The sequence below is a fragment of the Variovorax sp. RO1 genome, assembly GCF_002849325.1.
GTDB lineage: Bacteria > Pseudomonadota > Gammaproteobacteria > Burkholderiales > Burkholderiaceae_C > Variovorax.
The window spans coordinates 338,228-446,929 of record NZ_PKMT01000005.1 but is presented as its reverse complement, the minus strand read 5'-3'; the positions used below and the strand labels follow the sequence as shown (position 1 = coordinate 446,929).

Sequence of the window (108,702 nt, the reverse complement as noted above, 5' to 3'; positions counted from 1 at the left end):
CCACGAACAGCAACGTCAGTAGCCTGTCGACCTCGACGTCGTCGGGTCTGAGCACGGCCACGAGCAGCATCGACAGCCTGTCGACGTCTACATCGAGTGGGTTGAGCACGGCGACCAGCGGTATCTCGAGCTTGTCTACCGGCCTGAGCACGACCAACAGCAACGTCAGCAGCTTGTCGACATCGACCTCGTCCGGTCTGAGCACGGCCACAAGCAGCATCGACAGTTTGTCGACGTCTACGTCGAGCGGTCTGAGCACTGCGACCAGTGGCATCTCCAGTCTGTCCACGGGTTTGAGCACGACCAACAGTAACGTCAGCAGTCTCTCGACTTCTACGTCGTCTGGTTTGAGCACGGCGACGAGCAGCATCGACAGCCTGTCGACGTCCACTTCGAGTGGCCTGAGCACGGCGACCAGCGGAATCTCCAGCCTGTCTACTGGCTTGAGCACGACGAACAGCAACGTCAGCAGTCTCTCGACCTCCACGTCGAGCGGCTTGAGCACTGCTACTAGCAGCATCGACAGTCTGTCGACGTCTACTTCGAGCGGTCTGAGCACAGCCACGAGCAGCATCGATAGCTTGTCGACGTCCACATCGAGTGGCCTGAGCACTGCGACCAGTGGGATCTCGAGTCTGTCCACGGGCTTGAGCACCACGAACAGCAACGTGAGCAGCCTGTCGACGTCCACGTCGTCCGGTCTGAGCACGGCCACGAGCAGCATCGACAGCTTGTCGACGTCTACTTCGAGTGGTCTGAGCACCGCCACCAGCGGCATCTCTAGTCTGTCGACTGGACTGAGCACCACGAATAGCAACGTCAGCAGTCTGTCGACTTCCACGTCGTCAGGTCTGAGCACCGCCACGAGCAGCATCGATAGTTTGTCGACGTCTACTTCAAGTGGGCTGAGCACCGCCACCAGTGGCATCTCCAGCTTGTCCACTGGCCTGAGCACCACCAACAGCAACGTCAACAGCTTGTCGACTTCCACGTCGTCGGGTCTGAGCACGGCAACGAGCAGCATCGACAGCCTGTCGACGTCTACTTCCAGCGGCCTGAGCACTGCGACTAGCGGTATCTCCAGTCTGTCGACTGGCTTGAGCACCACCAACAGCAACGTCAGCAGCTTGTCGACCTCGACGTCGTCGGGCTTGAGCACCGCCACCAGCGGCATCTCTAGTCTGTCGACTGGTCTGAGCACGACGAACAGCAACGTGAGCAGCTTGTCGACTTCGACGTCGTCTGGCCTGAGTACGGCTACGAGCAGCATCGACAGTCTGTCGACGTCTACCTCCAGTGGTCTGAGCACCGCAACCAGCGGCATCTCCAGCCTGTCGACTGGACTGAGCACCACGAACAGCAACGTCAGCAGTCTGTCGACTTCCACGTCGTCAGGTCTGAGCACCGCCACGAGCAGCATCGATAGTTTGTCGACGTCTACTTCGAGTGGTCTCAGCACAGCGACCAGTGGCATCTCCAGCTTGTCCACGGGCCTGAGCACCACAAACAGCAACGTCAGCAGCCTGTCGACCTCGACATCGTCTGGCTTGAGCACGGCCACGAGCAGCATTGACAGCCTCTCGACCTCGACGTCCTCTGGCCTGAGTACCGCAACGAGCGGTATCTCCAGCCTGTCCACGGGTTTGAGTACCACAAACAGCAACGTGAGCAGCTTGTCGACTTCCACGTCGTCGGGTCTGAGCACAGCCACGAGCAGCATCGACAGCTTGTCGACGTCTACTTCCAGCGGCCTGAGCACTGCGACTAGCGGTATCTCCAGCCTGTCGACGGGCCTGAGCACCACAAACAGCAACGTGAGCAGCTTGTCGACTTCCACGTCGTCGGGTCTGAGCACAGCCACGAGCAGCATCGACAGTCTGTCGACGTCTACTTCGAGTGGTCTGAGCACCGCAACCAGCGGCATCTCCAGCCTGTCGACTGGCCTGAGCACGGCGACCAGCGGTATCTCGAGCCTGTCCACCGGCTTGAGCACCACGAACAGCAACGTGGGTAGCCTGTCGACGGGGCTGAGCTCTGCCACCAGTGGCATCTCCAGCTTGTCGACTGGTCTCAGCACGACGAATAGCAATGTGAGCAGCTTGTCGACGTCGACGTCGTCCGGCTTGAGCACTGCCACAAGCAGCATCGACAGCTTGTCGACGTCCACTTCCAGCGGCCTGAGCACTGCGACTAGCGGTATCTCCAGCCTGTCGACTGGCCTGAGCACGACGAATAGCAACGTCAGCAGCTTGTCGACGTCCACGTCGTCCGGCCTGAGCACGGCGACCAGCGGTATCTCGAGCCTGTCCACTGGCTTGAGCACCACGAACAGCAACGTGGGTAGCCTGTCGACGGGGCTGAGCTCTGCCACCAGTGGCATCTCCAGCTTGTCGACTGGTCTCAGCACGACGAATAGCAATGTGAGCAGCTTGTCGACGTCGACGTCGTCCGGCTTGAGCACTGCCACAAGCAGCATCGACAGCTTGTCGACGTCTACTTCCAGCGGCCTGAGCACTGCGACTAGCGGTATCTCCAGCCTGTCGACTGGCCTGAGCACGACGAATAGCAACGTCAGCAGCTTGTCGACGTCCACGTCGTCCGGCCTGAGCACGGCGACCAGCGGTATCTCGAGCCTGTCCACCGGCTTGAGCACCACGAACAGCAACGTGAGCAGCCTGTCGACGGGGCTGAGCTCTGCCACCAGTGGCATCTCCAGCTTGTCGACTGGTCTCAGCACGACGAATAGCAATGTGAGCAGCTTGTCGACGTCTACGTCGACCGGGTTGAGCACGACCACGAGCAGCATCGATAGCTTGTCGACCGGCCTGAGCACCGCGACCAGTGGTATTTCTAGTCTGTCGACGGGCCTGAGCACCACCAACAGCAACGTGGGCAGCCTGTCGACCGGCCTGAGCACCGCGACCAGTGGTATTTCTAGTCTGTCGACGGGCCTGAGCACCACCAACAGCAACGTGGGCAGCCTGTCCACCGGTCTGAGCTCTGCAACCAGTGGCATCTCCAGCCTGTCGACTGGTCTCAGCACCACCAACAGCAATGTCGGCAGCCTGTCGACCGGCCTGAGCACCACCAACAGCAACGTCGACAGCCTCTCCACCTCGACCTCGTCGGGCTTGAGCACCACGACCAGCAGCATCGACAGCCTGTCGACCGGCCTGAGCTCGACCAACAGCAACGTCAGCAGCCTCTCGACCTCGTTCTCGTCGGGCCTGAGCACCGCCACCAGCGGCATCTTCAGCCTGTCGACGGGCCTGAGCACGACGAACAGCAACGTGAGCAGCTTGTCGACGTCCACGTCGAGCGGCCTGAGCACCGTGAACAGCGGCATCGGCAGCTTGTCGTCGGGCCTGAGCACCGCCACCAGCGGGATCTCGAGCCTCTCGACCGGCCTGAGCACGACGAACAGCAACGTGAGCAGCCTGTCATCGGGCCTGAGCACGGTCACCAGCAGCGTCGGCAGCTTGTCTACCGGCCTGAGCACGACCAACAGCAATGTCGGCAGCTTGTCCACCGGCTTGAGCACGACGAACAGCAACGTGAGCAGCCTGTCGACCGGCCTGAGCACGACCAACAGCAACGTCAGCAGCCTGTCGACGGGCCTGAGCACCACCAACAGCAACGTCGGCAGCCTGTCGACCGGCCTGAGCACGACGAACAGCAACGTGAGCAGCCTGTCGACCGGCCTGAGCACGACCAACAGCAACGTCAGCAGCCTGTCCACCGGCCTGAGCACCACCAACAGCAACCTGGACAGCCTGTCCACCAGCGTGGGCGGCGCGGCCAGCGGCATCTCCAGCCTGTCGACTTCGACGTCGACCGGCCTGAGCACGGCCACGAGCAGCATCAGCAGCCTGAGCACGACGGTCAACACGATCAACGACAAGGGCACGAAGTACTTCCACGCCAACTCGACCAACACCGACTCCATTGCCAGCGGCCAGGAAGCGGTGGCGATCGGGCCGCGTACCGAAGCCAGCGGCGCCAACTCCTTCGCCGCCGGCAACGGCGCGAAGGCCACGGCCGACGGCGCGGTGGCGGTGGGCTTCGGGGCGCAGGCCACGGGCACCAACGCGATCGCCATCGGCACGGGGGCGCTGGCCACGGGCTCGCAGGCGATTGGCGCCAACTCCCGCGCGGGCGGCGGCGGTGTGGCCCTGGGCGACCGGGCCGATGCCGGCGGCACGCCGCTGAGCAAGGCACAGAACATCTCGCAAGGCACGGCCATCGGCTTCGGCGCGGTGGTGCAGCAGACCGGCGGCGTGGCGCTGGGTGCGAACTCGGTGGCCTCGACGGCGGCGGGCATGGTCGGCTACGTGCCGGGCAGCGCGAACGCAGAGCAGGCCGCGGCCATCCGGGCCACGACCAGCACGCAGGGCGCGGTGTCGGTGGGCGACGCGGCGAGTGGCCAGTTCCGCCAGATCACGGGCGTGGCAGCCGGCACGGCCGACAGCGACGCGACCAACGTGGCGCAGCTGAAGGCGGCCTCGGCGGCCTCGAAGGCCGGCACCGTGCAGTACGCCACCAACCCCGACGGGTCGGTGAACTACAACCAGATCACGCTGGGCGCGGGCGAAGCGGCGGGCGGCACGCGCATCAGCAACGTGGCACCGGGCGTGCTGCCGGGCGACGCGGTCAACCTGGGCCAGTTGCAGCAGGTGCAAAAGCAGGTGGGCGACGTGGCGCGCATCGCCTACTCGGGCACGGCGATGGCCTTCGCGATGTCGGGCACCTACCTGCCCACGCTGTACCCGGGCGAGAAGACGATCGGCGTCGGCCTGGGCTCGTACCAGGGCTACAGCGCCGTGGCGCTGACCTTCAAGGCCCTGTCGGACGACGGCAAGATGTCCTGGGGTGCGGGCCTGACCTCCACCGGCAAGGAGTGGGGCGTCAACGCGGGCATCGGCTGGAAGTGGAAGTAACCACAAGCACCCGAGCCCGCCCCTGAACGCGCAGCCACCCGGCTGACGCCCGGCCCCGGTGGCTCCCGCGCCCAGTGCGCGGGAGCCCTTGTTTTTTGGTACACACTTCGGCCATGCGCATCGGTATTTCAGTCCTCTCCCACGCGGGGCAGAACATCTGGGAAAACGGCATGGGACAGAACGTCCTGTTCCTGGCCCGGCTGCTGCAACGCATCGAATTCGTCGAATCCGTCACGCTCATCGACGCGGGCGACCAGCACGCCATGCCGCCGCAGGTCGACCTGTCGGGCATGGGGCTCACGCTGGGCCATGCCCGCGAGCTGACCGACGCGCTCGACGTGGTCATCGAAATGGCCGGTGCACTCGACCTGCAGTGGCTGTCGTACTTCCGCGCGTGCGGCGGGCGCGTGGCCTTCCACGGCGTGGGGCAGCCCTTCGTGGCGCTGGCCGAGCCGATCGTCTTTGCCGACAAGGGGCACTTCGGCGCCACCGACCGCTGCGATGAGATCTGGCTGCTGCCCAAGGACGCGGGCTTTGCGCCGATGATGCGCACACTGCACCGCTGCCCGGTGCACGAGGTGCCGTACCTCTGGTCGCCGCAGTTCCTGGCGCAGCGCGTCGACGAGGTGCAGGCGCAGGGCTTCCGCTTCGGCTACCAGCCGCGCACGGCGGAGCAACCGGGTTTTCGGGTGGCGATCTTCGAGCCGAACATCTCGGTGGTGAAGTCGTGCAGCATCCCGATGCTGATCAGCGACGAGGCCTACCGCGCCAACGCGGAGCACGTCGCGGCGATGCACGTGCTCAACACGCTGCACCTGAAAGACCATCCGACGATGCTCTACCTGGCGAACTCGCTGGACATCGTGCGCCAGCACAAGGCCACCTTCCACGGACGGCACGACTTCGCGGGCTTCATGGTGCAGCACGCCGACGCGGTGGTGTCGCACCAGTGGCAGAACGACCAGAACTACAGCTACCTCGACGCGCTGTACGGCAACTACCCGCTGGTGCACAACTCGCCCTGGCTGCGCGACGCCGGCTACTACTACCCCGACTTCGACATCGCCGTCGGCGCAGAGCAGCTGGCCGCCGCCGTGCGCGGCCACGACGCGCAACTCGATGACTACCGCGCACGCAGCCAGCGCGTGTTCGACGCGATCGATCCGATGCACCCCGCCAACATCGACGGCTACGCGCAGCGGTTGCTGAACCTGGTCGGTGGCGACCCGGCGTTCCGTGCCGGCAACGCGAAGGTGGCCGCATGAGCGACGTGCAGAACCACACCGCAGGCCCGCGCGCGGCCGCCACACCCACCAAGCTGAAAGTCGGCGTCTCCATCTTCATCCGCAAGGGCGAGCAGAGCCTGTGGGAGAACGGCGTCTACCAGAACTGCCTCTTCCTCGTGATGCTGCTGCTGCGTTCGCCCTGCGTCGAGCGCACGGTGCTGGTGGCCGGCGGCGGCGACGGCGGCCCGGCCGACGCGACCAACTTCCTGGCCGATTCGCCGGTGCCGATCATCGACATGGCCACCGCCGCGCAAGAGCTCGACCTCATGATCGAGATGAGTGCGCAGCTGGGGCGCGACTGGTCGGTGGCGTTTCGCGAGCGCGGCGGAAAAATCGTGTCGATGCGCGTGGGCAACGACTACGTGATCGACATCGAACGGATGATCTTCAACAAGCCGCACGGCATGCTGGTCAGCGGCGCGCCGTACGACGAGGTGTGGACGCTGCCCGAGTACGAAACCTCCTGCAAGCCGTACTTCGCGAGCACCTTCCGCGCGCCCACCAAGCTCATGCCGCACCTGTGGAGCCCGATGGTGGTCGAGAAGGCCATGGCCCGCGGCGCCGAGGGCAAGCGCTTTGCCTACGAGCCGGGGCGCACCCGGTGGCGCGTGGCCATCTTCGAGCCCAACATCTGCATGGTGAAGACCAGCTTCATCCCGATGCTGGGCTGCGAGTCGGCGCACCGCGCGCAGCCGCGCCTCATCGAGAAGATGTGGGTCTACAACAGCTTCCACCTGAAGGACAAGCCGAACTTCGTCGCCTTTGCCCAGAGCCTCGATCTCGTGCGGCACGGCCTGGCGACTTTCGAAGGGCGCTTTCCGCTGTATCAGGTGCTGCCGGGCGCGATCGACGCGGTCTTTGCGCACCACTGGGAGAACGCGCAGAACTACCTCTACTACGAGGCGCTGTACGGCGGCTGGCCGCTCATCCACAACTCGCACCTGATCGGCGACTGCGGCTACCGTTACCACGGCTTCGACTGCGAGGAGGGCGGGCAGGCGCTGCGGCGCGCGTTCGCCGAGCACGACGCCAACCTGCCAGCTTACCGCGAGCGCGCACGCACACTCATCGCAAAGCTCGACCCGGAAGGCGAGGAGAACGTGCGCCTCTACTCTGCGGCCATCGAGAGCCTCTACGCGTGAGGACGACACCGATGAACGTCTTTGCCCGATTCACCGCCGCAGCCTGGGTGCTCGCGGCCGGCAGCGCGCTCGCGCAAGGCGTGCTGGCCCCGCCCGCGGCGCCGCAAGACACGCTCACGCGCGCCGCCGCCAGCGTCGGCATCCAGCGCTGCCTGCCCGCCATCACGCGGCTGGCCTCGCTCACCGTGCAGGGCAGCCGCGCGCACGACGTGCTGCTCGACTGGGACCGCAAGCGCCCCGACGCCGGCCCGGTGTTCTCGCTGGTCGGCATCCAGTACCCAAACGCGGGCGTGGCCGCGTCGATCACCGCGATTCCCGACGACAGCGGTGCCTGCACCGTGGCGGCCGAGCGCATCTCGGTCGCACCCTTCACCTGCGCCAGCGTGGCCGAGCAGGAACTGAAGAACTACAAGCGCACGCCGCTGCTGCCGATCTACACGGTCTACACCGACGACAAGGAGCCGACCTCGTCGGTCTCGCTGATCGATTCGCCGCCGGGCTGCCTCGTGATTCGCCGCTACGTCGAGTACGGCTGGCGCGACCCGAATGCGCCGATGCCGGCCGCCGCGCCGGCCGGGCAGGCGCCCAAGCGGCGCTGATCCCGCCTGATTCAAGGGCTTGCGCGAGCCCATCTCCGACACGCGCGAACGCCCTTGACCGGCCGCGGCGTGGGCCGCATCCGTCCAAGAATGGACGGACGCCGCGCGCTCCGATGCGGCGCAAGGAGACCCCATGCCACTGGCGACCCTGATCGGCCGATGGGCGATGCAGCCTTTCTCCAAAGCCCTGCCACCGCTGGGCGACACCGAGCGTGCCGCGCTCGAGGCCGGCACGGTCGGGTTCGAAGGCCAGCTCTTTGCCGGGCGCCCCGATTTCGACGCGCTGACGGCCGCCGGCCCCAACCAGCTCAGCGCGCGCGAAGAAGCCTTTTTGTCGAACGAGGTGCCCGCGCTGTGCCGCATGCTCGACGACCACGCCATCGACCAGGCGCGCGACCTGCCGCCCGAGGTGTGGCGCTTCCTGCGCGACAAGCGCTTCTTCGGAATGATCATTCCCGAGGCATTCGGCGGCCTGGGCTTCGGCCACTTCGCGCATGCCTCGGTGGTGGCGCGCATCGCGAGCGTCAACGTCGCCACGGCCGTGACGGTGATGGTGCCCAACTCGCTCGGGCCGGCCGAGCTGCTGCTGCGCTACGGCACCGACGCTCAGAAAAACCACTACCTGCCGCGCCTGGCCGACGGCCGCGAACTGCCCTGCTTCGGCCTGACTTCGCCCTACGCGGGCTCCGACGCCGCCGCGATTCCTGACCGCGGCGTGCTGGTCGAGCGTGAGTTCCAGGGCCGGCGCACGCGCGGCTTCCTGGTCGACTTCGACAAGCGCTACATCACGCTCGCGCCGGTCGCCACCGTGGTCGGCCTCGCGTTCCATGCAGTCGACGAGAGCCGGCCCGAAGGCCAGCGCGAACTCGGCATCACCTGCGCGCTGATTCCCGTGCCGCACGAGGGCATGGAGATCGGCCGGCGCCATCGCCCGATGGACAGCGCCTTCATGAACGGCCCGATCCGTGGCCGGCAGGTGTTCGTGCCGATGGACTGGGTCATCGGCGGCGAGCCGCAGGTGGGGCAGGGCTGGCGCATGCTGATGGAATGCCTGGCCGCGGGCCGCGCCATCTCGCTGCCCGCGCTGGGCTCAGCCATGCAGCAGACCGCGCTCTACGTGAGCAACGCCTACGGCCAGATCCGCGAGCAGTTCGGCCTGCCGGTGGGCAAGTTCCATGCGGTGGCGGGGCTGGTCGCGCAGATGTCGGCGCAGCTGTATGCGACCGATGCCGCGCGGCGCTTCACGGCCGCCGCGCTCGACAACGGCGAGCGGCCCAGCGTGGCCAGCGCGATCCTCAAGGTGCAGCTCACCGAGGCCGGGCGGCGCGCGGTCAACCATGGCATGGACATCCTCGGCGGCAAGGGGATCATCTCGGGCCCGTCGAACCTGCTCGGCGTGGCCTACCGGCAGGCGCCGATCGCGATCACGGTGGAGGGCGCGAACATCCTCACGCGCGCGCTCATCGTGTTCGGGCAAGGCGCGGTGCGCTGCCATCCGCACGTGCTCGATGAAATGGCGGCGGTGCAGGCGAAAGACGAAACGGCACTGGGCCAGGCACTCATCGCGCATGGCAAGCACGTGGCGGTCAACCTGTGGCACAGCCTGTTCGGCGCGCCGGTGCTCGGCGATCCGCCCGAAGCGCTGGCGGCCGAAGCGCGGCTCATCGCGCGCATGAGCGCCAAGTACGCGCTCACCGCCGACCTGGCCATGGGGCTGCTCGGCGGCAAGCTCAAGCGCATGGAGTTGCTGTCGGCGCGGCTGGGCGACGTGCTGGCCCACCTGTACCTGGCGAGCGCCTGCGTCTGGCGCTACCGCGTCGATGCGGCGCCCGAGCTGCTGCCGTTTGCGCAGGCGGCGATCCGGCTGCAGCTGGACGAGGCCGGCAAGATCCTGCGCGACCTGTACGCCAACCTGCCGACACCGGGGCGGCGCCTGCTCGGCGCGCTGGTGCTGCGCCGCACCGCGCACCTGGCGCCGTTGCGCGACGTGCAGCTGATGGCTCTGGCCGAGCTGCTGCGTACGCGCCCGGACGTGGTCGCGCGCCTCGTGCCCGATCTGGCAGAGCCCGGCCCGGGCGGCCTGCACGACCTGATGCAGGCGATGGCGCTCGGTGCACGGCTGGGCGACGAAACCGCCGCACTCAACAAGGTGCTGCGCCGCACGCGCTCGCTCGACGAGGCGGCGCGCTCGGCCAGCGACCCCGCGCTGGCGCTGGCCTACCTGCAGGCGGCCGACAAGGTGATCCAGGTCGACGACTTCGACGGGCCGGCGCGCAATGCGGACGGCACCGTCGCCGATCTCAACCGCGCGCCTGCTGCGCAGCAGCCAGCGCCGTCAGTGCCGCCGCCGTCTGCTCGTCCGCCGGAAAGAACGATTCCACCGCGAGTTCCTGCAACGTGACGTCCACCGGCGTGCCGAAGATCGTGATGGTGCTGATGAAGCTCAGCACACCACTCGGCATGACCACCTGGAACGGCACGGCCACCGCCGACAGCGCGGTGTCGAGCAGCGGCGCGTCGTGGCTCACGGCCGGCGGCGGGTAGCCCTCCAGCTCGTCGTGCAGCGCCTGCAGCATGGTGTCGCCGGTGGCGGCGATCTGCTGTTGCAGCCGCTCGAGCAGGTGCGTGCGCCATTGCGCGAGGTTCGCGATGCGCGGCGCCACGCCGTCGGGGTGCAGGCTCAGCCGCAGCACGTTGATGGGCGGCTTGAGCAACTCGGCCGCGCAGCCTTCCATGAGCAGCGGCACCAGCGCGTTGTGCGCGACCAGGTTCCAGTGCCGGTCCACGGCCAGCGCGGGGAAGGGCTCGTGGCCCTTCAGCACCAGGTCGATGGCGCGGCGCGCCGAGGCCATGGCCGGGTCGTCGAGCGAGCGCTGGCGGTACATGGGCGCGAAGCCGGCGGCCACCAGCAGCGCGTTGCGCTCGCGCAGCGGCACGTCCAGGCGCTCGGCCAGGCGCAGCACCATCTCGCGGCTGGGCGCGGCGCGGCCGGTTTCCACGTAGCTCAGGTGGCGGGTCGACACCTCGGCCTCCTGCGCCAGGTCGAGCTGGCTCAGGCGGCGGTGGGTGCGCCAGTGCCGCAGATGGGCGCCGAACGGATCACGCGCGCCGGGAAGGCCGGCGGCGGCGGCCTTGGACGAATGGGTGCGGGGGGTGTTCATGGAGCCGCATTCTGGCGCGACGGCGGCGCCGCGCCATGACCTCCCAGGTCATCGACGCGATCCACGCCCGGCGGAATCATCGACCCCAACGCAGCAGGACTGGCCTGCAGCGTACCCACCCAGGAGATTCACATGTCTGTTTTCGCTTCCCCCCGCTTCCTGTCGAACGTGATGTGGGCCGATGCCGCTTCGTGCGCCGCGACCGGCGCGCTGCAGGTGGCGTTCACCGACGTTCTTGCCAGCCTGACCGGCCTGCCGGCCTGGCTGCTCATGGGCACCGGCGTGTTCCTGCTGGCCTACGCAGCCGCCGCCGCCTTCATGGCCAGCCGCGCCACGCCGCCACGCACGCTGATCGGCCTCGTGGTCGTCGGCAACTTCGCCTGGGCCGTGGCCTGCGTGGCGCTGCTGGTGAGCGGCGTGTTCGCGGTCACCGCGCTGGGCATGGCCTGGGTGCTGGCGCAGGCGCTGTGCGTGGTCGTGCTGGCCGAGCTGCAATGGACCGGGCTGCGCCGCACCCGGGGCGGTGCCGGCATGGCGATGGCCTGAGCGCCTGACCGTCCGCCCCACGCTCGCCGCACCCCGTGCGGCGGGCGTTTTCGCTATGAGAACGATAGTTCCGGGAGAGCCCGACAAGGAAGACTGACTACAACGACTGACATTGAACCTCGCTATCCTTGAGAGGCTTCCACGAACACACAGGAGTCCTCTCATGGCCAAAGCCCCGGCGCACGCGTTTGCGTCCACCCTCAAGACCTTCAAGACCGCGTCGGGCAAGTCCGGCAAGTACTGGTCGCTGAAGGAACTGGCCAAGCAGTACCCGTCCGTGGAACGCCTGCCGGTGTCGATCCGCATCGTGCTGGAGTCGGTGCTGCGCAATTGCGACGGCCAGAAGGTGTCGGCCAAGCACGTCGAAGAGCTGGCCCACTGGGCGCCCAACGCCGAGCGCACCGACGAAATTCCGTTCGTGGTCACCCGCGTGGTGCTGCAGGATTTCACCGGCGTGCCGCTGCTGGCCGACCTGGCCGCCATGCGCAGCGTGGCCGCCAAGCTGGGCAAGTCGCCCAAGACCATCGAGCCGCTGGTGCCCGTCGACCTCGTGGTCGACCACTCGGTGATGGTCGACTACTACGGCACGCCAAAGGCGCTCGACCTGAACATGAAGCTGGAGTTCCAGCGCAACAACGAGCGCTACCAGTTCATGAAGTGGGGCATGCAGGCCTTCGACACCTTCGGCGTCGTGCCGCCGGGCTTCGGCATCGTGCACCAGGTCAACCTCGAGTACTTTGCGCGCGGCGTCTACAAGAGCCCGGCCGACAAGAGCGACACCCCCGTGTACTACCCCGACTCGCTCGTGGGCACCGACAGCCACACCACCATGATCAACGGCGTCGGCGTGGTCGGCTGGGGCGTGGGCGGCATCGAGGCCGAGGCCGCCATGCTGGGCCAGCCGGTCTACATGCTCACGCCCGACGTGGTGGGCTTCGAGCTCACCGGCAAGCTGCGCGAAGGCGTCACGGCCACCGACCTGGTGCTGTACGTCACCGCCATCCTGCGTGGTGAAAAGGTGGTGGGCAAGTTCGTCGAGTTCTTCGGCCCCGGCGCCGCATCGATCGCCGTGCCCGACCGCGCCACCATCGGCAACATGGCGCCCGAGTACGGCGCCACCATGGGCTTCTTCCCGGTCGACGAGATGACCGTGGCGTACTTCGAAGGCACGGGCCGCACCAAGGAAGAGGTCGAGCGCTTCGCCGCCTACTACAAGGCGCAGGGCCTGTTCGGCATGCCCGCGCCGGGCGACATCGACTACACCAAGATCGTCAAGCTCGACCTGGGCACCGTGTCGCCCAGCCTGGCCGGCCCCAAGCGCCCGCAGGACCGCATCGATCTGGGCCACCTGTCGACCAAGTTCGCCGAGCTGTACAGCAAGCCCAACGACGCCAACGGCTTCAACCAGCCGGCCGAGAAGCTCAAGCAGCGCTACCCGCTGATCAGCGCCGGCCAGGGCGGCGACGAAGAGGTGGCGCCGCCGCCCGCCGGTTCGCCGCGCGAACTGGTCGAGATGGTCGCCAACCGCTCCACCAAGGCCGCGGCCCACACCAGCGCCACGGCACCGCCCGCGCCCAAGGGCCAGATCACGATCGGCAACGGCGACGTGCTCATCGCGGCCATCACCTCGTGCACCAACACCTCCAACCCGAGCGTGATGCTCGCGGCGGGCCTCCTGGCCAAGAAGGCGGTGGAGGCGGGCCTGAAGGTGCAGCCGCACATCAAGACCTCGCTGGCGCCGGGCTCGCGCATCGTTACCGAATACCTCGAGAAGGCGGGCCTGCTGACGTACCTGGAGAAGCTGGGCTTCTACCTCGCGGGCTACGGCTGCACCACCTGCATCGGCAACGCCGGCGACCTCACGCCCGAGATCAACGACGCCATCACCAAGAACGACCTCATCGGCGCGGCCGTGCTGTCGGGCAACCGCAATTTCGAAGCGCGCATCCACCCGAACCTGAAGGCCAACTTCCTGGCCTCGCCGCCGCTGGTGGTGGCTTTTGCCATCGCGGGCAACGTGCTGACCGACCTCATGACCCAGCCCGTGGGCAAGGGCAAGGGCGGTAAGGACGTGTACCTGGGCGACATCTGGCCCACGCCGAAGGAAATCGACGACAACCTGCGCTTCGCCATGAACGCCAAGTCGTTCCGCGCGAACTACGAGAAGGTGAAGACCGACCCGGGCAAGTTCTGGACGAGCATCAAGGGCACGACCGGCCAGGTGTACGACTGGCCCACCTCGACCTACATCGCCGAGCCGCCGTTCTTCGAAGGCTTCCAGATGCAGCCGCACGCGTCGGACGCGGGCATCCAGGGCGCGCGCGTCATGGCGCTGTTCGGCGACTCGATCACCACCGACCACATCTCGCCGGCCGGCTCCATCAAGGAAAGCTCGCCCGCGGGCATCTGGCTCAAGGCGAACGGCGTGCCCAAGGCCGACTTCAACAGCTACGGCTCGCGCCGCGGCAACCACGACGTGATGGTGCGCGGCACCTTCGCCAACGTGCGCATCAAGAACCTGATGATTCCGCCGGACGCCAACGGCACGCAGGAAGAGGGCGGCGTCACGCTGTTCCAGCCGGGCGGCGAGAAGATGTTCATCTACGACGCGGCCATGAAGTACATGGAAACCGGCACGCCGACCATCGTGTTCGGCGGCGAGGAGTACGGCACAGGCTCGTCGCGCGACTGGGCCGCCAAGGGCACGCAGCTGCTGGGCATCAAGGCCGTGGTGGCGCGCAGCTTCGAGCGCATCCACCGCGCCAACCTGGTCGGCATGGGCGTGCTGCCGCTGCAGTTCCGCGGCGCCGACTCGTGGCAGACGCTGGGCCTCACGGGCGAGGAAAAGATCGACGTCGTGATCGGCGGCGAACTCAAGCCGCAGATGGACGTGAAGCTGGTCGTGCACCGCGCCGACGGCACGCACCAGGAGGTGACGGTGCGCCTGCGCATCGACACGCCGATCGAGGTTGATTACTACAAGCACGGCGGCATCCTGCCGTTCGTGCTGCGTCAACTGCTGGCGGCCTGACGGGCTGGGCTTGATCCGCGTCGGGCTCATCTCCGACACCCACGGCCTGCTGCGCCCGCAGGCCGTGGCGGCCTTGCAGGGCAGCGACTTCATCGTGCACGGCGGGGACATCGGCGACGCCGGCATCCTCGACGCACTCGCCGCGATCGCGCCGCTGACGGTGGTGCGCGGCAACAACGACCGCGAGGCGTGGGCCGAGGCCATTCCCGAGACCGCCGTGCTGCAGCTCGGCGTGCGGCTGCTGGCGATCCATGATCTTTCCGAACTGACTGGCGACCTGGAGGGCGAGGGCGTGCGCGTGGTCGTCTCCGGCCACTCGCACCAACCCAAGGTCGAAGAACGCGACGGCGTGCTCTACGTCAACCCCGGCAGCGCTGGTCCGCGCCGATTCAAGCTGCCTATCGCCGTGGCCGAGCTGATCGTCGACGGCGACACCGTCAGCGCACGCATCGTCGAACTGCCCCTGTGAGCGGGGGGCGAATACCCCTAATTGAGAATAAATCTTATTTGATGGGGTATCCTCGGGCCGTTCTTTGAAAAATGCACCACATCGGGGCATTTTCAAAGGACATTCTTCTGCTCCGAGATGCTCATTCCCTTTCTCATCATGCTGCGCGAAGGCATCGAAGCCGCGCTGATCGTCGGCATTGTTGCCAGTTACCTGAAACAAAGCGGTCGCGGTGTGCTGATGCCCGCGGTGTGGGTCGGCGTGCTGCTGGCCACCGCGCTGTCGCTGTTCGCCGGCGCCGGCCTGCAACTGCTGGCGGCCGAGTTTCCGCAGAAGCAGCAGGAGCTGTTCGAGGGCGTGGTCGGGCTCATCGCCGTGGTCATGCTGACCACGATGGTGTTCTGGATGCGCAAGGCGGCCCGTTCCATCAAGGGCGAACTGCACGCATCCATCGACAAGGCGCTGGCGCAGCATGCCGACGGGCAGGGCTGGGCGCTCATCGGCATGGTGTTTCTCGCGGTCGCGCGCGAGGGGCTGGAGTCGGTCTTCTTCCTGCTGGCCGTGTTCCAGCAGAGCACCGGCTGGGAAGCGCCTGTGGGCGCGCTCGCGGGCATCGCCGTGTCGGTGGTGGTCGGCTGGGGCATCTATTCGGGCGGCGTGCGGCTCGACCTGCGCCGCTTCTTCCGCTTCACGGGCCTGTTCATCCTGCTGGTCGCGGCCGGGCTGCTGGCGGGCGTGTTGCGCAAGCTGCACGAGGCCGGCGTGTGGAACCAGCTGCAGACCGTGGTGTTCGACATGAGCGAAACCCTGCCGATGGACAGCCCCGTGGGCGCCGTGCTGTCGGGCCTGCTGGGCTACCAGGCCGCGCCCGTGATGGGCGAGGTGATCGTCTACCTGGCTTTCCTGGCCGTGGCCCTGTTCTTCTTCCTGCGCCCGGCCGCCGCGCCGGCGCCGCGCACGGCCACCGCCGGCTGATCTTTTTTCCCGATGTCTTCTTCCTCTTCTTCTTCGTCATCGACGCTCATGCGCGTCGCCGTGGGTGCCTCGGCACTGCTGGTGGTCGCCGGGCTCGCGGCCTTCTGGTACGCCTCGAACCAGGCGCGTAAGGCGCCGCCCAAGGCGGTCGACCACGCCGTCACCGTCACGATCCGCGGCAACGCCTGCGAGCCGAACGAGATCACCGTGCCCGCGGGCCGCACGACCTTCACCATCGTGAACCAGTCGAACCGCGCGCTCGAGTGGGAAATTCTCGACGGCGTGATGGTGGTCGAAGAGCGCGAGAACATCGCGCCCGGCTTCTCGCAGACCATGACGGTCAAGCTCTCGCCGGGCGACTTCGCCATCACCTGCGGGCTGCTGAGCAACCCGCGCGGCAAGCTGCACGTCACGCCGTCGGCGGCCTCGCTGGCCGAAGAGGCGCGGCCGTCGCTCGTCAACTACGTGGGCGCGCTGGCCGAGTACCAGGTGTTCCTGCGGCTGGAGGCCGCCACGCTCGACGACGCGGTGCGCGCACTGGCCGATGCCGTCAAGGCCGGCGACCTGGCGCAGGCGCGCGCGCTCTACGCGCCGGCCCACCAGGCCTACAAGCGCATCGAGCCGATGGCCGAGCTGTTCGCCGACCTCGACGCGCGCATCAACGCGCGCGCCGACTACTTCGAGAAGCGCGAGGCCGACCCCGGCTTCAGCGGCTTCCATCGCATTGAGTACGCGCTGTACGGGCAGGGCGATGCGAAGGCGCTGGCACCGGTCCTCGACCAGCTGCTGGCCGACACCGAGACGCTGCAGACGCGCCTGCGCGCACTGAGTGTGCCGCCCGAGCGGCTCGCGAGCGCCGCCTCGAAGCTGCTGCGCCGCGTGGCCGACAACCTGCCGGCCGGCGGCGAAGACCACTACGGCCACGCCGAGCTGGTGAACCTGCAGGGCAGCTACGAAGGCACGAAGAAGATCGCCGACCTGCTGCAGCCGCTGCTGGTGAAGGCCGCGCCCGCGCAGCAGAAAGCGGTAGACGAACGCTTCGCCGCCTTCGACGCCGCATTGGCGCCGTACCGCGAGGGCGAAGGCTTCAAGCCCGCGCCGCTGGACGACGCGCAGCGCCAGGCGCTGGCTGTGTCGGTGCGTGCGCTGGCCGAGGAACTGGGCAAGGTGAACGCCGCGCTCGGGTTGGAATGAGTTGAGAACGAACCCCATGGAACAGACGAAGAAGAACGACCCCGTCGCGGGACATCCCGCCTCGCCGCACCGCCGCCGCATGCTCGGCGCCGCGGGCGTGGCCTTTGCCGGGCTCGCCGCCGCCGCGCGTGCCGGCGCTGCTACGCCGGGCCCGCCCGACACCGGTGCGCAGGTCACCGACGCCCCGCAGAGCACCCACACGCAAGACCGCGTGCCCTTCCGCGGCAAGCACCAGGCGGGCATCGTCACGCCGCGCCCGACGGCCGGCATGATCGCCTCGTTCTACGTGCTGGCCGAGAACCGCGCCGACCTGGAGCGGCTGATGCGCACGCTCACCGAGCGCATCGCCTTCCTCACGCAGGGCGGCCCGCAGACCGACCCCGACCCCAAGCTGCCGCCCGCGGGCTCCGGCATCCTCGGCCCGGTGGTGCAGCCCGACGGACTCACCGTGACGGTGTCGGTCGGTGCGTCGCTGTTCGACGAGCGCTTCGGCCTCGTCAAGAAAAAGCCGCTGCGCCTGAACCCGATGCAGCGCCATCCGAACGACGCGCTCGATGCTGCGCTGTGCCACGGCGACCTGTCGATCCAGTTCTGCGCCAACACGCCCGACACCAACATCCACGCGCTGCGCGACATCATCAAGAACACGCCCGACCTGCTGGTGCTGCACTGGAAGCAGGAGGGCTCCGTGCCGCCGATTCCGGCGGTGGCGGGCCAGCCCGCGGAGAGCGCGCGCAACTTCCTCGGTTTTCGCGACGGCTCGGCCAACCCCGACTCCGCCGACGACACGCTCATGAACCAGCACGTCTGGGTGCAGCCGAACGGCGACGAGCCCGCCTGGGCCGTGGGCGGCAGCTACCAGGCGGTGCGGATCATCCGCAACTTCGTCGAGCGCTGGGACCGCACGCCGCTGCAGGAGCAGGAGGCCATCATGGGGCGCCTCAAGCCCAGCGGCGCGCCGCTGGACGGCGGCAAGACCGAGCACGACGTGCCCGACTACACGAAGGACCCCGAAGGCAAGGCGACGCCGATGGACGCGCACATCCGCCTGGCGAATCCGCGCACCAAGGCCTCGGACGCCAACCTGATGCTGCGCCGGCCCTTCAACTATTCGAACGGCGTCACCAAGTCGGGCCAGCTCGAAATGGGGCTGCTTTTCATCTGCTACCAGGCCGACCTCGAGAAGGGCTTTGTCGCCGTGCAGAGCCGCCTGGACGGCGAGCCGCTCGAGGAATACATCAAGCCCATCGGCGGCGGTTTCTTCTTCACGCTGCCCGGCGTGCAAGGTGCCGACGACTGGCTCGGGCGCAGCCTGCTGGCTGCCTGAACTCACCCTTTTCATCACCAACGCATCGCACCCAAGGAGATCCATGACCGTGCAGTTCCGCCGCCGCTTCCTCGCCGCTTTCGTCGCAGGCTTTGCCGGCCTTCATGCCGTGGGCGCGCAGGCCGCCGTGTCGCCACTCGAGCTGGTCGGTCCGATCTCGGACTACAAGATTTACGTGACGCAGAACGTGCGCAAGCTGGCCGCCGACGTGCGCGTGTTCACCGCCGCCGTGAAGGCCGGCGACATCGAGAAGGCCAAGAAGCTCTACGCGCCCACGCGCACCAGCTACGAACGCGTCGAGCCCGTGGCCGAGCTGTTCACCGACCTCGACCAGTCGATCGACTCGCGCGCGGACGACCACGAGAAGGCCGAGAAAGACCCGGCCTTCATCGGCTTCCACCGCATCGAGTACGGCCTGTGGACGCTCAAGAGCACCAAGGACCTGAACCCCGTGGCCGACAAGCTGCTGGCCGACGTGCTCGAACTGCAAAAGCGCCTGGGCGCGCTGACCTTCCCGCCCGAGAAGGTCGTGGGCGGCGCCGCCGTGCTGATGGAAGAGGTGGCCGCCACCAAGATTTCCGGCGAAGAAAACCGCTACAGCCACACCGACCTGTGGGACTTCCAGTCGAACTTCGAGGGCGCCTACAAGATCGTCGAGCTGCTGCGCCCACTGGTCGTGAAGCAGGACAAGCCGTTCGCGGAGAAGGCCGACGCCAACTTCAAGGTGGTGTTCGACACGCTGGCCAAGTACCGCACGGCCGACGGCGGCTTCGAAACCTATTCGAAGCTCACCGAGCGCGACCGCAAGATGCTGGCCGGGCGGGTGAACACGCTGGCCGAAGACCTGTCGAAGCTGCGCGGCATGCTGGGATTGAACTGAGCCCGGCCCCGGCGGAGGCACTCATTTCCGCCTGACCCACCACTTTTTGGGGTTGGTCAGGTTTTCGCGAGTGAGAATTGCTAGCATCTGGCTTTTGCTTACTGGCGTGCCCCGGTGTTTCCGGGGGGCGCACCCCCACCGTGCGAAACAACGACCTCGGCGCAGCGCCGACCACCACCGCGCTGAGCCTCGACCAGCTTCCGTCCCATCAGTGGGCCACCGTGCTCGACGTGGCCCGCCCCGACAGCGCGGACGACCGCGAGCTGGTGCTGCGCCTGACCGAAATCGGCTTCGTGCCGGGCGAGGCCGTGCGCATCGTCGCCACCGGCACCCCGGGCCGCGAGCCGCTGGCCGTGCGGCTGGGTCACACCACCTTCGCGCTGCGCCGCCACGAGGCCGCGCTGATCCACGTCACGCCGGGAGCCGCGAACCATGGTTGAAGCCGTCATCCAGGGGCCGGGCCGCCTGGGCGCCACCGCACAGCCCGGGCGCATCGCGCTGCTGGGCAACCCGAACTGCGGCAAGACCGCGCTCTTCAACCTGCTGACCGGCAGCCGCCAGAAGGTGGCCAACTACGCCGGCGTGACCGTCGAGCGCAAGGAAGGCACGCTTCGCACGCCGACCGGTCGCCGCGTGTTCGTGCTCGACCTGCCGGGCGCCTACAGCCTGAACGCACTGAGCGCCGACGAAGCCGTCACGCGCGACATCGTCACCGGCCAAAGCAAAGAGGACCTGCCCGACCTGCTCGTGTGCGTGACCGACGCCACCAACCTGCGCCTGAACCTGCGTCTGGTGCTCGAAGCGCGCCAGCTCGGCCTGCCGATGGTGGTGGCGCTCAACATGACCGACATGGCCAAGAAGCAGGGCATCACGATCGACACGGCCGTGCTCTCGCGCGAACTCGGCGTGCCGGTGATCGAGACCGTGGGTGTCCACACCGGCGGTGCGAAGCACCTGCTCGAGGCGCTCGACGCACCGGTCGCCGCCGCCGCGCCCCAGCCCTGGAAAGCGCCCGGCCTGGACGACGTGCTCGCCACGCAGCGCGAAGTGCGCCGCATCCTCGGCCTGGCCGTGAAGGAGCCCGTGGGCAGCCTGGACACCAGCGACCGCATCGACCGCGTCGTCATGCACCCGGTGTGGGGCATGCTGGTGCTGGCCGTCACCATGTTCCTGATGTTCCAGGCCGTGTTCAGTTGGGCCAACGTGCCGATGGACGCCATCAAGGCCGGCACCGAAGGGCTGGGCAACCTCATCAAGACGCACATGCCCGAGGGCATGCTGCAGAGCCTGCTGGTCGACGGTGTCATTGCCGGTGTGGGCGGCGTGATCGTGTTCCTGCCGCAGATCCTGATCCTGTTCCTGTTCATCCTCGCGCTGGAAGATTCCGGCTACCTGCCGCGCGCTGCCTTTCTGCTCGACCGCATGATGGGCACCGTGGGCCTGTCGGGCCGCTCGTTCATTCCGCTGCTGTCGAGCTTTGCCTGCGCCATTCCGGGCGTGATGGCCACGCGCACCATCAGCAACTGGCGCGACCGCATCACGACCATCATGATCGCGCCGCTCATGACCTGCTCGGCGCGGCTGCCGGTGTATGCGCTGCTGATCGCGGCCTTCATTCCGGCGCGCGACGTGGGCGGCATCTTCAACCTGCAGGGCGTGGTGCTGTTCGCGCTGTATGTGTTCGGCATCGTCTCGGCGATGGCCGTGGCCTGGGTCATGAAGCGCTTCCGCGACAGCACGAGGCACTCGCCGCTGTTGATGGAACTGCCGGCCTACCGCTGGCCGAATCCGCGCAACCTGCTGCTCGGTTTGTACGAGCGGGCATGGATCTTTATCCAGCGCGTCGGCACGATCATCCTCACGCTCACGATCCTGCTGTGGTTTTTGTCGACCTTCCCGTCGCCGCCCGAAGGCGCGACCGGCCCCGCCATCCAGTACAGCCTGGCCGGCATCATCGGCCGCGGGCTGGAGCACATCTTTGCGCCCATCGGTTTCAACTGGCAGATTTCCATCGCGCTGGTGCCGGGCATGGCCGCACGCGAAGTCGCGGTGGGCGCGCTGGGCACGGTGTACGCGCTCTCGGCCACCGGCGACGACGTGGCCACCGCGCTGGAGCCGCTCATCGCCGGCAGCTGGTCGCTCGCGACCGCGCTGTCGCTGCTGGTCTGGTACGTGTTCGCGCCGCAATGTTTGTCAACGCTCGCGGCCGTCAAGCGCGAAACCGGCTCGTGGAAATACGTGTGGATCATGGCGGGCTACTTATTCGCCCTTGCATACGTGGCATGCTTCTTGACCTATCGCATTGCACTCGCTTTCGGAGCGGGGTAAAACCACAGGGACACAGGGAAAAGGTTGAAGAAGACATGACACAGCAACTGATCGTCGGATTGATCGTCGCGGCCGCCGCGCTCTACGCGGTCTGGCGCTGGATGCCTGCCGGCTGGCGCCGCGGCGCTGCCCGCAAGCTTGCGGCCGGCACGCAGCGCACGGGCCTCATCGATCAGACCCGCGCCGATCAGCTCGCCGCCTCGCTGGCCAAGACCTCGGGCTGCGGCTCGTGCGACAGCTGCGGTAGCTGTGGTCCCAAGAAACCCGCCGGCGCCGACCCCGTCGACAGCCACAGCCCCACGCCCAGCACCGGACGCTGAGTCCGATGCCCGCGCACATCCTCGTCGCCGGGGGCGGGATCGGAGGGCTGGCCACGGCGCTGGCGCTGTCCCGCGCCCACCACCGCGCCGACGTTTTCGAACAGGCCGCCGACTTCGGCGAAATCGGCGCCGGCGTGCAGCTCGGCCCCAACGCCACCCGCCGCCTTCACCAACTCGACCTCGGCCGCGGCCTCGCGGCCATCGCGGCGCGACCCGATGCGCTGGTGGTCCACAGCGCCGGCAGCGGCGCCGAACTGGCCCGCATACCGCTGGGTGACGCCATGCAGCAGCGCTACGGCGCGCCGTACTGCTGCGTGCACCGCGCCGACCTGCACTCGCTGCTGCTCGACGCCGTGCGCGCGCAGGGCACGGGCTCACTGATCACCGCTGCGCGCATCCGTCAGGTCGAGACCAGCGACGACCTCGTCTGCGTCTCGAGCACCGACGCGCGCGCGTGGGAGGGCGAGGCGCTGGTGGGCGCCGACGGCCTGTGGAGTCTGGTGCGCGCGCAGCTCGAATCCGAATCCGCCGAAGCGCCGCCGCGCGTGACCGGGCATACGGCGTGGCGCGCGTTGGTGCGTCAGGCCGACCTGCCTGCGGCACTGCGTCGTTCGCGCGTCGATGTGTGGCTCGGGCCGCGTTTGCATGCGGTCGCGTACCCGGTGCGCGCGGGCGATGCGCTCAACGTCGTTGTGATTGCCGAATCTGCGCCCGCCGGTGATGCGCGCGATTGGGACCAGGCCAGCAGCCTTGTTGCGCTGAAGCATGCGATGGGTCGCAGCTGCGCGAGCCTTCAGTCATTGCTCGATGCGATGCCGAGTTGGCGCGCGTGGACGCTGAGCGATCGGGCACCTGTGGCAGGGCCTGGCGACATGGCGCATGAGCGTGTGGCGCTGGTGGGCGATGCCGCGCATCCGATGGTGCCGTACCTTGCGCAAGGCGCTGGCATGGCGATCGAAGATGCGGTCGCATTGGCGCACGCTTTGGGCGATACCTCTGCGTTGGGCGTGCCGGCTGCGTTCGCACGCTATGCCGAGGCGCGATGGGAACGCAATGCACAGGTGCAGGCACGGGCGCGTCGCAATGGCGAGATCTTTCACGCCACCGGTGCCGTGCGCTTCGGGCGCGACATGGCGATGCGGGTGTTGGGCTCTCGGCTGCTCGATCAGCCCTGGCTCTACGGCGGTTGATTCAGGGCGCGTGCCCAGGCCACCGGGTACTTCCCTCCGCGAATGTCCCCCGGCCTGCGGCCTCCTCCTTGATTTCGCTGCGGGAAGCACCCAATGTCCTGAGCACACTGGGCGCTGTCGTTGTGCTCGCGGATCAACGACCGCTCTGGTGACGCTCACGTCGATGGGGTGCCTTGCGCAGCGAAATCAAGGAGGAGGGCGAAGCCCGGAGGACATTCGCGGAGCAAGGTTCCCCGTCGGCGGGAGTGTCGCCCTGAACGACAACGCTCAGGCCTTCACAAACGCCCCGTGCAATCCCAGCGGCAGCGCATAAGGCAGCGTCGCCTGCGCCACAGGCCCTGCAGCAACGTGGTCCGCAGCAAAGCACGACAACACCGTCCGCTGCCGACCGAAGTCCAGCGCCGTGCCCAGCACCCAGCCCGGCTTCGCACCGTCCGGCACGAACACGTGCTCTTCCACGATGGCCTGCGCGCCGTAGCTGAAACGCTGACTGCGTCCGCTCTCGATGTCGGTGCGCGCGACGGCGCCGAAGCCCGGCACGTCGGCGCGCGTCTGCGTGGCGTGCACGACCTGGCGGTGGCGCAGGCCGACGCGGCGCGGGTCGATGCGCGGGAACTCGGCCTCCAGCGGCAGTTCGCGCTGCGTGGCCTTGCCGGTGCCCAGGTCGAGCGTGGCGACGGTCAGGCGCGGTTCGTTGCGGCGCACGCGGCGTGCGCGCATCACCTCGCGGTTGCTGGTGAACACCGACTCGGCGTTCTGCGTGCGCACGTAGTCGACGTGGATGCGCGCGCCGCGCGGCGTGTCTTCTTCCCACGCATTGCCGACGTGGAACAGGAAGCCGGCCGGCAGCTCGAACAGCTGGCGCTTGTCCCAGTTCTGCTTGTCGACCACCAGCGCGCGCATGCCGAGTTCGGGCCGCCAGACGTGGGCGTCGAGAAAGCTCGCGCCGGCCTCCTTGCGCTTGCTGTCGTAGACCAGCGGCGGCATGAGGAACACCAGGTGCCGCGCGGTCACGGCGAAGTCGTGGACCATCGGCAGCTCGGGCACCGGCACGACGGCCGCGCGGCGCAGCGCGCCGCCGGGCGCGATCTCGTACAGCGCGAGCAGGCTCTGGCCGGAGCTCACGCCGAAGTTCCATACGGTGCCGTCCGGGTCGACCTTGGGGTGGGCCGAGAAGGGCATGCCCGCGAGGTCGGCGCGCCAGGTCTTCACGCCCAGCGTGTCGAGCGTGCGCGCATCGATGCGCGTGGCCGAGCCGCCTTCCCACAGCGCGAGCACCTCGCCCTGCATCGGCAGCACGCTGGTGTTGGCGACGTTGATGGCGTCGGCCGAGGTGGGTGGCTCCACGCCCGGCGGCATGGTGCCGAAGGCCTCGGTGAGGTGGCGGCCGGCCTTCGCTTCGGCCACGCGCTTGGGCGTGGCGACGTAGCGGCCCTGGTGCCGCACGTCGGCGCCCTCGATGACGAAGCGGTGGACCATGCCGTCGCCGTCGAACCAATGGTGGTAGCGCTCGCCGCCCAGGTCGTGGCCGGCCGGGCCGATGCGGAACAGCGTGCCGGCCACGGCGTCGGGGAAGCGACCGCGCACGGTGGCGCGGGTCAGCGGCAGGTCGCCCGGGGGCGTGGCAAAGCCGATCTTCCATGGGGCGTCGGCGGCTTCGAACTGGGCTTGCCAGTTGTCGTCGGGGGTGCCGGCGGCACGCGCCAGCGGGCTGAAGAGGGGCAGGGCGCCGGCTGTGGCCAGCAGGCGCAGGAGTTCGCGTCGTTCCATGGCGGTGCTCCTCAGCGCAGATGGATGACGGCCTGCGCGTCGGCGTCGACGCGGAAGGCTGCGGCCTCGAAGTCGGGCGCGCCGCGGTTGCCCTTGGCGTCGTTCGAGAAGCCGTAGCGTTCGATCGGCATGCCCACGAGGTTGGTGTCGAGCTTGGCGTTGCCGTTCTCGTCGGCGAACACGCGCAGCGCGTAGCGCCCCGGTGCCAGGTCGGTGAAGACGAAGCGGGCCTTGCCGTCGCGTGCCGGCCCGGTCTGCGAAGCCACGGGCTTGCTCTCGGTGTAGCCGGCGGCGTCGTTGTACAGCGCGACGTAGAGCGTGGCACCGGCGGCCGGGCCGTCGGCGATGCTGAGGTTCAGGTCGGCGGCCAGGGCGCCGAGCGGGGCGAGCGCGGCGGCCGTGAGCAGGGCGCGCGCGGCGGGGCGGGAGAGCAAAGCGGGAAAGTGCATGGCAGGCCTCGTGGTGGATGGAGGGCCCGACGATCCCGCAGTCGCCGGGCGGTGCCCAGCGTCATGCGACGGAATGCGTGAATGCGCGCGCGAAATGCACGCAGGAGGAGCGAATGCCGCGGCCTGAGTGAGGCCCGGCGCGCTGTCAGGCCTTGTCCTGCCCGTTCTTCGGGGCTTCTGCGGCTTCTTCGATCGCGTGCCCGTTGCCCACATGGCCGGCGTCCGCGAACAGGCTCCAGGCGGCCATGAACAGCGCGGCGATCACCGGCCCGATCACGAAGCCGTTGATGCCGAAGATCGCCATGCCGCCGATGGTCGACATCAGCACGATGTAGTCGGGCATCTGCGTGTCCTTGCCCACCAGCACGGGGCGCAGGATGTTGTCGACCAGGCCGATCACGAACACGCCGATGAAGATCAGCACGCCGCCCTGCCAGAAGTGCCCCGTGGCCAGGTAGTAGATGGCCACCGGCCCCCAGATGAGCGCCGCGCCCACGGCCGGCAGCAGCGACAGGAAGGCCATCAGCACCGCCCACAGCAATGCGCCCTGCACGCCTAGGAACCAGAACGCCAGCCCGCCGATGGTGCCCTGCGCAATGGCCACGGCCACGTTGCCCTTCACGGTGGCGCGGATCACGGTGGTGAACTTGTTCAGCAGGTAGTGCGTGTGCGGCTTGGCCAGTGGCACGGCGTCGCGCATGGTCTTGGAGAGCGTCGAGCCGTCGCGCACCAGGAAGTACAGCAGGTACAGCATCACGAAGAAGCTGATCACGAAGTCGAAGGTGTTCTGCCCGATGGCCAGCGCCTGGCTCGCGATGAGCTGGCTGGCCTGGCCCGCGATGGCCGAAACGCGCGCCTGCCAGGCCGCCATGTCGCCGAGGTTGAAACGTTCCACGAGGCTCAGCAGCCACTGCGGCGCGGCATCGAGGATCTGCTGGAAATAGGCCGCGAAATTGATCTGGCCCGAGCGGATGCTCTGCGTGATCAGCGCCACTTCCTGCACCAGCGACACGCCCACCATCGCCAGCGGCAGGATCACGATGAACAGGCAAATGGCCAGCGTGGAGAGCGCGGCCACGTTGCGCCGGCCGGGCATCTTCTTGAGCAGCCACTTGAACAGAGGCGTGAACAAAATCGCCAGCGCCACCCCCCAGAGCACCGCGCCGAAGAACGGCATCAGCACCCACAGAAAGGCGACGGTGACAGCAGCAAGCAGGGCGAGAAAGACGCCGCGCTGAAGTTGGGGAGAGTTCATAAGTGTCTCGGACTGTAGCCGAGCCGGAACCCGTCGCCGTGTCAGCCGGCGCGCCCTTGTGCGATGCAGCAGGCTTGCCCAAGAAAAACGCCGCGGGCGCAAGGCCGGCGGCGTGTATCAGCTATTCAATTGATAGCTGAGGCTGGCATAAATGCACAGCGACACAGTGCTATCGCCTGGCTGCGCGCGGCAGCGCCACGGGCGCCAGCGTGGCGCGCAGCCGGCTCGGTGCATCGGGCTCGGTGGTCGCGTCGACCTCCAGCGCCCGTTCGACATTGCCGATGTGGTTGAGCATGAGCTGGCGCGCCTGCTCGATGTTGCCGGCCTCGAGCGCTTCGACGATCGCGCTGTGCTCCGCGCACGACTGCCCGGCCTCGTGCTTCGACTGGTAGAGCGTGGCGGCCAGCGTGGTGCGGGCCGTGAGGTCGCGCAGCACGTCGACCAGCAGCTGGTGGCCCATCTGCTCGGCCAGGCAGACATGGAAGTCGGCCAGCAGGAAGGCGCGCGTGGCGGCGTCGGCGCCTTCGATGGCGCGCTGCTCGTCGGCGATGTGGTCGCGCAGCTTGCGGATCACCTGGCCCAGCGGGCGGCCCTCGCTCGCGGCCAGGATGCCGGCCTCGACGATGCGGCGCGCCGAGAAAGCGTCGCGCGCTTCTTCGGCCGAGGGCTCCACCACGTACCAGCCGCGGCGCGACTGCACCTCGACGAAACCGCGCGCCTGCAACTGCATCAGCGCCTCGCGCACCATGGTGCGGCTGACCGAGAAGTTCTCGGCCAGCGCCTGCTCGCCGAGCCGGTCGCCGGGCGCGAGCTTCTGCGCGAGGATGGCCTCGACGACGCGTTCGGCGATGGCGGTGGGGCTGACGTCGGCGGGCATTTTTTTCAGTGAGCGGTGGAAGCGGCGGTGCCGGTGTTTACCACGGGCGCTTCAGCCAAAGGCTCGTCGTCGGGCGAGTAGGTGCCGTCGAGCACCGCATGCGCACGCTCCCGGTCGATGTCGCCTTCCCATGCGGCGATGGCGACGGTGGCCACGCAGTTGCCGATCAGGTTGCCCAGCGCGCGGGCGATGCCCATGAACCAGTCGACCGAGAGCACCAGCACCAGGCCGATGGCGGGAATCGCCGGAATCGCGTGCAGCGTGGCGGCCAGCACCACGATGGCCGAGCCCGGCACGCCATGCGCGCCCTTCGAAGTGACCAGCGCAATCGCCAGAATGGTCAGCAGGTCGGCCATCGAGATCGGCGTGTTGGTGGCCTGTGCAATGAACACGGCCGCCAGCGTGATGTAGATCGAGAACGCGTCGAGGTTGAACGAGTAGCCCGTCGGAATCACCAGGCCCACCGTCGAGTCGCGGATGCCCATGCGGCGCAGCTTGGCCATGATCTGCGGCAGCACGCTGTCCGACGAGGTGGTGGCGAACACGATGGCCAGCTCTTCGCGCAGGTAGCGCAGCAGCTTCCACAGGCTGAAGCCCGAGAAGCGCATCACCAGCCCCAGCACCACGAACACGAAGATCAGCACCGCGCCGTAGAAGAGGGCGACCAGCATGCCCAGCTGCTTGAGCGAGCCGATGCCGTACTTGCCGACCGTGAACGCGATGGCACCCAGCACGCCCAGCGGCGCCAGCTTGATGATGATCCCCATGATCTTGAACAGCACCAGCGAGAGCGCATCGACCACCGCCGCCACCGGCGCGCCGCGGTTGCCCAGCAGCGAGAGCGCGCAGCCGAACAGCACCGCGAACAGCAGCACCTGCAGCACGTCGCCGGTGGCGAAGGCGGCCACCACCGTGGTGGGAATGAGCTTCATCAGAAACTCGACCGTGCCGCCGCTCGTGAGCTTGTCGGCGTTGGAGGCGTAGGCGCTCATGGCGCTCGCGTCGAGCGCCTTGGGGTCGACGTTCATGCCCACGCCCGGCTCGAACACGAAGGCCAGCACCAGGCCCATCGCCAGCGCGATGGTGGTCAGCACCTCGAAGTAGATCAGCGCCTTCACGCCGACCCGGCCCACGCGCTTGAGGTCGCCCGCGCCGGCGATGCCATGCACCACCACGCAGAACACCAGCACGGGAATGATCATCTTGATCAGCTTGATGAAGCCGTCACCGAGCGGCTTGAGCTTGGCGGCGAACTCGGGCGCAAAGAGGCCGACGAGCACGCCCACCACCAGTGCGATGACCACCTGTCCGAAGAGCGATTTGGCAAAGCGAGGCATGGAAATCTCCTGTCGTTGTCGTGTCGAGGTTTTGCATGCAAGGATCGCTTCTTCTTGCATACAAGAACTGTAGGCAAGAAGACTTCAGGGGGTTCAGAGGGTATTCCCGGGGCGTTTCTGCTCCCCGAGGCCGTGCCTTCGAGGCCTGCCGCTACGCGATAAAAAGCAGGGCCGGGCATTCGAGCGAAGCCCGCACGGCCTGCACGAACTCGGCCGCTAGCTGGCCGTCGACCACGCGGTGGTCGAAGGAGGAGGACAGGTTCATCAGGCGGCGCGCGACCACCGCGCCGTCCCGCATCACTGGGCGCTGCACGATGCGGTTGACGCCGACGATCGCCACCTCGGGCGCGTTGATGATCGGCGTGGAGGCGATGCCGCCCAGCGCGCCGAGGCTGGTGACGGTGAGGGTCGAGCCGCTCAGTTCGTCGCGCGTGGCCCGGCCTGCGCGCGCGGCATCGGCCAGGCGCGCGATCTCGGTTGCGCAGGACCAGAGGTCGCGTGCTTCCGCGTGGCGCAGCACCGGCACCATGAGGCCGGCCGCGGTCTGGGTCGCGATGCCGACGTGCACCGCACCGTGGCGCGTGAGCACGCCCGCCTCGTCGTCGAAGCGGGCATTGATCTGCGGGAAGCGCGGCACCGCCAGCACGAGCGCACGCACCAGCAGCGGCAGCAGCGTCAGGTGCGCACGCTCGCCGCCCCAGCGTTCGTTGATCTGCGCGCGCAGCAGCTCCAGCTCGGTCACGTCGACCTCCTCGACGTAGGTGAAGTGCGGGATGCGGCGCATCGCATCCTGCATGCGCTGCGCGATGCGGCGGCGCACGCCGGTCACGGGCACGGCCTCTTCGTCGTTGCGTTCCGTGTAGCGCGCCGCATCCGGCGCCTGCGGATCGGGCCGGCGGACCAGCCAGGCGTCGAGGTCCTCGTGCAGGATGCGGCCGTCCGCGGCGCTGCCCGGCACCTGATGAAGATCGATGCCGAGGACCGTGGCCCGGTGGCGCACCGCGGGCGCGGCGAGCGGCTTGCCGGCGGAGGGGTGCGCGCGTTCGGCCGGTGCTGGCGCCGGCACCTGCGCCGCCTGCGCGCTTGCGGGCGCGGCCTGTACCGCCTGCACCTGCGCTTGCGCTTCTGCTCGCGTCTCGCCGCCGGCCTCCACGTCGATCCGGATCAGCTCTGCGCCCACCGCGATCTGTTGCCCCACTTCGCCGCCGAGCGTGAGCACCCGGCCCGCGACCGGCGAGGGAATCTCGACCGTGGCCTTGTCGGTCATCACGTCGGCCAGCACCTGGTCTTCGGCCACCGTGTCGCCGGGCTGCACGCGCCACGCCACCAGCTCCACCTCGGCGACGCCTTCGCCCAGGTCCGGCACCTTGATCGTGTGCGTGGCCATTCAGTTCTCCATGGCGCGCCGGAAGGCGGCGCCGACGCGCGCCGGGCCCGGAAAGTAGGCCCACTCCTGCGCATGCGGATAGGGCGTGTCCCAGCCGGCCACGCGCTGGATCGGCGCCTCCAGGTGGTGAAAGCAATGCTCCTGCACCAGCGCCGTCAGCTCGGCGCCGAAGCCGCTGGTTCGCGTGGCCTCGTGCACGATCACGCAGCGGCCGGTCTTCTTCACCGAGGCGACCAGCGTCTGCAGGTCCAGCGGCCACAGGCTGCGCAGGTCGATGATCTCGGCATCGATGCCGGTTTCTTTCGCGGCCGCTTCCGAGACGAAGACCATGGTGCCGTAGGTGATCACCGTCAGGTCGGTGCCGGGGCGGAACACGGTGGCCGATTCCAGCGGCACCGTGTAGTAGCCCTCGGGCACCTCGCCCAGCGGATGGGCCGACCAGGACACCAGCGGCCGGTCGTGGTGGCCGTCGAAGGGGCCGTTGTACAGCCGCTTGGGCTCGAGAAAGACCACGGGGTCGTCGTTCTCGATGGAGGCGATCAGCAGGCCCTTGGCATCGCGCGGATTGGAGGGCATCACCGTGCGCAGCCCGCAGACGTGCGTGAACAGCGCCTCCGGGCTCTGGCTGTGCGTCTGGCCGCCGTAGATGCCGCCGCCACAGGGCATGCGGATGGTGATCGGCGCGGTGAAATCGCCCGCCGAGCGATAGCGCAGGCGCGCCGCCTCGGACACGATCTGGTCGTAGGCCGGATAGACGTAGTCGGCAAACTGCACTTCCACCACCGGGCGCAAGCCGTAGGCGCCCATGCCGATGGCAGAACCGACGATGCCGCCCTCGTTGATCGGGGCATCGAACACGCGCGAGCGACCGTATTTGGCCTGCAGGCCTTCGGTGCAGTGGAACACGCCGCCGAAGTAGCCCACGTCCTGGCCGTAGATGATCACGTTGTCGTCGCGCGCGAGCATCACGTCCATGGCGGAGCGCAGGGCCTGGATCATGGTCATCGAGGCCATGGCTGTCGTCCCTCCGACGACAGCTGTTCGCGCTGCCGCTTCAGGTGCTCGGGCACGTCCTTGTAGACGTCCTCGAACAGGGTGGCGGCGTCGGCGACATGACCGTCGGCCATGGAGCCGAAGCGCTCGGCCTCCTTCACTGCGGCGTTCACCTGCGCCTGCAGGTCTGCCTGCGTCTGGTCGTGCTCCTGCGGCGACCACGCGCCGATCGCCGTCAGGTGCTGCGCCAGGCGCGGAATCGGATCGCCCAGCGGGAAATGCGCCCAGTCGTCGGCCGGACGGTACCTCGACGGATCGTCCGAGGTCGAATGCGCGCCCGCGCGGTAGGTGACCCACTCGATCAGCGTCGGCCCCAGGTTGCTGCGGGCGCGCTCGGCCGCCCAGCGCGAGGCCGCCAGCACCGCGAGGAAGTCGTTGCCGTCGACGCGCAGCGAGGCGATGCCGCAGCCGACGCCGCGCGCCGCGAAGGTGGTGGCCTCGCCGCCCGCGATGGCCTGGAAGGTGGAGATCGCCCACTGGTTGTTGACCACGTTGAGGATCACCGGCGCGCGGTACACGTGCGCGAAAGTCAGCGCCGTGTGGAAGTCGGACTCGGCGGTGGCGCCGTCGCCGATCCAGCCCGAGGCGATGCGCGTGTCGCCCTTGATCGCCGAGGCCATGCCCCAGCCCACCGCCTGGATGAACTGCGTGGCCAGGTTGCCCGAGATCGAGAAGAAGCCGGCCCGCTTCATCGAGTAGCACACCGGCAGCTGCCGCCCCTTGAGCGGGTCGCGCTCGTTGGACATCAGCTCGCAGATCAATTCCACCAGCGTCACATCGTCGCGCGCCAGCAGCAGGCCTTGCTGGCGGTAGGTGGGAAAGCACATGTCGCCCTGCTGCAGCACCAGCGCGTGTCCGGTGGCGATGGCCTCCTCGCCGAGACACTGGATGTAGAACGAGATCTTCTTCTGCCGTTGCGCGATCAGCATGCGGGCGTCGAAGGCGCGCGTCTTCATCATCGCGCGCAGGCCGCGGCGCAGCAGTTCGGGGTCGGCGTCGGGTGCCCACGGGCCGACGGCGCGGCCTTCGTCGTCGAGAACGCGCACCAGCGTGTAGGCCAGGTCGCTGGTGTCGGCCGGCGATGCGTCGATGGGAGGTTTTCGCACCTCGCCGGCACGCGACAGATGCAGGTAGGAAAAGTCGGTTTCATGCCCCGGCCGCCCGGTGGGCTCCGGCACATGCAGACGAAGAGATGCGCCGTGGCTCATCGCGTGGTCTCCGCGCTCGATGGAATCGCTCGCCAGCAAAGCCTAGCGAATTTCAGGCGCCGGCGCAGTCGGCCAATCGCGTATTTCGCAGGCCTCGCCAGACGCAGGGCGACGGGAGACCAGGGGCGCGGCGTTCAGGAGGCGCGCGCCGCGCGCTTCCAGCCCGCGGCATGAGGCTCCCATGGATGGGGGAGGCGGCGTTTCGGGGCGGCTCCTAGCATCCGCCACCCACAACGAGGAGAGCCCCTGATGAAGATCGCCTTTACTTCCTGCTTCAGTGCCCAGAGCTTCAAACAACAGCCTGTCTGGACCCAGGTCGGCGCCTCGGGCGCCACGCACCTGGTGCTGCTGGGCGACTCGGCCTACTACGACGCGGACGGTTCCGACATGGGCGCGATCAAGGGGATGGGCGCTCATGACTTCGCGCTGCATGCCTTCGGCCGGCTGCGCGACCAGCTCAACCAGAAGGAGTTCGCCAAGCTGGTGCGCGACACGGGCTTGCGCATTCATCCGATCTGGGACGACCACGACTTTCTGTGGAACGGCGCCTGTGGTGCGCAAATCGAGGGGCAGCCTTCGTACCGGCATCTGCTGGACCCGACCCGTGCGGCGTTCCAGGCCTATCGCGACGCGCTGGATTCACACGACCCGAAGACCTTTCCCAAGCCCGCCGATGGCTGGAACCTGGGCGTTCCCGAACCCGGCTACCGAACCCTCATGCTGAGCAACGCCGGCGACCCGGATGGCGCGGTGATGCTGCACCTCACCGACGGTCGCAGCTACAAGACCAAGGGCGGCGAGAAGGCCGTGCTTGGCAGCGCGCAGATGAAAAAACTGACGACGGCCATCAAGAACTCGGACGACAAGACGGTGCACCTCATCGCCAGCGGCCTTACCTTCGAAGCCCGCCACGGCGAGACCTGGATGGATTGCGAGGCCGAGCACGCCGCCATCCTCAAGCTCGCGGAGACGCGCCGCATCCTCATCCTGAGCGGCGACGTCCACGAGAACCGCTTCGCCGTGCCGTGGCCCGCCGGCGCCTGGAGCCTGTTCGAGGCCACCTCGTCCGGCGCTGCGTTGCGCACGGCCGTCACCATCGGCGCGCTGCAATGCAACTGGGGGCTCGTCGACATCACGAAGGACCAGGTGACCATCGAGCTGTCGCAGCTGCACATGGACACGCGCCGCCGCGTCATCGACCGGAAGAAGTGGAAGATGCTGTAGGCGTGGCGGGGCGCGAGTTCACGGCCCCTCCATTCGGCTTGCGAAACAGGATCACGAGCCCGGAGATCAGGAAGTACACGGCGCCCACCGCTGCATAGCCTGCGAGCGTCTGCAGGACCGGCGCACCGGTGCCTTGCTGAGCAACGAAGAAGCCGCCGGCCAGCGCAGACTGCGCGCCGCTCAGCATCATCACCCACTGCCCCCGGTGGCTCTTTCGGCGGCGAAGGGCCGTCGCCAGCTGCAGAAGGCCCGACACGATGGCCCAGACCCCGAAGATGACCAGGCCGATCTGAAGCCCGAGAACCAGCGAGCCCGCGACGGCAGCGGTGACCAGCGCGCTGATCCACGTGTTCAGCATCTGGGTCGGGTTGGCTTCGGTGCCACCGGTCATCCGGGCGTCCACCAGGTTCGCCAGCGCGTCCCACGCCGGATAGATGACCAGCAGGATCGTCGTCAGCACAGGCGACTGCTTGGCGACGGTGAAGGCCAGCGCGACCCACACGAAGGAAAAGGCCGCACGGGTGAAGTAGAGCTTGCGCAGCCAGGCGGCTGGCTGCAGGTGAGGTTGGATGATGTCGGACATGGCGGAGATGGGTAAGAGGAGAGGGCGCGCCTCGAACGAGGCGGTTGCAACGATTCTTCTGCGTTCCCGCCGCCCGCGGTATCGGTCGAATGACCGACAGGCGCCGATCCGACGGCTGTGCGATGCTGTGCACCCGCCCCCGCGATCCCATGCCCGAAGACTCCACCCTCACCGCTTTCGACGCGGCCCGCGCGCTTGCCTTCATCGGCGACCTCAGCATGGGCCAGCCCATCGACCATTCCCTGCGCACCGCCTGGCTGGCGGGAATGATCGCGACGCAGGCCGGCTGCAACGCGGCGCAGGTCGAGGTCGCGCAACACGTGGCGCTGCTGCGCTGGTCGGGTTGTACGGCCAACGCGCAGGAGTTCGCAGACTTCCTCGAAGACGACGTGCTGGGCCGGCGAGCCCTTCTCGCCTCGTCGCAGCCGCGCATGCGTCAGCCCAACCGCGCGGCCATCCCAGGGGCCGTGGTGGAGATGGCCAACATCCATTGCGAGATTGCCGGCGACATCGCGAACATGCTCGGCCTGGGGCTCGATGCCGAGGCCGCCCTGCGTGCCATCTTCGAAGCGTTCGATGGCAGCGGCGTCCCCGGCCTGCTGCAGGGCGACGGCGTGCCCCTTGCGACCTATGTCGTGGCCCTCGCGAGCGATCTCGAAATCTTCAACCGGCTCTATGGGCTCGACGAAGCCCTCACGCTCACGCGGGGACGCGCCGACAGCCTCTACCCCGGCTTCCTGGTCGACGCCTGCGCACCGCACGCCGCGGCGTGGATGAAGCAGTTGGATGCGCCTGCCCCGCCGTGGACCGATGCCGCAGACGGGTCGGCGTCCATGCGCCAGCGCGTCGGGCTGGAACTCGTCGGCGACGTGAGCGACCTCAAGCTGCCCTGGATGACGGGCTACTCGCGGCGCGTGGCCAAGCTGGCGCGCGACTGCAGCGCCCAACTGGGAATGAACGACGCGTTGCGCCATCGCATCTACAGGGCCGGCCTGATCCACGGCATCGGCCGGGCCGCGGTTCCCAATGCCATCTGGAATGCGCCCGAGCCGCTGCCGGCCGCGTCGATGGAGCGCCTGCGGCTCGTGCCTTACTGGACGTCCCGCGCGGCAGGGCAGATCGACGGTCTCGCGGCAGAAGCAGAAATTGCCTCGTTCGCCTTCGAGCGGCGCGATGGCTCGGGCTACTTCCGTGGCCGCTCCGGTGCGTCGATGCCGCTCGAAGGGCAGGTCGTCGCGGCGGCCGAGCAGTGGGTGTCGCACCGCACCCGCCGTCCGTGGCGACCCGAACTGACTGACGTGCAGGCGCGCGATCGCATGCAGGCAGACGCCGAGGCCGGTCGCTTCGACAAAAAGGTCGTCGCCGCGCTCCTCACCTGCGCGCTCTCGGGCGTGCCTGTGAAGCCCGTGGTGCCTGCACAGGACGACGCGTCGCTGTCCCAGCGCGAGCTGGACGTGCTGCGCTGCATCAGCCAGGGCGACAACACGAAGCAGGTCGCGCGTGCGTTGAACATCAGCGCGAGCACGGTGCGCACGCATGTCGAACGTGTGTTCCGCAAGCTCGGTTGCTCGACCCGCGCGGCCGCCACGCTGAAAGCCTCTGCCAGAGGCTTGCTGTAGCGGGCGGCCGCCCCATCGGTCAAGCGGCCATAGGCTCCGCCCGAACCGCACGCGCAGGCGCCCCGGTATCGAGCTGCCCACGCAGCATCTCCCACCGCACGCGCGCCGACACGATGCTCTCTTCCTTCACATGCCCAAAGCCGCGGATCTGTTCCGGCAGGCGCGCCAGCGACAGCGCCGTGTCGAAGTCGATGCGCTCGAAGCGTGCGAGCAGGTCGTCGACCATCGCGCGGTAGTCGGCAACCAGCTGGCGCTCCATGCGGCGCTCGGCGGTGCGGCCGAACGGATCGAGCGCCGTGCCGCGCAGGCCGCGCAGCTTCGCGAGCACGCGGAAGGCGCCGAGCATCCACGGGCCGAAGCTGGTCTTCACCGCGCGGCCTTCGGCGTCGCGACGGCCCAGCACCGGCGGTGCCAGGTGAAAGCGCAGCACCGGCTTGCCTTCGAACTGCTCGCCGAGCTTCTCCAGGAAGCGCGGGTCGGCGTACAGGCGCGCCACCTCGTACTCGTCCTTGTAGGCCATGAGCTTGAAGAGGCCCGAGGCGACGGCCTTGGCCAGCACGGTGCTGCCGCGCGTGCGTTGCTCGGCGTCGCGCACGCGTTCGACGAGGTCCGCGTAGCCGCGTGCGTAGGCGGCGTTCTGGTACGCCGTGAGGAACGCGGTGCGGTCCGCCACCAGCGCCCCGAAGCTTTGCGGCTTCTGCAGCGACACCACCTGCGCCGGTGCGGCCTGGCGCGTGACGGCAGCGAGGTCGAGCGCGGCCTTGCGGCCCCAGCGGAACGCGGCCTGGTTGGCCTTCACGGCCACGCCGTTGATCTCGATGGCCTTGTCGAGCGCTTCGGCCGACAGCGGAACAAACCCCTTCTGGAACGCGAAGCCCAGCAGGAACAGGTTGGCGGCAATGGCGTCGCCCATGAGGCGCGTGGCCAGCTGCGTCGCGTCGATGAAGTCGGCGCGGCCTTCGACCGATTCCTCGATGAGCGCACGCACCTGCGCGGCCGGAAACTCCCAGTCGGGCTGCTGCGCGAAGTGCCCGGTCGGCTGCTCGAAGGTGTTGACCAGCGCGTAGGTGCGGCCCGGCCGCATGCGCGCGATGGCGTCGGGTGCGCCGGCCGTGAGCATGTCGCAGCCCAGGATCAGGTCGGCCTCGCCGGTGGGAATGCGCTGCGCCTTCAGCTGCGCCGCGTCGCGCGCAATGCGCACGTGCGACGTGACCGAGCCGTTCTTCTGCGACATGCCCGTCATGTCGAGCACGCTCACGCCCTTGCCCTCGAGGTGCGCCGCCATGCCGATCAGCGCGCCGATGGTGATCACGCCCGTGCCGCCGATGCCGGTTATCAGGATGTTGTGCATGCCGTCCAGCGCGAGCGGCACCGGCGCGGGCAGAGCAGGTTCTTCGGCGGCCTTCACGGCCACGGGTGCGTGCTTGCGCGGCTTCACGCCTTCGACCGTCACGAAGCTCGGGCAAAAGCCCTTGATGCACGACTCATCGGCATTGCATGCGCTCTGGTCCACGCTGCGCTTCAGGCCCAGGTCGGTTTGCTTGGGCAGGAGGGCGGTGCAGTTCGACTGCTCACCACAGTCGCCGCAACCTTCGCACACGGCGTCGTTGATGAACACGCGCCGCGCGGCTTGCGGAAACTCGCCCTTCTTGCGGCGACGGCGCTTCTCGGCCGCACACACCTGGTCGTAGATCAGCACCGACACGCCCTCGAAGCCGCGCAGCTCGCGCTGCACTGCGTCCATGTCGTCGCGGTGGTGCACGCTCAGCGAAAACAAACCGTCGCGCTCGGGCGGCAGCAGGCTGCGGTCGGCCCAGCGCGTCGGGTCTTCGGCCACCAGCGCGAGGCGCTTCACGCCTTCGGCCGCCACCTGGTGTGCGATGCGCGGCACGGTGATCGGCCCGTCGACCGGCTGGCCGCCCGTCATCGCGACCGCGTCGTTGTAGAGGATCTTGTAGGTGATGTTCACGCCCGCCGCCACGGCCGCGCGAATGGCGAGCGAACCCGAGTGGTAGTAGGTGCCGTCGCCGAGGTTCGCGAACACATGCTTGCGCTTCGAGAACCACGCCTGCCCGAGCCACGGCGCGCCTTCGCCGCCCATGTGCGTGGTGGTGCGGTTGTGCTCGGGGTAGATCGCCGTGGCCATCACGTGGCAGCCGATGCCTGCGAGCGCGAGGCTGCCTTCGGGCACCTTGGTCGAGGTGTTGTGCGGGCAGCCCGCGCAGTACCAGGCCGGGCGCGAGGGCGTGGCCACGGCCTTGCCGAGCACCACGTCTTTCGCATCGAGAATCGCCAGCCGCATGCGGATGCGGTCGCTCGTGTGAAAGCGCGCCACGCGCCCGGCAATGACGCGCGCGATCTGCGCCACCGAGAAGTCGGCGGTGGCCGGCAGCAGCCACTGGCCGCGCGGGTGCGCGCCCCATTCGCCCTGTTCGTCGAACTTGCCGATCACGCGCGGGCGCACGTTCTCGCGCCAGTTGTACAGGTGCTCCTTGAGCTGGTACTCGACGATCTGGCGCTTCTCTTCGACCACCAGAATCTCTTCGAGCCCGTCGGCAAACTCGCGGATCGAGTCGGGCTCCAACGGCCAGGGCATCGACACCTTGAACAGGCGGATGCCGATGCGCGCGGCCTCGTCGGCGTCAATGCCCAGTTCTTCGAGCGCTTCGAGCACGTCGCGGTACGACTTGCCCGAGGCCACGATGCCCAGCCGGGCCTGCGGCGAATCGATGGTCACGCGGTTCAGGCGGTTCTCGCGCGCGTAGGCGATGGCGGCGTAGATCTTGTAGTCCTGCATCAGCGCCTCCTGCTTGCGCGCCTGCACGCCGAGCGTGTCGGTCGACAGCCGCGCATGCACGCCGCCGGGCGGAAACACGAAGTCCTTCGGCAGGCGCGTGTGCACGTCGAGCGCGCCGGCGGCAATGGAGCCCGACGACTCCACCGTGTCGGCCAGCGCCTTGAAGCCGACGGGCAGGCCGGCAAAGCGCGACATCGCAAAGCCGTGCAAGCCCAGCTCGATGTATTCCTCCACGCTCTGCGGGTAGAGCATGGGGATCATCGACGCGGCGAACAGGTGGTCGCTCTGGTTGGGCAGCGTAGAGGAAGACGCGCCATGGTCGTCGCCCGCCACCAGCAGGATGCCGCCCTTCGGCGAGGTGCCCGCGTGGCTCATGTGCTTGAACACGTCGCCGCAGCGGTCCACGCCGGGCGCCTTGCCGTACCACATCGCAAACACGCCATCGACCGCGCTCTCGCCGGTCAGGTGCACCTGCTGCGTGCCCCACACGGCGGTGGCGGCCAGCTCTTCGTTCACGCCGGGCAGGAACTTGACGGCGTTGGCTTCGAGCTGCGGCTGGGCTTTCCACAGCGCTTCGTCCAGGCCGCCGAGCGGCGAGCCGCGGTAGCCCGAGACGAAGCCCGCGGTGTTCAGGCCGGCCTGCTGGTCGCGCCATTTCTGCACGAGCATGAGGCGCACCAGCGCCTGGATGCCGCTCAGGTAGATCCGGCCTTCGGTGGCCGTGTATTTGTCGTCCAGCGCAACGCTGGCGAGTTCGTGGGATGCCATGAGAGAAAAGACTCCGGGTAGGACTCGTGGGATGCGGGCGTGGCCCCGGTAGAGGGCCGGCCCGCGAAACGTCTCGCCGGGGTTGCCGCCGAGACAGCGACGATTCTTTCGCACCGCGAGCCGAAAGTGCTTCTTCGTTTCGAGGGAGAAACCCGCATTCCGGAAGAACCATCGCCGCCACCGTCGATTCGCCGAAAGGCCTTCGGTCATGCAGGCGCCAGCGCGCAGGCCCGACAATGTCCGCCCGATCGACCGAGGACCTGATGAGACCCGACCTGGATTCGCTGGCGCTGTTCCTGCGCGCCATTGAGCACGGCAGCCTGTCGAAGGCGGCCGCCGAGAGCCACATGGTGCTGTCGGCCGCCAGCCGGCGCCTGGCCATCCTCGAGAGCCAGCTCGGCGTGGGGCTGCTCAACCGCACCTCGAAGGGCGTGACGCCCACGGGCGCGGGCGAGTCGCTGGCCATGCATGCGCGCCAGATCCTGCGCGACGTGGACCGTATGCGCGCCGACCTGTCCGACTACGCGCAGGGCGCCACCGGCCGCGTGCGGCTGCACGCCAACGCGTCGGCGATGGGCCAGTTCCTGCCCGACGACGTGGCGAGCTTTCGGCTGCGCTACCCCGAGATTCGTGTGAGCGTGGAAGAGCACCGCAGCGTCTACATCGTGCAGGCCATCCGCGACCGCCAGGCCGACGTGGGCGTGATCACCAGCGAGGCGGTCGACCCGGCGCTGCACTTCATTCCGTACCGCACCGACCGGCTCGTGGCCATCGTGCGCCAGAAGCATCCGTGGCGCGGGCGCGAGGTGTCGTTCGAAGAACTGCTCGACTTCGATTTCGTGGGGCTCGAAGACGACTCCGCCATCTCCCGCACCATGGAAGACGCCGCGATGAGCGCGCGCAAGGTGCTGCGGCTGCGTGTGCGCGTGAAGAGCTTCGAGGCCGTGTGCCGGATGATCGAAGCGGGCATGGGCGTGGGCATCCTGCCCGAGGGGGCAGCGGTGACTTACCGCAAGGAGATGAAGCTGCGCTTCATCAACCTCACCGATGCGTGGGCTTCACGTCGGATGTACCTGTGCACGCGGCAGGAGGCATTGAGTTTTCCGCAGCGTCGGTTGGTCGATCATTTGCTGGCACGGGGCATGCCGTAAAAGTCCTTCAGGGCGACGCTCCCGCCGACGGGGAGCCTTGCTCCGCGAATGTCCCCCGGGGCTTCGCCCCTCCTCCTTGATTTCGCTGCGCAAGGCACCCCATCGACGTGAGCGTGTTGAGTGCGGCTGCGGATCGGCAGGGCGCACGGCGGAAGCTGCATTTGTTGGCGCGCTTCGAGACTTCGTGCCGCACGAAATCGGCACGGCGCAAGGCTCTTCTCTAAAGTAGCTGCCCCTGCCACTCAAAACCCCACCAAGGGGACTCGGAAGACGCCACACACACAGCCATTGAAATGTTGGAAGGCTGCTTGCCTCGCGGCAGGTCGTCGGTGCGAAAGCAGCGATGCAAATGCGAGGTATCAAAAGGCGACGGCCGGGGTGTTAGTAGCATCCCAGCCGTCTAACCAAAGACGTGCAACACCCTCGAAAGGACCGCACAAAAATGGCTACCAAGACTATAGCCCGGCCTCGCACGCCGGTATCCCCCGCCGGAAACGCCCACGAAGACCCGGCGAATCTCCTCGAAAACACACTCGCCCAACTCGAAGCCCTGCTGTGGGTCTGCCACGGGGAAGACATCGACTGGTGCAGCGGCGAAGGGCCCCGGCAACTGGACAACCTGCTGTGGCTGGCGGCAGAACTGGCGCGCAAGGCGGGGAAGTTGTTTCAGGCGAGCGAGAGGGCGCGGAGTGGAGCGCCTGAGGCCGGCGGTTAGCGGCGGGTCTGCGGGCTGCGGAGCTGAAAAACGCAGCGGCGAATCGCTCAGCCTATGATCAGAAACGTTCTTGTGGAGGAGGCCGTGACCGGAAGTTCCGCGCTGCTCAGCTTGTCTCTCAGGTCGTGCGTCATACATTGCATGAGTCACATGGAAGCCCTATGAGAAAAACCTTGCCTCTCTGCACCCTCGTGTCGTTGTTCGCCCTCTCGGGTCAGGCCATCGCAGGTGCAAATACGGCGCAACTGAACTGCACCGGGAGTCACGCGGGGCAGGCACTCACCTTGGTGGGTGATGTGCCCGCCTCCATTGTTGAGGTCGATCTGAAACTCTCCTACCGCGGGCAAACCATCCGCTTGGCTTCACCACAGGCAGAGACCTCTGAGTCCACTGATTTCCGTCGTGGCATCTACAGGGTAGAGGCTGCGCTGTCCGGCTCCAACAGGCTCCAGCTTCAAGCCAAGCCCAAGAGCATCAAGTACAAAGGCAGCATGGGTGGCGGCAAGCTCAACGCCAGCTTTGGCGCCGTCCTCAAGGATGCGCCTGAACCCTTTAAATCGGCTCTGAAAGGGGCTGAGCTCAGCTGCACCTATGCATATGAAGTTTGAGCAAGGGCTCACAAGTCGTTCAACCAGACAAATAGCTGCTGTGCGGTTGTTTGTCGGTTAACGCCAACGTTGGATTTTGGGTGCCGACTGACGACGGTCTGCGCGCGGCCAAAAGCAGCCGTCCTTCCGCCGCGATGATGGTGCGTTGCGGTCGCCGCATGGGGCGGGCTTGGGTTGCCGCCGACACGACGGTGCGGTAGCCTCCCGGCTCCAACACTGCCAGGAGTCTCCCGATGCCCAGTCGCTTACTTCTTTCCGCTGGCGCTGCCGTCGCAGCCACCGTACTGATCATTGGTTGCGGTGCCATGGGTTCATCGGGCGGCAACTCCATGAGCTTCTTCATCACCAGCGTCAACCCCGGCAAGGGCGGCGACCTGGGAGGCTTGGCCGGAGCCGACCGCTTCTGCCAGTCGCTGGCCACGAGTGCGGGGGCGAGAAACAAAACCTGGCACGCTTATCTGAGCACCGCCGCCGCGAACGGGCAGCCGGCTGTCAATGCGCGCGACCGGATCGGCACTGGTCCTTGGACCAATGCCAAGGGAGTGGTCGTCGCCACCGGCGTGGCCGACCTGCACAGCGCCAACGCCAAGCTCGGCAAGGACACCTCGCTGACCGAGAAGGGCGAGGTTGTCTCCGGCTTCGGCGATCCAGTCAACCGCCACGACATCCTCACCGGCTCGCGCCCTGACGGCACTTTGGCCGTGGCCGATCCGGGTAAGGACACCACATGCGGCAATTGGACCAAAGGCGACGGCGGCTCCGCCATCGTGGGTCACCACGACCACAAGGGTACCAATCCCGATCCAGTAGCCAATGCTTCGTGGAACTCTTCGCACGGTACGCGCGGCTGCAGCGTCGACCAACTCAAAATGAGCGGCAGCGCTGGGCTGATGTACTGCTTCGCGACGAACTGACTTTGGCAGATGGGCGGGCCCCGGCCCGCGTCGTCTTGACGAGGCTGTCCCTTGCCGAGTTCGACCATGGCGATGCAAGTCGTGATCCTTGCCGCCCCGGCGGCTACATTCGGCCAGTAGGAGTCCTTCGCGAACGACCGCTTCTTCTATGTGACAGCCCTACTGCACTGACAGCGAGATGCTGCGCGAGATTTGCTATGTCACGCGGTCTCGTACCCATGCGTCGCGGATCGCGCGCAGATGCCGATCGTCAGTACCGCAGCAGCCGCCCAGCACATTGAGCGCCGGCAGTGGTGCGCGCAGCCTTCGGTAGCACTCACCCAAATCGGCTGGGTCACCGATGTCCAACTCGGTCGCGACATCCAACTCGGCATGGCTGCGCGTCGACGCATTCGCACGAATCCCTCGAATTCGAGTGGTCCAGGCTCCGCCGTCGGCGAAGCACGCCTCGAAGTGGCTCGGATGAGCGCAGTTCACGGCAAAGTACGCTGGCGCCGTATCTGCATCGACTCGCTCCATCGCTTCTCGCAACGGCTCCCCGTTGGGTAGACGGCCATCAGTCTCGACCGTGAACGAAATTGCGACCGGCAAGCCGACCGCCTTAGCGGATTGAGCGATGCCGATGGCCTCGGCGCTGGTGGTCATCGTCACCGCTGTCAGCATGTCGACGCTGCCCTTTTTCAACGCCGCGGCTTGCGGTAGGTGATAGGCCGCCGCATCAGCCGCGCTGCTCGGCTCATCGGCCATGTAGCCGTCGCCGCGCGGTCCAATGATGCCGCTCAGGACCACCGGACCGGTCAATCGGGAACGCCATTCATCCCGAAGGCCACTTACCAGACGCGCGGCGTCGATGTTGGCTCGTTCGAGCGCCGACGAGTCATACCCCAGCAGGTGACCCCAGTCCGGGTTTGCCCGCCAAGTGGGTGTCTCCAGCACGAAGCCGGCGCCAGGGGTACTGGCGCACAGTTCGAGATAGGTCCGGTAGTAGCGTTGGAGCCGCTCGCGCCCCGCGTAGTCCCGAAGCAGGACGAACGCCGCGAAGTGCGGCAAGTCCACGCCATCCAAAAAGACAAGCGTCGTCTCAAGCCCGCCGTCGCTGAGAAACAGTCCGCCGGCAAGCTGCGGAAGCGTTGCATCGATCATGGCGCACCTCCGATTTCATTCTGACGCGCCCGCGGTCAACTTGCAATCGCTTGCAGGCGCCTACTTGCGGCCGGCTCCATGTCGGACATTGCGCAGTGCATTGTTCGAGTCATCGGAGGTCTGCAAAGGGCCCTTCGCGACAGCAGCGCGACCGGCTACAGTCGGCCAGAACCAGCCATTTAGCTGGTCACTTAAATGAACCCCGTAACCGTTGGTCGAGGGCAGGACTTGTCGGTTTGCGCGTTTCGCTGCCCGCCAGCCTGCTCCAAGTACTCTACAAACCCGTCGAAGGCATTCAACAAGGGCTGGAACCGCGCCGCACCGCCTTCCAGTTGGCACAAGGCGTAGCAGGTTGCCTCCAGCGTAGACAGTTGGTCGGGCCCATGGGCTTTGCGGATACGGTAGTGCGAAGGCGGCAGGTTGTGCAGGGCCAAGCGGGGCAACTGTTGCAGTGGCGGGCTTTGGTAGAGCATCTTTCGGCTTTTGCGCCAGGTGCCGTCCAGCACGACCAGGCGCAGGCGCGACGGGGCTTGCGGCCACTCGGGCGGTAGCGGGGCTGGGACCCGCAGGTCCGGGGCGGTATCTTGCAGACTGTCCGGGTACAACAGCAGCGTGTGCTTGCCGTCCTCCGGCCAGACGGGTACGGCAAATGCCTCACCCACCACCAAGCGGCAGTGCGCCAAGCTGAGGTGCAGCAGGCGGGCACTGCCTTTGGCCTGGTGTACCTCCAGCGGGTGCTGCAGCACTAGTACCTCCACCGCGTGGGCGGTGGGCGCGACCCAGCGGCAAATGCAGGCGCCGAGCGGGCGCAGGCAAGCGGTGCACTGGGGGCGTGGAACTAAAGCGGCGGACATGGCTGGATTTTATTCAGCGTGCCTGGCCAGGCAATGCGTGGAAGGAGATGTCTCTTAGCTTTGGTGCGACGACCGGCAGCTTTGGACAATGCAATTAGTGAGTTGTATGGGCTTCGCACTTTCCTCGAAGGCATCACTCAAAGAAATGCTCTGTTGATCGCCGAAGACGATCTCAGTCGCGAGGCAATCCGCAGTCGGACGGGTGGCGCTTCGCTTAACAGTTAGGCTGGCGCCTGACCTCATTCGGCCAGGAGCAGTCGGTGGCTCTTAGGTAAAGCGGACACTCAACGTCGGAGTTGACCGGTGCGCAGTGGTGTTGCGCCGCAAGACGTATGTTCACGTACACAGCCTGCGGCGTAAAGCCGCTGCGTGTCCGTGTCGAACGACCTGTTAGACCACACTCGTTGTACTCCACTGCGCCTTAAGCAAAGCATATTGCAGAAGGTCGTGGTGCCGGCCTGCCCAGTACCCAGCATCCCGTTGATGCCCCTCTTGCAGAAAGCCGAGCGTTGCGAGCAATGCCAGAGACGCCTTGTTGTCAGGGTGTACCTGCGCCTCGATTCGATTTAGTTGCACCTCTCGGAACCCCCACGTGATAACTGCTTCTAGCGCTTCTCTTACGTATCCGCGCCCCTGATGCGCCGGAGCGATTTCGTATCCGACTACGCAGGATCTCCAGTTTCGATTCCAGCGAAACAGGCCGCACGTACCAATCAGTCCTGGTCGGTCTTTCAGCTCCATGGCCCAGCGCGCTCCAGAGACCGGCTCTTTCCGCCAGCTCGAAAACGTAGCGACTAGCTTCCTGGCGCCGTCAAGATTGGGAATCGGATCCGACCCGAACCATCGCATGTGCTCGTGGTCACCATGGATTTGAAGGAGACTTTCCGCATCCGATTCCAGAATCTCACGCAGGGTGAGTCGGGATGTCTCGAGCGTTGGGTAATCGACCATGAGCTGCTTGCGGTCTAACGTTTGACATGAGAGGCGGCGCCCGGCTTGCCGGGTGATGTATCTCGCAAACCTTGCGAAATAAACTGGACCGTGCGGGATATTCTGGACACTCATTCCTCCTGTAAGTGGCTTGCAGCCTGAATTTGCACAGGGATGCCTGTTTAAAACTTGGGCAAAATCCGGCCACAACCGGACATCGAAATCGAATGGGCTAACAGGCTCCTGCGGCTCGACGGGTTGGACTACCGGGAAACCACTTGCGTGAAACCGGCCGGGCTCGCACCCGTCCATCGAGCCGCAAAAGCTGGAGGCACGAACGACAAGGCCGCAGGCAATGCTAGGGCTTCAACACAACTCGATGGTCTGGCGTAGCAACCCCGATGGCTCGGCACTCGGCCCGACGAAGATCTCGACTTCGCCCGCCTCGAACACGGGCTGCAGGTCCGGCCCGAGGTAGCGCAGCTCGGCCGCCGGCAGCTCCAGGTTCGCCGAGCCGGCTTCGCCCGGCGTCAATCGCAGCTTCGCGCAGCCCTTGAGTTCCAGCAACGGCCGGGTGACACGGCTCAGCTTGCTGCGGACGAACAGGAAGACAGTCTCTTCAGCCTCGTGCGCGCCCACGTTGCGCAGCCTGACGCTGATCTTCAACGCGTCCTGCTCGCGCACGCGCCTCGGCTCGACCTGAAGCTCGTCGTAGACAAACCGCCCGTAAGTCAAGCCGTGGCCGAAGGCATACAGCGGCGTGTTGTCGACGTCCTGGTACCTGCTCGTGAAGTAGTCGGCGGGATTCATCGGCCGGCCGGTGGGCCGCTGGCCGAAGTAGATCGGCATCTGCCCGACGACGCGCGGCCAGCTCATCGGCGTGCGACCGTTGGGGGTGACCTGGCCTGTGACCACGTCGGCGATCGCGTGGCCGGCTTCGACGCCGAGGAACCACGCAGCCAGCAGCGCATCGGCGTGTTCGGCCAGCCAGGGGACGACGAGCGGGCGGCCCGAGAACAGGATGGCGATGACGGGGATGCCGAGCGCGTGTGCACGTGCCACCGTCGCTTCGGCCAGAGCCTGCTGCCGGCCGGGAAGCGCGGGCGTGGCACGGCTCGCCGCTTCGCCGCTCATCGTGGCACGCTCGCCCAGGCACAGCAGAACGGCGTCGGCGCCGTCGCACAGCGCAATGGCAGCTTCGATGCCGCTGTCGTCATCGCTCTCGATGGCGACGCCCGACGCGTGGCGTATGTCGGTCTGCGGCAGCGCGGCGCGCAAGCCGGCAAGCACGCTGACGGCTGGCTCGTCTCCACCGGCACCCCACCACGGGCCTTTCATCTCGGTGCTTGCGTCGGCCAGCGGGCCGATGAGGCACAGCGCCTTCGCCGCCGCAGGCAAGGGCAGGGTGTCGCGCTCGTTCTTCAGCATGACGATGGCCTTGCGCGCGGCGTCGCGCGCCAGCGCGTGCCGCTCGGCGACAACCGCCGCGGGTTCCGGTGTCGCGCCACGGCGGTAGGGGTCGTCGAACAGGCCGAGCTGCTCCTTGAGTCGCAACACGCGGCGCACGCTCGCGTCGATCTCTTCGATCGTCACCCGTCCCTGCGCGAGCGCGATGGGCAGGCCCTTGCGGTACGCGTCGGCCATCATGTCGATGTCGACGCCGGCCTTCAGCGCCAGCACCGCGGCATCGACGAGATCGGCCGCGACGCCGTGCTTGATCAATTCCGCGATCGCGTTGTAGTCGCTGACGATGACGCCGTCCCAGCCCATCTCGCCGCGCAGCCAGTCGCGCAGCAAGGGGATGTGCGCCGTCATCGGCACGCCGTTGAGATCGGTGAAGGCGGGCATCAGCGTCGCGACGCCGGCGCGCACGGCTGCCGCGAAGCCCGGCAGATGCACCTCGCGCAAGGTGCGCTCGGAGATGTCGACCGAGGCGTACTCCCGCCCCGCATTGACTGCGCCGTATGCGACGAAATGCTTCGCACAGGCGGCCAGCGATTCGGCCGACGACAGATCGGCCCCCTGGAAGCCGCGCACCTTGGCCTGCGCGATGCGTGCGTTCAGCCAGGGGTCTTCGCCAGGTCCTTCCGCGGTGCGGCCCCAGCGGGGATCGCGCGATACATCGAGCATCGGCGCGAAGGTCATCGCCAGGCCGTCGGCAGCGCCTTCGCGCGCGGCCTCGCGCGCCGTGCGCTCCCAGAGCTCTTCGTCGAAGGTGCCGGCCTCCGCAAGCGGGATCGGAAAGAGCGTGCGATGGCCATGAATGATGTCCAGGCCGATCAGCAGCGGAATGCGAAGCCGCGACTTCTCGACGGCCAGTCGCTGCATTTCGTGCGTGGGGCCGGCGCCGACCATGTTCAGCAGATTGCCGACGCTGCCGTCGATGATCGACTGCGTGGAGTCCCCCGCGAGCACCGGCCCGGTGACCGTGTAGCTGGAGGCAGTCATCGTCAGTTGACCCAGCTTTTCGGCAAGCGTCATCCGGGCCATGAGGGTGTCGATGCGACTCATCAGGGATTTCGAATAGAACCCAAGGGCCTTAATGATGGCATGCTGCGGGGAAGGCCATCGGCCGCGTGGCGTCGATGACTGGATGAAACCAGAAGTGACACGCCAGGACAACCACGAAAGGAGCCATTCGTGTTGAAGGATGACAAGAGTCCGAGGGCACTGGCTGCCCTGTCCGATGAAGCCTTGATCGACGCCGTGCAGCGGCAGACCTTCCGCTATTTCTGGGACGGTGCGGAGGCCGACAGCGGCCTGGCGCTCGACCGCCGCACGCTCGTCGGCGCCACGGGCGAGGACCTGGCCGACGACAGGGTCGCGATCGGTGGCACGGGCTTCGGCATCATGGCCATGATCGTCGCGGTGGAGCGCGGCTGGGTCACGCGGGACGCCGCGCTGGAGCGCCTGGGCCGCATGCGGGACACCCTCTTTCGCGCCAGGCGCTACCACGGCGCCTTCCCCCACTTCATGGACGCAGCGAGCGGCGAGACGATCCCGATGAGCCCCAAGGACGACGCGGGCGATCTGGTCGAGACCTCGTTTCTCTGCATGGGCCTGCTCTGCGCGCGCCAGTATTTCAACGACGACACGGCCATGGCGCGCCGGCTGCGCGCCGACATCGACACGCTGTGGCACGAGGTCGAATGGAACTGGTTCACCCAGGGCGGTCGGGACGTGCTGTACTGGCACTGGAGCCCGAACCACGGCTGGGCGATGAACCATGAAGTGCGCGGCTGGAACGAGTGCCTCATCACCTACCTGCTGGCCGCGGCCGCGCCGCGCCATGCGATCGATCCGCGGGTGTACCACCGCGGCTTCGCGGCGGGGCCCGGTTTCCTCAACGGCAGTTCGTACTACGGCATCGAGATACCTCTGGGCATGCCGTACGCCGGCCCGCTGTTCTTCACGCATTACTCGTTCTGCGGCCTCGATCCGCGCGGCCTGAGGGATCGTTACGCCGACTACTGGGATCTCAACAACCGCCACGTGCAGATCAACCGCGCCCACTGCGTTGCCAATCCCCGGGGCTTTCCGGGCTACGGCGAATCGTGCTGGGGCCTGACCGCGAGCGACGACCCCGACGGCTACCTCGCGCACGACCCGAGCAACGACAACGGCACCATCTCGCCGACGGCCGCGCTGGCCAGCCTGCCGTATGCGCCCGCCGAGGTGATGCGGGTGCTGCGGCATTTCCTCACCGTGCATGGCGAGCGGGTGTGGAGGGACTATGGCTTCGTCGATGCCTTCTGCGAGGCGCGCGGCTGGTTCGCGGACACCTACCTTGCCATTGACCAGGGCCCGATCGTCGTGATGATGGAGAACCATCGCACGGGCCTTCTGTGGAAACTGTTCATGAGCGTGCCCGAAGTGCAGGCCGGGCTGCGCCGCCTGGACTTCAGCAGCCCGCATCTCGGGTCGCCCGCACCGTGACCTTCAGCGTGGCGAGCCAGCAAGACCCGGCTTTCGAGCCATGGCTCGAAAGACAGCTGTCCCATTCGGCGAGCGCGATGCTGGCCAGCATCTCGCCGGTGTCGCTCGTCAAGCATCGCCCGGGCTTCGGTCAGACCCTACGGCCGCTGGTCGGCGCCGTCGTCGCCTCGCCGGTGCTTGGCAATTACGACCCGGACCCGGACTACTTCTTTCATTGGTTCCGCGACTCTGCGGTCGTCATCGATGCATTGCGCCTGCTCTACGTCGAACGACGCATCGGCGACGAAGCCCTGCGGCATCTGCGCGATTTCACCCGCTTCAGCCTTGCCTTGAATGGACTCGATGGGCGCGCAGTTGCCGCGGTGCAGGGCCGCAGAGCGCGCGTGGCTCCCGAACTCCTGCAGTACCTGCGCGAGGACCATGACCTCGCGCGCATCCACGGCGATGCGGTCGTCGCCGAGACGCGGGTGAACCCCGACGGCACGCTCGACATCCTCCGATGGGCGCGCCCCCAGCACGACGGGCCGCCATTGCGCGCGCTGGCGCTGCTGCGCTGGGCGGCCGCAGGGCACCTCGACGCGGCGCTGCTGGCGGAAGTCACGCCGCTGATCCGCTTCGACATCGACTTCACGCTGCGTCACTGGCGCGAGCCGTCATACGACATCTGGGAGGAGGAGCTCGGCCACCACTACTACACACTGCGCGTCGCAGGGGCCGCGCTGGCCGAAGGCGCGGCATGGCTGGAGGGCCTGGGCGACACGGCGCAGGCGCAGCGCTGCCGGGAGGCGTCGCGGGCCGTGCTCGGCCTGCTCGACGGCTACTGGGTAGACGAGGGGGTGGACGATCTCGATTCGACGCGCGGCTACTACCGTTCACGCGTGCTGGCGGACGACCGGCCCAGTCCGAAGGCGCTGGACATCGCGGTGATCCTCTCGGCAATCCACAGCCTCGGCACCGAGGCTGCCCATGGACCGGCCGATCCGCGCATGCAGGCCACGCTGGCGCGACTCGATGCGCTCTTCGATGCGGCCTATCCCATCAACCACGGCCGAGCCGCGGGCCGTGGCGCAGCGATGGGGCGGTACGCCGGCGACGTGTACTGCTCGGGCGGCGCGTACTACTTCTCGACGCTCGGCGCCGCCGAGTTCTGTTTCCGCGCCGCGGCGATGGGCGACGATGCACGCCATTGGCTCGAACGCGGTGATGCCTACCTCGCCACCGTGCGCGCGTACACGCCGGACAGCGGCGATCTGTCGGAACAGTTCGACCAGCGCAGCGGCGCGCAGACCTCGGCGAAGCAACTGGCCTGGAGCCACGCCGCATTCATTTCGTGTGCCTCGGCGCGCCGCATCGCGGGTGCCGCCTGTCAGGCGCCGCGAGGGCGATGAGCACGAGGCCGGAGACCCGCGTCGAGCCGGTTGCAAAGGCCGGTGTCTTCCGTCAGGCCGGCGAGTTGCTCGGTGCCTTGCGCGTGTCCCCGGTCGCGAAAACGCTTGTCGCGCTGATGGGCGCGATCGTCGTGGTCGTCGCGCTCACGGCGTATGGGCAGATCGAGCTCAACAGCTGGAACAAGCCGTTCTACGATGCGATCTCGCGTCGCGACCTGAGCGAATTCGTCGTGCAGGTCGGCGTCTTCGCGGTCATTGCGGGCGTGCTGCTGGTCTTGAACGTCGCGCAGAGGTGGTTGGGCGAAACCTTGCAGCTGAAGCTGCGCGAGGCCGTGGTCAATGACGTCGTGGGGCTGTGGCTGCAGCCGCGCCGGGCGTTCTGGCTGCAGGCCAGCGGCCCGATGGGGGCCCATCCGGATCAGCGCATGCACGACGACACGCTGAAGCTGTGCGATCTGTCGGTCACCCTCGGCGTGGGTCTGTTGCAGGCCGCGATGTTGTTCGGCAGTTTTGCGAGCGTGCTGTGGGTCATCTCCAAGGACTTCAGCCTCTTCTTCGACGGCAAGGACCACGTGTTGCCGGGCTTCATGTTGTGGGCGGCGATTGTCTATGCGATCGCCGGCTCTCTGCTCACCTACTGGGTCGGCAGCGGCCTGATCTCGCGCAACGCCGAGCGCTACGCGCGTGAGGGCGAATTGCGCTTCTCGCTGACGCGCATCAACGAGCACCTCGACGGCATCTCCCTGGCCGGTGGCGAGGCCGACGAGAAGCGTCGCGTCGCCACGCATTTCGGCGATGTCTTGCGCGCCACGTCGCGCGTGGTGCTCGGGCTGACCAACCTGACCTGGGTCACCGCGGGCTTCGGCTGGGTCACCATCATCGCGCCGACGCTGGTGGCCGCACCCCTCTACTTCTCGGGGAAGGTGTCGTTCGGTGGCTTGATGATGGCTGCCGCGGCCTTCACGCAGGCGCAGTCGTCGCTGCGTTGGTTCGTCGACAACTTCAGCATCATTGCCGACTGGCGCGCCACGCTGCTGCGTGTCACCGACCTGCGTCGGATGCTGGCCTCCGATCTGGAGGCACAGGCAGGCGGCAGTCGCATCGCCTACGACGAGAGCGATGCCGGGGCGCTCGCGATCGAAGCGCTCGAGGTTCGTTCCTGGACCGGCCACGATCGGCTGGACACCCCGGGTCTCGTCGTGCACCGCGGTCAGCGCGTGCTGATCCTCGGCACACCGGGCACCGAGAAGACCTTGCTGTTCCGGGCGCTCGCGGGCCTCTGGCCCTGGGGCTGCGGCACCGTGCGCCGGCCCGTCGGCGAGACGATCCACTACATGCCGCGCGGCACGCCCTACATTCCCCGCGGCACGCTGGCCGAAGTACTGTCGTATGCGATGGAGCCGTCGACCTACCCGAGAGAAGCCATGGTGGCCGCACTGGCGAGCGTGGGCCTCCAGCGTTTGGAACCATTGCTGAACCAGACGGGGCGCTGGGAGAGCGAGCTCAGCATGGACGAGCAGTTGCGGCTGGGCTTCGCCCGCGTGGTGCTGCAGGCACCGCCTTGGCTGGTGATGGACGAAGCCTTCGGTGCGTTCGACGACGACACGCTCGAACTCATCATCGACCTGCTGGGCAAGCTCACGCACACGGGCATCATCCACATAGGCTCGGCCGGAGAGGCGCACGACCGGCTGTTCACGCAGGTGGTGCATCTGGTCAAGGCGCCGAACGCAGTGCCCGAGGAGCCGCGACCATGAGACACCCCGGGTCAACCGTCAGTCGTGCGCGTCGCGCCCTCATGCGGCTGATGCTTGCGCTGCCCGCGTGGTCAACCTGGTCGCGGGCGGCGGATTTCGGCTTCCGGCCACCGCGCGATCCTGACGATGCCACCGCGGCGGACCTGATGCGCGACTTGGCCCAGCGCATCCTGCCGGTGTACCAGGACGCGGACACCGATGTCTTCCTGGCCAACGTGACTGCCCTGCAGATCGTCAGTGGCGCCTACCGTGCGGCCTACGACAGCAGCGCGGCCCTGCGCAGTCGCCGCCAGGGCAAGCCGTTCGACGGGCTGGTCGAGCGTGCGATCCTCGACGGCATCTATGCGCATGCGCGGATGCTCGAAGTGGACCAGCGCCTCGGCTTCGCCGAAACCTATGCGCGCTCGTTCCGCGAGCTGGTGTCGCCGCTCGACAACGCGCAAGCCCAGGCCATCATGGCGCGGCTCGAAACCCCACCGGCGGTGTACAGGGAGCCGCTGCGTCAGGCGTTCGATCTCTGGCGCGCGAAAGGAAGCCTTCCGCAGGCCGATGCGCTGGCGCTCGTGCGAACCTGGCTTTCGTACCAGTCGCGTCGCAGCTTCCGTGCGCTGCTGCCCGAATTGTTCGCGGCGGAAAACCGCAACCGCTACGTGGCGGAAGCTGACGTCAGGATTTCCGTGCGCGGGGGTGTCATCCATGCCAGCCTGGTCCGGCCCGGCCGCGCGAACGCAGCCTTGCCGACGCTGCTGCGCTTCACGCTCGACCCCGCCGAAGACGACGCACAGCACAGCGCCGCCAAAGGCTACGTCGGCGTCACGGCGTACGTACGCGGCCGCACGCCCGACGGCAAGGGCGCCGTATGGCCGTTCGTTCGCGACGGCGAAGACGCCGCCGCCGTCATCGACTGGATTGCCCGGCAGGCGTGGAGCGACGGCCGCGTCGCCATGCTCGGCGACGGCTACTCCGGCTACGCCGCCTGGGCCGCCGCCCGAAGGAGACCGGCTGCCCTCAAGGCCATCGCCACGATCGCGCCAATGGCGCCGGGCATCGACTTCCCGATGGCCGGACAAATCTTCCGCAACGCCATGGTCCGCTGGGCGCAGGCGCACGCGACGGCCGAGCCCTTGCGGGTTGGCGTCGACGCCGACGCCAGCCCGGACGCCGTGTGGCAGGCACTCGACGCGCGCTGGCACCGTGGCAATCGCCCCTACTGGGACATAGACCGCGTCTTGCTGGGCAAGCGCAGCAGGCTGATCCGGACCTGGCTGACACACCCAAGCCATGATCGCTACTGGCAGAAGTTCCTGCCGTCGGCGGAGCAGTTCGCGCGAATCGACATCCCGGTGCTCAGCTTCGCCGGCTACTACGGCGCCGACGCCGGCGCGCTCTACTTCCACCACGAGCATGTTCGCAACCGGCCGCAGGCCGACACGACGCTGCTGCTCGGCCCCTACGACGCGGCTTCGATCCGGCGCGGAACGGCGCCAGCGCTGCGCGGTTACACGCTCGACCCCGTCGCACGCGTCGACCTGCCCGAGTTGCGCTACCAATGGCTCGACCACATCCTGAAGGGCGCGAGCAAGCCTTCCCTGCTGATGGATCGCGTCAACTACCAGGTGATGGGCGCAGACCAATGGCGCCATGCGCCGACGCTGGACGCGCCGCAGCGCACCCGGCTGCGCCTTTACCTCGACACCCGCGAGCGCGACGACCCGCACCGCCTGCTGCCGTCGCCGTCCGAAGGCGGTGGCAGCACGCGGCTCTCGGTCGATCTCGCCGATCGACGCGACGTGCGCACGCCGTGGCCGGACGCGCTGCGGGTGAAGCAACTGCCGGCACGCAACAGCATCAGCTTCGCCAGCGATCCGCTGCCGGAGGACACCGAGATCGTCGGCAGCCTGCGTGGCGTGTTCGACATCACGCCCTCGCGACAGGACGTGGACTTCAACATCTCGCTGTACGAGCAGACGGCAAGCGGCGAATACCAGCTGCTGTTCGATCCCTACGACTTCCGCGCCAGCTACGCAGGCCATCGCGTGCGTCGCCGGCTCCTGCGGGCCGGCGAGCGTCAGCTGCTTGCGTTCACCACCGAGCGCGTGACGGCTTGCAAGCTCGCGGCGGGCAGCCGCATCGTGCTGCTGATCGGCCTCAACAGGCGCCCCGACCGGCAGATCAACTACGGCAGCGGCAAGGACGTGAATTCGGAAACCATCGCCGATGCGAAGTGGCCCCTCCGGGTGCGCTGGCATGCGCGCAGCTACGTCGAGATCCAGACGGGCAAGTCTTGATGGCTCATCGTGCCGTCGGACCTTTGTCGATCACGGCGCCGATGACGACACCTTCGCAAGGCGCCAGCACCAGGGGCCCTTCGATCGATCCGGTGCGCGCGGGATCGGTCGATGCCAGCACGATCGACTGGTGCGGCATCAACGCCGGCGAAATCGGCGCCGGGGTGGCGCCGAAGTTGAGGAGCACCACCAGCCGCTGTCCTTCGCCGTTGCGCGCATAGGCGAGCACCTCGCCCTCGGCGTCGAGCGCTTCATAGCTGCCCCGGTTCAGCGCAGGCTGCGCGCGGCGCAATGCGATGAGGCGCCGGTAGAGCGCCAGCATCGACCCTGCGTCGTGCGATTGCGCTTCCACATGGTTCGTGGGCCAGTCGGCTGCCAGGCGCAGCCACGGCGTACCGGTCGTGAAGCCCGCATGCGCCGCGGCGCTCCATTGCATCGGTGTTCGCTCCGGGTCGCGCCCCAGGCCCATGCCAGGCTTGTTCTTCTCGAACGGGTCCTGCACTTCATCGACGGGAATGGGGACGTCCGTCATGCCGATCTCGTCGCCGTAGTAGAGCGTCGGCGTGCCGCGCAGCGTGAGCAGCAGCATGGCCGCGAGCCGCGCCATCTGTGGCCCGACGCGGCTCGCAATGCGGGATCTGTCGTGGTTGCCCAGCACCCAGTTCGGCTGGGCGCCGACGGGCAGGGCGGCTTCGTAGTCGCGCACGAAGCGGTCGATGCGCGCCGCCCGCCACTCGGTCGCGATCAGCTGGAAGTTGAAGGGCAGTTGCACGCCTTCGAGCACGCCTTGGGCGTTGAGTCCGTAGTAGGCGACCAGGCGCGGGAGCGGCAGGTAGAGCTCGCCGATCAGCACGCGCGACGAGCGTGCGTCGCTGAATGCGTCGACCACGCGGCGCATCTCGGCCACGATCGGCTGCACCTCCGGCAGGTCGGTGTTGTAGAGCATCAGCCAGCGAAAAAACGGGTCTTGGCCTTCGACGAAGTCGGGGTTCGGCGGGTTGTCGCGGAACTGCGCGTCCTTGATGATCTGGGAGAGCACGTCGACGCGGAATCCGTCGACGCCGCGCCGAAGCCAGAAGCGCAGCACCTCGTACATCGCAGCGCGCACTTCGGGGTTGCGCCAGTTGAGGTCGGGCTGCTCCTTCAGGAACGAATGGCCGTAGTACTGGCCGGTGGTCGCATCGAAGGTCCAGGCCGGGCCGCCGAAATTGCCGAGCCAGTTGTTGGGCGGCCCGCCGTCCGGTGCCGGGTCGCGCCAGATGTACCAGTCGCGTCGCGGATCGCCGCGTGCGCTGCGGCTGCGCACAAACCACGGATGCCGGTCCGACGTGTGGTTGGGCACGAAGTCCAGGATGATCCTGAGCCCTCTCGCGTGCGCCTCCTGCACCAGCGCATCGAAGCCGTCCAGCGTGCCGAAGCGCGGATCGATGTCGCAAAAATCGGAGATGTCGTAGCCGAAGTCGGCCATCGGCGAGGGATAGATCGGCGAGATCCAGACGGCATCGACGCCGAGCGAGACCAGGTGATCCAGCCGGGCGCGGATTCCGCCCAGGTCTCCGATGCCATCGCCGTTGCTGTCCTGGAACGAACGCGGGTAGACCTGATAGACGATTCCGCACTTCCACCAGTCGTCGGCTGACATCTTGATCCCCTCATGGTCGGTTTCGATCGGGTCCATTGTCTCCATGAAGTTTGCAGGGCATCACTGCGCTGTGGCCAATACCTTTGCAGACGTCTTCGGCCCGCGACGCCGTGTGCCTGCAACGGACCATGTCTACCTTGAAACCGGTCGTCGATCCTGAGGTCTCGTTGGTGCCTGATGACAGGGGGCGGCTTCACAGCGCGAGTTCGCTGTCCGGCCCGGAAGGACCGCAATTGACCGACTGTAGCCAGCGCTTCTGCGCTTCTGATTGGCCACAAATGAAGGCCCGCCAAATTACGTCGGACTTCCCGGCAACGCACCGAGCTGCTGCATGAGACCGCACGACTCTCGCTATTCCTGCGAGACCAGCGACGTGGGCCCCTCATCCGAGGCGCAACACTACGGGGCTGAAGCGCGACGCTGAACGGCCGGTTGTGGCCGCCAGCTGATAGGCTGCGCACGCTCGCCCAGCTCGCAATTTTCCTGCGAGCGCAGGGCGCCAGCATCGAGGACAAGTCAATGAGTACGGACAGCCGCATCATCGTTTCGCTCGACTTCCCTACCGCCGCATTGGCGGCGGACCTCGTGACGCAGCTGGGCGCAGCGACGACGTTCTACAAGGTAGGCCTGCAGCTGCTGACGGCGGCAGGACCTTCGGTCGTCCGCGAGCTCGTGGATGCAGGGAAAAGTGTTTTCCTGGACCTCAAGCTGCTGGAAATCCCAAGCTCGGTGGCTGGCGCGGTCACCGCAGCCGGACATCTGGGGGCTTCGATGGTCACTGTGCATGCCTCCGGCGGTTCCGCCGTGCTTCGCTCGGCAGTTCAGGCCGCGAGCCAGTTCCCTCAACTCAAGGTTCTTGCGCTCACCGTCATCACCAGCATGAGTGACCAGGATCTGGAAGAGGTCGGCGTCGCTTCGACGGTTCCGGAGCAGGTCGTGCGACTGGGGCGTCTTGCCGCCGCAGCCGGTTGCCATGGTGTCGTCTCGTCGCCGTTGGAGGCGAGGCTGCTTCGTGAGGTCCTGCCACTTGGTGCCCTTGTCGTGACGCCAGGCACGCAGCTCTCAGGCAACGAACAGAATGACCACGCACGAGCTGCGACTCCCGCGCAGGCCATCGAGGCTGGCGCGACGCACGTGGTCATTGGCCGCCCCATATCGCGTGCCTTGAATCCCGCTGCCGTGTTCGCGGCCGTGCGCGCTGAGCTGGCCACCGCTATCCCGCAACGCTGAAGCGGCCAGGAGCCTCAGCCAAAACGCGGGTCACATCTGCGCGGAAATCAACCGGCCGCTTACAAGCGCCGTACGCACGACACAGCGCCATACAAGCAACTGCACAGTTGCCTTCACAGTGCTCTTCCGCCGTCGCCGGCGCCGTTGCTACGGTGTTCGTGCAGGCCACCCCACAACGCCCTTCGGTCACCTTGCCGAGGGGTCTCGGAGCACAAGTCGTGTCGTCACAGAAAAAGAACGCCGCCTTCCGCGTCTGGATCTCGGGCCACCGCCTCCCGGCGTGGCCGTGGAGCGCAGGAAGAAGCAGGCCTCGTTCGCGGACACCGGCCGGATCTGGCGCGCAGAAAAGTAGCGCTTTTTAGTTAATGCCATGTAACGCCATCGGGCGTTACCGACAGGCCAACCAAGCGCTTGGACGCACGCGCACGGCTGAACGCATGCCGACTGCGCGGCGTCAGAGGGGAATGTCATGTTCACCCGCTACGCCATCCGCACGCTGCTGTGCATTGCCGCCGTGCCCGCCATCTCCGAGGAGCCCGCACCCATCCATGGCCGCATGTTTCTGAGCAAAGCCGAGATCGAGACCACCTTGATCGGCAAGCCCATCGTGTCAAGCAATCTGTCGACCGGCATGGTCTCGCGCTGGCAGTTCTATTCGGACGGCCGCGTCGACTTTGCCAACCAAAGCGGGCCCGGCAAGGCGTCGGGCAAGTGGGTTCTCAACGCCGACGGCTCGATGTGCGTGACGATGATTTCTCGCACCGGGTGCCGCTACTGGTTCAGGAACGAAAAAGACGGCGCCATTGCGAATGCCAAAACCAGGGAGCCGAATGCGCCGACCGTGGCTGAGATACGGTTTGAGTGAGGGGGCGAGAGAGGGGGCAACTCAGTGCTGCGCAACAGCGCCATGCCGTCTTGGCATTTGCCTGGGACACACCTGGACGCAGCGCATTCAACGCCCCGATGATGAAAGCGCACGTCTCCAGTCTTCGCGCTCTTCGTCTTCCAGTTGCAGCAAGCTCTCTGGTGAACCGCCTCCGCCGACGACCTGAAGGTCTTGCAACTGCTTCTGCACCTCGGGCTTGGCAAGCACCTGGGCCACGGCTTCCTGCAATAAGCGATTGGACGCGGCATCCGAATTGGCGGGCGCCCAGAGGCTGAAGTGGTCGTACGTCGTGTAGCCGGTCAAGGGCGCGCTCGAAGCCAGCGTCGGCCACGGCACACCCTCGAAGCGTTGCGGGTGCGCCGGGTCGGCGGTGGTGCCCAGCACACGCAACTGGCCGCGCCGTACGGCGACCGCCACGCGGTTCACGGATGCGAACATCAGGTCCACCGTATGCGCTTTGGTAATGACGTCCGAGTCGGGGTGCATGCCGTTGAAGACCACGCGCTGCACGTCGACGCCGCTCAGCGCGCGGAACTGGCCGAAGGCGAGGTGGCCCGTCCAGCCGTCGTCGCCCGTGCCGATGCGCAGGCTGCCCGGGTGGGCCCGTGCGTAGGCCAGCAGGTCATCCGTGCTGCGAATGCCCAGCGCGTCGGCCTTCGCGCTGTCGATGACCAGCACCAAAGGCTCCGACGCCAGCAGCGTGACGGGGCGAAGGGAATGCATCAGCGCATCGATCGGTGCGGGCTGGTGCACGCCCTGGATGCCCCCGCGCGGCAGCCGCAGTGCCGCGAGCAAGACCTTCTCGTTGCCGCCCTCCGTCATCAGCCGGCGATAGTCGGCTTCGGTGGCTTTCGGCACGTGATCGACCTGCACGTTGCGTCCCAGCAGGTGGGGCAAGTGCCCGGCCAGCAGCTCGGCATAGTGGCCGGTGCGGCCACCGGGTGGAACCAGCACGGTGACGTGCAGCGTGGGCTGCGGCACAGGGGCAAGCCATTGCCCCGCATCGTTCAGCAGGCCGAACCGCAAGACCCACTGTCCGTCGGTGGACGTGTTGCGCACCAAGGCTTCGGCCACCCAATAGCGGCCCATGCGACGGAATGTTCGGATGATCGGCCCGTCTTCTTGCCACCCGGGCGGCCGCCAGTCCTGTGGAAACTCGTCTGCGACAACGGCGTAACCATGGCGGAACCGGCGCGCCTCGTGGAACTGCGGCGCGATCGCCCATTGGCCCTGTGCATTCTGGTAGCCCCAGCGGCCGGTGCCCGCGTCCTTGACCGGCCGCAGTGCGGCACCGGCATGGCTGCTGCCGCGCAGCCGCTGCCAGCGACACACGCGCGGCGTGCTGGCATTGCGCTGGAGATCCAGCCCAACGGCAGTGCACAGCTGCACGCGCCTCTGCGCGGTCACATCGGGCAAATCGCCGAAGATGAACGGAATCACCATTCTTCCTCTCGCGTCGATCAGGCCCGAGCCCGTGGAGCCAGGTGACGCCATCTGCAGCTTGTAGTCCATCCATTGCGCAGTGGCGATGTCCCGCGGCGGAGCCGGGGTGCGCCACAGTCCCTGTGCATCGCGCAAGCCGGGCTGCGCGTACACCGTGTCCACATGCAGCTCGGAGGCAGCTTGCCTGAAGTCGCCAGGCATCAGGTAAGAGAGGCCGCCGGGAGAGTCGATGGAGATCGGGTCCTTGCCATCGCAACTCACGGGCGGAACGGCCCACTGGCCTTGCCCATCAATGCGCGCGATTGCCGAGGCGGTCCGCAGTCCGCCTCCGGGCTTTCGCTCCACCAGCCACACGCGGTGTACCGGCTGTAGTGCGGTATTGAGGGAGATGTATTCCTGCCGCGCGACCTGCCAGCGGCCATCGCAGAAGCTGAGCGCTTTCGGTGAAAGAAAAAGCGTACGCCCCTCGAGCGCGTCGAACAACCCAGGCGCAAGCGCACTGTGCTTGTTCGGATTCATGCTCAACCAACGCACCCGGCCAATGAGGTTGGGGGCCATGCCGATGGTGAGCGCGAAGATGTCTTCCCACGGCGGCGCTTGCGCATCCACCGGCTGCATTTGCCAGGTCGGCTGCATCGGCATCGTGAGTCCCGGATTGGCATACAGCTCCTGGTAAGTCGGCGGCGCTGCGTTGGCCGAGCAGAGGCTGATGCCGAGCCACAGCAGGGCGGTGAAGGCATGCAGACGCTTCATCGGGTGATCACCGCAGCCCGCGCGACCGCGCATCGCTGCGGCGGCGCGTCCGCATCTTCATACGACTGCACCTCGTCTGCGAAGCGCCGCAGACGGATGTACCTCCAGTCGAGGTAGTCACTGGAATCAAGCGTCGATGGCGATGGCTCTGTTGACATGATTTCTGAAGGTCAGCGGGGGCCGACAAGCTGTTGGACGTGACGGGTTTGCGGCCAAATCGTGCCATAGCGTCGAAGGCCCGGTTTTGGCCCGCTGAAGCCGGTCGCGCCGCGGACCGTCCGCAGCAATCGATGGTTAGCCGCGCGCGCGCCGGTAGTGCATTGAGACCGCGCCGTTGCTGAGCGGCTTCGCCGAAATGAGCCTAAGCCGCCGCGTATTCGGCAGTCCGCTCTGGTACAGGGTCGGGCCGTGCCCGGCGATCCTGGGGTGAACGAGAAACTTGTATTCGTCGATCAGATCCAGCCGGTCCAGCTCGGTCGCGAGCTTGCCGCTACCGAGGAGCACGCCAGCCGGGGTCGCGTCCTTGAGCTTTTGCACGCCCGAGCGCAAATCGCCGGTGATGTGGTGGCTGTGGCTCCATGGGAAGTCCGTTCGCGTCGACGACACGACGTACTTCGGCTTGATCTCCAGCTTGAGCGCCCATTCGCGCACCGTCGGCGGCGCCTCTACATCGCCGCGGGCGACTGCTGGCCAGTAGCTCTCCATCATCTCGTAGGTGGTGCGGCCCCACAGCATCGCTCCACCTTCGTCCATGAGGCGGGTGAAGAAAACGTGCGTCTCGTCGTCGGCGATTCCCTCCTGGTGGTCGACGCAGCCGTCCAGGGTGACGTTGAGGCTGAAGGTTAGAAGTCCCATGCGAGTCTCCTTCGAGTTGGGTGGTCCGCTGGACTGTCGCTTGCCGCCGAGTACCTGCTCGGTCTACTGGACCGGCTGCTTTCGGAGCGCGAGGCGGCACCGTGAATGACCGTTCGTGGCCGACTGTAGTCAGTCGCGCTGCCGCGGCGAAGGGTCTAAAGGAGATGCTCAGCATTCTTTAGAGCGGTCACTCTACTCACTTGGTCAATGCAGTTTCTGAGGATCAAGAAGCTAGGAGCCGTTCGCACGGACCAATGCCGACATGTTGCGCTTTTGTTCAGCCAGTTGCGCTGTCACGGAAGTACCACTAGCCACGCGATAGAGATTTACCGAGATGGCTGCCTGCTTCACGACGGTCATGCCTGTTACCCCAAGCAGGCGGCGTGTCGCCGTGCCTGCCGCAGGTCCATTCAGTACTACACCGATATAGGCGGCACTCTCGTCTGAATCAAGAACGCCAAGATTCTCCTGAATGCCCGCGTTTGGATGTCTTGATTTAACGCTTGCCTCAGCTTCCTGCATGCTCTTGCGAAATGCACCGCCGTTGGCACCTTGCACCATCTTCGTTATGAATTCCTGTCTGGGCGCTTTGACCGAAAGTACAGTCCCCTGTGGGGCTGCCACGAGTACCTGACCGTACGCCCCCAGTTGCTCGCGCCGACCATCCCGAAGTTCGGCAAGCTCCCCACAGTCAGCGAACATGGTTAGCACCCGATTCATGCTGGCCATGATCTTTCTGCTGTGCGAAAGCATCGCTTCATCCACAGGGTTCCCGCCCAACTCGCAAAATCCAGCAGGCAGCGGCACAACAATCGTCTTCCCATCTACCTCAAAGCTCGCCCCTTGCGCTGTGGTGGACAGTGTGAAAAAGACCGCTAGGCACGCCGACAAAAAATGGAGTCGATGCATATGAATTTGCTGACATGAGGCAGCTTGATTGAGACCGCGGAGGATGCTGGAGAGCATTCGGCCTTGGCCGAACTCAGCCCGCCAGTTGGCGGTGCTATTCATGCGCAAAAGTCAGGTCGTAGGTGAGCGAACCAATGGTGTCTCACCGTACGAGAAATCCCCCACTGCCTGCTCGTATGCACTACTCTGAACCTTTAGGGATGGCTACGTAGGGCCCAGCATCCGCCTCTATCGTGCGATCCCTTGGCTCAAACACACAGTCGAAGAACACGCTGGCTTCTGCCCAGCTCTTCTTGTCCTTCCACATTGCGAGGAACGTACGGCTCACATCGACCGCGCTGGGACTGATCTGTGTGGTGTGAAGTCCCAGTGCATTTGGTGTATCCGCCTCGTCATGAGATGTGCTGGACTGTTTCGTGTAGCTGCGAAATCTCTGGATCTGGCCAGGCTTGGCAAAGCCAGTGGTGCCACACGAAGCGCCGGTGTCTACCCCTCGCTCAGTGTGCGCATTGGAGAAGCTGTCTTGCACCATGTGTAGCAGGGCGCCCATTGCCACCTTGTCCAGATCTTTGCGGACCTCGATGATCCCTGTGGCAAACAGATTCGTTGCCGTGATGTCACCGGGAAAGTAGCTGGTCAACTGGCTGTTTCCCAGGTCACGGATGAAAGAGCCTGTAGGCGTGATTCCAGAGGCCACGCCCCAAAGGAACTCTGCCCACATCTTCATTCGATCTACCGTATCACCCGCAGTCTCGCCATCGTAGGTGCCCATGGCATGCATGAACTGGAGATCACCGTAGTGCGACCGGTAAAGCATGTAATCTCCGGGACCAAAGGCTGGTGCCTTGATGTGAGATTTCTTCTCGGCTTGTACCCCCGCGTCCGAGAACAACCCCCACCAGCACAGCGGCTGCGAGGTGGATCGCAGCGTTACGCTTGCATCGCAACCCTTAATGCGTGGTGGAGATTTGGTATTGAGCAGGAACGGCGGGTCGTCAGGCCACCGGACTCCGTACAAGAGAATCCGGTGTTCTTTGACCGCATCGATAGTGACGCACTCGTCCTCTGCCCCCAAGCCAGCACCACAACCAATGGCTGCGAGCGTAATGGACTCGTGCACTGGCGACTTCATGATGGGGATGGCTGACCCAACAAACCAGTGCCCCAGATAATCCAATACAGGGTTTCGTCCCAAGGTTGATATCTTGCGATCCACATCGCTGACCTTGGGCAACACTTGGAATGCCGCGGCGCCGGAAGCGGCAACCAGCGCCGCCAAGAGAATTGCGTGCGAGCGAAAACGCGCCCGAGCCTTGGACTGCTGCATTGGAATCCCCTCCAGTAGTTTTCTTGTGCCGGCCTTGCAGGCCTATGGCACAACTATTACTGCATTCAGGGGGATTTGCAACATTGTTCTTACAAAACGATCAAGAGCCTGGCCGAGCCAAGTGGTGACGGCCGCCAACGTCTCAGGTAGCGGCAGAAAGCCGACGTTGAGGGAGCAAGGCTCGAGAGCCTGCATCTAGCCTGAAGCGACTTTGAACACAGTTGTGCCAATGTCGGCAGCGGCCAACGCCAGTCCTTCGGAATTTTTCTTGTCCCGCGCCTGTCTCTTGCGAAAGCTCAGCGCTGCACCCGCGCATCTCGATCTGCAATCCGCCGCAGCGGTCGAACCCCCAGTGCCACAGCCACGCTTATCGTGCGCAGGGCACTGGGTGCTTCCCGCAGCGAAATCAGGAGGAGATCGGGGTTCACCGAACGGGCTCCCTTTAGCGCGGCAGGAGCGGGTTAAACAATATCAGGAGGAGCGAAGCAGGGGGCATTCGTGGAGGGAAGTACCCGGTGGCCTGCGCACGCGCCCCGAAGAACGTCAGCGCAGCGCTTCGACCAGGTCCAGCACCATCCGATCGCCACCGAACTTCTCGACGCCATGCGTCAACAGCGCATCGACAGCCTGTGCAATGCCATGGCTGGCCGACGTCTGCTCCGCCATGTCGTTGTAGTACCCCAGATCTTTCTTCGCATTCGCCATCGAGAACTTCAGCGAATCGGTGCTGCCCGTCAGCAGCTTGGGCTTGAGGCGTTCCAGCGCCACGCCGTTGCCGCCGCCCTTGGCGAGCACGTCGACGAACACCTCGGGCTTCACACCGGCGCGTTGTGCGCAGGCGGCGGCTTCGCACAGCAGCGCCACGGTGCCCAGCGACACGAAGTTGTGCAGCAGCTTCATCGCATGGCCCGCGCCGACATCGCCGACGTGCGTGACGTTCTCGGCAAAGCAACGCAGCAGCGGCAGGCATGAGGCCAGCACCTCGGCGTCGCCGCCCACCAGCAGGTTCAGGCGGCCTTCGGCGGCCTCCTTGGCGGTGCGGGTCATCGGCGTATCGAGGAAGCGGCCGCCCTTGGCGTGCACGGCCTGCGCCACCTTGGCGGTGGAGGCGGGCACGGCGGTGGAGCAGTCGATCACCACGGTGCCGGGGCGCAGCGTGCTCAGCGCGCCGTTGTCGCCCAGCATCACAGCCTCGACCTGCGGCGTGCCGGTGACGCACAGGATCAGCACGTCGACCTGCGCGGCCAGTGTGGCCACGTCTTTCACCGAGGTGGCGCCGGCCTTCAGCAGGTCGTCGATCGGCTGGTTGCCCGCGTGCTCCAGCACCGTGAGCTGGTGGCCGTGCTTGACGATGTTGCTGGCGATGCCGTGGCCCATCAGGCCGACGCCGACGAGGCCGACTTTGCGCGGGGTTTGTTGTTGTTCAGTAGTCGTCATGGGTTGTCTTCATCCGTGCTTGATGGCGATGGTCTTGAGGGTCGTGAAGCCGAGCAGGGCCTCGAAGCCCTTCTCGCGGCCGAAGCCACTCGATTTCACGCCGCCGAACGGCAGTTCTACACCACCCGCCGCGCCGTAATTGTTGACGAAGACCTGGCCGCAATGCAGCTTGTGCGCCATGCGCAGCTGGCGCGCGCCGTCGCGCGTCCACACGCCGGCCACCAGGCCGAAGTCCGTGCCGTTGGCCAGGCGCACCGCCTCGGCCTCGTCGGCGAAGGGCATCACGGCCAGCACGGGGCCGAAGACCTCGCGCTGGGCCAGGTCGCTGTCATGCGGCACGTCGCGGAACAGCACGGCCTCCTGGTAGTAGCCGGTGGACGGTGCCTGCGGCGACACCGTGCCGCGCGCCGCCACCTTCATGCCGCTCGCCTCGGCGGTCGCGACCATGTCGCGCACCTGGCGGAACTGCTTCTCGTTGATGAGCGGGCCCATGTCGAGGTCTTCGGCGGGCGTGCCCGCGCGCACGGCCGTGAAGCGTTTCGCGAGGCGTTGCACGACCTCTTCGTACACCGACTGTTCGACCAGCACGCGGCTGCCCGCGGAGCAGGTCTGGCCGGCGTTCTGGATGATGGCGTTGAGCAGCACGGGCTCGGCCGCGTCGAGGTCGGCGTCGGCGAACACGATCTGCGGCGACTTGCCGCCCAGCTCCAGCGTCACCGGGCAGTGGCGCTCGGCTGCGGCCAGGCCCACGCTGCGGCCGGTCATGGTCGAGCCGGTGAACGAGATGTGGTCGATGCCCGGGTGCGCGCACAGCGCGGCGCCGGCTTCCTTGCCGTAGCCCGTCACCACGTTGAGCGCACCGGCCGGAAAGCCGACTTCGGTCGCGATTTCGGCCAGGCGCAGCAGCGACAGGCTCGCGTCTTCGGCCGGCTTGACCACGCAGGCGTTGCCCGCGGCGAGCGAGGCGCCCACGCTGCGGCCCGCGATCTGCATCGGGTAGTTCCAGGGAATGATGTGGCCCGTCACGCCGTGCGGAATGCGCACGGTCAGCACGGTGTAGCCGCGCTCGTAGGGCAGGGTGTCGCCGTGCAGTTTGTCGCAGGCGCCGGCGTAGTACTCGAAGTAGCGCGCCAGCGCGGTCGCGTCGTTGCGCGCCACGCGCAGCGCCTTGCCGGTGTCGCGCGCCTCGAGCTGGGCCAGCTCTTCGTGGTGCTGCAGCACGGCGGCGCTCAGCTTGGCGAGCAGCCGGCCGCGTTCGAGCGCGGTGGTGGCGCCCCAGGGGCCGTCGAAATGCTCGCCCATGGCCTGGCGTGCGGCGCGCACGGCGGCGTCGATGTCGGCGGCGGTGCCGCGCGCGATCTCGCCGAATTTCTGGCCGTCGCTCGGGTCGATCACGTCGATGGTGGCGTCGGCTTCGGACGCCACGCGGCGGCCGTCGATGTAGTGGGTGGCGTTCATGGAAGGTGTGTCTCCGTGTGGCGGATCAGGTCGGATCAGATCGGGTTAGGTCGGGTCCGGCCAGGGTTTCTGTGCGTCGCGAATCTGCTCGAAGGCGCGGCTGAACTGCAGAACGCCCAGGTCGTCGAAGCGGCGGCCGGCCACCTGCAGGCCGATGGGCAGGCCTTCGGCCGAGTAGCCGCAGTTGACCGACGCGGCCGGCTGCTCCGACATGTTGTAGGGCACCGTGAAGCCGATGTGCTCCAGCGGCCGCATCGGGTCGTTGGTGGGCGAGGCGTGGTCCGCGGGCGCGGGCATGTTCGGCGACACCGGTGAGATCACGAAGTCGTACGCCTTGGTGGCGGCGACCGTGGCCGCGCGCGTGGCGACGAACTGGCTGTAGCCGTCGAAGACGTGCGCGCCCGAAAAGCCGGCGGCGCTCTCGGCCCATTCGCGGATGTACGGCAGGATCTTCGCACGCTGTTCGGCGCTCATCGCCTGCATGTCGAGGCACGAGCGCATGCGCCAGAAGTGGTCCATGCCCTCCAGCATCTTCGGCGTCATGAAGGCCGGGATTTCTTCGACGTGCGCGCCAGCGGCCGCGATGCGCTTCGCGGCATCGCGAATGGCCTGCGAGATCTGCGGATCGAGCGGCAGGCCGCAGCCGGCGTCCATGTGCAGCGCCACGCGCTTGCCCTTGAGGAACGACGGATCGACTTCGAAGGCCGTCCAGTCGATGCCCGGTGCGGGCAGCTCGGAATAGTCGCGGTCGTCGGGCTGCGCGACCGAGGCCATCATCAGCGCCGCATCGGCCACGGTGCGCGTCATCGGGCCGGCGCAGCGGCCCATGTAGGGCGAGCTCAGTGGAATGCGCCCGAAGCTGGGCTTGAGCGTGAAGATGCCGCACCAACTCGCCGGCAGGCGCAGCGAGCCGCCGATGTCGGTGCCCACGTGCAGCGGGCCGTAGCCCGCAGCGGCGGCAGCGCCCGCACCCGCACTGGAACCGCCCGGCGTGCGCGAGGTGTCCCACGGGTTGCGCGAGAGGTCGTGAAAGCTCGACAGGCCCGACGACAGCATGCCCAGGTCGGGCATCGTGGTCTTGGCGACCATCACCGTGCCGTCGGCCTTCAGGCGCGCGGCGGGCGGCGAGTCGTACGTCATCGGCACGAGTGCGTAGGCGGCGGTGCCCAGCGGCATCGGGTCGCCCTCGGTCGCGAGGTTTTCCTTGATGGTCACGGGCACGCCGTCGAGCGTGCCGCGTGGCGTGCCGGCGAGCCAACGGGCTTCAGAAGCGCGCGCCTGTTCGAGTGCGGCTTCGGGGCGGAACAGCCAGGTGGCGCGCAGCTGCGGCTCGCAGGCCGCGATGCGTTCGTTGACCGCGCGCGCCACCTCGACCGGCGAGAGTTCCTTGGCGGCGTAGGCCGCGTGCAGTTCCTGCACGCCCAGGGCATACAAAGGCTTCGTCATGGCCGCATCAACCCCACGAAATCGCTGCCAGGTCGTTCGCGACGATCGGCATGTTCGGCCACAGGCCCTTCACTTCCTTGCGCGCGACCGTGGGGAACACGGCCTGGAAAAGGAAGCCGTTGACGGCATCGTTCGCGAGCATCTTCTGCGCCTCGCCGAGCAGCGCGTTGCGCTTCTTCTCGTCAGGCTCGCTCTGTACCGAGGCGTACAGGTCGCGGAATTTCTTCGAGTCGTAGCCCCAGTAGTAGTCGGGCTCGGTGTACTTCACGAGGTCGAAGGGTTCGACGTGCGCAACGATGCTCAGGTCGAAGTCGTGCCCGCCGCCGAAGGTGCCGCTGAGCCATTGCGCCCATTCGACGTTCTGGATCTTGACGTTGATGCCGATGGCCGCGAGCTGGGCCGCGATCACCTCGCCGCCCTGGCGTGCGTACGAAGGCGGCGGCAGCGTCATGCGCAGCTCCAGCGGCGTCTTCACGCCCGCGTCGGCCAGCAGCTTCTTCGCCTTGGCGATGTCGAAGGGGTTGATGCCGGTGGTGTCGACATAGCCCGGCGCACCGATCGGGTAGTGGCTGCCGATGGCCTTGCCGAAACCGTCGGCCGCGCCCTGGATCACCACGTTGCGGTCCACCGCAGCCAGGATGGCGCGGCGCACGCGCACGTCGTCCAGCGGCTTTCGCTTGTTGTTGATCGCCAGGATCACCTTGCTGCGCGTGCCCACTTCGAGCACGCGGAAGCGCGGGTTGGCGCGGAACTGGCCCACGCTGCGCGTGCCGGCGCGCGGGAAGATGTCGATGTCGCCGGCCATCAGCGCCGCGGTCTGTGCGGCCGAGTCGGACATGAACTTGAAGACGAACTTGTTGACCTTGGCCAGCGTCGGGTTGCGGTACGTCGGCGACTTGACCAGCGCGCAGGCCGAGCCGCGCTGCCAGCTGTCGAGTTTGTAGGGGCCGGTGCCCACGGGCTTGGTGGCGTTGGTGTCGGCGCTCTTGGGCTCGACGATGCAGGCGGTGGCCTGGCCGAGCATGAAGAGCAGGTCGGGGTTGGGCTGCGCGGTGCTGATGACCACGGTGTCGGCGTCGGGCGTCTTCAGGCTGATCTCGCTGAAGAAGCGCTTGTCCTTGTTGGTGCTCTTCTCGCCGGCCGCGCGCTCGAAGCTGAACTTGACGGCGGCCGCATCGAAGGCCTCGCCGTTCTCGAACTTCACGCCCTTGCGCAGCTTGAAGGTGTGGGTCTTGAGGTCGGGCGACACGGTCCAGCTCTCGGCCAGCAGCGGCGTCACGCTGCCGTCGGCGTTGATCTTGGTGAGCGTCTCGAAGATGTTGTAGTGCGCGATCTCGGCAATGGCCGAGGCGGCGGCGGTCGTCGGGTCCAGGCCCGGCGGTTCCAGCGGCATGCCGATGGTCAGCATGTTCTTGCCGGTCTGGGCCTGCGCGAACAGCGGAAAGGCGCCGGGGATCGCGGCGGCGATGGCGGTGCCCATGAGGGTGCGACGCTTCAACATTCTGTGGTTCTCCTGGAAGACAAAAGTAGGGCGACCGGTTCAGACCGATCGGGCCTATCGGGACGGCGTGTGCAGCACGGCTGACAGCAAGGTGCGTGTGTATGGGTGTTGCGCGTGGGCAAAAAGTTCGGCGGGCTGGCCGCGTTCCACGATCTGGCCCTTGAACACCACGCACACGTCGTCGCACAGGTGGTTGACCACCGCGAGGTCGTGGCTGATGAGCAGGTAGCTGATGCCGAACTGCTGCTGAAGGTCCTGCATGAGGTTGAGCACCTGGGCCTGCACGGACACGTCGAGCGCGCTCACGGGTTCGTCGGCCACGATGAGCTTGGGGCGCGTGATGAGGGCGCGTGCAATCGCGATGCGCTGGCGCTGGCCGCCCGAAAACTCGTGCGGGTACTTGTCGAGGTCGGTGGTGCGAAGGCCCACGGCGGCGAGCGCTTCGGCGGCGCGTTCGCGTTGCTCGGCGCGGCTGGTTTGGGCCAGTGCTTCGAGCGGTTCGGCGACGATGCGCGCGACGGTCTGGCGCGGGTCGAGCGAGCCGTACGGGTCTTGAAAGACCATCTGGAAGTCGCGCCGCGCGGTGCGCAGGTCGGGCTTCGAGAGCGTGTGCAGGTTGCGGCCTTCGAGCGCGACGCTGCCCGAGGTCGGCGTGTCCAGCGCCATCACGAGGCGCGCGATGGTCGACTTGCCCGAACCCGATTCACCTACGATGCCCAGGCTCTTGCCGGCCTGCACGCTGAAGCTCACGCCGTTGAGCGCCTTCACGGTGGGGGGCGGGCCGAAGAGCTTTTCGCGCGGCAATGCGTAGTGCCGCACGAGGTCGGTCACCTGCAGCAGCGGGGGCGAAGCAGAGGGCGTCGAAGTCATCGGGGTGCTCATGCGGCGGCCAGCGTGGCGTGCGCGGCGACGGCGTCGAGATGCAGGCAGCTCACCGCATGGCCGTTGGGTTGGCGAGCCACCGGCGGCTTCGTGGTGTGGCAGGCGTCGGTCGTGAAGTCGCAGCGGCCCGCGAAGCCGCAGCCGCGGGGAATGTCGACCAGCTCGGGCACGCTGCCGCGGATGGTGGGCAGCCGGCCCGCGCGCACGGCGCCGAGCGCAGGGCGCGCGGCGAACAGGCCGCGCGTGTAGGGATGGGCGCGGTCGGCAAAGACGGCGTCGGTCGGGCCGCTTTCCACCGCGCTGCCGCCGTACATCACGAGCATGCGCTGCACGCTGCTGGCGATCACGCCGAGGTCGTGCGAGATGAGGATCAAGGCCATGCCCATCTCCTTGACCAGGCTCTGGATCAGGTCGAGCACCTGCTTCTGGATCGTGACGTCGAGCGCGGTGGTGGGCTCGTCGGCAATCAGCAGGTCGGGTCCGCAGGCCAGTGCCATCGCGATGCCGATGCGTTGGCGCTGTCCGCCGGAAAACTGGTGTGGATACGCGTCAAGGCGCGAGGCGGCGTCGGGAATGCCGACGCGGTCGAGCAGGTTCAGTGCTTCCTTGCGCGCCTGCGCCTTGGTGAAGCCGCGGTGCAGCATGAGCGGCTCGCCGACCTGGCGCGCGATGGTGTGCACCGGGTTTAGTGCAGTCATCGGCTCCTGGAAAATCATGCCGATGCGGTTGCCGCGCAGCTGGCACAGCTGCTTCTCGGGCAGGCCGACGAGTTCCTGGCCGTCGAGCTTGATGCTGCCCGTGACCTTCGCGGTCGAAGGCAGCAGGCCCATGAGCGACATCACGGTGATCGATTTGCCGCAGCCCGACTCGCCGACGATGCCCAGCGTTTCGCCGCGCTCCAGCGAGAAGGAAATGCCGCGCACGGCTTCCGCCGGGCCGCGCTGCGTCTGCAGGCCGATGTGGAGGTCGTTGACTTCGAGAAGGGGCATGGCGGTCTACCTTGCGCGTGCCAGGCGCGGATCGAGCAGGTCGCGCAGACCATCGCCCAGCAGGTTGAGGCCGAGCACCGCGAAGGCGATGGCCATGCCCGGGAAGACGGCCAGCAGGGGTTGCTGGAACATGAGGGTCTGGGCTTCGCTGAGCATGCGGCCCCATGAAGGCTGAGGCGGCTGTGTGCCGAGGCCGAGGTACGACAGCGCAGCTTCGGCCAGGATGGCGATGGCGAAGCGGATCGTGATCTGCACGATCAGCACGGCGGAGATGTTCGGCAGCACGTGCTGCATGGTGATTGCGAAGCTGCCCTTGCCGCAGGCGCGTGCGGCGGCCACGTACTCGCGCGACCAGATCGCGTTGGCCGAGGCGCGCGTGATGCGCGCGAAGGTCGGGATGTTGTAGATGCCGATGGCGACGATGGCATTCACGATGCCGGCGCCGAACACGGCTGTCATCATGATCGCCGAGAGGATGGCGGGGAAGGCGAGCGTGAAGTCCGACAGGCGCATCACCGCTTCTTCGATCCAGCCGCGCCTCGCAGCAGCGAGCAGGCCCAGCGCCGTGCCAACGACGAGGCCGATGCCCACGGCGATCACGCCCACGAGGATGGACGCACGCGCACCGACCAGCAGCAGCGAGGCCACATCGCGGCCGAAGGCATCGGTGCCGAGCCAGTGCGTGGCCGAGGGGCCTTGCATCTTGTTCGCCATGTCCATCGCGTAGGGCGACCAGGGCGTCCAGACGAAGGAGATCAACGCAGCCATCAACAGCAGCAGCGCGAAGACGCCGCCGATGACGAAGCTGCGGTGCTTGACCGCGCGGCGCCAGAAGCCGGGCGCGAGGGGCGCAGCAGAAGCGGGCGCCAGGGGAGAGAGGATGGCGCTCATATGTCGCTCGCCTTGATGCGCGGGTCGATCACGGCGTAGAGCACATCGACCACGAAGTTCACGATGACCACCATCGCCGCGAGCAGCATCACGCAGTTGCGCACCACGATCAGGTCGCGGTTGCTGATGGCCTGGAAGATCAACCGGCCCAGGCCCGGCAGGTAGAACACGTTCTCCACCACGATGGTGCCGGCGAGCAGCTCCGAGAACTGCATGCCCATGACGGTGATGACGGGGATCATCGCGTTGCGCAGCACGTGGGTCCACAGCACCATGCGCTGCGACACGCCCTTGGCGCGTGCGGTGCGAACGAAGTCTTCGCGCATCACCTCGAGCACGGCCGAGCGTGTGATGCGCGCGAGGATGGCCGCTTGCACGACCGCCAGCGACAAGGCTGGCAGCAGCAGCGATTTCAATCCCGCGAAGATGCCTTCGCCCCAGCCCTCGAAGCCGCCTGCGGAGAACCACTGCAGTTGCACCGAGAACACGAGGATCAGCAGGATCGCGAACCAGAAGTTGGGAATGGCGATGCCGACCTGGGCCATGCTCATGAGGCCGACGTCGCCGAGCTTGTTGTGGCGCGCGGCGGCGGTCACGCCGACGAGCAATGCGATGACGACGGTCAGGCTCATCGCCATCACGGCGAGTGGCACGGTGAGGGCCAGACGCTCGAGGATCAGGTCGATGACGGGCGAGCTGTAGGCGTAGCTGTCGCCGAGGTTGCCGGTGAGCATGCCGGCGATCCAGTGCCAGTAGCGGGTCCACGCGGGCTGATCGAGGCCGAGCTTGGTGGCCAGGGCGGCGACAGCGTCGGGCGAGGCGTCGGGGCCCATGAGCATCTGCGCTGCGTTGCCCGGGAGAATTTCGAGCACCAGGAAGACGATGACGGAGGCGCCGATCAGCGTGCCGAGGAGCGTCAGGGTGCGCTTGAGCAGGAAGAGGCCCATGGTTCAGTGGCTCCGTTTTTTGTCGCTGTTCAGGGCGTGTGCACAGGCCACCGGGTACTTCCCTCCGCGAATGTCCCCCGCCTTCGGCTCCTCCTTGATTTCGCTGCGGGAAGCACCCAGTGCCCTGCGCACGGGGCACGCGGCTGGGGTGCGGCCGATCAACGACCGCTGTGCTTTGCGCTCCCTGCGACAAGGAAGGCCAGGCGGCGTCATGCCGAAGCGATGCACTCGGCAATCGCACGCCCCACGTCCACCGTGTTGGCGGTGCCGCCCATGTCGCGCGTGCGCGGGCCTTCGCTGAGCACGGTCTCGATCGCCGAGAGCACGGCGGCCGAGGCCTGTGCGTACACGGGGTCGTCGTTGCCCAGGTGGTCGAGCATGAGCGCGGCCGACCAGATCTGGCCGATGGGGTTGGCGATGCCCTTGCCCGCGATGTCGGGTGCGGAGCCGTGCACGGGTTCGAACAGCGAGGGGAACTTGCGTTCAGGGTTCAGGTTGGCGCTGGGCGCGATGCCTATGGTGCCGGTGCAGGCCGGGCCCAGGTCCGAGAGGATGTCGCCGAACAGGTTGGAGGCCACGACCACGTCGAACCAGTCGGGGTGCTGCACGAAGTGCGCGCACAGGATGTCGATGTGGTACTTGCTCGTTGCCACGTCGGGGTAGCGCGTGGCGATCTCGGCCAGGCGCTCGTCCCAGTAGGGCATGGTGATGGAGATGCCGTTCGACTTGGTGGCGGCCACCAGGTTCTTGCGCTTGCGGCGGTTGGCCAGCTGGAACGCGTAATCGATGATGCGGTCGACGCCCACGCGGGTGAACACGGCTTCCTGGATCGCCATTTCGCGCGGCGTGCCTTCGAACAGGCGACCGCCCACCGAGGTGTATTCGCCTTCGGTGTTCTCGCGCACGACGAGGAAGTCGATGTCGCCCGGCTTGCGGTGCGCCAGCGGGCCGGGCACGCCGGGCATCAGGCGCACGGGGCGCAGGTTGACGTACTGGTCGAAGTCGCGGCGGATCTTGATGAGCAGGCCCCACACGGCGATGTGGTCGGGCACCTTGGCGGGGTCGCCCACGGCGCCGAAGTAGATGGCGTCGTGGCCCTGGATCTTGTCGGCCCAGTCGGCCGGCATCATCAGGCCGGTGCGCACGTAGTGGTCGGAACCCCAGTCGAAATGGTCGTACGCGAAATCGATGCCGAAGCGCCGACCCACCGCGTCGAGCACGCGAAGGCCCTCGGGCATGACCTCGACGCCGATGCCGTCTCCGGGAATGACGGCAATCCTGTGCTTTTGCTTCTGCTGCATTGACTCAACCTGTTCCTGAACCGTTTCGAAAAAAGCGCCGACGCTTGTGACACCGGGCCGTCAAAAAATTCTAGGAGCGGGTGGGGTGCGCGTGATGGGGGTTGGCACCCACGGGGTGTTGACAATATGAGAAGGCCAAAACATCGAATCACGGCGGAAGATCAGAAGTTGGTGGTCATCAAACTGACTTGATCTTCGAAAAATTAGAAGGCGCCGGGGGCGGAAAACCCGCACCCGGGCCCCCGCCCCGAGGGCCTGCGTACGATCGTGCCCATGCGAACACTTTCACTCCCCACCGGCGGCGAGATGCCGGTTCTTGGTCTCGGCACCTGGCGCATGGGCGAAGACGCCACCCGCCACGCGGCCGAGGTGGCCGCGGTGCGCGAGGCCATCGATCTGGGCTACCGCCTGATCGACACGGCCGAGATGTACGGCGAGGGCGGCGCCGAGACGGTGGTCGGCCAGGCCGTGGCCGAGGCGCTGCGCGCGGGCGATGTGCGGCGCGACGAGCTCTTCGTCGTCAGCAAGGTCTACCCGCACAACGCGAGCCGCCGCAGCACGGGCCAAGCCTGCGAGCGCAGCCTGGCGCGGCTGGGGCTGGAGCGCATCGACCTGTACCTGCTGCACTGGCGCGGCAACCACCCGCTGGCGCACACGGTCGAGGCCATGCACGAACTGGTGGCGGCAGGCCGCATCGCCCACTGGGGCGTGAGCAACTTCGACACCGACGACATGCAGGAGCTGGCGCAGGTCATCGGCCAAGGCCCGGCCTGCGCGGCCAACCAGGTGTACCTGTCGCTCGGCGAGCGCGGCCCCGAGTTCGACCTGCTGCCCTGGCAGCGCGAACGCGGCATGCCGCTGATGGCCTACAGCCCGATCGACCAGGGCGCATTGGCGGGCGACGAGGCGCTGGGCGCGCTGGCGGCGGAACTCGGCGTGAGCGCCGCGCAACTGGCGCTGGCCGCGGTCATCGCGCGGCCCGGCGTGGCGGCGATTCCGAAGGCGGTGCGCAGCACGCACCTGAAAGAAAACAGGGCCGCCGCCGAGCTGCAGCTCGATGCGACGACCCTGGCGGCGCTGGACCGGATTTATCCGGTGCCGAAGCGCAAGACGCCGTTGGCGATGATCTAGTTAGAGCGCGCGGTCTGGCTCAGTGCGCGTCAGCGTGCTTGGCCGCCGCGATCACCGCCTCTTCGTCGTGCTTCGCCCCGTTGAGGAACAGGTTCAGCAGCACCGCGGTAATCGACGCCAGCAGAATGCCCGACTCGATCAGCGAGTGAATGGCATGCGGCATCCACTGCTTGAAGTTGGGGGCGATCAGCGGAATCATGCCGACGCCGATGGCCACGGCGACGATCATGGCGTTGTGGCGGTTGGTCTTGAAGTCCACGCCCGAGAGGATGCGGATGCCGGTGGCGGCCACCATGCCGAACATCACGAGGCCGGCGCCGCCGAGCACCACGGTGGGCAGCGACTCGATCAGCGCGGCCATCTTCGGCAGCAGGCCCAGCACGATCAGGATCACGCCGCCGGCCACGCAGACATACCGGCTCTTGATGCCGGTGACGGCCACGAGGCCCACGTTCTGCGAGAAGCTGGTGTACGGGAAGGTGTTGAAGATGCCGCCGATGAGCGTGCCCAGGCCGTCGGTGCGCAGGCCCTTGGCCAGGTCCTTCTGGCTGATCTTGCGGTCGGTCATTTCGCCGAGCGCGAGGAACATGCCGGTTGATTCGATCATCACGACGATCATGATGAGCGTCATCGTCAGGATCAGGATGGGGTCGAACAGCGGCATGCCGAAATGGAAGGGCAGCACGATGTCGACCCACGCAGCCTTGCCGACCTTCTCGTAGGTCATGAGGCCGGTGATCGATGCCACCACCGCGCCGATCACGATGCCCAGCAGCACCGAGATGTTGGCGATGAAGCCCTTGGCGTACTTCACGATCAAGAGGATCGACACCAGCACCAGTGCGGCCACGCCGAAGCCCGACAGATCGGCGTACTTGGGGTTGGGCACGGTGGGCATGATCGCGAAGCCCTTGGGCACCGCAGGAATCGAGCTGCCCGGCGAGGTGACCTCGGCCAGCCACTTGGCGTACACCGGGTCGACCAGCGCGGGCGCCGTCGGGCCCACGGGGTTGCCGAAGATCCAGTTGATGCCCACGCGCATCAGGCTGATGCCGATGACCGCGATGATCGTGCCCGTCACCACCGGCGGAAAGAACCGCAGCATGCGGCTCACCAGCGGTGCGATCAGTATCGATATGACCCCCGCGCCGATGATGGCGCCGAACAGCAGCTGCGCCCCGTTCTGTCCGGGGTTGGCGTTGGCGATGGCGACCATGGGCGCCACCGAAGCGAAGGTCACGCCCATCATCACGGGCAGCTTGATGCCGAACCACTGCGTGGCGCCCAGCGCCTGGATCAGCGTGGCGATGCCGCAGCAGAACAGGTCGGCCGAGATCAGCAGCGCGACCTCGTCGGGCGAGAGCTTGAGCGCACGGCCCACGATGAGCGGCACCGCGACGGCGCCTGCGTACATCACGAGCACGTGCTGCAGACCGAGGGCCGCGAGCTTGCCCGAAGGCAGGCGCTGGTCCACGGGATGGACGTTGCTGGAAAGGGAATCTGCCGTCATCGTTGTCTCCTGGCGCGGCGAGGGGAACGGGAGCAGTGATGCGCGCCGGAGATCCGTCGCGCACACCAGTTGTGTACGCGAAACTGTATACAATTTATGCGGCAATCCAGATTCAGGTAAACCCGAATCAGTCTCCCATCTTCAGTCGCCGCATGAGCCAGTTCGCCGTGAACTCGAAGTGCTCGCTCATGTTCGATTCCGCCGTGTGGCCGTCTTCCCCGAAGACGAGTTGCGTCACGTTGAAGCCCAGCGCCGAAAGCGCGGCGGGCTCGTCTCTGGAGACGAGGTCTTCGAGCGCGCCGTTCACCATGAAGATGGGTTTGCGCAGCTGCACCGCGGTGGGGTTCTTCAATTGGCGTGAGAGCTGGAAGGCTTCGTAGTACGCGCACATCGCTTCGCGCGGCGTGGTCTGCGGATTCATGTTCGCGAACACGGTGTAGGGCGCGACGATCCAGGCAGGCGCCACCTTGCAATGCGCTTGTCCGAAGCTCACATCGCTGGGGCCGCCCACATTGACGACGGCTTTGTAGAAGTCGTTGCTCAAGCCACCGAGCGTTCCCAGATAGCCGCCCATGCTCCAGCCGTAGACGGCCACCCGGCTCGTGTCCAGGTCGCTGCGGGTCTTGATGTAGTCGGCCACGGCGTCGAACATGACGTGCGACTCCGGACGGAACGCCAGCGGGTTCTCGCCGGTGTCCGGGTTCTCCACGATGAAGGTGGCGAAGCCCCGACTCATGAAGTAATCGCTGTGCCGGATCATCTCGGTCTTCAGGTTGTCGAGGCCACCAAGAATCACCAGCACCGGCAGCTTCTCGTTGCGGCCCGGCCGTGCGGGCGGCGCACGGAAGTAGCCGGTGAACTCTTTCGCGCCGGCCTTGAATGCGATGCGTTGCAGCGGCTTTCCCAGCAGCGCATGGGCGCGTTCGGTCGCCTGCAGATCGGGCGTGGGCACACGCTTGGGAAGCCGGTTCATCCGCAGGTAGAAAGCGGCCTTCTTGTACTCGGCCGATGCGGCGGCGTTGTTGGCTTGTGCTTCGAATGCGCGGGCGCGTTCCAGGTGCAGTTGGGCGGGCTTGTTGAACGTCGCCTGCCAGACCGCTTGCGACGGCCCGGTGTGTTCCGGCAACGCTGCGGCGATGTCGTCGAAGGTGCGTGCTTCGATGCCGGCATCCTCGAGCCACCAGCAGATGTTGAATTTGAACGAAGGGTGCATGCGAGCGATGCCGTCCGGATACTCGGCCTGCCCCTTGTTGCAGAACTCGGCCATGCTGGGCGCGGCCTTGGCAGCAGGAAGGCTCCGGGCCGCGGATGCGTGCGGCGCTGCCGCGATGCAAAGAACAGTCGCGAAGGCCGCCGAGAGTTTGAGGATCAATCTGTTTGTCATGGTCTTTTTTCTTCGTTCAGGATTCGGTTCGGGTCGGCACACCGGGCAGCCAGCCATTGCCGCGGTACCAGGCGAGCGTGTCGGCCACGGTTTGCTCGACTGGGCGAAACTTCAGTTGAAGCTTCTGCTCGCTCTTCGTGTGGTTGAAATGGCTGCGTCCCGCCTCTTTGCGCATGAGCCGCACGGTGGCCAGGCTGAGCAAGATGGGCTTGCCGGTGGCCCGCGCATAGAGCTCCTGCACCGCCGCCAGCAGGTACAGGAGCGGAAAGGGCAGGTTGCGTGTCGGCGTGGGGATGCCCGCGATCTTTCCGACCAGGGGCACCAATTCCTGCATCGTCATGTGGCGGCCGGCTGCCAGATAGCGCTCGCCGCGCTGGCCGTGTTCCGCGGCCGAAATTTGCGCCTGTGCCACGTCGCGGGCATCGACCACGGAAAAGCTGCCGGGCACCAGCCCGGGCAGTTTTCCGAGCACCACATCGTTGACGAACTGTCCTGACGAGGTGGGACCGATGTCGGCCGGCCCCCACATCCATCCGGGCAGCACAAAACTCGCATGCATGTCCGGGTGCGTGCCCAGAAAGGCCAGCACGACCTGGTCGGCCATGATCTTGCTGCGGTAGTAGTCGTCACTGGCATCCGCCAGGTCGCGCAGGCAGGTCTCGTCCATGGGCACACCCGGCTCGCCGTTCAGCACCGCGATGGACGAGGTCTGCACGAAGCGCCGGATGCCGGCACCGTAAGCCCGTTCGATGAGCTGCCGGGTGCCGTCCACGTTGATGCGCTTGAGCTCTGCCCAGTGGCTGCCGCCCTTGAAGTTGTCCCGGAAGAACGCGGCGGTATGGAACACCACGTCGCATCCTTGCAGCGTGCTGGAGAACGCGCCCACATTGGCCATGTCGCCCTGCACCAGCTCGACGCCCTTCATCCCCGCAAACTGCTGCTGGCCCTTGGCCTTCGAGCGAACAAGGGCCTTGACGAAGACGCCGCGCGCGACGAGTTCGCGCACGAGGTTGTTGCCGAGAAGGCCGGTCGCGCCGGTGACGAACGCGGTTCTCAAGGCCTTGGGTTTTTCCATATCAATCGAATTTCAAAAATCAAACGAGTTTTGAATGTAGCGTTGCGGTTCTTAAATATCAAGTGATATTCGAAAGTGGATTTCGGGCGGCGCGCCGGACGCCGGGGGCGGCATCTGCTATCCAAAGTTCATGTGATATCTTTTCGGCCATGACCCCGACGACAGCCAAAACGCGCCTGACCCGCGAGGAAAGCAGGGCGCAGACGCGCGAGCGCCTGATCGAAACCGCGCAGCAGCTGTTCGTGTCGAACGGCTATGGCGGCGCGTCGATCCGCGACATCGCGGACAAGGCGGGCTACTCCCAAGGCGCCTTCTATTCGAACTTTTCGAGCAAGGAAGACGTCCTGCTGGAGCTGCTGCGGCGGCACATGGAAGCGGAAGCGCTGCAGCTTTTCAAGGCCATGGGCGACGAGCGGCAAGAGCCCGAGCAGATGCTTGCCGAGCTGGAAGCCTGGGCTTCCACACTCAATCACGATGCCGACTGGTGCATGCTTTCCATCGAGCTTCAGCTGCATGCCAACCGCAGTCGCAGCTTCGCGCAGGAATACAAGAAGGTGTGGGACCGGCACCGGTCCGAAATCGGCGGCGTGATCGGTCAGTTGTTCGACAAGGTCGGGCGCGCGCTGCCCGCCGCACCGGAAGAATTGGCCGCAGCCTTCATGGCCCTGTCGCACGGGCTGGCATTGCAGCGCATGAGCACGCGCCCCGATCCCTCGGGGCGGCTGATCATGGTGTTCCTGCGCGGACTGATCGCAAGTGCGGAACGTCTGAAAGAGGTCGTCGTCCCAACGGATGACCCCGCTGCGCGCGCCCCCAAGAAGCGCCCGGCGAAAGCCAAGCCCAAGCGCTGAGGCGGGGCAGGGGCCCTTTCAGGCCAGCAGCGCTTTCACCAGGTCGAGCTGTCGATCGGGCTTCTCGGTGCCCAGTTCGAGGCTCGCTTCGATGCGTTCGAGGTGCTCGATCATGCAGGTCGCGGCCGCTTCCACGTCGCCCTTGCGGCACAGGCGCAGAAAGTCGGAGTGCTCGTCGGACGAGCAGTGCGGGTCGTTCGACGAGTGATAAAGCATCGCGATCAGCGAGCTGCGCGCCACCAGTTCGCGCACCATCTCGGCCAGCGTGTGGTTGCCGGTGGCCTCCGCCAACGCCACGTGAAAGTCGCCCAGCAATTTCTCGCGCACCGTGCCCATGGTGCTCTGGCGCAGCGCGGCGCGTTCGAACTTGATGTGCTGCTCGAGCGTCTGGTAGTCGCGTGGCCGCGCATTGGCGATGAACAGGCGCACCACCTCGCGCTCGAGGATGCGGCGCACCGCGAACACCTCGCGCGCCTCTTCCACCGTGGGCTGGCAGACGAAGGCGCCCTTGTCGGGAATCATCTCGATGAGCTTGTCCTTCGACAGCATCAACAGCGCCGCGCGCACCTTGGTGCGGCTTACTGAATAGACGCGGCCCAGCGCTTCTTCACGCAGCCAGGTGCCCGGCGGCAGGCGCTTCTCGACGATCGCGGTGGCGATGTCGTTGGCGATGCTTTCGATGGAGCTGTTCTTGTCGGCCGGCGCCGCGCCGTTCTCGGCCGGTGCGGCAACGGGGGCGGCGGAGGAGGCGGATGGTTTGGAACTGGCGCGGGGCATCCGTCGATTGTGGCTCAGCGCGTCAGCGTGAAGCCTTCGAGCGCGCCAATGATGGGCTTGGGCAAAGGCTTTGCGAGTTCGCCGCGCTTGCTGGTGCGCAGCTTCAGCGCCACCAGTGATTCGATGAGCTTGGTGCCCGCGGCCACGCCGTCGATCACCGGCACGCCGAGCACCTGCTCGATGTGCGCGCACAGGTCGGTCATGCCAGCGCAGCCGAGCACGATGCAGTCGGCGCCGTCTTCTTCGAGCGCGCGCCGGCATTCGTCGACGATGCGTTCGCGGGCGTTGGAGCCCGGCTCTTCCAGCTCGAGCACCGGCAGTTCGCAGGCGCGCACGTTGGCGCAGAAGCGCTCCATGCCGTAGATCTCGGCCAGGTGCCAGGCCTGGCCCATGGTGCGGCCCAGCGTGGTCACCACGCTGAAGCGGCTGCCGATCATGCTGGCCAGGTGCATCGCCGCCTCGGCGATGCCCACCACGGGGCCGCGCGCCAGTTCGCGTGCGGCCTTCAGGCCCGGATCGCCGAAGCAGGCGATCACGTAGCCGTCGATGCCGTCGCGCTCGCCCGCCGCAATCTCCTGCAGCAACCCCGGCACGGCCAGCGCCTCGTCGTAGTGGCTCTCGATGGAGACCGGCCCCATGGCCGGGCTCACGGCCACGATCTCGGTGCCGGCGTGCGCCACCGCGCGGGCGCAGGCACCGATCTTCTCGGTCATGCTCCAGGTGGTGTTGGGGTTGATGATCTTGATGCGCACGGCGCGGTCCCTTTCTTACTCTCTACAGTTTCAAGTCTTGTTGTTGCGGTTCAGCAGCACGTACAGCACGAAGCCCAGGGCCATGCCGATGAACCACGCATAGTTGGCGGCGCCGCGCAGCGTCGGCACCATCACGCACAGGATGGGCACGAGGGCCGAGGGCACCAGCGCCTGGATCGCCTTCGGGTTGTAGCCGCCGCTGTACCAGTACTTGCCCTGCTTGCTCATGGTGTAGAGCGAGTCGACGTCGATCTGCTGCTTGCGCACGATGTAGTAGTCGGCAATCAGGATGCCGAACAGCGGCCCGATGAACGAACCCAGCACGTCGAGCGTGTAGTGAATGACCTCGGGGCTGTTGTAAAGGTTCCAGGGCGTGAGAAACACCGAGCCCACCGCGGCGATCATGCCGCCCGTGCGCCAGCTGATGTGCTGCGGCGCCACGTTCGAGAAGTCGAAGGCCGGCGACACGAAGTTGGCCACGATGTTGATGCCGATGGTGGCGATCATGAAGGTCAGCGCGCCCAGCACGACGGCCGTGGTGCTGTCGATCTTGCCCACGGTGTGCACCGGGTCGGTGATCAGTTCACCAAAAACGGGCAACGTGGCGGCCGTGGTGATCACGGTCAGCAGCGAGAAGAACACGAAGTTGATCGGCAGGCCCCAGAAGTTGCCCTTCTTCACCGCGTCGAAGCTCTTGCCGTAGCGCGAGAAGTCGCCGAAGTTGAGCATCGGGCCGCTGAAGTAGCTCACCACCAGCGCAATGGCCGAGAGCATCACGGGCAGCGCGTCCCAGCCCTGGAACTTGATGCCGCCCAGGTTCAGGTCGATGTTGCTCCAGCCGGCCTTCCACACGAGCCAGCCGCACAGCACGGCCATCACCACGTACACGGCCGGGCCGGCCCAGTCGATGAACTTGCGAATGGCTTCCATGCCGTGCCAGAACACGAAGGCCTGCAGCACCCACATGACCATGAACGCCACCCAGCCCAGGGCCGAGAGGCCGACGAAGCCGTGCTGCGCGACATCGGCATACGGCGCCAGGCTCGGCGCCATGTGCAGCGCCAGCACCATGAAGGCCGCCGACGCCAGGTACGTTTGCACGCCGTACCAGGCCACCGCGATCAGCCCGCGGATGATGGCCGGGATGTTGGCGCCCAGCACGCCGAACGAGGCGCGGCACACCACGGGGTAGGGCACGCCCGTCACCTGGCTGGGCTTGGCCACCAGGTTGCAGAAGAACTGCACGATCACGATGCCCACCAGCAGCGACACCAGCACCTGCCAGCTCGACAGGCCCAGCGCGAACAGGCTGCCGGCCGTGATGTAGCCGCCCACGCTGTGCACGTCGGACATCCAGAACGCAAAGATGTTGTATTGACCCCAGGTCTGCTTCTTGAGCGGGGCGAGGTCCTCGTTGGTCAGGCGCGGGTCGTAGCCCGGCTTGATGAGGGCATTCGATTCCGCGTGCGGCGCGATGCCGGCTTCGCTGGCCCCGGCGGGGGCATGGCTTGCGACTGTGCTCATGGTCTTTCCTCGTTCATGGTTGGGATGAGGGACTTTTTGACGCAAATTTCGCGCCGTCTTTATGGGTGCGTTATTTGTATACAAAAATTGAACTCAATCAAGACCATGCGGAGAATCATATATCCGTAGATTCCCTGATGCATGCAGCGCAACGGTGGTGGCCGGGGCGACCCCCACGGAGGAACTAAACCATTACAATTGCGAACGGTTCGCATTTCAGTCGTTCCAAGCCCGCTCTCCAGAACTGCCCTCCATGCCCGCGGCCGGACCTTCCGTCACCCCCATCGAAGCGCTCTACAGCGACCACCACGGCTGGTTGCTGGCGTGGCTGCGCCGCCGCCTGGGCGACGCCTGCGATGCGGCCGATCTGGCGCACGACACCTTCGTGCGGCTCATGGTGTCCTCGCGCACCGCCCCGCTCGGCGACGAGCCGCGCGCGTTCCTGACGCACGTCGCCAAGGGGCTGGTGGCCGACCATTGGCGCCGGCGCGAGGTGGAGCGCGCCTACCTCGAGGCGATTGCGCACCTGCCCGAGCCGCAGGCGCCTTCGCCCGAAGCCCGCATGCTCATCATCGAATCGCTGCTGCGCATCGAGGCGATGCTGGCCAGCCTTCCGGCGCGCACGCGGCAGGTCTTCCTGCTCGCGCAGTTCGACGAGCTCACGCTCGCGCAGATCGCCGAGCGCGTGGCGATGCCCGTGATCACCGTGCGCCGCCACATCCACAAGGCGCTGGTCGCCTGCATGTCCGTTGCCTGAGCGGCACACGGCCCGAGCGCGATGAACCGCCAGCCGCCGCTGCAGGCCCACGCCGCGCCCGATGCAGCGTTGCTGAGCGAAGCCGCCGATTGGCTCCTGACCCTGCGCTACGGCGACGACGCCGCGCGTGCGCAGGCCAACTTCGAGCGCTGGCGCCAGCAGAGCCCCGCGCACGGCCAGGCCTGGGCGCGGGCCGAGGCGATGCTGGGCGTGTTCGCGCAAGTGCCGCCGGACATCGGCAAGGACACCTTCCAGGCCCTGCAAAGACCCAGCCGCCGGCGCGGCATGGGCATGCTGGGCGCGCTGCTTCTGGCCGCGCCGGCCGGCTGGCTCGCATGGCGCCACATGCCCTGGCGCGAGTGGAGCGCCGACGTCGCCACGGCCACCGGCGAGCGCCGGTCGATGGTGCTGGCGGACGGCTCGCAGCTGGTGCTCAACACCGCCAGCGCGGTCGACATCGTGTTCACCGCCGCCGAACGGCGCATTCACCTGCAGGCGGGCGAGATCCTCGTCACCACGCATGCCGACCCATCGCCCACCTACCGGCCGTTCGTGGTGCAGACGCCGCAGGGCACGGTGCGGGCCCTGGGCACGCGCTTCAGCGTGCGCCGCCTCGACGACCACACCACCCGTGTCGCGGTGATCGAGCAGGCCGTCGACATCCGTCCGGTGGACGGCGCGTCGCGCGTGCTGCGGGCCGGCACGCAGGCCGATTTCGAGGCCGGTCGCATCGGCCCCGAGGCCGCGGTGGAGAACAGCGCCACGCTGTGGGAGCAAGGCATGCTGCTCGCGCGGAACATGCGGCTCGAAGACGTCGTCGCCGAAATGGGCCGCTACCGCAGCGGCGTGCTGCGCTGCCATCCGGCGGTCGCCGACCTGCGGGTGTCGGGCGCCGTGTCGCTGGCCGACACCGACGCCGGGCTCGCGCTGCTGGCGCGCTCGCTGCCGTTGCGCATCGAGCAGACGACCCGGTACTGGGTCACCGTGGCGCCGCGCTAGGTGTTGCCCGCGGTTTTTCTGCACGACCGTCTCGCCGGTCGAAAAAAATTCGCGCGCAGGTGATCACTTTTTTCGTCTCGTCCGGTGTGAGAGGGAACGACGCATCGAGGCCGATGCGCTCTCCCGCCATCACAGACACCAAAGGACGCAGACACATGGGATCGCAGCACGCGCGCCGGCACCGGCACCTCGGGACCTTCACGGTCGCCCTCACCACCACCGCAGTTCACGCGGCCGTTCGCGTGGCATTGGGCGGTGCCATCGGCATCGGCGCGCTGGCGGCAACGCCCGTGTTCGCGGCCGAGCCGGCGGTCACCGGTGCACGCCAGTTCGCGATTGCCGCCGGCCCGCTCGCCGATGTGCTGGCGCAGTACGCGGCCGCCGCCGGCGTGCCGCTGATCTTCGAACCCGGCACGCTCGCCGGGCTGCGCAGCCCTGGGCTGCGTGGGCGCTATACCGCGCAGGAGGGCTTCGAGCAGGTGCTGCGCGGCAGCGGCTATGAAGTTGTCGGCGGCGGCAGCGGTGGCTCGGTGCTGCGCAAGGCGAGCGCCCCCGTGCGCAGCGGCGCGGGCGACACCGCCGCCACGCTGTCGCCCGTGACGGTGACCGCCGCGACCGAGCGCGAAACGCCCACCAGCCGGGTCAACGGCTACGTCGCGCGGCGCAGCGTCACGGCCACCAAGACCGACACCGCGTTGATCGAAAACCCGCAGTCGGTCTCCGTGATCACCGCCGACGAAATCGGCGACCGCAAGGCCGAGTCGCTCGACGAGGCGCTGCGCTATACCGCCGGCGTCACGCCCAACCTGAAGCCCTGGGCGGTCGACGAGTTCTCGCTGCTGCGCGGCTTCGAACTCGGCACCGCCGGCGTCTTCATGGACGGCCTGCTCACGTCGGGTCGCTCCTATGCTGCGCCCATCGAGCCCTACGGCCTCGAGCGGCTCGAAGTGCTGCGCGGCCCCGCATCGGTGCTCTACGGCAAGATGCCCCCGGGCGGCATGGTCAACGCCGTGAGCAAACGCCCGACCGCCGACACCCTGCGCGAGATCGGCATCGAGTACGGCAGCTACAACCGCAAGCAACTGAAAGCCGACCTTTCCGGCGCGCTCGGCAGCGACAGCGAATGGACCTACCGCCTCACCATGCTGGGGCGCGATTCGAACACCCGCCTGCACCACGACCGCGACAACCGCCTCTTCATTGCGCCCGCCCTCACATGGCAGCCCAACGCCAGCACCAAGCTCACGCTGCTCGGGCGCTACCAGAAGGACAACCAGGCCTACGCCTGGCAGAACCAGCTGGAGAAGCCCGGCGTGTTCGGCCAGCCGAGCCCGCGCGTGAACGTCGGCGGCGACGACAACCGCTGGCGGCGCGACAACAAGATGCTCGGCTACGAGTTCGAGCACAGCTTCAACGACACCTGGTCGGTGCAGCAGAGCATGCGCTACAGCGAGCTCGACCGTTCCGAGACCAACGTGTTCCCGCGCGGCTTGCGCGCCGACGGCTACACGCTCAACCGCAGCTTCTCGCCGCGCGAAACGCACTGGAAGGGCCTGCTGCTCGACACGCGCGTGCAGGCCCGCTTCGACAGCGGCCCGCTGAAGCACACCGTGCTGGCCGGCGTCGACTACGCCAAGTCGCGCACCACCGACGAGTTTCCGTACGACCGCCCCTTGCTGTCGCCGATGAACCTGTTCGCGCCCGTGTACATGCACCAGCCGCTCGCGCCGGCCGCCGACCCGTATGTCGACCGGGTGCCGACGAAGCAGGTCGGCCTCTACCTGCAGGACCAGATCAAATGGGACCGCTGGGTGCTCACGGCCGGCGTGCGGCATGACAAGGCGGACGCCACGGGCACCCGCACCTTCGGCAAGACCGGCGAAAGCAGCGAGATCTACGACACCTCGGCCAGTGCCACCACCGGCCGCGTCGGTGTCGTGTACCTGTTCGACTCCGGCTGGGCGCCCTATGCGAACTACGCCACGTCCTTCTCGCCGGAGATCGGCAAGGACCTGAACGGCAACCTGCTGAAGCCTTCGAAGGGGCGGCAGATCGAAGCCGGCGTGCGCTACCAGCCGACCGGAAAGAACGCCAGCTACACAGCCTCGGTGTTCGACATCGTGCGCAGCAACGTGACCACGGCCGCGCCGCAGGCGCCCGGAGAAGTCATCCAGACCGGCCAGGTCAGGTCGCGCGGGCTCGAGCTCGAAGCCCGCGCCGACGTGACGAACAACATCAGCCTGATCGCCCAGTACACCTACCTGGACACCCGCATCACGCGCAGCAACGACGGCGACCTGGGCCTGCCGCAGATGAGCGCGCCCAAGCACAGCGCGTCGGTGTGGGGCAAGTATTCGTTCCCGGTGGGTGACTCGACCCGCGCGTTTGCCGCCCTCGGCGTGCGCTACCTCGGCAAGGCGCGTTCGGCCTGGGACACCGGCAACGCCAACATCACGAACCCGAGCATCGCGATGGTCGACCTGGCGCTCGGCTTCGACCGCGGCCCCTGGCGCGTCTCGCTCAACCTCAACAACCTGCTGAACAAGCAATCGCTGCTCGACTGCAACGGCAGCATCTGCTATCGCAGCGCGGAGCGCACCGCCAACCTGAGCGCGCTCTACCGCTTCTGATGCCGGTGTTGCGCGCCCCCGCGCGCCGCAGCCGTGCCGCCTTGCTGTCGCGCATCGTGGCCGCGCTGTTCGGCGGCTATGCGCTGGCCGCACTGACCAGCGTGGCGGCGCTGGCGTTGCCCATGGGCACCGTCGAGGCCGTGCTTGCCGGCATGCAGGCAAGCTTCCTCGTGTACGCGGGCGCGGCGATCTGGGTGTTTGCCGCACGCAGCGCACGGCGGGCGTGGCTGGGGCTTGCCGTGGTCGCGCTGCCGCTGCTGGCCATGGCATGCAAGGTCTGGGCAGAAGCTGCGGCATGAGCGTTGCCGCACCCCGCCTGCGCCAGGCCATGGCCGGCCTGCACACCTGGACCGGCCTGCTCTTCGGCTGGCTGCTCTACGCGATGTTCCTGACCGGCGCGGCGAGCTACTTCCGCGAAGAAATTTCCCAATGGATGCGGCCCGAACTGCCGGCGCTCACGCAACTGCCGGTGGCGGCTGACAGCGCCACACGGGCCGTCACGGCCTTGCAGGTGCTCGCGCCGGGCGCCTCCCGATGGGTGATCGATCTGGCGGGCGCGCGCACGAACGTCGTCGCCGCGTCGTGGCGCATCGGTGAGATCGACGGCCATGCCGTGCTCGACCCGCTGACGGGCCGGCCACTGGCCGCGCGCGCGACCGACGGCGGTGAGTTCTTCTATTACTTTCATTTCTCGCTGCACTACCTGCCGCGTGTGGCGGCGCGCTGGCTGGTGGGCCTGGCCACCATGTTCATGCTGGTCGCGCTGGTCAGCGGCGTGATCACGCACAAGAAGATCTTCGCCAACTTCTTCACCTTCCGCCGGGGCAAAGGCCAGCGCTCGTGGCTGGATGCGCACAACGCGCTGTCGGTGACCGCGCTGCCGTTTCATTTGATGATCACCTACACCGGCCTGGTGACGCTCATGACGCTGTACATGCCCTGGGGCGCCGACAGCGCGCCTTCAGCCGCGCACATACGCCCCGCGCTGCGCGCCGAAATGACGGCGCTCCTGCCGGCCGGCGTACCGAGCGGCGTGACAGGCCCGCTGGCCGACGTGGGCGCGATGGTGCGCGAGGCACAGCAGCGCTGGGGCACGGACAGCGTGGCGCGCGTGATCGTCGACCACCCGGGCGATGCCGCGTCGCAGGTGCGTGTCGTGCGCGGTGACGCGGGGCGTGTGTCCGTCAGCCCGCGCTACCTGGTGTTCGACGGCGCTAGCGGCACGCTGCGGCAGATCAGGGACCAGGCCGGACCCGCGGCCGAAACCCGCGGCGTGCTGTATGGCCTGCATGTGGCGCGCTTTGCCGATGCCGCGACGCGCTGGCTGTTCTTTCTCTCGAGCCTGGCGGGAACGGCGATGGTGGCCACCGGGCTGGTGCTGTGGACGGTCAAGCGGCGCGCGAAGCAGGCTGGCACTGACAAGCCGGCGTTCGGCTTCCGGCTCGTGGAGCGGCTCAACATCGCCACCATCGCGGGGCTGCCCGTGGCGATGGCGGCTTTCCTCTGGGGCAACCGGCTGCTGCCGCTGGCACTCGCGGACCGGCGCGAATGGGAGATTCACCTGTTCTTCATCGCCTGGGCGCTGGTGTTGCTCTTTGCGATCGCCAGGCCTGTTCATCGTGCGTGGATCGAGCTGTTCGCCGCGGGCGCTGCCTTGCTGGCGGTGCTGCCGTGGGTCGGCGTGGTGATGGGGCTTCGCGAGAGTGGCGTCTTCACCGGATTCACCGGGTTCGACATCGCGCTGTGGAGCCTGTCGCTGGTGCTGGCGGGCATCGCGATGCGTATCGGACGCCCGAAGGAGCGCGTTGCACGGCTCTAGGATTTCAGTCCGATGCGCCCGGTGTCCCGCGTCCCTGGTGTCCTGTCGCAGAAATGGTTGGTGTCAGGAAGCCGGACGCAAGCACTTCGCCAAGTCCATCGCATAGGCCGCTGTAATTGGCTTGTTTGGCGATCCCGGATTGACATTGTTTCGGGCGTTGATCCAGTCGATTTTCTTGCCATTGATGTAGAAAGACAGAGGCTTCCTGCTTCCGTACCAGCCGTCCAACATGGCGCGAACGAGCACCTCTCCTGCGACCTGCGGATCCAGTGCCTTGTCCGGATCTTTCACCAAGTCGATGCCCAATCTTCTTCCGGTTTTTCGGTAGTTGTCTTCGAACGTCAGTTGTAAAAATCCACGGCCGTAAAAGCGGTTCCCTTCTTTGTTGGGAAGTGCATAGTTCGCTCGCAGCGGCTTACCGTACTTCTTTGCCCGTTTCTCCAACATGTCGCCAATGGCCCGTTCACGGCATGCCTCATCGGTCAGGCATTTGGGCGCTTCGCGAATCGGCAAGAACGTGCTCATGGACTCCCTGCGCGCGGTGGCCAACACGAAGGCAAGCCGGTTTTTGTCTTCGTCGCCAAATTTCTCCCACGCATCAAAGAGCTGATTCATTGCTGTCTGGGTGCGTGCATTGAGCCGCATCGATCCAGCGCGAACGGCGGCTGTACTTTCCTTGTTCATTTCGTAGTTGGGAAGAACCGCGCATTCTTTGAAGAACAGCTCGCGATCTGCCTTGAAGGGGGCAGCGCATGCGAGGGTGGGAAATATCCATAGCGACGCCAACGCCGCAGCATGCGTTCTGCGAGGGTTGAAAGGCGGCATCTGGCGTGAGCGCAGGAAAGCCATCAAGGCGGGCACGACTTTGAGGTAGTTCATCGGAGAAGTCTGCAGCCGATGGACTTGTCGCTACATCCCCAAACTTGGGGAGGCTCAAGGCCGGCGAACCGCTGGCGCGGAATCATGCGCGCTGCAACCCTCGATGCGCAGCGCGGCATACCAAAAATATCCACGGCTCGGATATTGCGCGCCAAGCGTCAGCTTCGGGTGCGGTCAAACGACGAGCGCGCTGGGGAGAACGCCATGGTGGGCCTCGCGCAGCATTGGCAGACCTTCTTGGTGACTGGCCGTGTACCGGGCTGCGGCAATCTCGAGTGCGAGGTTCGCTACGCACGGCCGCGTGCATAGCCAAGACATGCGGCGCCGTTGCGTGCGTCTCACAAATAAATGCGGCGGCACGCACTCGCCGCGAGGAGGTGCGGGCAACGCAGGTCGGGGTCGTCTGGCCCATCAAGACGCAGGCCGATGACGTCGAGAAGGCCCGGCGGCAACTGGCGCGCAAAAGTAGGTCTGTCTGTGACCCGCTGACCTAACCCCAAAAATCTTCCCCGAAGTCTCGAGGGCAATTCGAGCGGGAGCGTACTAGATCCGTCGCAACTATTGCCCGAGGCGGTTGAGCCAGTTGCTCACTTGCCCAAATGCGTCTTGCGCGATCTGCGCCGGCGACATGCCGTCTGTGGCTCCAGATTCGACAAGGAACTTGCGCACCGTTTGGGGACCGAAGGCGTCAACACCCGAGAATTTGGCCGCGATGTTCGCATAGGCATTGCGCGCTACTGCGTCAGTCAACAGGGGGCGGCATGCATCCGCGAGGGAGTCGAGTCCGTCCTCGTAGTGTCTGATGACGTAGTAGATGTCGTACGCATCCTTCGGCTTGTCTCGGCCGACGAGCGCATAGCCCTTCATCACAAGCAAGGCGGGGATGCTTGCGATGCGCAGCTGGACCGTGTTGTGCCGCCCGTCTGGCATGTAGCCACTGAACTCACGCTTGACGAAGTGTGCGTTCGCCACGTCAAGGCCGTCAGCGCGTTGAACGGCAAAACCCGCAAGCAGCGGCGGGTCGTTCTTCACGAGCTTTGCCTTGCGCGGCATCAGAAAGTCGATGATCACATTGATCGGCGGACCTTGATCGATGTCCACAGAACGCACCATCTGGAATGGCCTCATCAAATTGAGGCCGCGCTCGTAGCCCGCGCGTTCGAGCAGTCCGACCAGATTGACGTATTCGCCGTCGCCGAGCGCCTCATGATCGAGGCTGAGATCAACATCGATCGTCCCGATGTGCCTTGGCAGTGCTCTTGGCAGCAGCAACCATGGAACAGAGCCGCCGACGACAACGAATCGTTCGGTGTAGGCGCCGAGCACTTGTCCCAATTCGATCAGCACGGAGTAAACCGCATGGGTACTGCGATCGTCATAGGCATGCATTTCAGTCATTTCGGCTGACTCCTGTGCCCAGTGCACGCGCAAGCTTCTCGCTGAAGAGGTGATCCGCCGCTTCGCGATCACGGTCTCCCATGGCGGAGAGATCAAGATAGGTTTGAATGAGGCCGGTCCCGCGGATGGGGTCCGGTGAGATTGCGATGCTGTCGAGCTGCATCATGTCGTCCTCCGGCTCATACACGAATACGTTGGCGCCCATGTCACTGGGTTCAAGACGAAGGAAGTCCTCAAGGAGTTCGAGGCTGTGGCGGTCGGCGTAAAAGAATTCCCCGGGAACCCGCGTGTACGGAGCGATCCGGCGCGCAACGGAGTGACCGGCGAGCAACAGCGTGTTGAACGGTGTCGTCTTGGCCTTCATGAATAAGGTCTGGATATGCGTGTCCAGTGCAGCGCCGTGGTAGACCGTGTAACCCTGTGCCAGCAGGTCGGGTGCTTGCCGCTCTTCCCTCCACGCTTGAAGCAGTTCGATGGGCTTCACTACCCTCAGGCCTGATGCATCGGAAGTTGCCCACTCGCGGTCAATCAACACCTCTCTGATCTTGCTGACCTGCGCCGTGCTGACATGAGCACGGCTCGCGATTTCGTTGCCTCGAAGCGGTCTGCGCTCGGCGAGTAGCACTTTCAGAATGCGGCTTGACTTGGGGCTGAAGACCGATCTCTGCTTTCGCCGAGTGCCGAACGGGTTGACGTCGGTTTTTTCGATCTCGATATGAATGCCGGTGAAGCTGAGAAAGCAGTTTCCCGCAAGATCCATCCACCCTTGCCCTTGCGATCGCAGAATGGCTCTCGACTCAGGAGAGATGTAGGGAGCCACGACGACGCCATAGCTGCCAGGGTAGGCGCGGCCGCGGTCAGCGAGGAAAAAAGAAGCTTCGCGGATGAATCGAGGTTCCCCTGAGTTCTTTGCTTCGATGTCGATTCGCTGCGTGCCTTCGGTCAGGGTAACTTCGAACGTCGCGCCAGGTAGGCCTCGGCCCCTTTCAAATTCATCGCTGACTTCGATGCTGGTGACATGCGAAATCGCTTCGAGCTTGAGTCGAAGGGCGTGAAAAGCACTTCCCAGGTCCGGTTCGGACGTTGCCATGAATTTACCGTTTGGTGAATCTGGTCATTCTAGTAAATATTTCTCGGCCAATCCTATGTTGCACCAACTGGTAAATTCTCTTGACTCGCTGTGTTTACGTACAGCCTTGCTGGGGAAGGCAAAGAAAAAGCGCCATGCCCCTGAGGGACTTGGCGCTTTGGGCGGGACGTGGGGGGGCGCGCCTTACTGCCCCGCCACCTTCACAAACACCGGATTCGAATAGAACCACAGGTCGTTGTAGTTGCGCGCATTGATCGCGTTGAAGCGCGTGACCGGGTCATCACCAGCCGGCGTGGGCGTGCGCGCATCGAACAGCGGTTCGCCGCCGGCGGTTTCGTTCGGCACGTCGGTGCCGAGGTTGGTGCCTCGCAGGCGGAAGTACTGGTTGTTGCCGGCCTTCACCGTGTAGGTCACTGCGAAGTAGCCTTCGGTGTCGAGCGTCCAGTCGGCGCGGGTGAAGCGCTTGACCACGCGGGTCGTCGGGTTGGTGTCGCGCGCGTAGCCGGGCGTGCCCGGGAGTTCGCGGCCGGTGACGTCGCCGGCGATGAGGTCGATGTGGTCGACCACGGGCTTCACGTTGGCATACACGCCGCTGCCGAGCTGGTACTCGAAGTTGTTGCGCTCGGGGCTCTTGAAGCGGATGGTGATCTTCAGGTCTTCGCCCGGCCTGGCGCTCACTTCGGTGCCCATCTCGCCCGCGCCCTTGGCGCTTTGGACCTTGAAGTCGAGCGCGTTGATGAGGCTGCCGTTGACCGCGAAGAGCTTGCCCGAACGCATCGCCGTGAGCAGCGACTTCGGGTCCTTGATGTCGCCCCAGAGGTGGTTCTTCGCGTACTCGCCGGGCGCGTAGCCGCTGCTGTACAGGCCCTTCGAGGTCGTGAAGTGGTAGTCGGAATCGGCCGTGTTCCAGATGTGGCGGCCTTCGGACAGCAGGGCGTCCCAGGTGCCACCGAGTTTGGCGACGAGGTAGTCGACGCCGCCGTAGGTGCGCGAGGGCAGGTTGGCCGGCGTGTAGGCGCTTTCGTAGCCGCCGCGGTCGGGCTCCATCTGGTTGCCGACCATGCCCTCGAGCGAGAACACGATGTCGGGCGCGGCGTCGTTCATCTCGCGCAACTGGGTGGCCGTGTATTTGCCGGGGCTGCGCGAGGGGTGGTTGATCTGCAGGTAGCTGCTGTCAGGGTAGTTCTTCTTGAGCCACGCGATGGCCTTGAGCACGTCTTCGTGCGTCGTGGAGGCGCGTGCGTCCTTGGCGTTCCAGGCCGCGACGTCGGTGGCCGGGAACAGCGCGGGGTCGCGGTTGGTGAACAGGTATTCGAACTGGCTCACGGCCTTGAGCGCCGCGTCGGACATCGGGCTGTCGGTCAGGATGCCGACGTTGCCGTGGTCGTGCGTGGCCATGTCCCATTCGAAGGACGCGAAGATCGTCTTGTCGGCGTACTTGCCGCCGGCCTGCAGTGCCTTGATGCGCGGCACCTGATAAAGGGCCATGCCTTGCGAGAACGGAATCGCCGGGGCGAGCTTGCGGCCGTCGTTGTCATAGGAAGACAGGCGCAGGTGGTCCGAGAGCGCGACCCAGTCGAGGCCGAAGGTGTCGAAGGCCTTGGCGAGCACCTGGTCGAGCGTGGAAATCTGCTGCGTGTCCTCCGACTGGATGGTGTGGACATGCAGGTCGCCGACGGTCCAGCGGCCGGCGGGCGCGGCCGGTGGCGGCGGGGGTGTGGCGGGCGAGGGCGCCGGTGCTGGGGCCGGCGGAGCGATGGGCAGGCCGGCGAACGGTGCACCGCCGCCGGAGCCGCCGCCGCACGCGGTCAGCAGGGCGGCGCCGAGCGCGAGGGTAGAGAAAAGGGGCGAGCGAAAGCGGGGTGCGGGAGGCAGGATTTTCATGGCGACACAAACAGCAACGGCCAGCGCATGGCGGGCCGTCGCTTCGGGATTTCAAGGAGGCGGAACGCATGAAAGCGCATCCGCCGGAGAAGCCCGGAGTCTGAAATCCTGTCGTGACGATTCGATGAAACTGCGATGAAAGTTCACACCCGAAGGCGTGTACTTTCAACAGCTTGCGCGTGTTCAGGCCAGCAGGTCGCTCAGCGTGCGCGCCACCACCTTGGTCGCGCGGCGCAGGTCTTCGAGCACCACGCGTTCGTCGCTGCGCTTGGCATGCGACTCGAGCACGGTGCGCGGGCCGGCGCCGTAGATCACGCCGGGAATGCCGGCTTCGACGTACAGGCGCACGTCGGTGTACAGCGGCGTGCCCATGGCCTTGATGGGTTCGCCGAACAGCTCGCCGCCGTGCTTCTGGATCGCATCGACCAGCGGTTGGTTGCCGGCCAGCGGCTTCATCGAATTGGCGAGCAGCATGCGCTTGATGTCGACCGTGATGCCCGCGCTCTCGGCGGCGGCATCGGCGATCACCTGGCGGATGTTGGCTTCGACCTCGACCGGGTTCTCTTCGGGGATCATGCGGCGGTCGAGCTTGAACACGACCTTGCCGGGCACGACGTTGGTGTTGGTGCCACCCTCGATGCGGCCCACGTTCAGGTAGGGATGCGTGATGCCCTCGACCTTCGACGTGACTTGCTGGTAGAGCGTGTTCTGCGCGTACAGCGCATTCAGAATCTTGGTGGCGCCCTGCAGCGCGTCGATGCCGGTGGTGGGCACGGCGGCGTGCGCCATCTTGCCGTGCACGGTCACTTCCATCTGCAGGCAGCCGTTGTGGGCGGTGACCACTTCGTAGCTGAAGCCGGCCGCGATCATGAGGTCGGGCTTGGTCAGGCCCTTCTCGAGCAACCAGCCCGGGCCGAGGATGCCGCCGAACTCTTCGTCGTAGGTGAAGTGCAGTTCGATGCTGCCCTTGGTGGGCTTGGCCACGGCTTCGAGCGCGCGCAGCGCGAAGGTGAAGCTGGCGAAGTCGCTCTTGCTGACGGCGGCGGCGCGGCCGTACAGGCTGCCATCGACGATCTCGCCGCCATACGGGTCGTGCGTCCAGCCTTCGCCGGGCGGCACCACGTCGCCGTGGGCGTTGAGCGCGACGGTGCGGCCGCCATTGCCGTATTTGCGGCGCACGATCAGGTTGGTGATCGACTCGAGGCCGTAGTCCTTCACCTCTTGCGCGGGCACGGCGTGCTTCTCGGCGTCGAGGCCGAAGTCTTTCAGCAGCTCGGCAGTGCGCTCGGCGTGCGGCGCGTTGTTGCCGGGCGGCGTGTCGGTGGGCACCTGGACCAGTTGCTGCAGAAACTGCACTTCTTCGTCGAAGTGGGCGTCGATCCAGGCGTCGAGTTTGGCGTAGTCGGTCATGGTGGTTGTTCTTCTGTAATCGGTCAGTGGGCTTGTTCGGCGGCAAGGTTGTCCAGCAGCAGCTGGAAGGCTTGCACGGCGAGCTGGATGTCGTCGTTGGTGCTCGACTCGAGCGGGTTGTGGCTGATGCCCGAGTTGATGCCGCGCACGAAGAGCATGGCCTGCGGCATCACCTCGTGCAGCTTCATGGCGTCGTGGCCGGCGCCGCTGGGCATGCGGAAGAGCGGAATGCCCAGTGCATCGACGGCCTGTTCCCAGCGTTGCTGCCAGGCCGGTGCGCTCGGCGCGGCGGCGGCGCGCATGGTTTCCTCGAGCTCGTAGCGCACGCTGCGGCGTTCGCAGATGTCTTTCAGTGCGGCGACCACGTCGTTTGCCAGCGCGTCGCGCTGCGTGTTGTTGGGCGCGCGCAGGTCGAGGCTGAACTTGCAGCGGCCGGGCACGACGTTGATCGAGCCGCTCGGCACTTCGAGCATGCCGACGGTGCCGACCGAGTCGCCGTCTTTCGCGGCGCGCTGCTCGGCGTAGAGGATGAGTTCGGCCACGGCCGCGGCGGCGTCGCGGCGGCGGTCCATGGGCGTGGTGCCGGCGTGGCTGGCCATGCCGATGACTTCGCCCACGTAGCGCACGCTGCCGTTGATGGAGGTGACGATGCCCAGCGGCAGGTCGAGCTCGGTGAGCACGGGGCCCTGCTCGATGTGCACCTCGACAAAGCCGAGGTAGCGTGCCGGGTCGCGCTGGATCTTCGGAATGTCTTCTTCCTTCAGGCCGGCGTGCTGCATGGCTTCGCGCATGGTGATGCCGTCGGCATCTTTCTGGTCGAGCCAGCGCGTGTCGAAGTGGCCGATGAGCGCACCCGAGCCGAGGAAGGTGGCCTTGTAGCGCTGGCCTTCTTCTTCGGCGAAGCCGACCACTTCGAAGGCGAAGGGCAGGCGGCGGTTCTGGCGCTTGAGTTCGCGCACGCAGGCCATGGGCACGAAGATGCCCAGGCGGCCGTCGTACTTGCCGCCGTTGCGCACGGTGTCGTAGTGCGAACCGGTGAGCAGGGTCTTGGCATCGGGCTTGGCGCCTTCGTAGCGGCCGACCACGTTGCCGACGGCATCGATGTGCACGGAGTCGAAGCCGCAGTCGCGCATCCAGCCCGAGATGTTCGCGGCGCAGGCGCGGTGCGCGTCGGTCAGGTACGTAACGGTGAGCTGGCCCTTCTCGGCATAGCCGGGGTCGGTGTGCACCGACAGCTGTTCCTGCCAGTCCCACACGTCGTTGCCGAGCGTGACGTGGGCGCCGAACTTGTCGTTCAGGCGGATCTCGGCGATGCGGTGGATGTTGCGCAGCGCCTCGCCGAGTTCGAAGCTCGGGTGGTTGTGCAGCCGGCGCGCAAAGGTCTCGATGATCTCGCGCTTGGCCAGGCCCGTGCCGCGCGGGCCGCGCACGGCGAGGATGAACGGGAAGCCGAACTTCGCGTTGTAGTCGGCGTTGAGCTTCTGGATCTGCGCGAACTCTTCGGGCGTGCAGTCGGTCAGGCCGGCCTTGTTCTGCTCGTTGGTCGACTCGGCGGTGAGCGTCTTGCTGACCATGGCCTTGCCGGCGAGCTCGGGGTGGGCGCGGATGAGGCCGATCTGTTCGTCGGCCGACGACGCGGCCAGCGCCTGCACCAGCGCGTGCTTGAGGTGCGCGAGCGAACGGAAGGGGCGCTGCACCAGCGCGCGCTGCGCGATCCAGGGCGAGTGCTCGTACACGCCGTCGAGCATGGCGACGGCAGAGGCCGGCCCCGCGGCGTTGAGTTGGGCAAGGGTGAGGAGGGGGGTGCTCATGATGCGGCTCCGGCTTCGAAGGGGTGTGCCTGCTTCCAGTGGCGTGCGATGTCGACGCGGCGGCAGACCCAGACCTTGTCGTGCGTGGCGATGTGATCGAGAAAGCGCTGCAGCGCGGTGATGCGGCCGGGGCGGCCGAGCAGGCGGCAGTGCATGCCGATGCTCATCATCTTGGGGCTGTCGTCGCCGTTCGGATCGCCTTCGGCGTACAGCGCGTCGAAGGTGTCCTTCATGTACTGGAAGAACGGGTCGGCGTGCGAGTAGCCCTGCGGCAGCGCAAAGCGCATGTCGTTCACGTCGAGCGTGTAGGGCACGATGAGCTGCGGCACGACGCTGCCGTCGGTCTTCTGCACCTTCATCCAGAAGGGCAGGTCGTCGCCGTAGTAATCGCTGTCGTACTCGAAGCCGCCGTAGTCGGCCACGAGGCGGCGCGTGCGCGGGCTGTCGCGGCCGGTGTACCAGCCGAGCGCGCGCTCGCCGGTGAGCTTTTCGATCGCTTCCATGCCCAGGCGCATGTGCTCGCGCTCGGTGGCTTCGTCGAGGTTCTGGTAATGAATCCAGCGCCAGCCGTGGCAGGCGATTTCGTGGCCGAGTTCCTTGAAGGCGGCGGTGAGTTCGGGGTAGCGCTCCAGCGCCATGCCCACGCCGAAGACGGTGAGCGGCAGGCCGCGCTTTTCGAACTCGCGCAGGATGCGCCACACGCCGGCGCGCGAGCCGTACTCGTAGATGCCTTCCATGCTGATGTGCCGGTCGGGGAAGCTCGCCGGGTTGAACATCTCGGAAAGAAACTGCTCCGAACCTGCGTCGCCGTGCAGCGTGGCGTTCTCGCCGCCTTCTTCGTAGTTGAGGACGAACTGCACCGCCACGCGCGCGCCGCCGGGCCAGCGGGCGTGGGGCGGGTTGCGGCCGTAGCCGACGAGGTCGCGTGGGTAGGGCTGGGTGGTGTCGTAGACGGTCATGGTGTGGATCAGGACAACGCGAGGGAGATGTCGTTGGTCGGGACCTTGCGGTCGAAGGTGAGGTTGGCCTCGACGTGTTCCAGGTGCTCGGTCATGAGGCGCACGGCGAGTTCTTCGTCGCGCGCGGCCAGCGCCTTCACGATGTCGGCGTGCTCGTCGTTGGAGTGCTCGGCGGCGCTGGTGCTCTGGTACATGAGCGTGATGAGGGCGCAGCGCGAGATCAGCTCGCCCAATATTTGCGCCAGCACCTGGTTGCCCATGAGCTCGGCCATGCGCACGTGGAAGTCGCCCAAGAGCTCGGTGCGGCCCGATACGTCTTCGCCGCCGACGGCCGATTTCTCGAGCGCCACGTGCTCCTTGAGCGCCTTGATCTTGGCCGGCGTGACGCTGCGCACGAAGGCGCGCGTCATTTCGGCCTCGAGCATGCGGCGCACGGCGAACACCTGCTTGGCCTCGTCGACGGCGGGCGCGGCCACGAAGGCCCCGCGCGCCGGCTCGAGCCGGATCAGCTTGTTCTGCGAGAGCTGGAACAGCGCCTGGCGCACCAGCGTGCGCGACACGCCGAAGTGATCGGCCAGCTTCTGCTCGGCGAGCTTGGTGCCGGGCTGGAGGCGGTGCTCGACGATGGCCTTCGTGAGGGCATCGACGATCGAACGGGTGGTGGAGGACTCCATGTTTTTCATGATAGACCCAAAGCCGGTAACTGTATACACTTTTGTCCACCGGAATTTCCCACCCCCTGGTCTGCACGATCTCACCGATCCGGCACCATTTTTTGAAGGAACGCCCCATGGGTTTGAGCACTCACGTACTGGACACGATGCACGGCGGCCCCGCGGCCGGCATGGAGGTGGCGCTGTACACCACCGACGGCGACGCCGCGACGCTGGTGAAGCGCTTCACGCTGAATTCGGACGGCCGCAGCGATGGCCCGCTGTACGACAACAACTCGATCAAGGTCGGCACCTATCGGCTGGTGTTCGACGTGGCGGGTTATTTCAAGGCCCGCGGCGTGACGCTGCCGGAGCCGAACTTCCTGAACAAGGTGGCGCTGGATTTCGGCGTGGCGCACACCGACCAGCACTACCACGTGCCTTTGCTCGTGAGCCCGTGGAGCTACTCCACGTACCGCGGCTCCTGAGGTCAGTCGCCTTGTTGCTGCCCTTCGGTCAGGGTGTCGAGCTGGAAGCGCCCGCTCTTGTCCCACAGCCAGGTGTCGGTCCACGTGACCGTGCCCAGGCGCTGGGCGGGCGGGAAGGGCGCGGCCTGCAGCACGGTGCGCTCGATCTCGGCGATCACCTCGGGCGCGTGCTTGGGCGCGCGCAGCCAGTGCATCGAGACCACCTTGCCGCCGGTGTCGAGGTTCACCTGCAAGGTGCCAACCGCGTACAGCAGGGGCGGCATCTGGCCCTTGTAGATGCGCGAGGCGTTGGCGTTGTAGATGTGGCGTGCGGCGTCGCGGCGGTAGTCGCGCGCGGTGGCCGCGCTCGAGGCGCGCGGCGCGGGGCCGCTTCCCTGTGCGCTGCTGGTGCCGCTGAGCTGGCCGGGCACCGAGCCCGTCGAGCCGCAGCCGGTGAGCCACAAGGCAGAAAGAACAGTGGCGGCCCAGGCGAGGCGGCGCGGCGTAAGCTGGCGGTTCGTCATCATCGCCGGGGTTATACCGTGAGTCGTTGCGGTCCAGGCAACCGAAGGTATCGGTCATGAACGGTGCGGTCGATCAGTTGTTGATGCGTCTTCGCACCGAAGACGCCGTGCTGGTGCGCGTCGAATCGACGCAGGGCTCGGCCCCGCGCGAGGCCGGCACCTGGATGGCCGTGTGGGCCGACGGGCTCACGGCCACCATCGGCGGCGGGCAGCTCGAGTTCCAGGCCACGCAGGAAGCGCGCGAGATCCTGGCCGGCACGCGCAGCCTCGACGGCGTGCAGCGCTACCCGCTGGGCCCGAGCCTGGGGCAGTGCTGCGGCGGCGTGATGTTCCTCACCTACCGGCGCATCGGCGCGGCCGACGCGCCCGCGCTGCAAAAAGAACTGGTCGCCCAGCTCGAGCCCGTGGCTCTGTTCGGCGGCGGCCATGTGGGCGCAGCGCTGGCGCGCCTGCTGGCCGTGCTGCCGTTCTCGGTGCGCTGGATCGACAGCCGCGACGGCGTGTTCCCCGACGCGCTGCCCGCGCAGATCGACACCGAGCACTCCGAGCCCGTGCAGGACGCCGTGGCCGCGCTCGCGCCCGGCAGCCGCGTGCTGATCATGAGCTTCAGCCACGCCGAAGACCTCGACATCGTCATCGCCTGCCTGAAGCGTTTGCGCACGCGCAACGACCTGCCCTACATCGGCCTCATCGGCAGCAAGAGCAAATGGGCCACCTTCCGCCACCGGCTGGAAGCGCGCGGCTTCACGGCCGACGAGCTGGCGCGCGTCACCTGCCCGATCGGCGTGCCCGGCATCACGGGCAAGGAACCCGAGGTGATCGCGGTCGCCGTGGCGGCACAGTTGTTGCAATCGCTGGGATGAACAGGGTTTTCCCTTGGCGGCAACGCCGCAAATAGCATCCCGTCTCGTGTCAAAACTGTATACACTTTCGGTCCACAACAAGCCGCAGCGGAGCGAGGTCGTTTTCAACGGACCTGCGTTCGCGGCACTTTCTCTGCTTACAGCGCCCGCAGTGGTGAGCAGGCTGAAACCCCTCATCGACGTCCCACGCGTCTAGAGGGTTGAGAGAGCGCTACATGGAAAGTTACTACCTCGACTGGGCCAACCTGCTGCTGCGCTGGGTCCACGTCATCACCGCCATCGCATGGATCGGCGCCTCCTTCTACTTCGTGATGCTGGACAACAGCCTCGAGAAGCCGCAAGACCAGGAGTCGCTCGACAAGGGCGTGGGCGGCGAGCAATGGGCCGTGCACGGTGGCGGTTTCTACAACAGCCAGAAGTACGCGCTGGCGCCCAAGACGCTGCCTGACCACCTGCACTGGTCGTACTGGGAGAGCTACTCGACGTGGCTCACGGGCTTCGCTTTGTTCACCATGTCGTACCTGTGGAACGCGAGCACGTACCTCATCGACAAGAGCAAGATGGACTGGCAGCCCGGCGCCGCCATTGCCGTGGCGCTGGCCTTCTTCGTCGTGTTCTGGATGGTCTACGACGGCATCTGCCAGATCTTCGGGCGCCGCAAGAACGGCGACACCATCGTCGGCGTGCTGATCGCGATCTTCATCGTCTTCGCGACCTGGCTGGCCTGCCAGTGGTTCGCGGGCCGCGCGGCCTTCCTGCTGGTGGGCGCCATGATGGCCACCACCATGAGCGGCAACGTGTTCTTCTGGATCATCCCGGGCCAGCGCAAGAACGTGAAGGCGCTGCGCGAAGGCCGGCCAGTCGATCCAGTGCACGGCCAGCGCGGCAAGCAGCGCAGCGTGCACAACACCTACTTCACGCTGCCGGTGCTGTTCGCGATGCTGAGCAACCACTACAGCTTCACCTACACGCACAAGTACAACTGGATCGTGCTGCTGCTGATCATGCTCGGCGGCGCGGCCATCCGGCAGTTCTTCGTGGTGCGCCACCGCTTCAAGCTGGGCAACGCGGGCAACCCGCTGCCCTACGCCATGGTCGGCATCGCGGTGCTGGGCCTCACCATCGTGTGGATGAAGCCCGAGCCGGCCGCGCCTGTCGCGGCCAGCGCCGCCCAGGCCGCGCCCGCTGTGGCCTACCAGGACGTGCAGAAGGTGCTCGAGCAGCGCTGCTTCATGTGCCACGGCGCGGCCGTGCAGATGAAGAACGTGCGCGTCGACACGCCCGACCAGGTGACGGCGCATGCCCAGGCGATCTACCAGCAGGTCGTGGTGACCAAGATCATGCCGATGAACAACGCGACGAACATCACCGACGAAGAGCGGGCGCTCATCAGCCGCTGGTTCCAGGCCGGCGCCAAGACGAACTAGAGGCGCAGCGGCCTGCAAGGGCGGGCCGCCGGTCGTCGCACAATCGCCGAATGGAGACAACACGCAAGCCATGACCGCATCGACCTCGCCCTCAGCAACAGCTCCCGATCCGCGCGAAGCCCCGCGCGCCTTCCTCGAACACCTGTACCGCGTGGCGGTGGACCGCGCACTGCCGCTGTCCACGCTGGGCGCCCATCTGCCGAAACCGCCCAAGGGCCGTACCGTGGTGCTGGGCGCCGGCAAGGCCGGCGGTTCGATGGTGCAGGCGCTCGAAGCCCTGTGGCCGGCCGATGCCCCGCTGTCGGGCCTGGTCGTCACGCGCTATGACCACATTCCGCCGCGCCCCGAAGGCGTGCCGCAGCGCATCGAGCTCGTCGAAGCCGCGCACCCCGTGCCCGACGCGGCCGGCCAGCAGGCGGCCGAGCGCATCCTGGCGCTCACGCAGGGCCTCACGGCCGACGACCTCGTGCTGTGCCTCATCTCCGGCGGCGGCTCGTCGCTGCTGGTGCTGCCGGCCGAGGGCCTCACGCTGGCCGACAAGCAGCACATCAACAAGCAGCTGCTCGACAGCGGCGCCCACATTGGCGAGATGAACTGCGTGCGCAAGCACCTGTCGCGCATCAAGGGCGGCCGGCTTGCGGCGGCCTGCGCGCCGGCGCGCGTGGTCACGCTCACCATCAGCGACGTGCCGGGTGACGATCCGGCCGTGATCGCCAGCGGCCCCACCGTGCCCGACGCCACCACCTGCGCCGACGCGCTCGCCATCCTCGACCGCTACGGCATCGAGGTGCCGGCGCCCGTGCGCGCGCAGCTCGAAAGCGGCGCGCTCGAAACCCCCAAGCCCGACGACGCCGCGTTCGCCGGCCACAGCACGCACATGATCGCCACGCCGCAGCAGTCGCTCGAAGCCGCCGCCGCGGCCGCGCGCGCCGCCGGCCTCGAGGCGCACATCCTCAGCGACGAGATCGAAGGCGAATCGCGCGAAGTCGGCAAGGTGCACGGGGCGCTCGCGCGGGCCGTGGCGCTGCGCGGCGCGCCGTTTGTGCGGCCCTGCGTCATCCTGTCGGGCGGCGAGACCACGGTCACCATCCGTGCGCGCCAGCCCGGCCAGGCCAAGGGCCGCGGCGGACGGGCCGGCGAGTTCTGCATGGGGCTGTCGGGTGCGCTCATGGGCCAGCCGCAGGTGTGGGCGCTGGCCGCCGACACCGACGGCATCGACGGCGTGGAAGACAACGCCGGCGCCTTCGTCACGCCCGACACCCTGGCGCGCGCCACGGCCCAGGGAAAAAAGCTCTCCGATCACCTCGACCGCAACGACGCCTACGGCTACTTCGACGCCATCGGCGACCTGTTCGTGACCGGTCCGACGAACACCAACGTCAACGACTTCCGCGCGATCCTCGTGCTGTAGGCGCGCTCAGGCACCCAACGGGGGCTCGGGCAAGCTTTGTGAACTCAGGTTAATCTACGGCCCCCGGCGGCGCTTGGCCGCCGTTGTCGCATGCGCACCCCCACGGGGTGCCGCGCCGCGCGCCCGATTTCCCGTTTCGTTTTCACCATCCAGTCCTCGAAGGAAAGAGTTCGCCATGACCGCCACCTACACCGACACCCGCCTGCTGATCGACGGCCAATGGGTCGACGCCGCCGACGGCAAGACGCTCGACGTGCTGAACCCCGCCACCGGCAAGGCCATCGGCAAGGTGGCGCACGCCAGCATCGTCGACCTCGACCGTGCCCTGGCCGCCGCCCAGCGCGGCTTCGAAGCCTGGCGCGACACGCCCGCCAACGAGCGCGCCGCCGTGATGCGCCGCGCCGCCGGCCTGATCCGCGAACGCGCCCTGGACATCGCCAAGCTGCTGACGCAGGAACAAGGCAAGCCGCTGGGCGAAGCCAAGGTCGAAATGATGGCCGCGGCCGACATCATCGAGTGGTTCGCCGACGAAGGCCGCCGCGTGTACGGCCGCATCGTGCCCTCGCGCAACCTGGCTGCGCAGCAGCTGGTCATCAAGGAGCCGGTCGGCCCGGTCGCGGCCTTCACGCCGTGGAACTTCCCCGTCAACCAGATCGTGCGCAAGCTCGGCGCCGCACTCGCCACCGGCTGCTCGTTCCTGGTGAAGGCGCCCGAAGAAACCCCGGCCTCGCCGGCCGCGCTGCTGAAGGCTTTTGTCGACGCCGGCATTCCGGGCGGCGTTGTGGGCCTGGTGTTCGGCAACCCGGGCGAGATCTCGAGCTACCTCATCGCGCACCCGATCATCCGCAAGGTCACGTTCACCGGCTCCACCCCGGTCGGCAAGCAGCTGGCCGCACTGGCCGGTTCGCACATGAAGCGCGTCACGATGGAACTGGGCGGCCACGCCCCGGTGATCGTGGCCGAAGACGCCGACGTGGCGCTGGCCGTCAAGGCCGCCGGTGCCGCCAAGTTCCGCAACGCGGGCCAGGTCTGCATCTCGCCGACCCGCTTCCTGGTGCACAACAGCCTGCGCCATGAGTTCGCGAGCCTGCTGGTCAAGCACGCCGAAGGCCTGAAGATGGGCGACGGCCTGGTCGAAGGCACCAACCTCGGCCCGCTGGCCAACGCCCGCCGCCTCACGGCCATGGCCCATGTGCTGGAAGACGCCCGCAAGAAGGGCGCCACCATCGCGACCGGCGGCGACCGCGTCGGCGACACCGGCAACTTCTTCGCACCCACCGTCATCACCGACGTGCCGCTGGACGCCGACGTGTTCAACAACGAACCCTTCGGCCCCATCGCCGCCATCCGCGGTTTCGACACGCTCGAAGAAGCCATCACCGAAGCCAACCGCCTGCCTTTCGGCCTGGCCGGTTATGCCTTCACCAAGTCGATCAAGAGCGCGCACCTGCTGAGCCAGAAGCTCGAGCTCGGCATGCTGTGGATCAACCAGCCCGCCACGCCTTCGCCGGAAATGCCGTTCGGCGGCGTGAAGGATTCGGGCTACGGTTCGGAAGGCGGCCCGGAGGCGATCGAGGCTTACCTGAACACCAAGGCTGTTTCGATCCTGGGCGTTTAATCCTCTGCGCTGGCGTTCCAGAACGCCTGCTGGACGCCTTTGAGCGTTTCGATTTCCGCGATCACCCGGTCGAGCTCTTCGGGTTCGACCGCGGTGGCGTAGAGCGTCGCCGCAATTTCCGTGTCGGCCGACCCGAAGGCGTGCTGGTCGACATCGCGCACCGGGTAGTTCGCGGCTTCCAGCTGCACCAGCAGCTGGTCCATCACCTCGGGCCGTGCCGCGCGTGAGCAGATCACGCGCACCGTGTACGTCGCTTCGCTCGATTCCTCGTGCACCGGGCGGCGGTTGATGCGGTTCACCACCGGGCGCAGCAGCGTGTTGCTCGCGAGCACGAAGAGCGCCGCGATCAGTGCTTCGCCCAGCAGGTTGGCCCCCGCGCAGGCGCCCACCGCCGCAGACCCCCACAGCGTGGCGGCCGTGTTCAGGCCCGTGATGTTGGCGCCTTCTTTCATGATCGCGCCCGCGCCCAGAAAGCCGATGCCCGAGACCACGTAGGCGACCACGCGCACCGAGCCCTCGGGGCCGCCCAGGCGGGCCGCCATGTCGACGAACACGGCGGCGCCGACGGCCACCAGTGTGTTGGTGCGCAGCCCCGCGGTGCGCTGGCGCATCTGGCGCTCGAAGCCGATCAGCGAGCCGAGCAGAAAGGCCGCGCCCACGCTGATGAAGGTGTTCAGCAGCGAGTGCAGGTTGATGTTGCGGATGGCTTCCATGGTGAGTGATCCTCCTGATCCTCTGTGTGCGAGGCAGGGTAGCGGCCTTGTGTGACGGCCGCAATCCTGCGTTCGCCGGGTGATGCTTGCTTGTTCTTATTGCCAGCCGTACCTGCGTGCGTACCAGCCCTTCACGGCCTGCGTCAGTGTTGCGTAGCCGACCAGCATCAGCACCAGCCACGGGAAGTAGGCCAGCGGCAGCGCCTGCAGCTTGAAGTAGTGTGCCAGCGGCCCCATCGGCAGCCAGATGCCGACCGCGGCAATCGCCGCGCCCATCGCCAGCAGCGGCCAGGCCGCGCGGCTTTGCAGGAACGGAATCTTGCGCGTGCGGATCAGGTGCACGATGAGCGTCTGCGACAGCAGGCCTTCGATGAACCAGCCCGACTGGAACAGCGTCTGGTGCTCCGGCGTGTTGGCCGCGAACACGAACCACATCACGGTGAAGGTGAGGATGTCGAACACCGAGCTCAGCGGCCCGAAGAACACCATGAAGCGGCCCAGGTCGGCCGGGTTCCAGCGCTGCGGCGTCTTCAAGAATTCTTCGTCCACGTTGTCGAACGGGATCGCGATCTGCGACACGTCGTACAGCAGGTTCTGCACCAGGAGGTGCAGCGGCAGCATCGGCAAAAAGGGCAGGAACGCGCTGGCCACCAGCACCGAGAACACGTTGCCGAAGTTCGAGCTGGCCGTGATCTTGATGTACTTGAGCATGTTGGCGAAGGTGCGGCGGCCTTCGATCACGCCTTGCTCCAGCACCATGAGGCTTTTCTCGAGCAGGATGATGTCGGCCGATTCCTTGGCCACGTCCACCGCGCCGTCCACCGAGATGCCGATGTCGGCGGCGCGCAGCGCGGGCGCGTCGTTGATGCCGTCGCCCATGAAGCCGACCACGTGGCCGTTGGCATGCAGCGCCTGCACGATGCGCTCCTTGTGCGCGGGCGTGAGCTTGGCGAACACCTGGCGCATTTCCACCACCTGCCGCAGCTCGGCCTCGTTCATGCGCTCGATCTCGTGGCCCAGCACCATGCGCCCGGCGTCGATGCCGACATCGCCGCAGACCTTGCGTGTGACCAGTTCGTTGTCGCCGGTCAGCACCTTCACTGCCACGCCGTGC

86 protein-coding genes and 1 pseudogene (1 of these 87 running past the window's edge) are annotated in these 108,702 nt (G+C 66.8%); 41 read left to right on the top strand and 46 right to left on the bottom strand.

Annotated elements, in window-relative coordinates; translation table 11 throughout:
* Positions 1-668 precede the first annotated feature (668 nt).
* From CY658_RS25090 to CY658_RS25070, 6 genes and pseudogenes are all read left to right on the top strand, one after another.
* Positions 669-3,776: pseudogene (locus CY658_RS25090) on the top strand (beta strand repeat-containing protein); the annotation flags it as partial.
* 543 nt (positions 3,777-4,319) lie between these two features.
* Positions 4,320-4,937, top strand: a complete 618-nt coding sequence (locus CY658_RS33225) for a YadA-like family protein (protein WP_441351220.1) — start codon at positions 4,320-4,322, stop codon at positions 4,935-4,937.
* Between the two features lie 113 nt (positions 4,938-5,050).
* Positions 5,051-6,202, top strand: a complete 1,152-nt coding sequence (locus CY658_RS25085; protein WP_101492760.1) for a DUF2827 domain-containing protein — start codon at positions 5,051-5,053, stop codon at positions 6,200-6,202.
* On the top strand, positions 6,199-7,365 hold the full coding sequence (locus tag CY658_RS25080; protein ID WP_101492759.1) for a DUF2827 domain-containing protein: 1,167 nt from the start codon (positions 6,199-6,201) through the stop codon (positions 7,363-7,365). Before CY658_RS25085 ends, CY658_RS25080 begins: the two co-directional genes overlap by 4 nt.
* Before the next feature lie 11 nt (positions 7,366-7,376).
* On the top strand, positions 7,377-7,964 hold the full coding sequence (locus tag CY658_RS25075; RefSeq protein WP_101492758.1) for a hypothetical protein: 588 nt from the start codon (positions 7,377-7,379) through the stop codon (positions 7,962-7,964).
* A 133-nt stretch (positions 7,965-8,097) separates the two neighbouring features.
* Positions 8,098-10,365 (top strand): acyl-CoA dehydrogenase, encoded by a 2,268-nt coding sequence (locus tag CY658_RS25070; RefSeq protein ID WP_101492757.1) that lies wholly within the window; start codon positions 8,098-8,100, stop codon positions 10,363-10,365.
* Here the strand turns inward: CY658_RS25070 and CY658_RS25065 are convergent.
* Positions 10,265-11,125 carry a helix-turn-helix domain-containing protein gene (locus CY658_RS25065; RefSeq protein WP_101492756.1) on the bottom strand — a complete coding sequence of 287 codons (861 nt, stop codon included), beginning with the start codon at positions 11,123-11,125 and terminating at the stop codon, positions 10,265-10,267. The genes CY658_RS25070 and CY658_RS25065 overlap by 101 nt on opposite strands.
* 132 nt (positions 11,126-11,257) lie before the next feature.
* Here CY658_RS25065 and CY658_RS25060 point away from each other — a divergent pair, with 132 nt between their 5' ends.
* From CY658_RS25060 to CY658_RS25010, 11 genes are all read left to right on the top strand, one after another.
* Positions 11,258-11,671 carry a hypothetical protein gene (locus tag CY658_RS25060; RefSeq protein ID WP_101492755.1) on the top strand — a complete coding sequence of 138 codons (414 nt, stop codon included), beginning with the start codon at positions 11,258-11,260 and terminating at the stop codon, positions 11,669-11,671.
* Positions 11,672-11,834: 163 nt separating this feature from the next.
* Positions 11,835-14,702 carry an aconitate hydratase gene (locus tag CY658_RS25055; protein WP_101492754.1) on the top strand — a complete coding sequence of 956 codons (2,868 nt, stop codon included), beginning with the start codon at positions 11,835-11,837 and terminating at the stop codon, positions 14,700-14,702.
* 10 nt (positions 14,703-14,712) lie between these two features.
* Positions 14,713-15,171, top strand: a complete 459-nt coding sequence (locus CY658_RS25050; RefSeq protein WP_101492753.1) for a metallophosphoesterase family protein — start codon at positions 14,713-14,715, stop codon at positions 15,169-15,171.
* Between the two features lie 117 nt (positions 15,172-15,288).
* Positions 15,289-16,125, top strand: coding sequence for an iron uptake transporter permease EfeU (gene efeU, locus CY658_RS25045; protein WP_101492752.1), 837 nt, complete (start codon positions 15,289-15,291; stop codon positions 16,123-16,125).
* A 12-nt stretch (positions 16,126-16,137) separates the two neighbouring features.
* Positions 16,138-17,319 carry an iron uptake system protein EfeO gene (gene efeO, locus CY658_RS25040; RefSeq protein WP_101492751.1) on the top strand — a complete coding sequence of 394 codons (1,182 nt, stop codon included), beginning with the start codon at positions 16,138-16,140 and terminating at the stop codon, positions 17,317-17,319.
* Positions 17,320-17,335: 16 nt separating this feature from the next.
* A complete protein-coding gene (gene efeB, locus CY658_RS25035; RefSeq protein ID WP_101492750.1) occupies positions 17,336-18,646 on the top strand; it encodes an iron uptake transporter deferrochelatase/peroxidase subunit in 1,311 nt (436 codons plus the stop codon).
* Between the two features lie 43 nt (positions 18,647-18,689).
* Positions 18,690-19,526, top strand: a complete 837-nt coding sequence (gene efeO, locus CY658_RS25030) for an iron uptake system protein EfeO (RefSeq protein WP_099795615.1) — start codon at positions 18,690-18,692, stop codon at positions 19,524-19,526.
* Positions 19,527-19,666: 140 nt separating this feature from the next.
* On the top strand, positions 19,667-19,966 hold the full coding sequence (locus CY658_RS25025; protein ID WP_070062301.1) for a FeoA family protein: 300 nt from the start codon (positions 19,667-19,669) through the stop codon (positions 19,964-19,966).
* Positions 19,959-21,854, top strand: a complete 1,896-nt coding sequence (feoB, locus tag CY658_RS25020; RefSeq protein WP_101492749.1) for a ferrous iron transporter B — start codon at positions 19,959-19,961, stop codon at positions 21,852-21,854. Before CY658_RS25025 ends, feoB begins: the two co-directional genes overlap by 8 nt.
* Before the next feature lie 35 nt (positions 21,855-21,889).
* Positions 21,890-22,174 carry a DUF6587 family protein gene (locus CY658_RS25015; protein ID WP_101492748.1) on the top strand — a complete coding sequence of 95 codons (285 nt, stop codon included), beginning with the start codon at positions 21,890-21,892 and terminating at the stop codon, positions 22,172-22,174.
* Positions 22,175-22,179: 5 nt separating this feature from the next.
* Positions 22,180-23,364, top strand: a complete 1,185-nt coding sequence (locus tag CY658_RS25010) for an FAD-dependent monooxygenase (protein WP_101492747.1) — start codon at positions 22,180-22,182, stop codon at positions 23,362-23,364.
* A 267-nt stretch (positions 23,365-23,631) separates the two neighbouring features.
* Here the strand turns inward: CY658_RS25010 and CY658_RS25005 are convergent, their stop codons facing one another.
* The 8 genes from CY658_RS25005 to CY658_RS24970 all read right to left on the bottom strand — a co-directional run bounded on the left by CY658_RS25005 (position 23,632) and on the right by CY658_RS24970 (position 32,700).
* Entirely contained in the window at positions 23,632-25,134 is a 1,503-nt protein-coding gene (locus tag CY658_RS25005) for a carotenoid oxygenase family protein (RefSeq protein WP_101492746.1), read from the bottom strand.
* Between the two features lie 11 nt (positions 25,135-25,145).
* On the bottom strand, positions 25,146-25,583 hold the full coding sequence (locus CY658_RS25000) for a DUF2141 domain-containing protein (protein ID WP_101492745.1): 438 nt from the start codon (positions 25,581-25,583) through the stop codon (positions 25,146-25,148).
* A 145-nt stretch (positions 25,584-25,728) separates the two neighbouring features.
* Entirely contained in the window at positions 25,729-26,838 is a 1,110-nt protein-coding gene (locus CY658_RS24995) for an AI-2E family transporter (protein WP_101492744.1), read from the bottom strand.
* 169 nt (positions 26,839-27,007) lie between these two features.
* Positions 27,008-27,715 (bottom strand): GntR family transcriptional regulator, encoded by a 708-nt coding sequence (locus tag CY658_RS24990; RefSeq protein ID WP_101492743.1) that lies wholly within the window; start codon positions 27,713-27,715, stop codon positions 27,008-27,010.
* 5 nt (positions 27,716-27,720) lie between these two features.
* Entirely contained in the window at positions 27,721-29,052 is a 1,332-nt protein-coding gene (locus tag CY658_RS24985; RefSeq protein WP_101492742.1) for a C4-dicarboxylate transporter DctA, read from the bottom strand.
* Between the two features lie 151 nt (positions 29,053-29,203).
* A complete protein-coding gene (locus CY658_RS24980; RefSeq protein ID WP_101492741.1) occupies positions 29,204-30,439 on the bottom strand; it encodes a dihydrolipoamide acetyltransferase family protein in 1,236 nt (411 codons plus the stop codon).
* Entirely contained in the window at positions 30,440-31,453 is a 1,014-nt protein-coding gene (locus tag CY658_RS24975) for an alpha-ketoacid dehydrogenase subunit beta (RefSeq protein ID WP_101492740.1), read from the bottom strand.
* Positions 31,441-32,700, bottom strand: coding sequence for a 3-methyl-2-oxobutanoate dehydrogenase (2-methylpropanoyl-transferring) subunit alpha (locus tag CY658_RS24970; RefSeq protein ID WP_101492789.1), 1,260 nt, complete (start codon positions 32,698-32,700; stop codon positions 31,441-31,443). The genes CY658_RS24975 and CY658_RS24970 overlap by 13 nt, the downstream gene beginning before the upstream one ends.
* Positions 32,701-32,949: 249 nt before the next feature.
* Between CY658_RS24970 and CY658_RS24965 the strand changes: the two genes are divergently transcribed.
* A complete protein-coding gene (locus CY658_RS24965; protein ID WP_101492739.1) occupies positions 32,950-33,924 on the top strand; it encodes a hypothetical protein in 975 nt (324 codons plus the stop codon).
* Here CY658_RS24965 and CY658_RS24960 read toward each other — a convergent pair.
* Entirely contained in the window at positions 33,893-34,507 is a 615-nt protein-coding gene (locus tag CY658_RS24960) for a DUF308 domain-containing protein (protein ID WP_101492738.1), read from the bottom strand. The genes CY658_RS24965 and CY658_RS24960 overlap by 32 nt on opposite strands.
* A gap of 149 nt (positions 34,508-34,656) precedes the next feature.
* Here CY658_RS24960 and CY658_RS24955 point away from each other — a divergent pair, with 149 nt between their 5' ends.
* A complete protein-coding gene (locus CY658_RS24955) occupies positions 34,657-36,126 on the top strand; it encodes an HD domain-containing phosphohydrolase (RefSeq protein WP_101492788.1) in 1,470 nt (489 codons plus the stop codon).
* Positions 36,127-36,145: 19 nt separating this feature from the next.
* On the opposite strand, the gene CY658_RS24950 is transcribed toward CY658_RS24955, so the two are convergent.
* The gene (locus CY658_RS24950) at positions 36,146-39,691 is read right to left on the bottom strand and encodes an indolepyruvate ferredoxin oxidoreductase family protein (RefSeq protein WP_257884988.1); all 3,546 of its coding nucleotides are present in this window, start codon (positions 39,689-39,691) and stop codon (positions 36,146-36,148) included.
* Between the two features lie 263 nt (positions 39,692-39,954).
* On the opposite strand from CY658_RS24950, the gene CY658_RS24945 reads away from it, so the two are divergent.
* The 4 genes from CY658_RS24945 (at position 39,955) to CY658_RS24930 (ending at position 43,079) form a co-directional block, all read left to right on the top strand.
* The gene (locus tag CY658_RS24945; protein ID WP_062472076.1) at positions 39,955-40,842 is read left to right on the top strand and encodes a LysR family transcriptional regulator; all 888 of its coding nucleotides are present in this window, start codon (positions 39,955-39,957) and stop codon (positions 40,840-40,842) included.
* Between the two features lie 442 nt (positions 40,843-41,284).
* Positions 41,285-41,557 carry a hypothetical protein gene (locus tag CY658_RS24940; protein ID WP_101492737.1) on the top strand — a complete coding sequence of 91 codons (273 nt, stop codon included), beginning with the start codon at positions 41,285-41,287 and terminating at the stop codon, positions 41,555-41,557.
* Positions 41,558-41,718: 161 nt separating this feature from the next.
* Positions 41,719-42,165, top strand: coding sequence for a hypothetical protein (locus CY658_RS24935; RefSeq protein WP_101492736.1), 447 nt, complete (start codon positions 41,719-41,721; stop codon positions 42,163-42,165).
* A gap of 233 nt (positions 42,166-42,398) precedes the next feature.
* Positions 42,399-43,079 carry a hypothetical protein gene (locus CY658_RS24930; RefSeq protein WP_101492735.1) on the top strand — a complete coding sequence of 227 codons (681 nt, stop codon included), beginning with the start codon at positions 42,399-42,401 and terminating at the stop codon, positions 43,077-43,079.
* 195 nt (positions 43,080-43,274) lie between these two features.
* On the opposite strand, the gene CY658_RS24925 is transcribed toward CY658_RS24930, so the two are convergent.
* The 4 genes from CY658_RS24925 to CY658_RS24910 form a co-directional block, all read right to left on the bottom strand.
* Positions 43,275-44,222 carry a homocysteine S-methyltransferase family protein gene (locus tag CY658_RS24925; RefSeq protein WP_101492734.1) on the bottom strand — a complete coding sequence of 316 codons (948 nt, stop codon included), beginning with the start codon at positions 44,220-44,222 and terminating at the stop codon, positions 43,275-43,277.
* Between the two features lie 191 nt (positions 44,223-44,413).
* Positions 44,414-45,076 carry a tRNA-uridine aminocarboxypropyltransferase gene (locus CY658_RS24920; protein WP_101492733.1) on the bottom strand — a complete coding sequence of 221 codons (663 nt, stop codon included), beginning with the start codon at positions 45,074-45,076 and terminating at the stop codon, positions 44,414-44,416.
* 390 nt (positions 45,077-45,466) lie between these two features.
* The gene (locus tag CY658_RS24915; protein ID WP_101492787.1) at positions 45,467-46,027 is read right to left on the bottom strand and encodes a GNAT family N-acetyltransferase; all 561 of its coding nucleotides are present in this window, start codon (positions 46,025-46,027) and stop codon (positions 45,467-45,469) included.
* Positions 46,028-46,372: 345 nt separating this feature from the next.
* On the bottom strand, positions 46,373-48,517 hold the full coding sequence (locus tag CY658_RS24910) for a glycoside hydrolase family 3 N-terminal domain-containing protein (RefSeq protein WP_101492732.1): 2,145 nt from the start codon (positions 48,515-48,517) through the stop codon (positions 46,373-46,375).
* A gap of 129 nt (positions 48,518-48,646) precedes the next feature.
* Here CY658_RS24910 and CY658_RS24905 point away from each other — a divergent pair, with 129 nt between their 5' ends.
* From CY658_RS24905 to CY658_RS24890, 4 genes are read left to right on the top strand one after another with little or no spacing between them, the layout of a single operon-like run.
* Entirely contained in the window at positions 48,647-49,942 is a 1,296-nt protein-coding gene (locus tag CY658_RS24905) for a glucoamylase family protein (protein ID WP_101492731.1), read from the top strand.
* Positions 49,939-51,330 (top strand): glycoside hydrolase family 15 protein, encoded by a 1,392-nt coding sequence (locus tag CY658_RS24900; protein WP_101492730.1) that lies wholly within the window; start codon positions 49,939-49,941, stop codon positions 51,328-51,330. Before CY658_RS24905 ends, CY658_RS24900 begins: the two co-directional genes overlap by 4 nt.
* Complete coding sequence (locus CY658_RS24895; protein WP_101492729.1) at positions 51,327-53,087, top strand: ABC transporter ATP-binding protein/permease; 1,761 nt, start codon at positions 51,327-51,329, stop codon at positions 53,085-53,087. The genes CY658_RS24900 and CY658_RS24895 overlap by 4 nt, the downstream gene beginning before the upstream one ends.
* Positions 53,084-55,375, top strand: a complete 2,292-nt coding sequence (locus CY658_RS24890; RefSeq protein ID WP_101492728.1) for a CocE/NonD family hydrolase — start codon at positions 53,084-53,086, stop codon at positions 55,373-55,375. Before CY658_RS24895 ends, CY658_RS24890 begins: the two co-directional genes overlap by 4 nt.
* Positions 55,376-55,379: 4 nt before the next feature.
* On the opposite strand, the gene CY658_RS24885 is transcribed toward CY658_RS24890, so the two are convergent.
* Positions 55,380-57,017 (bottom strand): alpha-amylase family glycosyl hydrolase, encoded by a 1,638-nt coding sequence (locus CY658_RS24885; RefSeq protein WP_101492786.1) that lies wholly within the window; start codon positions 57,015-57,017, stop codon positions 55,380-55,382.
* A 519-nt stretch (positions 57,018-57,536) separates the two neighbouring features.
* On the opposite strand from CY658_RS24885, the gene pyrF reads away from it, so the two are divergent.
* Together pyrF and CY658_RS24875 are read left to right on the top strand one after the other, a co-directional pair.
* Positions 57,537-58,247 carry an orotidine-5'-phosphate decarboxylase gene (gene pyrF / locus CY658_RS24880; RefSeq protein WP_101492785.1) on the top strand — a complete coding sequence of 237 codons (711 nt, stop codon included), beginning with the start codon at positions 57,537-57,539 and terminating at the stop codon, positions 58,245-58,247.
* 469 nt (positions 58,248-58,716) lie between these two features.
* Positions 58,717-59,112: a hypothetical protein gene (locus CY658_RS24875; RefSeq protein ID WP_101492727.1), complete on the top strand. Its 396-nt coding sequence runs from the start codon at positions 58,717-58,719 to the stop codon at positions 59,110-59,112.
* 87 nt (positions 59,113-59,199) lie between these two features.
* Here the strand turns inward: CY658_RS24875 and CY658_RS24870 are convergent, their stop codons facing one another.
* The 13 genes from CY658_RS24870 to CY658_RS24815 all read right to left on the bottom strand — a co-directional run bounded on the left by CY658_RS24870 (position 59,200) and on the right by CY658_RS24815 (position 75,272).
* Positions 59,200-61,329: a tripartite tricarboxylate transporter substrate-binding protein gene (locus tag CY658_RS24870; RefSeq protein WP_180839046.1), complete on the bottom strand. Its 2,130-nt coding sequence runs from the start codon at positions 61,327-61,329 to the stop codon at positions 59,200-59,202.
* A gap of 294 nt (positions 61,330-61,623) precedes the next feature.
* Positions 61,624-62,184: a dihydrofolate reductase family protein gene (locus CY658_RS24865; protein WP_101492725.1), complete on the bottom strand. Its 561-nt coding sequence runs from the start codon at positions 62,182-62,184 to the stop codon at positions 61,624-61,626.
* 231 nt (positions 62,185-62,415) lie between these two features.
* Complete coding sequence (locus CY658_RS32560; protein WP_143713786.1) at positions 62,416-63,195, bottom strand: hypothetical protein; 780 nt, start codon at positions 63,193-63,195, stop codon at positions 62,416-62,418.
* A gap of 79 nt (positions 63,196-63,274) precedes the next feature.
* Positions 63,275-64,420: a hypothetical protein gene (locus CY658_RS24860; protein ID WP_101492724.1), complete on the bottom strand. Its 1,146-nt coding sequence runs from the start codon at positions 64,418-64,420 to the stop codon at positions 63,275-63,277.
* A gap of 543 nt (positions 64,421-64,963) precedes the next feature.
* Positions 64,964-65,857, bottom strand: coding sequence for an NAD(P)-dependent oxidoreductase (locus CY658_RS24855; protein ID WP_101492723.1), 894 nt, complete (start codon positions 65,855-65,857; stop codon positions 64,964-64,966).
* A gap of 9 nt (positions 65,858-65,866) precedes the next feature.
* Entirely contained in the window at positions 65,867-67,315 is a 1,449-nt protein-coding gene (locus CY658_RS24850; protein ID WP_101492722.1) for an aldehyde dehydrogenase family protein, read from the bottom strand.
* A gap of 45 nt (positions 67,316-67,360) precedes the next feature.
* Positions 67,361-68,761, bottom strand: a complete 1,401-nt coding sequence (locus tag CY658_RS24845; RefSeq protein WP_101492721.1) for an amidase — start codon at positions 68,759-68,761, stop codon at positions 67,361-67,363.
* A 7-nt stretch (positions 68,762-68,768) separates the two neighbouring features.
* Positions 68,769-70,262 carry an ABC transporter substrate-binding protein gene (locus CY658_RS24840; RefSeq protein WP_101492720.1) on the bottom strand — a complete coding sequence of 498 codons (1,494 nt, stop codon included), beginning with the start codon at positions 70,260-70,262 and terminating at the stop codon, positions 68,769-68,771.
* Between the two features lie 54 nt (positions 70,263-70,316).
* On the bottom strand, positions 70,317-71,132 hold the full coding sequence (locus CY658_RS24835; RefSeq protein WP_101492719.1) for an ATP-binding cassette domain-containing protein: 816 nt from the start codon (positions 71,130-71,132) through the stop codon (positions 70,317-70,319).
* Positions 71,133-71,140: 8 nt separating this feature from the next.
* Positions 71,141-72,133 carry an ABC transporter ATP-binding protein gene (locus CY658_RS24830; protein ID WP_099795674.1) on the bottom strand — a complete coding sequence of 331 codons (993 nt, stop codon included), beginning with the start codon at positions 72,131-72,133 and terminating at the stop codon, positions 71,141-71,143.
* 6 nt (positions 72,134-72,139) lie between these two features.
* Positions 72,140-73,024 (bottom strand): ABC transporter permease, encoded by an 885-nt coding sequence (locus CY658_RS24825; RefSeq protein ID WP_101492718.1) that lies wholly within the window; start codon positions 73,022-73,024, stop codon positions 72,140-72,142.
* Positions 73,021-73,971, bottom strand: coding sequence for an ABC transporter permease (locus CY658_RS24820; RefSeq protein ID WP_099795676.1), 951 nt, complete (start codon positions 73,969-73,971; stop codon positions 73,021-73,023). Before CY658_RS24820 ends, CY658_RS24825 begins: the two co-directional genes overlap by 4 nt.
* Before the next feature lie 209 nt (positions 73,972-74,180).
* Positions 74,181-75,272, bottom strand: a complete 1,092-nt coding sequence (locus CY658_RS24815; RefSeq protein ID WP_101492717.1) for a tartrate dehydrogenase — start codon at positions 75,270-75,272, stop codon at positions 74,181-74,183.
* 273 nt (positions 75,273-75,545) lie between these two features.
* On the opposite strand from CY658_RS24815, the gene CY658_RS24810 reads away from it, so the two are divergent.
* A complete protein-coding gene (locus tag CY658_RS24810) occupies positions 75,546-76,403 on the top strand; it encodes an aldo/keto reductase (RefSeq protein WP_101492716.1) in 858 nt (285 codons plus the stop codon).
* 19 nt (positions 76,404-76,422) lie between these two features.
* On the opposite strand, the gene CY658_RS24805 is transcribed toward CY658_RS24810, so the two are convergent.
* The 3 genes from CY658_RS24805 to CY658_RS24795 all read right to left on the bottom strand — a co-directional run bounded on the left by CY658_RS24805 (position 76,423) and on the right by CY658_RS24795 (position 80,372).
* Positions 76,423-77,913: a nucleobase:cation symporter-2 family protein gene (locus CY658_RS24805; protein WP_101492715.1), complete on the bottom strand. Its 1,491-nt coding sequence runs from the start codon at positions 77,911-77,913 to the stop codon at positions 76,423-76,425.
* Between the two features lie 127 nt (positions 77,914-78,040).
* A complete protein-coding gene (locus CY658_RS24800; protein ID WP_101492714.1) occupies positions 78,041-79,297 on the bottom strand; it encodes an alpha/beta hydrolase family protein in 1,257 nt (418 codons plus the stop codon).
* Positions 79,298-79,313: 16 nt separating this feature from the next.
* Entirely contained in the window at positions 79,314-80,372 is a 1,059-nt protein-coding gene (locus CY658_RS24795) for an SDR family oxidoreductase (RefSeq protein ID WP_101492713.1), read from the bottom strand.
* A 62-nt stretch (positions 80,373-80,434) separates the two neighbouring features.
* On the opposite strand from CY658_RS24795, the gene CY658_RS24790 reads away from it, so the two are divergent.
* Positions 80,435-81,223 (top strand): TetR/AcrR family transcriptional regulator, encoded by a 789-nt coding sequence (locus tag CY658_RS24790; RefSeq protein ID WP_257884987.1) that lies wholly within the window; start codon positions 80,435-80,437, stop codon positions 81,221-81,223.
* Between the two features lie 18 nt (positions 81,224-81,241).
* Here CY658_RS24790 and CY658_RS24785 read toward each other — a convergent pair whose 3' ends face one another.
* Genes CY658_RS24785 through CY658_RS24775 form a run of 3 tightly spaced genes read right to left on the bottom strand, consistent with a single transcriptional unit; the run spans position 81,242 to position 84,276 of the window.
* Positions 81,242-82,000 (bottom strand): GntR family transcriptional regulator, encoded by a 759-nt coding sequence (locus CY658_RS24785; protein WP_101492711.1) that lies wholly within the window; start codon positions 81,998-82,000, stop codon positions 81,242-81,244.
* Positions 82,001-82,014: 14 nt separating this feature from the next.
* Entirely contained in the window at positions 82,015-82,752 is a 738-nt protein-coding gene (locus tag CY658_RS24780; RefSeq protein WP_101492710.1) for an aspartate/glutamate racemase family protein, read from the bottom strand.
* A 30-nt stretch (positions 82,753-82,782) separates the two neighbouring features.
* Complete coding sequence (locus tag CY658_RS24775) at positions 82,783-84,276, bottom strand: NCS1 family nucleobase:cation symporter-1 (RefSeq protein WP_101492709.1); 1,494 nt, start codon at positions 84,274-84,276, stop codon at positions 82,783-82,785.
* A 253-nt stretch (positions 84,277-84,529) separates the two neighbouring features.
* On the opposite strand from CY658_RS24775, the gene CY658_RS24770 reads away from it, so the two are divergent.
* The 5 genes from CY658_RS24770 to CY658_RS24750 all read left to right on the top strand — a co-directional run bounded on the left by CY658_RS24770 (position 84,530) and on the right by CY658_RS24750 (position 90,481).
* Positions 84,530-85,033, top strand: coding sequence for a sigma-70 family RNA polymerase sigma factor (locus CY658_RS24770; RefSeq protein WP_101492708.1), 504 nt, complete (start codon positions 84,530-84,532; stop codon positions 85,031-85,033).
* 21 nt (positions 85,034-85,054) lie between these two features.
* Complete coding sequence (locus CY658_RS24765) at positions 85,055-86,032, top strand: FecR domain-containing protein (protein ID WP_101492707.1); 978 nt, start codon at positions 85,055-85,057, stop codon at positions 86,030-86,032.
* A 155-nt stretch (positions 86,033-86,187) separates the two neighbouring features.
* Entirely contained in the window at positions 86,188-88,662 is a 2,475-nt protein-coding gene (locus tag CY658_RS24760; RefSeq protein WP_101492706.1) for a TonB-dependent siderophore receptor, read from the top strand.
* Complete coding sequence (locus tag CY658_RS24755; RefSeq protein ID WP_101492705.1) at positions 88,662-88,961, top strand: DUF3649 domain-containing protein; 300 nt, start codon at positions 88,662-88,664, stop codon at positions 88,959-88,961. Before CY658_RS24760 ends, CY658_RS24755 begins: the two co-directional genes overlap by 1 nt.
* Positions 88,958-90,481: a PepSY-associated TM helix domain-containing protein gene (locus CY658_RS24750; protein ID WP_180839045.1), complete on the top strand. Its 1,524-nt coding sequence runs from the start codon at positions 88,958-88,960 to the stop codon at positions 90,479-90,481. The genes CY658_RS24755 and CY658_RS24750 overlap by 4 nt, the downstream gene beginning before the upstream one ends.
* 63 nt (positions 90,482-90,544) lie before the next feature.
* Here CY658_RS24750 and CY658_RS24745 read toward each other — a convergent pair whose 3' ends face one another.
* The 8 genes from CY658_RS24745 to CY658_RS24710 form a co-directional block, all read right to left on the bottom strand.
* Positions 90,545-91,360 (bottom strand): glycoside hydrolase family 19 protein, encoded by an 816-nt coding sequence (locus CY658_RS24745; RefSeq protein WP_101492703.1) that lies wholly within the window; start codon positions 91,358-91,360, stop codon positions 90,545-90,547.
* Positions 91,361-91,918: 558 nt separating this feature from the next.
* Positions 91,919-92,758 carry a nucleotidyl transferase AbiEii/AbiGii toxin family protein gene (locus tag CY658_RS24740; RefSeq protein WP_101492702.1) on the bottom strand — a complete coding sequence of 280 codons (840 nt, stop codon included), beginning with the start codon at positions 92,756-92,758 and terminating at the stop codon, positions 91,919-91,921.
* Positions 92,751-93,848 (bottom strand): hypothetical protein, encoded by a 1,098-nt coding sequence (locus tag CY658_RS24735; RefSeq protein WP_101492701.1) that lies wholly within the window; start codon positions 93,846-93,848, stop codon positions 92,751-92,753. Before CY658_RS24735 ends, CY658_RS24740 begins: the two co-directional genes overlap by 8 nt.
* A gap of 183 nt (positions 93,849-94,031) precedes the next feature.
* Complete coding sequence (locus CY658_RS24730) at positions 94,032-95,732, bottom strand: S-layer protein (RefSeq protein ID WP_101492700.1); 1,701 nt, start codon at positions 95,730-95,732, stop codon at positions 94,032-94,034.
* A 183-nt stretch (positions 95,733-95,915) separates the two neighbouring features.
* Positions 95,916-97,142: a M20 family metallopeptidase gene (locus CY658_RS24725; protein WP_101492699.1), complete on the bottom strand. Its 1,227-nt coding sequence runs from the start codon at positions 97,140-97,142 to the stop codon at positions 95,916-95,918.
* A 23-nt stretch (positions 97,143-97,165) separates the two neighbouring features.
* A complete protein-coding gene (gene uraD, locus CY658_RS24720) occupies positions 97,166-98,953 on the bottom strand; it encodes a 2-oxo-4-hydroxy-4-carboxy-5-ureidoimidazoline decarboxylase (protein ID WP_101492698.1) in 1,788 nt (595 codons plus the stop codon).
* Complete coding sequence (gene puuE, locus CY658_RS24715; protein ID WP_099795694.1) at positions 98,950-99,912, bottom strand: allantoinase PuuE; 963 nt, start codon at positions 99,910-99,912, stop codon at positions 98,950-98,952. The genes uraD and puuE overlap by 4 nt, the downstream gene beginning before the upstream one ends.
* 8 nt (positions 99,913-99,920) lie before the next feature.
* Positions 99,921-100,595, bottom strand: coding sequence for a GntR family transcriptional regulator (locus CY658_RS24710; protein ID WP_056574067.1), 675 nt, complete (start codon positions 100,593-100,595; stop codon positions 99,921-99,923).
* A gap of 107 nt (positions 100,596-100,702) precedes the next feature.
* On the opposite strand from CY658_RS24710, the gene uraH reads away from it, so the two are divergent.
* Positions 100,703-101,053 (top strand): hydroxyisourate hydrolase, encoded by a 351-nt coding sequence (gene uraH / locus CY658_RS24705; RefSeq protein WP_070061690.1) that lies wholly within the window; start codon positions 100,703-100,705, stop codon positions 101,051-101,053.
* 2 nt (positions 101,054-101,055) lie between these two features.
* Here uraH and CY658_RS24700 read toward each other — a convergent pair whose 3' ends face one another.
* A complete protein-coding gene (locus tag CY658_RS24700; protein WP_101492697.1) occupies positions 101,056-101,559 on the bottom strand; it encodes a hypothetical protein in 504 nt (167 codons plus the stop codon).
* Between the two features lie 53 nt (positions 101,560-101,612).
* Here CY658_RS24700 and xdhC point away from each other — a divergent pair, with 53 nt between their 5' ends.
* From xdhC to CY658_RS24680, 4 genes are all read left to right on the top strand, one after another.
* Complete coding sequence (xdhC, locus tag CY658_RS24695) at positions 101,613-102,419, top strand: xanthine dehydrogenase accessory protein XdhC (protein ID WP_101492696.1); 807 nt, start codon at positions 101,613-101,615, stop codon at positions 102,417-102,419.
* A 215-nt stretch (positions 102,420-102,634) separates the two neighbouring features.
* On the top strand, positions 102,635-103,846 hold the full coding sequence (locus CY658_RS24690) for a urate hydroxylase PuuD (protein ID WP_101492695.1): 1,212 nt from the start codon (positions 102,635-102,637) through the stop codon (positions 103,844-103,846).
* 70 nt (positions 103,847-103,916) lie between these two features.
* Positions 103,917-105,257 carry a glycerate kinase type-2 family protein gene (locus CY658_RS24685; protein WP_101492694.1) on the top strand — a complete coding sequence of 447 codons (1,341 nt, stop codon included), beginning with the start codon at positions 103,917-103,919 and terminating at the stop codon, positions 105,255-105,257.
* A gap of 175 nt (positions 105,258-105,432) precedes the next feature.
* The gene (locus CY658_RS24680) at positions 105,433-106,875 is read left to right on the top strand and encodes an NAD-dependent succinate-semialdehyde dehydrogenase (RefSeq protein ID WP_101492693.1); all 1,443 of its coding nucleotides are present in this window, start codon (positions 105,433-105,435) and stop codon (positions 106,873-106,875) included.
* On the opposite strand, the gene CY658_RS24675 is transcribed toward CY658_RS24680, so the two are convergent.
* Both CY658_RS24675 and mgtA read right to left on the bottom strand, forming a co-directional pair.
* Complete coding sequence (locus tag CY658_RS24675) at positions 106,872-107,588, bottom strand: MgtC/SapB family protein (RefSeq protein WP_101492692.1); 717 nt, start codon at positions 107,586-107,588, stop codon at positions 106,872-106,874. The two genes, CY658_RS24680 and CY658_RS24675, sit on opposite strands and share 4 nt — an antisense overlap.
* Positions 107,589-107,684: 96 nt before the next feature.
* A protein-coding gene (mgtA, locus tag CY658_RS24670; RefSeq protein WP_101492691.1) for a magnesium-translocating P-type ATPase crosses the window boundary here: on the bottom strand, positions 107,685-108,702 show its end. It continues 1,748 nt past the right edge of the window; only the last 1,018 of its 2,766 coding nucleotides appear in the window; its start codon lies off the right edge, out of view; its stop codon occupies positions 107,685-107,687.

Excerpts from the sequence above, each read along its gene's own strand:
- CY658_RS24930 (WP_101492735.1), top strand. The coding sequence starts at position 42,399 with ATGCCCAGTCGCTTACTTCTTTCCGCTGGCGCTGCCGTCGCAGCCACC.
- CY658_RS25010 (WP_101492747.1), top strand. The coding sequence starts at position 22,180 with ATGCCCGCGCACATCCTCGTCGCCGGGGGCGGGATCGGAGGGCTGGCC.
- CY658_RS24730 (WP_101492700.1), bottom strand. The coding sequence starts at position 95,732 with ATGAAAATCCTGCCTCCCGCACCCCGCTTTCGCTCGCCCCTTTTCTCT.
- CY658_RS24940 (WP_101492737.1), top strand. The coding sequence starts at position 41,285 with ATGGCTACCAAGACTATAGCCCGGCCTCGCACGCCGGTATCCCCCGCC.
- CY658_RS24840 (WP_101492720.1), bottom strand. The coding sequence starts at position 70,262 with ATGTTGAAGCGTCGCACCCTCATGGGCACCGCCATCGCCGCCGCGATC.
- CY658_RS24675 (WP_101492692.1), bottom strand. The coding sequence starts at position 107,588 with ATGGAAGCCATCCGCAACATCAACCTGCACTCGCTGCTGAACACCTTC.
- CY658_RS24825 (WP_101492718.1), bottom strand. The coding sequence starts at position 73,024 with ATGAGCGCCATCCTCTCTCCCCTGGCGCCCGCTTCTGCTGCGCCCCTC.
- CY658_RS24765 (WP_101492707.1), top strand. The coding sequence starts at position 85,055 with ATGAACCGCCAGCCGCCGCTGCAGGCCCACGCCGCGCCCGATGCAGCG.
- CY658_RS24935 (WP_101492736.1), top strand. The coding sequence starts at position 41,719 with ATGAGAAAAACCTTGCCTCTCTGCACCCTCGTGTCGTTGTTCGCCCTC.
- CY658_RS24980 (WP_101492741.1), bottom strand. The coding sequence starts at position 30,439 with ATGGCCACGCACACGATCAAGGTGCCGGACCTGGGCGAAGGCGTCGCC.
- CY658_RS24805 (WP_101492715.1), bottom strand. The coding sequence starts at position 77,913 with ATGACGGCAGATTCCCTTTCCAGCAACGTCCATCCCGTGGACCAGCGC.
- efeB (WP_101492750.1), top strand. The coding sequence starts at position 17,336 with ATGGAACAGACGAAGAAGAACGACCCCGTCGCGGGACATCCCGCCTCG.
- CY658_RS24800 (WP_101492714.1), bottom strand. The coding sequence starts at position 79,297 with ATGACAAACAGATTGATCCTCAAACTCTCGGCGGCCTTCGCGACTGTT.
- CY658_RS25055 (WP_101492754.1), top strand. The coding sequence starts at position 11,835 with ATGGCCAAAGCCCCGGCGCACGCGTTTGCGTCCACCCTCAAGACCTTC.
- CY658_RS24680 (WP_101492693.1), top strand. The coding sequence starts at position 105,433 with ATGACCGCCACCTACACCGACACCCGCCTGCTGATCGACGGCCAATGG.
- CY658_RS24725 (WP_101492699.1), bottom strand. The coding sequence starts at position 97,142 with ATGACCGACTACGCCAAACTCGACGCCTGGATCGACGCCCACTTCGAC.
- CY658_RS24820 (WP_099795676.1), bottom strand. The coding sequence starts at position 73,971 with ATGGGCCTCTTCCTGCTCAAGCGCACCCTGACGCTCCTCGGCACGCTG.
- CY658_RS24830 (WP_099795674.1), bottom strand. The coding sequence starts at position 72,133 with ATGCCCCTTCTCGAAGTCAACGACCTCCACATCGGCCTGCAGACGCAG.
- CY658_RS24785 (WP_101492711.1), bottom strand. The coding sequence starts at position 82,000 with ATGCCCCGCGCCAGTTCCAAACCATCCGCCTCCTCCGCCGCCCCCGTT.
- CY658_RS24965 (WP_101492739.1), top strand. The coding sequence starts at position 32,950 with ATGAAGATCGCCTTTACTTCCTGCTTCAGTGCCCAGAGCTTCAAACAA.
- CY658_RS24865 (WP_101492725.1), bottom strand. The coding sequence starts at position 62,184 with ATGGGACTTCTAACCTTCAGCCTCAACGTCACCCTGGACGGCTGCGTC.
- CY658_RS24955 (WP_101492788.1), top strand. The coding sequence starts at position 34,657 with ATGCCCGAAGACTCCACCCTCACCGCTTTCGACGCGGCCCGCGCGCTT.
- CY658_RS24740 (WP_101492702.1), bottom strand. The coding sequence starts at position 92,758 with ATGACTGAAATGCATGCCTATGACGATCGCAGTACCCATGCGGTTTAC.
- efeO (WP_101492751.1), top strand. The coding sequence starts at position 16,138 with ATGTCTTCTTCCTCTTCTTCTTCGTCATCGACGCTCATGCGCGTCGCC.
- efeU (WP_101492752.1), top strand. The coding sequence starts at position 15,289 with ATGCTCATTCCCTTTCTCATCATGCTGCGCGAAGGCATCGAAGCCGCG.
- CY658_RS24735 (WP_101492701.1), bottom strand. The coding sequence starts at position 93,848 with ATGGCAACGTCCGAACCGGACCTGGGAAGTGCTTTTCACGCCCTTCGA.
- CY658_RS25060 (WP_101492755.1), top strand. The coding sequence starts at position 11,258 with ATGTCTGTTTTCGCTTCCCCCCGCTTCCTGTCGAACGTGATGTGGGCC.
- CY658_RS24860 (WP_101492724.1), bottom strand. The coding sequence starts at position 64,420 with ATGCAGCAGTCCAAGGCTCGGGCGCGTTTTCGCTCGCACGCAATTCTC.
- CY658_RS24920 (WP_101492733.1), bottom strand. The coding sequence starts at position 45,076 with ATGTCCGCCGCTTTAGTTCCACGCCCCCAGTGCACCGCTTGCCTGCGC.
- CY658_RS24760 (WP_101492706.1), top strand. The coding sequence starts at position 86,188 with ATGGGATCGCAGCACGCGCGCCGGCACCGGCACCTCGGGACCTTCACG.
- xdhC (WP_101492696.1), top strand. The coding sequence starts at position 101,613 with ATGAACGGTGCGGTCGATCAGTTGTTGATGCGTCTTCGCACCGAAGAC.
- CY658_RS24895 (WP_101492729.1), top strand. The coding sequence starts at position 51,327 with ATGAGCACGAGGCCGGAGACCCGCGTCGAGCCGGTTGCAAAGGCCGGT.
- CY658_RS24950 (WP_257884988.1), bottom strand. The coding sequence starts at position 39,691 with ATGGCATCCCACGAACTCGCCAGCGTTGCGCTGGACGACAAATACACG.
- CY658_RS33225 (WP_441351220.1), top strand. The coding sequence starts at position 4,320 with ATGGTCGGCTACGTGCCGGGCAGCGCGAACGCAGAGCAGGCCGCGGCC.
- CY658_RS24870 (WP_180839046.1), bottom strand. The coding sequence starts at position 61,329 with ATGAAGCGTCTGCATGCCTTCACCGCCCTGCTGTGGCTCGGCATCAGC.
- CY658_RS25005 (WP_101492746.1), bottom strand. The coding sequence starts at position 25,134 with ATGGAACGACGCGAACTCCTGCGCCTGCTGGCCACAGCCGGCGCCCTG.
- CY658_RS32560 (WP_143713786.1), bottom strand. The coding sequence starts at position 63,195 with ATGAATAGCACCGCCAACTGGCGGGCTGAGTTCGGCCAAGGCCGAATG.
- CY658_RS25075 (WP_101492758.1), top strand. The coding sequence starts at position 7,377 with ATGAACGTCTTTGCCCGATTCACCGCCGCAGCCTGGGTGCTCGCGGCC.
- CY658_RS24745 (WP_101492703.1), bottom strand. The coding sequence starts at position 91,360 with ATGAACTACCTCAAAGTCGTGCCCGCCTTGATGGCTTTCCTGCGCTCA.
- CY658_RS24845 (WP_101492721.1), bottom strand. The coding sequence starts at position 68,761 with ATGACGAAGCCTTTGTATGCCCTGGGCGTGCAGGAACTGCACGCGGCC.
- CY658_RS24995 (WP_101492744.1), bottom strand. The coding sequence starts at position 26,838 with ATGAACTCTCCCCAACTTCAGCGCGGCGTCTTTCTCGCCCTGCTTGCT.
- CY658_RS24890 (WP_101492728.1), top strand. The coding sequence starts at position 53,084 with ATGAGACACCCCGGGTCAACCGTCAGTCGTGCGCGTCGCGCCCTCATG.
- CY658_RS24945 (WP_062472076.1), top strand. The coding sequence starts at position 39,955 with ATGAGACCCGACCTGGATTCGCTGGCGCTGTTCCTGCGCGCCATTGAG.
- CY658_RS24875 (WP_101492727.1), top strand. The coding sequence starts at position 58,717 with ATGTTCACCCGCTACGCCATCCGCACGCTGCTGTGCATTGCCGCCGTG.
- CY658_RS24795 (WP_101492713.1), bottom strand. The coding sequence starts at position 80,372 with ATGGAAAAACCCAAGGCCTTGAGAACCGCGTTCGTCACCGGCGCGACC.
- CY658_RS24770 (WP_101492708.1), top strand. The coding sequence starts at position 84,530 with ATGCCCGCGGCCGGACCTTCCGTCACCCCCATCGAAGCGCTCTACAGC.
- CY658_RS24855 (WP_101492723.1), bottom strand. The coding sequence starts at position 65,857 with ATGACGACTACTGAACAACAACAAACCCCGCGCAAAGTCGGCCTCGTC.
- uraH (WP_070061690.1), top strand. The coding sequence starts at position 100,703 with ATGGGTTTGAGCACTCACGTACTGGACACGATGCACGGCGGCCCCGCG.
- CY658_RS24885 (WP_101492786.1), bottom strand. The coding sequence starts at position 57,017 with ATGTCAGCCGACGACTGGTGGAAGTGCGGAATCGTCTATCAGGTCTAC.
- CY658_RS24815 (WP_101492717.1), bottom strand. The coding sequence starts at position 75,272 with ATGCAGCAGAAGCAAAAGCACAGGATTGCCGTCATTCCCGGAGACGGC.
- efeO (WP_099795615.1), top strand. The coding sequence starts at position 18,690 with ATGACCGTGCAGTTCCGCCGCCGCTTCCTCGCCGCTTTCGTCGCAGGC.
- CY658_RS25015 (WP_101492748.1), top strand. The coding sequence starts at position 21,890 with ATGACACAGCAACTGATCGTCGGATTGATCGTCGCGGCCGCCGCGCTC.
- CY658_RS25085 (WP_101492760.1), top strand. The coding sequence starts at position 5,051 with ATGCGCATCGGTATTTCAGTCCTCTCCCACGCGGGGCAGAACATCTGG.
- CY658_RS24690 (WP_101492695.1), top strand. The coding sequence starts at position 102,635 with ATGGAAAGTTACTACCTCGACTGGGCCAACCTGCTGCTGCGCTGGGTC.
- CY658_RS24755 (WP_101492705.1), top strand. The coding sequence starts at position 88,662 with ATGCCGGTGTTGCGCGCCCCCGCGCGCCGCAGCCGTGCCGCCTTGCTG.
- CY658_RS24750 (WP_180839045.1), top strand. The coding sequence starts at position 88,958 with ATGAGCGTTGCCGCACCCCGCCTGCGCCAGGCCATGGCCGGCCTGCAC.
- pyrF (WP_101492785.1), top strand. The coding sequence starts at position 57,537 with ATGAGTACGGACAGCCGCATCATCGTTTCGCTCGACTTCCCTACCGCC.
- CY658_RS24975 (WP_101492740.1), bottom strand. The coding sequence starts at position 31,453 with ATGGCCTCGATGACCATGATCCAGGCCCTGCGCTCCGCCATGGACGTG.
- CY658_RS24685 (WP_101492694.1), top strand. The coding sequence starts at position 103,917 with ATGACCGCATCGACCTCGCCCTCAGCAACAGCTCCCGATCCGCGCGAA.
- feoB (WP_101492749.1), top strand. The coding sequence starts at position 19,959 with ATGGTTGAAGCCGTCATCCAGGGGCCGGGCCGCCTGGGCGCCACCGCA.
- CY658_RS24810 (WP_101492716.1), top strand. The coding sequence starts at position 75,546 with ATGCGAACACTTTCACTCCCCACCGGCGGCGAGATGCCGGTTCTTGGT.
- CY658_RS24910 (WP_101492732.1), bottom strand. The coding sequence starts at position 48,517 with ATGAGTCGCATCGACACCCTCATGGCCCGGATGACGCTTGCCGAAAAG.
- CY658_RS25080 (WP_101492759.1), top strand. The coding sequence starts at position 6,199 with ATGAGCGACGTGCAGAACCACACCGCAGGCCCGCGCGCGGCCGCCACA.
- CY658_RS24710 (WP_056574067.1), bottom strand. The coding sequence starts at position 100,595 with ATGAAAAACATGGAGTCCTCCACCACCCGTTCGATCGTCGATGCCCTC.
- CY658_RS25000 (WP_101492745.1), bottom strand. The coding sequence starts at position 25,583 with ATGCACTTTCCCGCTTTGCTCTCCCGCCCCGCCGCGCGCGCCCTGCTC.
- CY658_RS24925 (WP_101492734.1), bottom strand. The coding sequence starts at position 44,222 with ATGATCGATGCAACGCTTCCGCAGCTTGCCGGCGGACTGTTTCTCAGC.
- puuE (WP_099795694.1), bottom strand. The coding sequence starts at position 99,912 with ATGACCGTCTACGACACCACCCAGCCCTACCCACGCGACCTCGTCGGC.
- CY658_RS24700 (WP_101492697.1), bottom strand. The coding sequence starts at position 101,559 with ATGATGACGAACCGCCAGCTTACGCCGCGCCGCCTCGCCTGGGCCGCC.
- uraD (WP_101492698.1), bottom strand. The coding sequence starts at position 98,953 with ATGAGCACCCCCCTCCTCACCCTTGCCCAACTCAACGCCGCGGGGCCG.
- CY658_RS24850 (WP_101492722.1), bottom strand. The coding sequence starts at position 67,315 with ATGAACGCCACCCACTACATCGACGGCCGCCGCGTGGCGTCCGAAGCC.
- CY658_RS24985 (WP_101492742.1), bottom strand. The coding sequence starts at position 29,052 with ATGCCTCGCTTTGCCAAATCGCTCTTCGGACAGGTGGTCATCGCACTG.
- CY658_RS25070 (WP_101492757.1), top strand. The coding sequence starts at position 8,098 with ATGCCACTGGCGACCCTGATCGGCCGATGGGCGATGCAGCCTTTCTCC.
- CY658_RS24960 (WP_101492738.1), bottom strand. The coding sequence starts at position 34,507 with ATGTCCGACATCATCCAACCTCACCTGCAGCCAGCCGCCTGGCTGCGC.
- CY658_RS25065 (WP_101492756.1), bottom strand. The coding sequence starts at position 11,125 with ATGAACACCCCCCGCACCCATTCGTCCAAGGCCGCCGCCGCCGGCCTT.
- CY658_RS24915 (WP_101492787.1), bottom strand. The coding sequence starts at position 46,027 with ATGGTCGATTACCCAACGCTCGAGACATCCCGACTCACCCTGCGTGAG.
- CY658_RS24970 (WP_101492789.1), bottom strand. The coding sequence starts at position 32,700 with ATGAGCCACGGCGCATCTCTTCGTCTGCATGTGCCGGAGCCCACCGGG.
- CY658_RS24835 (WP_101492719.1), bottom strand. The coding sequence starts at position 71,132 with ATGACTTCGACGCCCTCTGCTTCGCCCCCGCTGCTGCAGGTGACCGAC.
- CY658_RS24990 (WP_101492743.1), bottom strand. The coding sequence starts at position 27,715 with ATGCCCGCCGACGTCAGCCCCACCGCCATCGCCGAACGCGTCGTCGAG.
- CY658_RS24775 (WP_101492709.1), bottom strand. The coding sequence starts at position 84,276 with ATGAGCACAGTCGCAAGCCATGCCCCCGCCGGGGCCAGCGAAGCCGGC.